Source organism: Bradyrhizobium sp. BR 10261, from assembly GCF_019455395.1.
GTDB lineage: Bacteria > Pseudomonadota > Alphaproteobacteria > Rhizobiales > Xanthobacteraceae > Bradyrhizobium > Bradyrhizobium manausense.
On record NZ_JACOFQ010000011.1, the window covers coordinates 54998 to 166202 of the forward strand.

General features: G+C 62.9%; 116 protein-coding genes, 1 tRNA gene and 1 pseudogene. 62 read left to right on the forward strand and 56 right to left on the reverse strand.

Going from position 1 to position 111205, the window contains the following annotated elements; all coding sequences use genetic code 11:
- Positions 1-1103: 1103 nt before the first annotated feature.
- Together HYH07_RS14865 and HYH07_RS14870 are read right to left on the reverse strand one after the other, a co-directional pair.
- Positions 1104-1343, reverse strand: a complete 240-nt coding sequence (locus tag HYH07_RS14865) for a hypothetical protein (RefSeq protein WP_220003170.1) — start codon at positions 1341-1343, stop codon at positions 1104-1106.
- Positions 1344-2148: 805 nt separating this feature from the next.
- On the reverse strand, positions 2149-2358 hold the full coding sequence (locus tag HYH07_RS14870; RefSeq protein WP_092226167.1) for a cold-shock protein: 210 nt from the start codon (positions 2356-2358) through the stop codon (positions 2149-2151).
- Positions 2359-3066: 708 nt separating this feature from the next.
- Between HYH07_RS14870 and HYH07_RS14875 the strand changes: the two genes are divergently transcribed.
- Entirely contained in the window at positions 3067-3246 is a 180-nt protein-coding gene (locus HYH07_RS14875) for a DUF3606 domain-containing protein (RefSeq protein WP_220003171.1), read from the forward strand.
- 114 nt (positions 3247-3360) lie between these two features.
- On the opposite strand, the gene HYH07_RS14880 is transcribed toward HYH07_RS14875, so the two are convergent.
- Both HYH07_RS14880 and HYH07_RS14885 read right to left on the reverse strand, forming a co-directional pair.
- The gene (locus HYH07_RS14880) at positions 3361-4356 is read right to left on the reverse strand and encodes a putative zinc-binding metallopeptidase (RefSeq protein ID WP_220003172.1); all 996 of its coding nucleotides are present in this window, start codon (positions 4354-4356) and stop codon (positions 3361-3363) included.
- Complete coding sequence (locus HYH07_RS14885; RefSeq protein ID WP_220003173.1) at positions 4353-4544, reverse strand: hypothetical protein; 192 nt, start codon at positions 4542-4544, stop codon at positions 4353-4355. The genes HYH07_RS14880 and HYH07_RS14885 overlap by 4 nt, the downstream gene beginning before the upstream one ends.
- Before the next feature lie 200 nt (positions 4545-4744).
- Here HYH07_RS14885 and HYH07_RS14890 point away from each other — a divergent pair, with 200 nt between their 5' ends.
- Complete coding sequence (locus HYH07_RS14890) at positions 4745-5533, forward strand: transglutaminase family protein (protein ID WP_220003174.1); 789 nt, start codon at positions 4745-4747, stop codon at positions 5531-5533.
- A 618-nt stretch (positions 5534-6151) separates the two neighbouring features.
- Complete coding sequence (locus HYH07_RS14895; RefSeq protein ID WP_028170261.1) at positions 6152-6343, forward strand: CsbD family protein; 192 nt, start codon at positions 6152-6154, stop codon at positions 6341-6343.
- Between the two features lie 74 nt (positions 6344-6417).
- Here HYH07_RS14895 and HYH07_RS14900 read toward each other — a convergent pair whose 3' ends face one another.
- Positions 6418-7023, reverse strand: a complete 606-nt coding sequence (locus tag HYH07_RS14900) for a protein-L-isoaspartate(D-aspartate) O-methyltransferase (protein WP_220003175.1) — start codon at positions 7021-7023, stop codon at positions 6418-6420.
- Between the two features lie 273 nt (positions 7024-7296).
- Between HYH07_RS14900 and HYH07_RS14905 the strand changes: the two genes are divergently transcribed.
- Together HYH07_RS14905 and HYH07_RS14910 are read left to right on the forward strand one after the other, a co-directional pair.
- The gene (locus tag HYH07_RS14905; RefSeq protein WP_035681739.1) at positions 7297-7524 is read left to right on the forward strand and encodes a hypothetical protein; all 228 of its coding nucleotides are present in this window, start codon (positions 7297-7299) and stop codon (positions 7522-7524) included.
- A 36-nt stretch (positions 7525-7560) separates the two neighbouring features.
- Positions 7561-8028: a hypothetical protein gene (locus HYH07_RS14910; RefSeq protein WP_028153401.1), complete on the forward strand. Its 468-nt coding sequence runs from the start codon at positions 7561-7563 to the stop codon at positions 8026-8028.
- A 298-nt stretch (positions 8029-8326) separates the two neighbouring features.
- Here the strand turns inward: HYH07_RS14910 and HYH07_RS14915 are convergent, their stop codons facing one another.
- Entirely contained in the window at positions 8327-8467 is a 141-nt protein-coding gene (locus tag HYH07_RS14915) for a hypothetical protein (protein ID WP_220003176.1), read from the reverse strand.
- Positions 8468-8625: 158 nt separating this feature from the next.
- Here HYH07_RS14915 and HYH07_RS14920 point away from each other — a divergent pair, with 158 nt between their 5' ends.
- From HYH07_RS14920 to HYH07_RS14945, 7 genes are all read left to right on the forward strand, one after another.
- The gene (locus HYH07_RS14920; RefSeq protein ID WP_211391507.1) at positions 8626-8991 is read left to right on the forward strand and encodes a PRC-barrel domain-containing protein; all 366 of its coding nucleotides are present in this window, start codon (positions 8626-8628) and stop codon (positions 8989-8991) included.
- 116 nt (positions 8992-9107) lie between these two features.
- Complete coding sequence (locus tag HYH07_RS14925; protein WP_220003177.1) at positions 9108-9485, forward strand: response regulator; 378 nt, start codon at positions 9108-9110, stop codon at positions 9483-9485.
- Between the two features lie 461 nt (positions 9486-9946).
- The gene (locus HYH07_RS14930; RefSeq protein WP_028150804.1) at positions 9947-10156 is read left to right on the forward strand and encodes a hypothetical protein; all 210 of its coding nucleotides are present in this window, start codon (positions 9947-9949) and stop codon (positions 10154-10156) included.
- Positions 10150-10284 (forward strand): hypothetical protein, encoded by a 135-nt coding sequence (locus tag HYH07_RS36595; protein ID WP_264653567.1) that lies wholly within the window; start codon positions 10150-10152, stop codon positions 10282-10284. The genes HYH07_RS14930 and HYH07_RS36595 overlap by 7 nt, the downstream gene beginning before the upstream one ends.
- Positions 10285-10297: 13 nt before the next feature.
- Positions 10298-11410: a glycosyltransferase family 4 protein gene (locus HYH07_RS14935; RefSeq protein WP_220003178.1), complete on the forward strand. Its 1113-nt coding sequence runs from the start codon at positions 10298-10300 to the stop codon at positions 11408-11410.
- Between the two features lie 91 nt (positions 11411-11501).
- Positions 11502-11921 carry a CopG family transcriptional regulator gene (locus tag HYH07_RS14940; RefSeq protein WP_220003179.1) on the forward strand — a complete coding sequence of 140 codons (420 nt, stop codon included), beginning with the start codon at positions 11502-11504 and terminating at the stop codon, positions 11919-11921.
- Between the two features lie 5 nt (positions 11922-11926).
- A complete protein-coding gene (locus tag HYH07_RS14945) occupies positions 11927-13114 on the forward strand; it encodes a PHB depolymerase family esterase (protein ID WP_220003180.1) in 1188 nt (395 codons plus the stop codon).
- Positions 13115-13121: 7 nt separating this feature from the next.
- Here the strand turns inward: HYH07_RS14945 and HYH07_RS14950 are convergent, their stop codons facing one another.
- Together HYH07_RS14950 and HYH07_RS14955 are read right to left on the reverse strand one after the other, a co-directional pair.
- Positions 13122-13370 carry a hypothetical protein gene (locus HYH07_RS14950; RefSeq protein ID WP_220003181.1) on the reverse strand — a complete coding sequence of 83 codons (249 nt, stop codon included), beginning with the start codon at positions 13368-13370 and terminating at the stop codon, positions 13122-13124.
- Positions 13363-13593 (reverse strand): hypothetical protein, encoded by a 231-nt coding sequence (locus HYH07_RS14955; protein ID WP_060910194.1) that lies wholly within the window; start codon positions 13591-13593, stop codon positions 13363-13365. Before HYH07_RS14955 ends, HYH07_RS14950 begins: the two co-directional genes overlap by 8 nt.
- 167 nt (positions 13594-13760) lie before the next feature.
- Between HYH07_RS14955 and HYH07_RS14960 the strand changes: the two genes are divergently transcribed.
- Positions 13761-14687: a Ku protein gene (locus HYH07_RS14960; protein ID WP_220003182.1), complete on the forward strand. Its 927-nt coding sequence runs from the start codon at positions 13761-13763 to the stop codon at positions 14685-14687.
- A 162-nt stretch (positions 14688-14849) separates the two neighbouring features.
- Here the strand turns inward: HYH07_RS14960 and HYH07_RS14965 are convergent, their stop codons facing one another.
- Complete coding sequence (locus tag HYH07_RS14965) at positions 14850-15320, reverse strand: MarR family winged helix-turn-helix transcriptional regulator (RefSeq protein WP_220003183.1); 471 nt, start codon at positions 15318-15320, stop codon at positions 14850-14852.
- A gap of 13 nt (positions 15321-15333) precedes the next feature.
- Entirely contained in the window at positions 15334-15720 is a 387-nt protein-coding gene (locus HYH07_RS14970) for a hypothetical protein (protein ID WP_220003184.1), read from the reverse strand.
- Between the two features lie 145 nt (positions 15721-15865).
- Here HYH07_RS14970 and HYH07_RS14975 point away from each other — a divergent pair, with 145 nt between their 5' ends.
- The 9 genes from HYH07_RS14975 to HYH07_RS15015 all read left to right on the forward strand — a co-directional run bounded on the left by HYH07_RS14975 (position 15866) and on the right by HYH07_RS15015 (position 23931).
- Positions 15866-16753, forward strand: coding sequence for a LysR substrate-binding domain-containing protein (locus HYH07_RS14975; protein ID WP_312016668.1), 888 nt, complete (start codon positions 15866-15868; stop codon positions 16751-16753).
- Positions 16754-16867: 114 nt separating this feature from the next.
- A complete protein-coding gene (locus tag HYH07_RS14980; RefSeq protein WP_220003186.1) occupies positions 16868-17446 on the forward strand; it encodes a carboxymuconolactone decarboxylase family protein in 579 nt (192 codons plus the stop codon).
- A 220-nt stretch (positions 17447-17666) separates the two neighbouring features.
- Entirely contained in the window at positions 17667-18344 is a 678-nt protein-coding gene (locus tag HYH07_RS14985) for a DJ-1/PfpI family protein (RefSeq protein ID WP_220003187.1), read from the forward strand.
- Positions 18345-18451: 107 nt separating this feature from the next.
- Complete coding sequence (locus HYH07_RS14990; RefSeq protein WP_220003188.1) at positions 18452-19009, forward strand: carboxymuconolactone decarboxylase family protein; 558 nt, start codon at positions 18452-18454, stop codon at positions 19007-19009.
- 59 nt (positions 19010-19068) lie between these two features.
- Positions 19069-19989 (forward strand): LysR substrate-binding domain-containing protein, encoded by a 921-nt coding sequence (locus tag HYH07_RS14995; protein WP_228749555.1) that lies wholly within the window; start codon positions 19069-19071, stop codon positions 19987-19989.
- 281 nt (positions 19990-20270) lie between these two features.
- Positions 20271-20834, forward strand: coding sequence for a cytochrome P460 family protein (locus HYH07_RS15000; protein WP_220003189.1), 564 nt, complete (start codon positions 20271-20273; stop codon positions 20832-20834).
- A 125-nt stretch (positions 20835-20959) separates the two neighbouring features.
- Complete coding sequence (locus tag HYH07_RS15005) at positions 20960-21820, forward strand: alpha/beta fold hydrolase (RefSeq protein ID WP_220003190.1); 861 nt, start codon at positions 20960-20962, stop codon at positions 21818-21820.
- 44 nt (positions 21821-21864) lie between these two features.
- Positions 21865-22251 carry a nuclear transport factor 2 family protein gene (locus HYH07_RS15010; RefSeq protein ID WP_220003191.1) on the forward strand — a complete coding sequence of 129 codons (387 nt, stop codon included), beginning with the start codon at positions 21865-21867 and terminating at the stop codon, positions 22249-22251.
- A gap of 213 nt (positions 22252-22464) precedes the next feature.
- Positions 22465-23931: an adenylate/guanylate cyclase domain-containing protein gene (locus HYH07_RS15015; protein WP_312016669.1), complete on the forward strand. Its 1467-nt coding sequence runs from the start codon at positions 22465-22467 to the stop codon at positions 23929-23931.
- 2 nt (positions 23932-23933) lie between these two features.
- On the opposite strand, the gene HYH07_RS15020 is transcribed toward HYH07_RS15015, so the two are convergent.
- The 6 genes and pseudogenes from HYH07_RS15020 to mnmA all read right to left on the reverse strand — a co-directional run bounded on the left by HYH07_RS15020 (position 23934) and on the right by mnmA (position 28169).
- Entirely contained in the window at positions 23934-24203 is a 270-nt protein-coding gene (locus HYH07_RS15020; protein WP_220003193.1) for a hypothetical protein, read from the reverse strand.
- Positions 24204-24334: 131 nt separating this feature from the next.
- Positions 24335-24778 (reverse strand): annotated as a pseudogene (locus HYH07_RS15025) (LysR substrate-binding domain-containing protein); the annotation flags it as partial.
- An 813-nt stretch (positions 24779-25591) separates the two neighbouring features.
- Positions 25592-25668, reverse strand: a tRNA-Met gene (locus HYH07_RS15030).
- 250 nt (positions 25669-25918) lie between these two features.
- Entirely contained in the window at positions 25919-26284 is a 366-nt protein-coding gene (locus HYH07_RS15035; RefSeq protein WP_220003194.1) for a hypothetical protein, read from the reverse strand.
- A 46-nt stretch (positions 26285-26330) separates the two neighbouring features.
- Entirely contained in the window at positions 26331-26969 is a 639-nt protein-coding gene (locus tag HYH07_RS15040) for a class I SAM-dependent methyltransferase (protein WP_220003195.1), read from the reverse strand.
- A gap of 18 nt (positions 26970-26987) precedes the next feature.
- Positions 26988-28169, reverse strand: a complete 1182-nt coding sequence (gene mnmA, locus HYH07_RS15045) for a tRNA 2-thiouridine(34) synthase MnmA (protein WP_220003196.1) — start codon at positions 28167-28169, stop codon at positions 26988-26990.
- Positions 28170-28530: 361 nt separating this feature from the next.
- Between mnmA and HYH07_RS15050 the strand changes: the two genes are divergently transcribed.
- The 9 genes from HYH07_RS15050 (at position 28531) to HYH07_RS15090 (ending at position 38307) form a co-directional block, all read left to right on the forward strand.
- Positions 28531-30168, forward strand: coding sequence for a flagellar hook-length control protein FliK (locus tag HYH07_RS15050; RefSeq protein ID WP_220003197.1), 1638 nt, complete (start codon positions 28531-28533; stop codon positions 30166-30168).
- 13 nt (positions 30169-30181) lie between these two features.
- Entirely contained in the window at positions 30182-30892 is a 711-nt protein-coding gene (locus HYH07_RS15055; RefSeq protein ID WP_220003198.1) for a flagellar hook assembly protein FlgD, read from the forward strand.
- Between the two features lie 395 nt (positions 30893-31287).
- A complete protein-coding gene (locus HYH07_RS15060) occupies positions 31288-31563 on the forward strand; it encodes a DUF1153 domain-containing protein (RefSeq protein WP_002714638.1) in 276 nt (91 codons plus the stop codon).
- A 192-nt stretch (positions 31564-31755) separates the two neighbouring features.
- A complete protein-coding gene (gene fliF, locus HYH07_RS15065) occupies positions 31756-33369 on the forward strand; it encodes a flagellar basal-body MS-ring/collar protein FliF (RefSeq protein WP_220003199.1) in 1614 nt (537 codons plus the stop codon).
- A 17-nt stretch (positions 33370-33386) separates the two neighbouring features.
- On the forward strand, positions 33387-34484 hold the full coding sequence (gene fliG / locus HYH07_RS15070) for a flagellar motor switch protein FliG (RefSeq protein WP_220003200.1): 1098 nt from the start codon (positions 33387-33389) through the stop codon (positions 34482-34484).
- Entirely contained in the window at positions 34484-35104 is a 621-nt protein-coding gene (locus tag HYH07_RS15075; protein WP_220003201.1) for a FliH/SctL family protein, read from the forward strand. Before fliG ends, HYH07_RS15075 begins: the two co-directional genes overlap by 1 nt.
- A 3-nt stretch (positions 35105-35107) precedes the next feature.
- Complete coding sequence (fliN, locus tag HYH07_RS15080) at positions 35108-35458, forward strand: flagellar motor switch protein FliN (RefSeq protein WP_057757463.1); 351 nt, start codon at positions 35108-35110, stop codon at positions 35456-35458.
- A gap of 54 nt (positions 35459-35512) precedes the next feature.
- Positions 35513-36898 (forward strand): sigma-54-dependent Fis family transcriptional regulator, encoded by a 1386-nt coding sequence (locus HYH07_RS15085; RefSeq protein WP_220003202.1) that lies wholly within the window; start codon positions 35513-35515, stop codon positions 36896-36898.
- 260 nt (positions 36899-37158) lie between these two features.
- Positions 37159-38307, forward strand: coding sequence for a M20 family metallopeptidase (locus HYH07_RS15090; protein WP_220003203.1), 1149 nt, complete (start codon positions 37159-37161; stop codon positions 38305-38307).
- Positions 38308-38422: 115 nt separating this feature from the next.
- Here HYH07_RS15090 and HYH07_RS15095 read toward each other — a convergent pair whose 3' ends face one another.
- From HYH07_RS15095 to HYH07_RS15135, 9 genes are all read right to left on the reverse strand, one after another.
- Positions 38423-38578 (reverse strand): hypothetical protein, encoded by a 156-nt coding sequence (locus HYH07_RS15095; protein WP_167354015.1) that lies wholly within the window; start codon positions 38576-38578, stop codon positions 38423-38425.
- Positions 38579-38664: 86 nt separating this feature from the next.
- On the reverse strand, positions 38665-39243 hold the full coding sequence (locus HYH07_RS15100; protein WP_057757457.1) for a flavin reductase family protein: 579 nt from the start codon (positions 39241-39243) through the stop codon (positions 38665-38667).
- 31 nt (positions 39244-39274) lie between these two features.
- Positions 39275-40111 (reverse strand): ATP-binding cassette domain-containing protein, encoded by an 837-nt coding sequence (locus tag HYH07_RS15105; protein WP_220003204.1) that lies wholly within the window; start codon positions 40109-40111, stop codon positions 39275-39277.
- Positions 40112-40131: 20 nt separating this feature from the next.
- Positions 40132-40938, reverse strand: a complete 807-nt coding sequence (locus HYH07_RS15110) for an ABC transporter permease subunit (protein ID WP_220003205.1) — start codon at positions 40936-40938, stop codon at positions 40132-40134.
- Positions 40935-42092 (reverse strand): FMNH2-dependent alkanesulfonate monooxygenase, encoded by a 1158-nt coding sequence (gene ssuD, locus HYH07_RS15115; RefSeq protein ID WP_220003206.1) that lies wholly within the window; start codon positions 42090-42092, stop codon positions 40935-40937. Before ssuD ends, HYH07_RS15110 begins: the two co-directional genes overlap by 4 nt.
- A 642-nt stretch (positions 42093-42734) precedes the next feature.
- On the reverse strand, positions 42735-43904 hold the full coding sequence (locus HYH07_RS15120) for a cytochrome P450 (RefSeq protein ID WP_220003207.1): 1170 nt from the start codon (positions 43902-43904) through the stop codon (positions 42735-42737).
- A gap of 77 nt (positions 43905-43981) precedes the next feature.
- Entirely contained in the window at positions 43982-45016 is a 1035-nt protein-coding gene (locus HYH07_RS15125) for a transglycosylase SLT domain-containing protein (protein WP_220003208.1), read from the reverse strand.
- A 344-nt stretch (positions 45017-45360) separates the two neighbouring features.
- Complete coding sequence (locus tag HYH07_RS36600; RefSeq protein ID WP_220003209.1) at positions 45361-45741, reverse strand: GNAT family N-acetyltransferase; 381 nt, start codon at positions 45739-45741, stop codon at positions 45361-45363.
- Positions 45742-45901: 160 nt separating this feature from the next.
- Complete coding sequence (locus HYH07_RS15135) at positions 45902-48973, reverse strand: winged helix-turn-helix domain-containing protein (protein WP_228749557.1); 3072 nt, start codon at positions 48971-48973, stop codon at positions 45902-45904.
- 104 nt (positions 48974-49077) lie between these two features.
- On the opposite strand from HYH07_RS15135, the gene HYH07_RS15140 reads away from it, so the two are divergent.
- Both HYH07_RS15140 and HYH07_RS15145 read left to right on the forward strand, forming a co-directional pair.
- Entirely contained in the window at positions 49078-49890 is an 813-nt protein-coding gene (locus HYH07_RS15140) for a type 1 glutamine amidotransferase domain-containing protein (protein ID WP_312016670.1), read from the forward strand.
- 41 nt (positions 49891-49931) lie between these two features.
- Entirely contained in the window at positions 49932-50657 is a 726-nt protein-coding gene (locus tag HYH07_RS15145) for an alpha/beta hydrolase (protein ID WP_220003211.1), read from the forward strand.
- 76 nt (positions 50658-50733) lie between these two features.
- On the opposite strand, the gene HYH07_RS15150 is transcribed toward HYH07_RS15145, so the two are convergent.
- The 4 genes from HYH07_RS15150 to HYH07_RS15165 all read right to left on the reverse strand — a co-directional run bounded on the left by HYH07_RS15150 (position 50734) and on the right by HYH07_RS15165 (position 55674).
- Complete coding sequence (locus HYH07_RS15150; protein ID WP_312016671.1) at positions 50734-51735, reverse strand: ABC transporter ATP-binding protein; 1002 nt, start codon at positions 51733-51735, stop codon at positions 50734-50736.
- Between the two features lie 115 nt (positions 51736-51850).
- Complete coding sequence (locus HYH07_RS15155) at positions 51851-52954, reverse strand: carbohydrate ABC transporter permease (RefSeq protein WP_228749572.1); 1104 nt, start codon at positions 52952-52954, stop codon at positions 51851-51853.
- Positions 52955-53031: 77 nt separating this feature from the next.
- Positions 53032-54189, reverse strand: coding sequence for a carbohydrate ABC transporter permease (locus HYH07_RS15160; protein WP_220003213.1), 1158 nt, complete (start codon positions 54187-54189; stop codon positions 53032-53034).
- A gap of 9 nt (positions 54190-54198) precedes the next feature.
- Positions 54199-55674: an ABC transporter substrate-binding protein gene (locus tag HYH07_RS15165; RefSeq protein WP_220003214.1), complete on the reverse strand. Its 1476-nt coding sequence runs from the start codon at positions 55672-55674 to the stop codon at positions 54199-54201.
- Between the two features lie 408 nt (positions 55675-56082).
- Here HYH07_RS15165 and HYH07_RS15170 point away from each other — a divergent pair, with 408 nt between their 5' ends.
- A complete protein-coding gene (locus tag HYH07_RS15170; protein WP_220003215.1) occupies positions 56083-57564 on the forward strand; it encodes a serine hydrolase in 1482 nt (493 codons plus the stop codon).
- Positions 57565-57730: 166 nt separating this feature from the next.
- On the opposite strand, the gene HYH07_RS15175 is transcribed toward HYH07_RS15170, so the two are convergent.
- On the reverse strand, positions 57731-58720 hold the full coding sequence (locus HYH07_RS15175; RefSeq protein ID WP_220003216.1) for an ABC transporter substrate-binding protein: 990 nt from the start codon (positions 58718-58720) through the stop codon (positions 57731-57733).
- A gap of 280 nt (positions 58721-59000) precedes the next feature.
- On the opposite strand from HYH07_RS15175, the gene HYH07_RS15180 reads away from it, so the two are divergent.
- Positions 59001-60245 (forward strand): adenylate/guanylate cyclase domain-containing protein, encoded by a 1245-nt coding sequence (locus HYH07_RS15180; protein ID WP_409363896.1) that lies wholly within the window; start codon positions 59001-59003, stop codon positions 60243-60245.
- Between the two features lie 266 nt (positions 60246-60511).
- Here the strand turns inward: HYH07_RS15180 and HYH07_RS15185 are convergent, their stop codons facing one another.
- Entirely contained in the window at positions 60512-60673 is a 162-nt protein-coding gene (locus HYH07_RS15185) for a hypothetical protein (RefSeq protein WP_220003218.1), read from the reverse strand.
- 864 nt (positions 60674-61537) lie between these two features.
- Between HYH07_RS15185 and HYH07_RS15190 the strand changes: the two genes are divergently transcribed.
- The 3 genes from HYH07_RS15190 to HYH07_RS15200 all read left to right on the forward strand — a co-directional run bounded on the left by HYH07_RS15190 (position 61538) and on the right by HYH07_RS15200 (position 64147).
- A complete protein-coding gene (locus HYH07_RS15190) occupies positions 61538-62098 on the forward strand; it encodes an NADPH-dependent FMN reductase (RefSeq protein ID WP_220003219.1) in 561 nt (186 codons plus the stop codon).
- Positions 62099-62169: 71 nt separating this feature from the next.
- Positions 62170-63420, forward strand: coding sequence for a M20 family metallopeptidase (locus HYH07_RS15195; protein WP_220003220.1), 1251 nt, complete (start codon positions 62170-62172; stop codon positions 63418-63420).
- Positions 63421-63481: 61 nt separating this feature from the next.
- Positions 63482-64147, forward strand: a complete 666-nt coding sequence (locus tag HYH07_RS15200) for a trimeric intracellular cation channel family protein (RefSeq protein WP_220003221.1) — start codon at positions 63482-63484, stop codon at positions 64145-64147.
- Positions 64148-64451: 304 nt separating this feature from the next.
- On the opposite strand, the gene HYH07_RS15205 is transcribed toward HYH07_RS15200, so the two are convergent.
- From HYH07_RS15205 to HYH07_RS15240, 8 genes are all read right to left on the reverse strand, one after another.
- Positions 64452-65627 carry a Gfo/Idh/MocA family protein gene (locus HYH07_RS15205; protein ID WP_220003222.1) on the reverse strand — a complete coding sequence of 392 codons (1176 nt, stop codon included), beginning with the start codon at positions 65625-65627 and terminating at the stop codon, positions 64452-64454.
- A 14-nt stretch (positions 65628-65641) separates the two neighbouring features.
- On the reverse strand, positions 65642-66697 hold the full coding sequence (locus HYH07_RS15210; protein WP_220003223.1) for a sugar phosphate isomerase/epimerase: 1056 nt from the start codon (positions 66695-66697) through the stop codon (positions 65642-65644).
- Between the two features lie 75 nt (positions 66698-66772).
- Positions 66773-67942 carry a Gfo/Idh/MocA family protein gene (locus tag HYH07_RS15215; RefSeq protein ID WP_228749558.1) on the reverse strand — a complete coding sequence of 390 codons (1170 nt, stop codon included), beginning with the start codon at positions 67940-67942 and terminating at the stop codon, positions 66773-66775.
- 4 nt (positions 67943-67946) lie between these two features.
- Positions 67947-68708: a sugar phosphate isomerase/epimerase gene (locus HYH07_RS15220; RefSeq protein WP_220003224.1), complete on the reverse strand. Its 762-nt coding sequence runs from the start codon at positions 68706-68708 to the stop codon at positions 67947-67949.
- 31 nt (positions 68709-68739) lie between these two features.
- Positions 68740-69825, reverse strand: coding sequence for an ABC transporter ATP-binding protein (locus HYH07_RS15225; RefSeq protein ID WP_220003225.1), 1086 nt, complete (start codon positions 69823-69825; stop codon positions 68740-68742).
- Positions 69826-69831: 6 nt separating this feature from the next.
- Positions 69832-70728, reverse strand: a complete 897-nt coding sequence (locus HYH07_RS15230) for a carbohydrate ABC transporter permease (RefSeq protein ID WP_220003226.1) — start codon at positions 70726-70728, stop codon at positions 69832-69834.
- On the reverse strand, positions 70725-71603 hold the full coding sequence (locus HYH07_RS15235; RefSeq protein ID WP_220003227.1) for a carbohydrate ABC transporter permease: 879 nt from the start codon (positions 71601-71603) through the stop codon (positions 70725-70727). Before HYH07_RS15235 ends, HYH07_RS15230 begins: the two co-directional genes overlap by 4 nt.
- Positions 71604-71679: 76 nt before the next feature.
- Positions 71680-72921 carry an ABC transporter substrate-binding protein gene (locus tag HYH07_RS15240; RefSeq protein WP_220003228.1) on the reverse strand — a complete coding sequence of 414 codons (1242 nt, stop codon included), beginning with the start codon at positions 72919-72921 and terminating at the stop codon, positions 71680-71682.
- A 145-nt stretch (positions 72922-73066) separates the two neighbouring features.
- On the opposite strand from HYH07_RS15240, the gene HYH07_RS15245 reads away from it, so the two are divergent.
- The 3 genes from HYH07_RS15245 (at position 73067) to HYH07_RS15255 (ending at position 74719) form a co-directional block, all read left to right on the forward strand.
- Positions 73067-74125, forward strand: coding sequence for a LacI family DNA-binding transcriptional regulator (locus tag HYH07_RS15245; RefSeq protein ID WP_220003229.1), 1059 nt, complete (start codon positions 73067-73069; stop codon positions 74123-74125).
- Between the two features lie 156 nt (positions 74126-74281).
- Positions 74282-74482: a hypothetical protein gene (locus HYH07_RS15250; protein ID WP_220003230.1), complete on the forward strand. Its 201-nt coding sequence runs from the start codon at positions 74282-74284 to the stop codon at positions 74480-74482.
- A 54-nt stretch (positions 74483-74536) separates the two neighbouring features.
- Positions 74537-74719 (forward strand): hypothetical protein, encoded by a 183-nt coding sequence (locus HYH07_RS15255; RefSeq protein ID WP_220003231.1) that lies wholly within the window; start codon positions 74537-74539, stop codon positions 74717-74719.
- Between the two features lie 2 nt (positions 74720-74721).
- Here the strand turns inward: HYH07_RS15255 and HYH07_RS15260 are convergent, their stop codons facing one another.
- From HYH07_RS15260 to HYH07_RS15275, 4 genes are all read right to left on the reverse strand, one after another.
- Positions 74722-74937 (reverse strand): hypothetical protein, encoded by a 216-nt coding sequence (locus tag HYH07_RS15260; protein ID WP_409363898.1) that lies wholly within the window; start codon positions 74935-74937, stop codon positions 74722-74724.
- A 49-nt stretch (positions 74938-74986) separates the two neighbouring features.
- Positions 74987-75229 carry a transcriptional regulator gene (locus tag HYH07_RS15265; protein WP_220003233.1) on the reverse strand — a complete coding sequence of 81 codons (243 nt, stop codon included), beginning with the start codon at positions 75227-75229 and terminating at the stop codon, positions 74987-74989.
- Positions 75230-75326: 97 nt separating this feature from the next.
- Complete coding sequence (locus HYH07_RS15270) at positions 75327-75536, reverse strand: cold-shock protein (protein ID WP_057757404.1); 210 nt, start codon at positions 75534-75536, stop codon at positions 75327-75329.
- Between the two features lie 112 nt (positions 75537-75648).
- On the reverse strand, positions 75649-75894 hold the full coding sequence (locus HYH07_RS15275; protein WP_220003234.1) for a hypothetical protein: 246 nt from the start codon (positions 75892-75894) through the stop codon (positions 75649-75651).
- Positions 75895-75973: 79 nt separating this feature from the next.
- On the opposite strand from HYH07_RS15275, the gene rpsU reads away from it, so the two are divergent.
- Together rpsU and HYH07_RS15285 are read left to right on the forward strand one after the other, a co-directional pair.
- Complete coding sequence (rpsU, locus tag HYH07_RS15280) at positions 75974-76270, forward strand: 30S ribosomal protein S21 (RefSeq protein WP_220003235.1); 297 nt, start codon at positions 75974-75976, stop codon at positions 76268-76270.
- A 120-nt stretch (positions 76271-76390) separates the two neighbouring features.
- Entirely contained in the window at positions 76391-76624 is a 234-nt protein-coding gene (locus HYH07_RS15285; RefSeq protein WP_228749559.1) for a DUF6894 family protein, read from the forward strand.
- Between the two features lie 109 nt (positions 76625-76733).
- Here the strand turns inward: HYH07_RS15285 and HYH07_RS15290 are convergent, their stop codons facing one another.
- The 3 genes from HYH07_RS15290 to HYH07_RS15300 all read right to left on the reverse strand — a co-directional run bounded on the left by HYH07_RS15290 (position 76734) and on the right by HYH07_RS15300 (position 80439).
- Positions 76734-77939 carry an LLM class flavin-dependent oxidoreductase gene (locus HYH07_RS15290; protein WP_220003237.1) on the reverse strand — a complete coding sequence of 402 codons (1206 nt, stop codon included), beginning with the start codon at positions 77937-77939 and terminating at the stop codon, positions 76734-76736.
- Positions 77940-78008: 69 nt separating this feature from the next.
- Positions 78009-79247 (reverse strand): acyltransferase family protein, encoded by a 1239-nt coding sequence (locus HYH07_RS15295; RefSeq protein WP_220003238.1) that lies wholly within the window; start codon positions 79245-79247, stop codon positions 78009-78011.
- Between the two features lie 82 nt (positions 79248-79329).
- Complete coding sequence (locus HYH07_RS15300) at positions 79330-80439, reverse strand: helix-turn-helix domain-containing protein (protein WP_220003239.1); 1110 nt, start codon at positions 80437-80439, stop codon at positions 79330-79332.
- 228 nt (positions 80440-80667) lie between these two features.
- Here HYH07_RS15300 and napE point away from each other — a divergent pair, with 228 nt between their 5' ends.
- The 6 genes from napE (at position 80668) to HYH07_RS15330 (ending at position 86189) form a co-directional block, all read left to right on the forward strand.
- Positions 80668-80853, forward strand: coding sequence for a periplasmic nitrate reductase, NapE protein (gene napE, locus HYH07_RS15305; protein ID WP_220003240.1), 186 nt, complete (start codon positions 80668-80670; stop codon positions 80851-80853).
- A gap of 25 nt (positions 80854-80878) precedes the next feature.
- Positions 80879-81187: a chaperone NapD gene (locus HYH07_RS15310; RefSeq protein WP_220003241.1), complete on the forward strand. Its 309-nt coding sequence runs from the start codon at positions 80879-80881 to the stop codon at positions 81185-81187.
- Positions 81188-81207: 20 nt separating this feature from the next.
- Positions 81208-83721 (forward strand): nitrate reductase catalytic subunit NapA, encoded by a 2514-nt coding sequence (gene napA, locus HYH07_RS15315; protein WP_220003242.1) that lies wholly within the window; start codon positions 81208-81210, stop codon positions 83719-83721.
- Positions 83718-84188 (forward strand): nitrate reductase cytochrome c-type subunit, encoded by a 471-nt coding sequence (locus tag HYH07_RS15320; protein WP_220003243.1) that lies wholly within the window; start codon positions 83718-83720, stop codon positions 84186-84188. Before napA ends, HYH07_RS15320 begins: the two co-directional genes overlap by 4 nt.
- Positions 84185-84826 (forward strand): NapC/NirT family cytochrome c, encoded by a 642-nt coding sequence (locus HYH07_RS15325; protein ID WP_220003244.1) that lies wholly within the window; start codon positions 84185-84187, stop codon positions 84824-84826. The genes HYH07_RS15320 and HYH07_RS15325 overlap by 4 nt, the downstream gene beginning before the upstream one ends.
- Before the next feature lie 247 nt (positions 84827-85073).
- On the forward strand, positions 85074-86189 hold the full coding sequence (locus tag HYH07_RS15330) for an ATP-dependent RecD-like DNA helicase (RefSeq protein WP_220003245.1): 1116 nt from the start codon (positions 85074-85076) through the stop codon (positions 86187-86189).
- Positions 86190-86386: 197 nt separating this feature from the next.
- On the opposite strand, the gene HYH07_RS15335 is transcribed toward HYH07_RS15330, so the two are convergent.
- Positions 86387-88075 (reverse strand): caspase family protein, encoded by a 1689-nt coding sequence (locus HYH07_RS15335; protein ID WP_220003246.1) that lies wholly within the window; start codon positions 88073-88075, stop codon positions 86387-86389.
- A gap of 242 nt (positions 88076-88317) precedes the next feature.
- Here HYH07_RS15335 and msrA point away from each other — a divergent pair, with 242 nt between their 5' ends.
- From msrA to HYH07_RS15355, 4 genes are all read left to right on the forward strand, one after another.
- Positions 88318-89019, forward strand: coding sequence for a peptide-methionine (S)-S-oxide reductase MsrA (gene msrA, locus HYH07_RS15340; protein ID WP_220003247.1), 702 nt, complete (start codon positions 88318-88320; stop codon positions 89017-89019).
- Positions 89020-89050: 31 nt separating this feature from the next.
- A complete protein-coding gene (gene msrB / locus HYH07_RS15345) occupies positions 89051-89470 on the forward strand; it encodes a peptide-methionine (R)-S-oxide reductase MsrB (protein ID WP_220003248.1) in 420 nt (139 codons plus the stop codon).
- A gap of 107 nt (positions 89471-89577) precedes the next feature.
- Positions 89578-89742 (forward strand): DUF3309 family protein, encoded by a 165-nt coding sequence (locus tag HYH07_RS15350; protein ID WP_035731827.1) that lies wholly within the window; start codon positions 89578-89580, stop codon positions 89740-89742.
- 212 nt (positions 89743-89954) lie between these two features.
- On the forward strand, positions 89955-90248 hold the full coding sequence (locus HYH07_RS15355) for a hypothetical protein (protein WP_220003249.1): 294 nt from the start codon (positions 89955-89957) through the stop codon (positions 90246-90248).
- A 227-nt stretch (positions 90249-90475) separates the two neighbouring features.
- Here the strand turns inward: HYH07_RS15355 and HYH07_RS15360 are convergent, their stop codons facing one another.
- Together HYH07_RS15360 and HYH07_RS15365 are read right to left on the reverse strand one after the other, a co-directional pair.
- Positions 90476-91018, reverse strand: a complete 543-nt coding sequence (locus tag HYH07_RS15360; RefSeq protein ID WP_220003250.1) for a DUF4112 domain-containing protein — start codon at positions 91016-91018, stop codon at positions 90476-90478.
- 61 nt (positions 91019-91079) lie between these two features.
- A complete protein-coding gene (locus HYH07_RS15365; RefSeq protein WP_220003251.1) occupies positions 91080-91505 on the reverse strand; it encodes a DUF5413 family protein in 426 nt (141 codons plus the stop codon).
- A 145-nt stretch (positions 91506-91650) separates the two neighbouring features.
- On the opposite strand from HYH07_RS15365, the gene HYH07_RS15370 reads away from it, so the two are divergent.
- Positions 91651-91887, forward strand: coding sequence for a hypothetical protein (locus tag HYH07_RS15370; RefSeq protein ID WP_220003252.1), 237 nt, complete (start codon positions 91651-91653; stop codon positions 91885-91887).
- 309 nt (positions 91888-92196) lie between these two features.
- Complete coding sequence (locus HYH07_RS15375; protein WP_409363897.1) at positions 92197-92472, forward strand: hypothetical protein; 276 nt, start codon at positions 92197-92199, stop codon at positions 92470-92472.
- A gap of 287 nt (positions 92473-92759) precedes the next feature.
- On the opposite strand, the gene HYH07_RS15380 is transcribed toward HYH07_RS15375, so the two are convergent.
- The 3 genes from HYH07_RS15380 to HYH07_RS15390 all read right to left on the reverse strand — a co-directional run bounded on the left by HYH07_RS15380 (position 92760) and on the right by HYH07_RS15390 (position 96715).
- Complete coding sequence (locus tag HYH07_RS15380; protein ID WP_220003254.1) at positions 92760-93701, reverse strand: hypothetical protein; 942 nt, start codon at positions 93699-93701, stop codon at positions 92760-92762.
- Positions 93702-93801: 100 nt separating this feature from the next.
- A complete protein-coding gene (locus HYH07_RS15385; protein ID WP_220003255.1) occupies positions 93802-95385 on the reverse strand; it encodes a hypothetical protein in 1584 nt (527 codons plus the stop codon).
- 37 nt (positions 95386-95422) lie between these two features.
- A complete protein-coding gene (locus tag HYH07_RS15390; RefSeq protein ID WP_220003256.1) occupies positions 95423-96715 on the reverse strand; it encodes an adenylosuccinate synthase in 1293 nt (430 codons plus the stop codon).
- Between the two features lie 319 nt (positions 96716-97034).
- Here HYH07_RS15390 and mgtA point away from each other — a divergent pair, with 319 nt between their 5' ends.
- Positions 97035-99533, forward strand: a complete 2499-nt coding sequence (gene mgtA, locus HYH07_RS15395; RefSeq protein WP_220003257.1) for a magnesium-translocating P-type ATPase — start codon at positions 97035-97037, stop codon at positions 99531-99533.
- A 154-nt stretch (positions 99534-99687) separates the two neighbouring features.
- Entirely contained in the window at positions 99688-100620 is a 933-nt protein-coding gene (locus HYH07_RS15400; RefSeq protein ID WP_220003258.1) for a DMT family transporter, read from the forward strand.
- Here HYH07_RS15400 and HYH07_RS15405 read toward each other — a convergent pair.
- Positions 100617-101006 (reverse strand): DUF1330 domain-containing protein, encoded by a 390-nt coding sequence (locus tag HYH07_RS15405; RefSeq protein WP_220003259.1) that lies wholly within the window; start codon positions 101004-101006, stop codon positions 100617-100619. The two genes, HYH07_RS15400 and HYH07_RS15405, sit on opposite strands and share 4 nt — an antisense overlap.
- 105 nt (positions 101007-101111) lie before the next feature.
- Here HYH07_RS15405 and HYH07_RS15410 point away from each other — a divergent pair, with 105 nt between their 5' ends.
- A complete protein-coding gene (locus HYH07_RS15410; protein ID WP_220003260.1) occupies positions 101112-102047 on the forward strand; it encodes a DMT family transporter in 936 nt (311 codons plus the stop codon).
- Positions 102048-102126: 79 nt separating this feature from the next.
- On the opposite strand, the gene HYH07_RS15415 is transcribed toward HYH07_RS15410, so the two are convergent.
- Positions 102127-103812: a methyl-accepting chemotaxis protein gene (locus HYH07_RS15415; protein WP_220003261.1), complete on the reverse strand. Its 1686-nt coding sequence runs from the start codon at positions 103810-103812 to the stop codon at positions 102127-102129.
- 252 nt (positions 103813-104064) lie between these two features.
- Here HYH07_RS15415 and HYH07_RS15420 point away from each other — a divergent pair, with 252 nt between their 5' ends.
- The 4 genes from HYH07_RS15420 (at position 104065) to HYH07_RS15435 (ending at position 108518) form a co-directional block, all read left to right on the forward strand.
- Positions 104065-105108, forward strand: a complete 1044-nt coding sequence (locus HYH07_RS15420; protein ID WP_220003262.1) for a C-terminal binding protein — start codon at positions 104065-104067, stop codon at positions 105106-105108.
- A 90-nt stretch (positions 105109-105198) separates the two neighbouring features.
- The gene (locus HYH07_RS15425; protein ID WP_220003263.1) at positions 105199-106539 is read left to right on the forward strand and encodes an ABC transporter substrate-binding protein; all 1341 of its coding nucleotides are present in this window, start codon (positions 105199-105201) and stop codon (positions 106537-106539) included.
- 133 nt (positions 106540-106672) lie between these two features.
- Complete coding sequence (locus HYH07_RS15430) at positions 106673-107629, forward strand: carbohydrate ABC transporter permease (RefSeq protein WP_220003264.1); 957 nt, start codon at positions 106673-106675, stop codon at positions 107627-107629.
- Between the two features lie 46 nt (positions 107630-107675).
- On the forward strand, positions 107676-108518 hold the full coding sequence (locus HYH07_RS15435) for a carbohydrate ABC transporter permease (RefSeq protein WP_409363899.1): 843 nt from the start codon (positions 107676-107678) through the stop codon (positions 108516-108518).
- A gap of 72 nt (positions 108519-108590) precedes the next feature.
- Here the strand turns inward: HYH07_RS15435 and HYH07_RS15440 are convergent, their stop codons facing one another.
- Positions 108591-110273, reverse strand: coding sequence for a mucoidy inhibitor MuiA family protein (locus HYH07_RS15440; RefSeq protein ID WP_220003266.1), 1683 nt, complete (start codon positions 110271-110273; stop codon positions 108591-108593).
- 194 nt (positions 110274-110467) lie between these two features.
- Positions 110468-111088, reverse strand: a complete 621-nt coding sequence (locus HYH07_RS15445) for a response regulator transcription factor (protein WP_220003267.1) — start codon at positions 111086-111088, stop codon at positions 110468-110470.
- Between the last annotated feature and the right edge of the window lie 117 nt (positions 111089-111205).

Below are 111205 nucleotides of genomic sequence, written 5' to 3' on the forward strand. Positions count from 1 at the left end.
TCGTTGCGGACGGAGAGCCCGATTGCAGTGACAGCTGGTGGGTAACTACCTGTTTTGTGAAGGACGAGGTTCCTTTTCCGCTAGGTTTCCTGCATGGTCCGGCATGGCAAAAATAAAAGTGAGCTTCAAACCGGTTCGCAAATCTGAGGGCGATTGGACTATCATCGCTGATTATCCAGGCGCAGAGCCTCGAGAAATCACGGGCTTCACGAGCAAAGCCGATATTGATGACTGGCTGAATGGAGAGCGTCGGATTGCCTGGCTCCGATCACAAGGCTACGCGAAGTAACTTGATGACGCCTTCCTCAACGATCATGCCCCTGGGAAGATTCTGGCGCGCGTCGAATATCCCGCTACCATCTCCACTGATCCAGCTTCCCTCAACCAAACCGCCATTTTTCGCCGGTAGGTACTGGCTTGTAGCCGTGGAGTACTTTCGCGGCCGGAGGCCTCAGATGCTCCTTTATCAAGAAGAGTGTCTCAACGCCTTCAAGGGGGGTAGCAGCTGCTGACGTGGCATTGCCTTACAAGGCGATGCGGCCATGATAAACGGGTGCCTCCTACGCAAAGGGCGGTACCTCGACTAGCGTTCCGATCAAGCGCAACAATGCTTGCTGTTCGGGTCCCTTCCCGTCACGCAAGAACTCACCCAACTCAACATGAGATAGCCGGCCGCCAGACGGCGAATTGGGCTGGTGGATGATGAAAGCGTAACCGTTTGTCGGCTCGCGTGCGATGAGCCATGCGTCGCCATTTGGGCTCCGATAGAGCTCCCGCCGGTCTGACATTTTTCCTCCTCGTTGCCTTCGGAAAGCGTACGAGCCCGAACGGACGCTTGCGATCACTGAAAATACGAAAGCTGATCTTCCGTAACAACGCGCTCGATGTTCTTGGATTTGCACCTGATACGATACCTAACTCGTCCATCAGACTCGAGGGGCATGTGCTGTACGATCGTGTAAATCATCTGCGGTTCAGTTCCGGCGCGTCCTTGCGGGCCTTGAGCTTGATGGCGAACGTCCTCATTCAGCTTGTAGGCATATTGCATAATTCTTCCTCATCGCTCACAACTCGATCTGAGTTCTTGGTGTCCGGTGGAATCCCTAGTCGTCAAGAATGGATTTTGTTGCCTCGAATATCTGTTCCGCTGTGCCCTTGATCGTGCCCTTCGCCCAGGCTTGAAACACGGTGACGTAGGCGTTCTTGTAAGCCGGTTCGTCTGCAGAAAAGTAGACTTCGTCGGTGGCCGTATCCAAGACAAGCGCTCCTGTATCGATGCAAATTTCCTCGATTAGTACCAGGCGTTCTTCTTGCTCGGCCAGATGACGTTTTACGATGCTCATTGAATCTCCTGCTTGGGACCAAGGATAGCACGTTCCAGATGCAGCCGCGTTTAGTCGACACGCCGGCGTGGTCGCACTTCGTTGTGTCAGACTGGGGCAGCCTGTAAACATCGCGCGGCTTGAAGTGCAACTCCCTGAAAAGCCTTTGCTGTTCTTCCCTCAAAGTTGAACTACGTGCCGCCAACCAGCCTTCGAGAACGGCTGCGAGTACCAACGTCGGCGCCTGACTTGGCTTGCGTAAGTCCGACGATCGTCCGCGGTCACGTCAATGCTAGTAAACAAGTTGCCGAACGACATTGCGATGAACGGCAATTCCTGCGACAGGCCGCGTTTCGATTTGCGAGGTGAAATCACCCTTCCGATGAGGAATGTCGAACTGGGCCGACTATCAGCCTGTAGATGGGCACCCAGGCGGTGTTCCATGATTCCATCGTAGCGCCGCAAACCGAGCAATCGAAGCTGGCGATCTGCCGGCTAGGTGCCATCGCCTCGGTTCGGCTATAGACGGCGCCGCACCGACAAGATCGGTGATCAGAATCGTGCATACCGACCTATGCACCTGAAAGACGAACCAAGCCACTCGGAAATGAATTTGCGCGATGAGCTTCGAGACAGACCTCGGTTCAGCTTAGTCGTAACCGAGCGACACAAGGGCCTATTGTCGAAGCGAAACCACAGACGAGCCCATTGAATTTCTTTGCTGGATTCAATCAAAAACCCCGCCCCCGATGGCTCGGGGCGGGGCAGGACCGCAAGCTCTGCCAGTACATCCGTGGCTGGAGCGACAGGTCTGTCGTGCTGTTGTTTAAGCAGCACGAAGATTTTCGGCAGCGGACTTACCGGTACGACGGTCTGCCACGACGTCATAAGACAGCGTCTGACCTTCGCTCAGAGTCCCCATACCAGCGCGTTCGACAGCGCTGATGTGAACGAAGACGTCGTTGCTGCCGTTCGTTGGCTGGATAAAGCCAAAGCCCTTTTGGGTGTTAAACCACTTCACTGTACCCGTGTTCATAAGGTTTTCCTTTCGCGTGCGCGCAAGACCCGGCGCGCGGAGCTGCGGCCAGTGTCCAATTAGTCGATGTTGGAGAATGTCTGAAACGTGCGCGCCGCAAGATCTGAGGCGAAAGCGGAACAGCGGTTCGGCCAGTATCGATGGCGAGACCATATACCAGCAGTTGAGAAAGTCAAGAATTACGAGAACCCGCACTCGCCAAACGCGTGTCGGACGATGGTTATAGGTGGATGACCCAAACCTGGAGGGGTCTGGGTCTCGCGCCAGAGACCGATATTTCAATCTTGCGACTGGTGAGCCCTTCGTGCCAGACGCCAAACGGACGCGGACCCTACTCTACGCGCCCGGGAAGGCGAGCGCTCTTAATCTTGTTGGTGGCCTTGAGCTTGCCTCGGATCGAGCCGCAAATGTCCCGGAACCCCAAGCCCAAGCGAGCTCTTTCGTTCACCATCTCAGCTGTCCCAGATCCAGCGGAGATTGTTAAACGCTAAGCGTCGCCAGCGGTTTTGACCCCCAACAAACCTAACCCAGCTACCTGTCGCTGACGCTGATATATTTCTAGAACGCGGAACGCCGACCTGTGGGGAATGTTGCCTTAAACGCCGCAGAAGCTTCGCGAGGAGCGCGACGGTCGACCTCCGCGGCAGGAACGGCTTAACGCCAGCCCTGGTCACGATCTTTCCCCATCCCCAATTGTGAGAGAATGCCATGAACAGGTACAAGCCGACCCATTTCCGTAATTCGCTGGATTTGAGAGACAAAGTACAAGTCAAGATACTTCGTAAGCGACTCAAGCTGTCGGATGAGCAGTTTACTAGCGTCGTGCGCAAGTCTGGCACCGCCATCTCGGCCATTACCAAGGAAGCATCCACTTTAAAATCAGGGTGAGTATTGGTTCGTCGCCGGCCTGTTGAGCCACAAAGACCGTGCCTCCGTGCCAGCGAGATTGCTCGAGCCCAGGAAGCGCGGGCAGAACGAATAGAGCTCCCGACAATCGACAATCTACCGCGTTGCCTTTGATTCTTGCCGATTTCTAAAAGCCGAAATCGCCATATGGACCAGGTGTAGTTTGCCTTTAACTGCGGGCGAAATGTCGAATGGGTACGCGTCGGCAAGACCTAGCGAGCGGTTGAGGCGGTTGATCGTAAGTGCGAGCGGGGCCCAAAGCTCCAAAAGTGCGCCAAAATCGCTTTCGAGATAGGGATCGTTTAGAGTGTGCTGAGCGCGCGCGTCCAAAGACAGCGGAAGTCCTGCCAGCGAATCCAGGGTCGAAACGATATGTAGGAAGTGGGCGAAGGTTTCAGCCCAGTCTTCCCAGGGGTGAGATGTCGCATACATGCTAATGTGACTTGTCGGATCGTCCGGCCGATCTTGACGGGCGTAATAGGCAGCAAGCGCAGCCTGGTAATTCTCGGTCTCGTCGCCGAACACCAGCCGAAAGGGCGATAGGAAGCCTCCTTCATGTATCAGCGCATTCCAGTGGAAGTGGCCTATTTCGTGTCGAAAATGACCGAGAAGGGTGCGATAGGGTTCGCGAAATGAAACGCGCCTGATCTCTCGTTGCACATCATCGGCCTCCGCAAGGTTGATCGTTATCAGGCCGGATTCGTGCCCTGTCAGGACCGGCCCGTGCTCGTCGGACAGAATCTCGAATGCCAGCAGAAATCCACCCGCGAGCGCGATGGGCAGGCGGAGCCGTCGCAGGTCGTAGATCAGCCTGCGCTTGGCTTCCTCCACGCGCGTCCAAAGCGACACATTTTGCGTATTCTGCGTGCTGGGAATGACCTGGGTCAGGGAGCAGGACAGGCAGTAGGAAGCTGTCGCAACAGCGCACCAGTTGCAACCGATGATATTCCGGTTCACGCATTCAAGGGCACTTTTCACGCCAATCATTGCCATGTGGTCAGGATCGAACATCAACGGCTGCGTACAGCCATTGCATTCGGAAGCCTCGAAAGCCGTTAGCTGCCCACAATGAGGACACTTGAACTCTCTCATGGTCGCACACGATCATTGAGGGTGCCGATCAATGCGCGCTGCTTCTTTAATGCGCGCTTCCTCAGAATGTCAGCGTCGGCTGCACTCACAGTGCGACGCGCGCCCTGATAGGACGCCTTGTCGGACACGAGCTGGGCCAGCCAGTCTTGCACCGGCTGAATGGACATGGGTTTGATTTTGGATCGCATTTCCATCTTTTGCAAAGCCCTCACTCTGGAATCGGTTCCGGTCAGGTGTTGGACGGTTGATCCGCCGCAATCGAGCATGCTGCTGGCGGTCGCAGCCGTGATGTCATACTATTCGCGCTTGAGCACTCGCGGCATTCATCGGTGACGATGCGCAGACAGCTCTTGCGACGTTCTCAATCGTCTCATTGGAGCCAGATCCTATGAAAATCCGCGTTGGCTTCGAGATGATCTACGATTTTCCGCAACCAACACCTCTGATTGCAGTTGTCGGCACCCACTTCACGCGGGCATCCGACATCGTCGTGCCCGATCATCTCGTCAGCGAGCCGTCAGTGCCGATCACGCCCTATCGAGACGGTTTCGGAAATTGGTGTAGCCGTCTCGTTGCGCCCGCCGGCCGCATGCGCCTCACAGCGGACGGCATCGTACGAGATAGCGGTCAGGCCGACCTGATCGTACCATCAGCGCAGCAACATGCGGTGGAAGATCTTCCTCCGGACACCATCATGTATTTGCTCGGGAGCCGGTATGTCGAGACCGACCGACTTACCGACGTGGCGTGGAAGTTGTTCGAGAAGACCGCGCCTGGTTGGGCACGGGTCAAGGGCATCTGCGACTTCGTCCATAACCACATCGCTTTCGGCTACGAACACGCCCGCCCCACCAAGACTGCCTGGGAAGTGTTTAACGAAGGCAAAGGCGTCTGCCGGGATTATGCACATCTGGCTATTGCGTTCTGCCGCTGCATGAACATCCCCGCGCGCTATTGCACGGGCTACCTCAGTGACATTGGCATGGCACCTCCATATGCCGCCGGGGATTTTGCCGGCTGGTTCGAAGCCTATATCGGCGGGTGCTGGTACACATTCGATCCCCGTAACAACATTCCGCGGATCGGTCGCGTGCTGATCGCGCAGGGCCGCGATGCCGCGGACGTTCCAATCACCCAGACATTCGGCCCCAATACCCTACTGGACTTCAAGGTTTAGACCGACGAACTCGTGTGTTGATCGCCCCAGCGGCGAGTTGGGCAATGCAACTGCCAACCAAGCGCGGAACAGAACCGCCACAGACTCCAAAAGCGCGATAAGCAGCGGTCTATTGCTTGCATTTATTGGCTTCGAAGATCAGTGCCGCCTGAAATAGGCGGCCCGCCTTTGTTCGGACCTCGACTGCAACGTCCGGGCTGTGAATCGGCGCGGGGTCAAGCAGCTGCAAGTCTCGGCAATAATGCTCTGAAGCCAATTAAGAAAGGCCAATCGGGGTGGGGTTACGATCGGCGCCGATTGGGACCCCACCCGATGCAGAATCCGGTATTTGCTACAATGAATTGCTACCGTTAGTTCAAGGGGCTTAGTTCGGCGCCGATTCACATCCGGTCTGCATTCGTCGTTGCAGCGGCGGCTGATCGTCAGCGCGGGGGCGATTGGAACATGCATGGCCGCGCATCCGGTCCTGCCGCCAATAGCCGACATTGCGAATGCCCCAGGTTGCTCGGCCAAGGGCTCGTTCAGAGTGTTCGTTGAAAACACCGTGCTTTGTTCTGCGAGGAACCCCTGGGCAACACTTTCGTTGTTCTGATCTTCCGGACAGCAAAGGATACGATTATGGACCGCGAACATGTGAAGGGCGCCGCCGACAAGGCAAAAGGCGCGATCAAAGAAGGTGCCGGCAAGCTCACCGGCGACAAGGACATGGAAGCCGAAGGCAAGATCGATAAGGCCAAGGGATCCGCCCACAATGCCGCCGGGGACGTGAAAGATGCGGCGCGGGACGCCGCTGACGCCCTCAAGAAGTAAGCAGAAGAAGCGAAGATCAAAAACTGGCCGCCTCCGGGCGGCCTTTTTCGCGCCATTTGAGATGGCGCGGGCTTTCAGCCGGAGATCAGAGGAACGAAGCGGACCTCCTCTATCCTTTCCTCGACGAACCTACCGTCCGGCTCGCGTGTCAGCTTCGTCAGCCACTGCACACCGTCAGGATCGCCGAGCGGGATGAGCAGTCGTCCCGACGGAGCTAGTTGAGCCTTCAGGACCGCGGGCGTCTGCGCGCCGGCGGCCGACACCAGGATCACGTCGAACTCGCCGCCTTCCGGCCATCCTGCGGTCCCGTCGCCATGACGCACATCTACGTTGCGGCAGCCGAGATGCCGAAGGCGCGACCGGGCGCGCTGCACCAATGCCTCATGGCGCTCGAGCGCGCAAACCTCCCGCCCGAGCTTGGCGGCGAGCGCCGCCAGGTAACCCGAACCCGCGCCGATCTCCAGAACCCGGTCCGATTTGGCGATCGCGGCAGCCTCGAGCATCTTGGCGACGATGTAGGGCTGAGAGATGGTCTGCCCTTTCGGAATCGGTACGGCAATGTCTTCGTACGCGGCTTCCGCGAACCGCCGATCAAGGAAAATTTCGCGGGGGACCTGCCGCATCGCAAACAGGACCCGCCTGCTGCGAATGCCGCGGCTGGCAATCTGCACGTCGACCATCGCGTCGCGGAGGAAGGGGGACCTCTTGGACCGGTTGCTCTCCCTGACCCCGCGCATGACCTCTCCAGGCATGGACGATTTCGCTCCAACAGATGGAAAACTCGGAAGCCCGCGACTTGCTCCTCGACGAGACGGCTGGGTCGCTCTCGCCGACGAGACCGAGTTCGCTGCCGATGAGTGAATCGCGGAGCTGCCGTCAGGAACGTGCCCGCAACGGGAACGACCGCCTCCGGATCGAATTGATTTCGCGGAAACCGAGCCCGGAGAACGCTCATGAAATGGATCTTCAAGGCGGCATGCGTGGCCGCAATGGCGCTGGCATCGGCCTCCGGCGCGGACGCCAAGGGCTGCATCAAGGGCGCCATCGTCGGCGGCGTCGCCGGCCACATGGCCGGTCATGGCAAGCTCGGCGCGGCGGCCGGCTGCGCGATCGGCCATCATGAGGCTAACAAGCAGAACCCGAACAATTCGAATGCCCAGGCGCCGTCGGGCCAGAAGTGATTTCCGGATCGGCCTCCATAGTGTTGGAGAGACGCGATGAAATCGACGGTGTCGGCGCTCGTTCTTGGACTTGCCGTCACGACCTCCATGGTCTCGGCTCAACCGGCGAGATGGACCACCTACTCCATCCCGCAGACAGGTACCTCGGTCGATTTTCCGGCCTCGATCTTTACCGAAGAGGCGGGCCGGCCGGACGGCTACGGACAGCGATTTAGGACTGCTGACGGCCGAGCCGACCTTACGATACAGGCCACGCCCAACGTCTCGAACGATTCACCAGCTGCATTTCTCGCAAAGAAGCATCCGCCCGCGCGCATTCAGTACAAGCGAACGACGCCTCGGTTTTTCGCGGTGTCCAGTTATAAGGGCGACAAGGTCTGGTACGACCGGTGCAACTTCTCAAGTGGATTGATTCACTGCGTCCTGATCAACTACCCGGCGAACGAAGAGCGCGACTGGGACGACATCGTAACGCGGATCAGCCTCTCGCTGAGGGGCAGATAAGGAGGGTGCGGGTGGACCTCGCGCGGGCTGCGCGGGTGCCTATGCCCGTGGCTTCGAGAACACGGAAGTCCGAGAGGCCGCCGCCTTTGGCTATCCTCGCGAGCGCTAGTTCTGAATAGCGGGTCGTGAGACCTTTGGCTATCCGCGACAGGCGCCGTAGTTCAACGGCGGGCGACGGTCCCTGCAGTTCAATAGGGCGGCAAGGCTATCGTTCCTCCGATCTGCCCGCGGCTCGCCGATCTGTGGTTCACGCGGTAGCCGCCGCCCGTCCGGCCCCGGTGATGCGATACTCGATATCTCAGGATGGAAGCGGTTCGGTTTCCACGAGACCAAGCTCCACGAGCCGCGCCACGATTTCATGGTCGAACGTCGGCGGGCTGACCCAGGATTCGCCGAGGAGCTTCCTCAGAAAATCCCGCTCCAGATCGGTCAGCTCCATGCTCTAACTCCGCTCGCCGACTTCGTCCGGCACATTGCGGCGCGTCATCCGATCCGGCCGCTTCATCCTTGGGAAATCAACTTTTCGCCCCGGATTGTGCCAGGAACAGAGGCATCGTGGCCCCGTTGATTCCCGAAGACAACACCCAGGAGGTCAACATGACCATGGAAGATCGCGAGACGTTCAGCCTGATCGGCAGCGACAAGGTCGAGGGCACGAACGCGTACGACGCGAAGGGCGAAAAGGTCGGCTACATCGAGCGCGTCATGATCGACAAGATCAGCGGCAAGGTGTCGTACGCGGTGCTCAGCTTCGGCGGCCTGCTCGGCATCGGCGACGATCACTATCCGCTGCCATGGCAGACGCTGAAATACGACACCAACCTCGGCGGCTATGTAGTCACCGGCATTTCCCAGGACCAGCTCCGCAGCGCCCCCAAATACGCCGACGAGAGCAGTTGGAATTGGAGCGACCCGGCGACGACGCGCTCGGTGAACGCCTATTACGGTGTGCCGGTGGCTTGACACGGCTCATTACGTTGCCTGGCTGGCTGACGGCGGAGGTCGCTCTTCCGCCGGACTGCGACTAGCGCACTGCCGCACGCGAGACGACCCGGGTCGGTCGCCGAGGAGATTTGAAAGTGAGTGATGCCGTTCGTGTTCTGGTCGTGGAGGATGAAGCTCTGATCGCAAGCTTCGTCGAGGACGCCTTGTCCGACGGCGGTTTCGAGGCCTGTTCGGTCCACTCGGGGGAGGAGGCCATGTGCACCTTTTGCGATGGCCGCGAGGGATGTCGGGTCCTGCTGACGGACATCAACCTAGGTGACGGCATCAGCGGCTGGGAGCTGGCGCGGCAGATCAGGGAAATCACGCCTGGCTTTCCTGTGGTCTATATGACGAGCGCCAGCGCGCCTGACTGGCAATCGCAGGGCGTCGACGGCAGCGTCCTGATCCAGAAGCCCTTTGCGCCGGCGCAATTGGCTGCCGCCGTCTCGCAGCTACTGGGTACCAGAGCCTAGCCGGGCGCTCGCGGTGTACGCGCAACTGGGATGAACGGCGCTTGGCGGTCCGCAATGGCCGGGTAATCGAGATACCCTTCTGGTCCTTGCGCGAACCACGCCGCTTGGTCGTCTGGCATAAACGGCAGGCCTTCGGCCACGCGGCGCGGAAAGTCGGGGTTGGAGATAAATGGCAAGGCGATGAAGCTTGTCCCCGACGAGACGGGCCGGGGCGGCGAGCGATACGTCTGCCCCGCCTGCGAGGAGGATCCGCTGCACGACCCCGCCGCCCAAAAAAGGGCGGACAGCCCGCTCCGCCCGCCGGCTAAGAAAAATCCGGCTCTGGCGCCGAGGCCGGTTGTCGATCCTATCGAAAGGGCTGACTCGGCTCGACGGGGACCCGACTTTTCGGGAAAAAGTAGAAACTTCATCTTCGGAGACGAGTTGGCATCCGGCGAGGTCTGTTCTCGTCGGAGCCGAACATGGTCGACGACGTCCCGTTGCGCACGGCGGTACATACGGTCTGGTCCCTCTACCTAGCGAGGCATCGCGACGTCGATGCTGCCGACACCCGCCGCTGCCTGCTGGAGCGTCATCTGCAAGGGAAATGGGAAGCGCGTGTGAGCGATGCCGAAGAACTCACGGGATTCGGCCTGGCTTACCTTGAGCGCCTTCCCGAAGACGAATGTTGAGGCTGATGGAGGGGCTCGTCAGGCGAGCTGCGGTCGACAGCGCCAGGCCGGATTGGACGTTGCTGGCCGTCTCAGAACTCGCCTCCGCGGCCGTCGTGCTGCTCTTCCGCTCGATGTTTTCGGTCTAGAGGGTCGGCATCGATGCGCATCGCTCAACTTGCTCCCCTGGCGGAAAGCGTCCCTCCCAAGCTCTACGGCGGCACGGAGCGGGTCGTGGCGTGGCTGGTGGATGAGCTGGTCGAGCTCGGCCACGACGTCACGCTGTTCGCGAGCGGCGACTCCCGGACGAAAGGCGAGCTTCATGCCGTGTGGCCGCGCGCGCTGCGTCTCGGACGAAAGGGCGCCGATCCAAATGCCGCCTGCGCCGTGCTGCTGGAAGCGATCGCAAAGCGCGCAAAAGACTTCGACGTGATCCACGCGCACATCGACTGGCTGCCGCTTCCGCTGCTCAGCCGGCTCGGCGTGCCCTTCGTGACCACCATGCATGGCCGGCTCGACCTGCCGGGCCTTTCCGATGTGCTGCGGCAGTTTCCCGGCGCCGGCTTCGTGTCGATATCGGACCATCAGCGTCTGCCATTGCCGGAGGCGAATTGGATCGCCACGATCCCGCACGGACTGCCATCGAACAACTTTCGCCCGTCTTTCGATCAGGGATCCTATCTGGCGTTCCTCGGCCGCCTGACCGCGGAAAAGGGGCCCCAGGACGCCATCCGCATCGCGCGCGCCGCCGGAATGCCCTTGCGCATCGCCGCCAAGATTCCGCGCGGCGAGACCGTCTTCTTCAAGAAGCAACTTGAGCCCCACATCGACGGTCTGGCGGTCCAGCTCGTCGGCGAGGTGGACGAGGCGAAGAAGCAGCCGTTCCTCGCCGAGGCCGCGGCCCTGCTGTTTCCGATCGATTGGCCGGAGCCTTTCGGCCTCGTCATGATCGAGGCGATGGCCTGTGGGACGCCAGTGATCGCCTACCGCTCCGGCTCCGTGCCCGAGGTCGTCGAGGACGGCGTGACGGGCTTCATCGTCGAGAACGAGGAGCAGGCTGTCAGGGCCGTGGGCGATCTGGGCCGGCTCGACAGACGAAAAGTACGTGCCCGCTTCGAGGAACGCTTCTCCGCGGACCGAATGGCGCGCGAGTATGAAAGCGCGTACCGCCGATTGATCTCTGGCGCCGCGTACCCGGCTGCGGCATTCGCGGCGCCGCACGCCGAACGTCGGCGCGAGCCGAGGCCGGCCGACGAACTTCCGGCCCCCGGCTAATCGATTTTTATCCGCCCCTTGAAAGTGGCCCCGGAGCAATCCATTTGACATCCATGCGCCATCCCATTGGATGGTAGAAATGGATGCTTTCATGGCCGACAATGTCCGCGAGCTGCGATCCCGGATCCCCGATACTGAGAAGATCACGATCAACCTTGGCTATGTCGATCTGGGTCAGGTCGATCTGATGGTGCAGGAAGGGTTCTATTCGAACCGCACGGATTTCATCCGGACGGCCATCCGCAACCAGCTCGAACGCCACGCGGACGTCGTGAAGCAGTCGACGGTCCGAAAGAGCCTGGACTTGGGGCTGCGCAACTACAGCCGCGAGGATCTCGAAGCGGCGCGGCGCGCCGGCGAGATGCTGCACATCAACGTGCTGGGTCTCGCGACCATCGCCCCGGACGTCACCCCCGAGCTGGCCCGCGCCACCATTGCTTCGGTCTCGGTGCTCGGGGCCCTTCACGCCACTCCCGCGGTCAAGGCCGCACTCTCCGACAGAACTAGGTGAACGCGATGCTGAATCAGAACATGATTTCCGAGGCTACGCGCCTCACACGTGCGGGCCACCTGGCCGAGGCCACCGCGCTCCTGCAGCGCATGCTCCGCGGCGAGAGCGCCTCCGAGCCGTCGGACAGGACTGCCCGCGTCGCGCCAGCTCGGCTCGAGCCGCCGACCATCGACGTGAAGGCCAACGTCGTCGAGGAGAAGGAAAGCCGACGAACCACCCGGGTTTCTCCCGCTCCTTTGCAACGCAAAAGCATCGCCCGGTTCGATCGCTTGAAAGACTTCCCCGGACTCAACCTGCGTGGTCCGATGACCCGCGCTCCGCCTGCCACGACGGATATCGCACCCGAAGGCACGAGGTTCATCGCCGGCACCTTCCGCAACGCGAATGGCAGCCGGAACTACAAGCTGTTCGTCCCTAGCCACTCGCAGGAAAAACCGCTTCCCCTGGTGGTCATGCTTCACGGTTGCACCCAGTCGCCGGACGACTTCGCGGCAGGCACCCGGATGAATTTCCTGGCGGAAGAGCGGAATTGCTTCGTGGTCTATCCGGAGCAGCCCAATGAAGCCAACCAGGCGAAATGCTGGAATTGGTTTCGCACGGGCGACCAGCAGCGGGAGGGCGGGGAGCCTTCGCTGATCGCAGGCATCACTCGCCAAATCATACTGGACTATCCGATCGATCCGAAGCGGGTCTACGTCGCAGGTCTGTCGGCCGGCGGGGCGGCCGCCGCCATCATGGCAGCGACCCACGCCGATCTGTACGCGGCCGTCGGGATCCATTCCGGCCTCGCCTGCGGGGCGGCAAGCGATCTTCCCTCAGCGTTCGTCGCCATGCGTCAGGGCGGCGGGTCTAAAATTGCCGCTGGTGGACCGCCAGTGCCGACCATCGTTTTCCATGGCGACCGCGACACCACGGTGCATCCGAACAACGGCGACCGGATTGTCGAGCAGTCCGCCAAGGCGGCAGGCTTGAAAGCGAAGGTGAGCAACGGACGGGTGCCCCATGGGCACGCCTACACCCGCACCAACCTTGCCGACGCGGACGGGCGCGCCGTCTCCGAGCATTGGAATGTTCACGGCGCCGGCCACGCCTGGTCGGGCGGCAGTCCCGCCGGCTCGTACACCGATCCCCGCGGGCCGGACGCGACGAGGGAGATGCTGCGCTTCTTCCTTGAGCATTCGCTCCCGGGTTAGTCGGGCTTCACAAGGCGCTCAGATCGTCCGGCACGTCCCCGAACTTCCGGATCAGCTTCGCGTCGCCGAAGTCCCCGGTTGCGGGGGCCCCGCTGCGGCTGAACGCGACGGCGCCGGCGTGTCCGGGCTTGCGCGCCAGCGCCTCGGCCCGCATCACCGCGGCATTGGCGCTCAGGCATTCCGCCGCCTCGCCGGCGGCCATGCCGTCGTCGGAGAAAACGAACGGCAGAGCGACATAGTAGGTCACTTCAGACATCTGCCTCATCCTTGCGTTCGCGCGCCCCTGGGAGCCGTCCCCGGGCGTAGCCTTTCGACACATTCGTCCGGAGCTCGTCGGTCTCGGCCTCGAGAAAGTCGACGGCGACGAGCAGTGCCTTGACCGCCTCCCGGGCGTCTCCGCCGCAGGCCGCGATGGCCTGGTCGGCGGCGGCCTCCAGGTCGAAAGTGGCCGGTCTGGAGGGCTCGGGCGTAGCGGTCATCAGATTATGTTCTCATTTTGTTCACGAGAGTCAAGCGCCGGCGCTCTGTTTCGCGGGCGCCGCTGCAGGGGCAGGCGGAATTCCGTGGACGGCCCGTGGCGGTGTCGGAACCGCGCCGCCCCGTTCGTCTTGAGTCCGTGTCCCGTACCCTGGAGCGTTGCGTACCCATGGCCCCCCGCGCGAACTGGAAAGGTTTCCTGCGACTCTCGCTCGTCACCTGCCCCGTGGCGCTCTATCCGGCCACGTCGGAGAGCGAGAAGATCAGCTTCAACCAGCTCAACCGGCAGACTGGCCACCGGATCAAGTATCTCAAGGTGGACGCCGACACCGGCGACGAAGTGCCCAACGAGGACATCGTCAAGGGCTACCAGCTTGAGAAGGATCAGTTCATCGAGGTCTCCAAGGAGGAGCTCGAGGAGATCGCGCTGGAGTCCACGCGGACCATCGAGATCGACGAGTTCGTCGACAGGACCGACATCGATCCGCGCTATCTGATCCGCCCCTACTACATCCGTCCCGACGGCAAGGTCGGGCATGACGCCTTCGCGGTGATCCGAGAGACCATCCGCGAGATGAACAAGGTCGCCATCGGTCGCGTGGTGCTGACCAACCGGGAGCACATCATCGCTCTCGAGCCGATGGACAAGGGCTTGGTCGGCACGCTGTTGCGCTATCCTTATGAGGTGCGCAGCGAGCGGGAATATTTCGACGAGATCCAGGACGTGAAGGTCACGAAAGACATGCTGGATCTCGCCAAGCACATCGTGAGTCAAAAGGCGGGGCGGTTCGATCCGAACAAGTTCGAGGACCACTACGAAACCGCGCTGATCGACCTCATCAACCAGAAGCGCGCCGGCAAGCCGATCACGCCGAAGGAGCGCCCAGCATCGACCAACGTCGTCGATCTGATGGAGGCGCTGCGCCGATCCGTCGGCAAGGAGGCCGCGCCGGCGAAGGCCGCAAAGCCCGCCAAGAAGCCGCGAAAGGCGGCGACCGGCCAGAAGGAAATGCTGATGTCGATCGAGGGGAAGAAGGCGGCGAAGGAAGCGACGGCGAAAAGGCCGGCGACGGGAGCGCGGCGGAAATCGGCTTGATGGCGACTGTATTCATCACGGGCAGCACGGACGGACTCGGTCGCGCGGCGGCCGAGGCGCTTCTCGGCGGCGGCTCGTCGAAGACGAGGCGCTCATACGCACGATCCTCGTCGATATGGTCGAGGGCATTTGGGATCACTGACTCTCTGCTGCCAGGCGTCTTCATGACGCATTATTGGTCGCTCGACCGAGTTTTAGACGCAGCGTCGCCAACGCGTGCCTTAGAGAGATCGTGCGTTCCGTCCCGAGATCGATAGCACGCGAGAGTTTCTCAGAGGCGTTCTTCGCCGCAGGTTCGAGCGCCCGTCCGGAATCAGCGAGAGTTATGCGGACCTGCCTGTTGTCGGTCGGATCTCGCTTGCGGCGGAGATACCCCGCGGCTTCCAGCCGTTTCAGAAGGGGCGTTAGAGTGCCGGAATCGAGGAAGAGCCGAGTGCCTAGCTCGTTGACGGTGACGTTGTCGCGCCCCCACAACACGATCATCACCAAAAATTGGGGGTACGTCAGACGAAGCGGATGAAGCAGCGACTTGTATGCTTTGTTGAACGCGAGGGCGGCCGCGTACACCGCGAAGCTCACGTCTTCATCCAGATCTATCGCTCCTGAACCTACGTCATGGGAATCGTGTGTCATGTGCGTCTGCGGCCTAGCGCCCGCCGGCCGCGTCCGCGCGCATTGACCGTAGAGAACGGACGCGGGCGAAATTCCATGGAAAGTGAAGCGCGGCCTCCGTTGCACTGAGAACGTCCTTCACTGACCTCAAGACGCCGACGCGAAAGATCCGGACGGGTCGCATCGAACTCAGGCGGTAGGCGGTGGAATTGAGAACGACCACGTTCAAGTACGCGATGGCCATCAGGTCCTGCGCGGCCAGGCTACCGGGCGGCATAATGGTGGCCGCAAGAGCCACGAATGCCCTGACGCCGACGCAGGCAGTCCGATTTCTGCCTAACTCCGTGCAGAGATCCGCGTGGCTCGGAAGAACACGTTCAACCAGACGCGCCGCGGCGGAGAGCAATGCTGTTGTTGTCATGATCGATACTCCGTCAGCAGTCCCGCTTTCAGCGCGAGCGGACTGTTGAGCGCACCTTGCAATGTTGCGCAGGGAAAAATAATCTCTCGTTTCAGAGATTGTGGCTTCCAATAAATGAAAGTCAGGGATGGATAGGCTGGAAGCGATGTCGATCGTGCTGCAGACGGTCGAAAAAGGCAGCCTGACGGGGGCGGCCAAAGCCTTGAACATGCCGCTGCCGACGCTCAGCCGGAAACTTAGCGACCTCGAAGCCTATCTCGGGACCAAGCTGCTGCAGCGTTCGACGCGCAAGCTCACCCTGACGGACGCGGGTCAGTCTTATGTTGCTTCGATTAAGCGCATCATGGAGGAAATCGAAGAAGTCGAAAGAGCGGCATCCAGCGAGTACACCACTCCCCGCGGCGAGCTCGTTCTGACGGCGCCGCTCCTGTTCGGTCAGATGTACATTCTGCCCATCGTCACGGACTTCCTAGCGGCCTATCCCGAAATCAACGTTCGGCTCCTTCTGTCGGACAGAAACCTTCATCTATACGACGATCACGTCGATATGGCCGTGCGTCTGGGCGAACTACCGGACAGCAGCATGATCGCGACGCGCGTCGGGGCTATGGACACGGTGGTGTGCGCCTCACCGGACCTGCTGGCGGCTCACGGCGTTCCGAAACACCCGAAGGATCTACAAAGGCTGCCCTGTGTGATCTTCACTGGCCCTTCCTCCGCAATCTGGTCCTTTCGGAATCCCGCGAACAAGCGCGAATTTGGAGTCGACATCGTTCCGCGTCTATCGGTCACGGCCGCCGAATCCGCCGTTCAGGCCGCAGTCCGGCGCACCGGCCTCACCAGAGTGTACCGCTATCATTGCGCCGATGAGCTTCGATCCGGAAAGCTCGTCCAGGTGCTGCAGAAGTTCGATGTCGAACCCATTCCCGTCCACCTCGTCCACGCAGCACGCGGGCAATTGCCGCTCAAGATGCGGGTCTTTCTGGACTTTGCCGCCAGCCAGCTGCGATCGGCCCTATCGAAGCTGGGATGAGAGGATGGTCACGACGGCCCCGCTTCCCCTTCCACAGCATGAAAGAGACACTTCCATTCTTACCGGATTATTCTTTCCAATGAAACATCCGATGTTCTCCTCACCGAAGCCAAGGTGGCTCGGTTGCAAAGGAGAAACCTCATGGCTCGCGCCCCCATCCCTTCCATTCAACAGGCCCCCACCAAGTCCCAACCGATCCTTGAGAACTACGTGAAGGTTCTCGGCGTGGTGCCGAACTTCTTCTCTCTGATCTCCCAGTCGCCCGATGCCCTGAAGGCGATTGCGGATATGCACGCGACGCTCGGCAAGAGCATCGGCCACAAGACCCGCGAACGCCTGCACATCATGACCGCCGAAGTGAACGGCTGCAGCTACTGCCTGACGGCCCACAGCTATCTGGCCGGCAAGCTGAACGGTCTGACCAAGGAGGACATGGAGCTCAATCGCGAGGGTCATTCCACCGATCCCCAGGCCGATGCCGCGCTACAGTTCGCCTACAAGGTCGCCAAATCGCGCGGTCACATCGAGGATGCGGATTTCGCGGCCGTTCGCGCTGCGGGCTTTACCGAAGCGCAGATCATCGACATCGTCGCCGAGACCGCCTTCAGCTTCATCACCAATCTGTTCAACAACACCTTCAAAACAGACTTGGACCCGTCATTTCCGGAGCTTCACACCAGGAAAGCGGCTTGATCGAGGTATCGGCCTGGCCGGCGGATGGCCTTCAGCCTTCCGCTGGCCGGACCTCGCGTCGGCGCAGATCGCTTCAAGGTTTGTTCGTGAGCGACGAATTCGTTGCCGCGTTCGATACCCGAATGGGCGATGACCAAATCTTCGCGTCCCCGTTTGAGACACACGCAACCCATCCGACAACAGTCCCGCCGTCAAAGAGCACGGCTTTGAGGAGGTATCAATGACCACCGTCGTGATTCCCGTCTACAACGAAGTAACTCAGCTCGACTTCACCGCGCCTCATCAGTTTCTGACCATGATTCCTGACATCACGGTGATCGTCGCGTCGATCGGAGCAACGCCGGTGACTTCCCACGGACTCTCTTTCACAAAGCTGGCCGATCTGGAAACCATCGGTAGCTGCGACGTTTTCTGCGTCCCCGGCGGGCTCGGCTGCATCGACGCCATGGAGGATGCCCGCTTCATGTCGGCCGTGCGCCGGCTGGCGAGCACCGCGACCTACGTGACCTCTGTTTGCTCCGGATCTCTGATCCTCGGAGCGGCCGGATTGCTTAGGGGACGTCGAGCATCTTCGCACTGGGCGTGGCTCGACCTGCTGCCGGCATTCGGTGCGATCCCCGAAAAAGCCCGCGTCGTTCGCGACGGCAACATCTTGACGGGCGGTGGCGTCACCGCCGGCGCCGACTTCGCGCTGACGCTGATCGCCGAACTGCGCGGTGAGGATGCCGCACAGTGCGTGCAGTTGGCCCTAGAATATGCGCCCGCCCCTCCGTTCCAATCCGGCGACGCGGATACTGCGCCGACGCACGTCCGCTACGCAGTGATCGAGCAGATGGGAGAGATGATGGGCGACACGCGCCGACGCGTCGAGTCGGTCGCAAGCCGAGCCCACCAATAGTTGCCGCGTACGAACGCTCCTCGGAAAAGAGGCTCGATGGCGGGCGGTGCTTTGCGGCTGCGCCCGCCATCCGGAAGGAAATTGGGATGAACTTGTAAGGAGAGATCATGTCCCGCTTGCGAATATCGACCCGCGACGGTGCGCCTGCAGCCAGTAAACCCACCTTGGACAACATTTATCGGAAGCTCGGCGTCGTGCCTAATCTGTCGCGTCTGATCGGTAGCAGCCCGGTCGCACTCGAAGCGTTCGTCGCGTTTCAGGACGGATTGTCCAGGACCCTGGACTCCAAGACACGCGCACGGATCGCTCTTGCGGTGGCTCAAGTCAACGGTTCCGACTACTGCCTGTCGGCCCACAGCTATCTCGCGATCAATTTCGCCAAGCTGCCTCCGGAGGAGATCGCCCTCAATCGAATGGGCGCATCCAAGGATCCGAAGGCGGATGCGGCGGTGAGGTTCGCGGCGAAAGTGGTTCGCAAGCGTGGTCATGTCGGCGATGCCGACCTGTCCGCGGTGCGGCTCGCCGGCTACGGAGACGCACAGATCGTCGAAATCGTAGCCTTGGTGGCCGAGAACGTCTTCACGAACTACCTCAACAAGGTGGCTGAGACCGACATAGATTTCCCGATCGTGCGGACAGAAGCTCTCTCAGAACGGGGCGGGTAGCGAGCGAGCCGACGCGCTCCAAGGCGCGATGTATCCTTGCGTAAATCGGCGACGCATGAATGACCGCGATCGGCACAGCAATCATGGAGATGGCTATGAACCTCGATATCGACTGTCTCCGCACGCTTCTTGTCGTGGCGGATACGATGAGTTTTTCCCGGGCCGCCGAAATCGTCGGTCGGTCTCAGTCCACCATCAGTGCGCAAATCGCGAAACTGGAAGGGCAAATAGGTCAGCCATTGCTGTCGCGTCGCAAAGGCAAGGTTTTGGAACTCACTCCGCACGGAGACCGTCTAGTAAAGTATGCAAGACGAATTCTGCAACTTAACGACGAGGCCTGCCGGTTGATGTCGGAAGAACCTCTCGATGGTTTCGTCCGCCTGGGTGTTCCGCTCGATTTCTTCGGTCGCGACCTCACGGCCTGGCTCGCGCAGTTCAAAGCGAAGTACCCGATGGTCGGGTTGGAGGTGGAAGCCAACCAGTCGGAAGGATTGCAGAAACGAAGCACGCGCGGAGAACTCGACCTCGCTTTCTTCAAGCAGGACATGGGCGCCAAGCTCGGCACGGTGGCTCAGCGCGAGCAGTTGGTGTGGGTTTCCGGGCCGAATTTCGAGTGCGATGAGATGGACTCCATACCGCTGGTATTGTTTCCGGACGGCTGTGCGTATCGTCGTTGCGCCCTCGCTTCTCTGAAAACTCACGGTTCACCCAGCCATATCAGTTTTGTCGGCCCCAGCTTCGACAGTCTCAAATCGGCGGCGATAGACGGCATGGGAATTACCGTGCTCGCTCGCGCACTGGTCAAGCCCCCGCTTAAGATCGTCCCTCACGGACGAAGTCTCCCTCAGTTGCCTGCAGTCGAACTGGCTTATTCACAAGGGCAGCGGAGCAATTCCCGCGTGCTCAACGAGCTTACCAACCATCTTGTCGACAGCCTAGTAATGACGGACCAAGCTCCGGCAGGAGGCAGCATCTGGTAGACGCCCGCACAGCTCTGCCTACGCATGCGTGCGAAGGGGCCCAAGCGTCTGCGCCTTCAACAAGCTGAACCTGAACGGCATCGTCCAGAAGAATCTGACGCCAATCCATTTATGGGAAAGTTCGATGCTCCAATCGGAACAATCGATTTTGAGATCGGCGAGCGCCTGACTAGCGTTCCGGACAACAGGCGGCGTTCCTACGCAGGCCGTCGCGCTTTCACGCCGCGACGCCGAGAGGCGACTGCTGGATCCCAAACCGAAAACGCTGAAGGAAGCATCGTATGAATCGTAGGAGTTTGTTTGTCGTCTCGGTCGCACTCGCCTTCAGCGCCTCCGTGGCGCTCGTCCTTGCAGCCGACGAGCGGCCCGCGAAGTCTTCGAACGTGGAGGATGCCGCCGGCAACCTGCACGTCCCGGGCGACTATCGCGAGCTCTACGAATATCTGGGCAGTTGGTCGGTGGCGGATGACGACAAACCTGGCGCCAAGCAGATCCACGCGGTCTACGCATCGCCAGGAACACGCGAGGCTTTCAAAAAGACTGGAAAGTTTCCCGACGGGACCGTGCTGGTCAAGGAGCAGTTCGAGGCAAGCACGGATACCATGACCTCGGGTACGGCGAGCCACCAGGACAAGCTCAACGGTTGGTTCGTTTTGGTGAAGGATTCCACCAAACGGCACCCCGGCAATCCCTTGTGGGGCGACGGTTGGGGATGGTCCCATTTCGACGTGGGGGCTCCCACCCGCACTACCGCGACTGACTACCACAGCGATTGTCTGCCCTGTCACACTCCCGCCCAGGCCACAGATTGGGTCTATAGGCAGGGTTACCCGTCGCTACGTTGAAGTCATGCCTCTACTGCGCTGACCGATAGATGCATTCGACAGGTGCTCGCTCTCCTGTCGCTGAACGGGTGAACCGGCGCACTCCAGTTCTCTTGCGAACTCTAATCTAGCTTCAGGAAATCCACATGCCACTCAGTTTCCAAGCCATCGATGTCGACGGCCTCGAGGTCTTTTACCGTCGGGCCGGTGATCCGTCCCGGCCTACCGTTCTGCTGCTCCATGGCTTCCCGACCGCAAGCCACATGTTCCGCGATCTGATTCCGCAACTCGACGATCGCTATGACGTCGTTGCACCTGATCTGCCCGGGTTCGGCATGACCGAGCAGCCGGCACGCGATCGATTCACCTACACATTTGAGAACATCGCCAAGGTGATCGACCGCTTCACCGAAGTCCTCGGGCTGGACAAGTTCGCGATCTATGTCTTCGACTACGGGGCTCCGGTCGGCTTCCGACTGGCGGTGAAGCACCCCGAGCGGATCACCGCGATCGTCACCCAGAACGGCAATACCTATCTTGAGGGCGTATCCGACGCCTTCGCACCAGTCCGAACCTACTGGAACGAACCGATCCAGGCCAACCGGGACGCGCTGCGCGGCTTCCTGGCGCCGCAGACGACGCTTTTCCAATATACGCACGGCGTGGCGGACCCGAGCCGGGTCCCGCCCGACGGGCGTAATCTGGACGATTTCTATCTGGCGCGACCAGGCAATGACGAGATCCAGCTCGACCTCTTACTCGACTATCGATCGAACGTGGCGCTGTACGATACGATCCAAGCCTATCTGCGCCAACATCAGCCGCCCGTCCTCGCCGTCTGGGGCAAGAACGACCCGTTCTTCATTCCGCCCGGTGCCGAAGCATTCAAGCGGGACGTGCCTTCGGCCGACGTCCGCTTCGTCGACAGCGGTCACTTCGCACTCGAAACCCACGCAAGCGAGATCGCGGCAGCGATGCGCGACTTTCTCGCCAAGCACGTCGGCTGACATCCCGACACGCCGCGTCGTGCCGCCTTTTCAGGAGATCTAACGTGACCACACCCACCGCAATCGTTCGAAGCTTCTACGACAGATTGGCGGCCGGCGATGCGCCAGGCGCGCTGTGCCTGATGGCGCCCGACATCGAATGGATCACGATGTGGCACTATAAGGTCGATGGCCGCGGGCCCCAGCGCGTGGCCGAAGGTCTGTTCAAGCCGTTGGTGGCGGAGTGGTCAAGCTTTGCGCTCGTCCCCACCGAATTCATTACGGAGGGCAACACGGTCGTGTCGCTCGGCGATTTCACGGGGGTACACGGCGCGACGGGCAAAAAGGTCGAAGCCCGCTATGCGCATGTCTGGATCGTTAAGGACGGCAAGATCACCGAGTTCCGCCAGTACATCGACACGCTGGCCGTCGCCGAGGCGCGCCGGTCATGACCTATCGCGATCCTGACAGGCCAGAGCGACGACAGCTCCCTCGCGCAGGGCAGAAGCGATCGACAAGCGCAGCCCCGGTCTATCGAACCTCTTGGAGAGCCACTTTTTCAGAAGGCAATGAACACTCTGGCTGCGACAGGGCGAGAGTTGGGCGGTGCGCTCAGCTTTCCAAAATTGGTTTGCTGGCCGCCGGGGACGAAAACGAGGCGCTTCGTGCCAGGTAAACGTATCGAACGGCGGCTGGCTGCGGTAGTGGCGGCAGATGTCGAGGGCTACTCGCGACTCATGAGCGCCGACGAGGTCGGAACTCTCGCCGTCCTAAAATCCCTCCGTCGCGAAGTGGTCGATCCAATCATCGCTGCGCACTACGGCCGCATCGTTAAGACCACCGGCGACGGGATGCTTATAGAGTTCGCCAGCGCCGTTGACGCGGTGACCTGCGCGCTGGTCTTGCAGGATCAGATGAGGGCAGGTAGCGGGCGCACAGAGCCAAAGATCACTTTTCGGATCGGTATCAACGTTGGCGATATCATTGTCCAAGGCAGCGATATTTTCGGCGATGGCGTCAATGTCGCAGCCCGCGTCGAGAACGAATGCGAGCCGGGCGGCGTGTGCCTGTCTGGCAGCGCTTTTGAGCAAGTCCGCGGAAAAACCAGACTCGCCTTCTACGATCTCGGCGAGAGGTCATTGCGGAATATTGACCGACCGGTGCGGCTTTATGGGACGCGTCCTGCCGGGTTGATATCGGCCGCGAGCGCGGCAATCGCGGAAGCCACCAAGCCTCTCCCGCCGCCCGGCGGGCCGTCGATCGCGGTGCTGCCGTTTAGAAACATGTGTGCTGATCCCGAGCAGGATTATTTTTCTGATGGCATAGCGGAAGACATCATCACGGCGCTGTCGCACTTCGAGTGGTTATTCGTTATCGCCCGAAATTCGAGCTTCAACTATAAGAACAAGGCAGTTGACATCAAGCAGATCGGGCGAGAACTCGGCGTGCGCTATGTCTTGGAAGGCAGCGTGCGCAGGGCGGGTGAGCGCATACGCGTCACTGTCCGGCTCGTCGAAACGGCCACTGGCGCGCATTTGTGGGCCGACAAGATAGATGGCGCGCTAGACGACGTGTTCGCGTTGCAGGACGAGGTGACTTTGAGGGTCGTAGGTGCGATCGAGGTCTCCATCACACAGGCCGAGATCAGCCGCGCGCCGGTGAAGCCAAGCTCCAGTGGTCACGTTCGGAGTGGGGTGGGAGCTCTCGACAGTGCCATAGACCATTCTTTGCGTTCCATAACGTTGAGTCCGCTGGACCTACAGCTCGGATTTGCGCACGGCGCCCTCGCTTACGCCTACATCGCGAAGGGGAAATACGAAGAAGCTCTTGAGTGCGCGCGTCGAACAGCTCATGAGATGCCACGATGGGTCTGTGGCTGGACCGCCATAGTCATTGCGACAGCGTATCTTGGCGACTTTGAAGCAGCGAGAAACGCTGCTCAGCGACTCCAACAACTCTCGCCGAGCTCTTCGATTAGCGCATGGGGCAACCAAGGCTGGTCGAGAGCTATGGATCTACGAAAAGTCCTATCATGGTCTGCGCCTTGCGGGTGTGCCGGAGAACTAGTAGGTCACGGCCTCATTCGAGCGATGCCACCCTTCGATTATGGAGCGTCGCGAGCGTCATCGTAGCTTCAGCAATCCCCGTTCGAACACTCCGGGCAGGTGTCGCCGATCCCGTCCAAGACGTCTCGAACTTCCGCGAGGGCCTCGCCGACGGAGACGCCGGCCGGAGGATCGCGACGGGCCAGCTCTACGGCGCGCTCGCGGGCGTGCGGGTCGGCACGGTCCTTGGCCCAGCCGTGCTCCTCACATTCGTGGATGGCGCCTGCCTCCTGCAGCACCGATATCGCCCAGCCCCGGAGCGTCCGGGTCGCCGATCGTCGTTCCTTCGTTATCAGCATCGAGATTTGCTCCTGCCGAGACGAATCCTTCCGGCCGCCCGCTCGTTCCCGGCGGTTAGCATGGGTCAGGGATTCGCAATCGTTAGAGCTACCGCTTGTCCACGTGTTCCGCTGGGTCTGTGCAATGGTCGTTACACCGACCGAGTCCGCCGCACCTTCGTCGAAGGATTGGTCTTCGTCAGCCCTGCAAGAAGAGGAGCGTAAGTGGAGAGCCTGCTGGCCAGGAATTCCGTGAAAAGCCGCACGCGCTTCGTCTTGCGGGTCTCCCCCTGCGTGAGAAGCCAAAGCGTGCCGTACGTGTGAAGGTCGCTGCCCGGCACTCTCGCCAGCAGCGGGTCCGCATCTCCGACGAAACACGGCAGCGTCGTGATCCCCAGTCCCTGTCGTACGGCGGCAACCTGACCCTCGGCGTCCGCGACCCTAAACGGAACCTGCGTGGTGCGGAGCTCGCCCGCGCTGGCCCAGTCCGGGATGCCATGCATGCTGATGACGATCCACCGAGCCGGGTCGGGCGCTCCCGAGCGCATTGCGGCAAGGCGTGCGCGGGACATGTAGACGCCTCCGAAGGTTGCGGGCTGGAGCGGGCGAAGTATTCAGCTTGAGAAGGCCGGAGGCATAGTTGGGTTCCGGCCTCTCGACTTTCATTTCCGGCGGGGACTTTTTTTTTTGTTTTTTGGCGCGAAGGATTCGAATAAGGTCTGCCTACCCTACATTACCCGGATCCAACGCACGGCGAGGGCTAAGCCTGATTCGAAGCTGCATCGAACCAACGAATTATGAACGCAGAACAATCGGCAAGGATTCGTTTGGGCGAAGGACTCAAAAGCGGTGTAGGCTGGGTGCTCCACAAGGGTGCTACACAGGGGTTCGCCGGTTCTGCGAAAATAGCCCTATTTTGTCGGGTTTCCCGAGGTCTTCGGTCGGATGGCGGAGAGGGAGGGATTCTCACCCCCTTATCGCCCGACCGCAAATCTCTTTGGTCGTCTGGGATCTGAAGAATGCGTGACTGATCGGGCCTCGAATTTGTTAAGGCCCCGGACTTCGCTGATGTGAGCAATCGAATCCTTGAGGACCACGCCCCCGTACGAAAAGAAAAAAACGCCGCAGTCGGAGCTGTTCGTACGCCCAAAGGCCCAGTGGATCCAGAAACCGCGAAGGTAGCGACCAAAAAGTCCCCACAACGGTTGTTGGGCTGAGATCATGCAGGAGATCCGGCAACTTCAACTCGATCGTCGCCCTAACCGATCCAGAATAGAAGAACCGGAAATTCAAGGATTAGATTGCTGTCTGCGATCGAACAACAGTGCTACCGAAGTGCTACGAAATCGGTGAGGCGGGCATACGATCCCGCGCATGATGCAGCAAGTATTTGATTCCACGTAATTGTTTGGTAGCGGGGGAGGGACTCGAACCCCCGACCCCAGGATTATGATTCCCGTGCTCTAACCAGCTGAGCTACCCCGCCACGAGCCGATCGCGGCGGCCTGATACGGCCGATCTCGCGAACGCGCGGCATATAAGGAAGGGGGCGGTGGGAAGTCAATCCGAAAAGCTTCCGCCTTCGCCGAGGCTTCGGCGCGACAAGTCCGCGGGAAAGCTGGCCTTTCCGGCACTGGACTCGTGGATGGGCCCCCTCACCCGGAATCCGCGCAAGCGCGGATTCCGGCATCTCCCCGGAGGGGAGAGGCGAAGGGCGCCTGAGGCGAAAAAATTGGCTATTTCGGCTTCACATTGGGGTCGCCGCCGGGGCTGCCGGGGGGCGGGATGACCGGCATTTTGCCGTCGGTTGACGGCGCCGGGGCGTGCATTTCGGGGTCGACGCCGGCGGGCGGGCAGAGCACGCCTTCGGATTTGGCCAGCTTGTCGCCGAGCGGTTCCCTCGATTGCCCGGTGGTGGTGCCGTCGGGCGGGGTGGCCCGGTTCTGACGGTCCTGCGGGGCGCAGTCGGCGGCGGCGTGTTGCGGGGATGGCGGCGCGGTCGCTTGCGGCGGCGTCGCCGGGGCGGGCGGGGCCTGCGCGATCGCCGGCCCAAAGGCTGCGATCACGAGACCCGCAAAGATGATGTTTGATGTCGTACGCATGGGAAGGAAACGCGCTAGGCGCGCGCGCTGTTCCCACTGCCGAACATTACGTTTTGTGGTAGCGGATCAGCGAGAAATGGCCCATCGGCGGCATCGGGCGGCGCTCGGCCAGCGTGACGCCGCCGTGCTTGGCGGCCCAATTGACGAGGCGGGCCCATGGGAATTCCGGGCGCCAGCCGAGGCGGCGCGCGAGCGGCGCGAAGGCCAGCTCGGAGAGCTTGCGCAGACCCTTTTCCGCGCCGATGTGGTTGACCAGGATCAGCTCGCCGCCCGGCTTGAGCACGCGCACGAACTCGTCGAGCGTGCCTTCGGGATCGGGCACCGCCGTGATGACATATTGCGCGACCACCGCATCGAAGGAATTGTCGGGGAAGGCGAGGTTCTTCGCGTCCATCACCGAGAGCACTTCGACATTGGAGAGACGCAGGCTCCGCACGCGCTGCTGCGCCTTGCGCAGCATCGGCTCGGAAATGTCGACGCCGCAAACTTTTGTGGTGCGCGAATAATCCGACAGCGAGAGGCCGGTGCCGACGCCGACGTCGAGGACGCGGCCGCCGATGCGGTCGGCCTCGGCGATGGTCGACTGCCTGCCGGCATCGAACACCTTGCCGAACACGAGATCATAGACCGGCGCCCAGCGGCCATAGGCCTTCTCGACCCCGGCCCGCGAGATGTCTGCTGCCATGCCCCCTGCCCTGAAGATTTAGCCGCGAACCGCTTCCACCAGCGGCCTCGCCGTGTTGCTCGCGACCTTCGCGGCTGCGCTTTGAATGAAGCCGCCGCCGAGCACGCGCGCCTGCCCGCTGGCTGCGTCGTAGAACACGCAGGCTTGTCCCGGCGAGACACCCTCTTCGCCGGCGACGAGCTCGACCTCGTAAGTACCATCGGCGCCGCGCAGCCAGGCCGGCTGCGGGCTGCGCGTCGAGCGCACGCGGACGAACAGCTCGAGCCCGCCTCCGATGACGCTGTCGATATCGCCGCCGCCGATCCAGTTGACGTCGCGCAGGGTGATGCGGTGCATCTTCAGCGCCTCGCGGGGACCGACGACGACGCGGCGGTTGGCGGCATCGAGGCGCACCACGTAGAACGGCGCGGCAGCGGCGATGCCGAGGCCGCGGCGCTGGCCGATGGTGAAATTGGCGATGCCGTGATGCTGGCCGAGCACGCGGCCGTCGAGATCGACGATGTCGCCGGGGTCCATCGCGTTCGGACGCAGGCGCGTGATGATGTCGGTGTAGCGGCCCGTCGGCACAAAGCAGATGTCCTGGCTGTCGTGCTTGTCGGCGACGCTAAGGCCAAAGCGGCGCGCGAGCTCGCGCGTCTCGGGCTTGGTCATGTCGCCGAGCGGAAAGCGCAGGAAGTCGAGCTGCTCTTGCGTGGTCGCGAACAGGAAGTAGCTCTGGTCGCGGTCGCTATCGGCAGCGCAGACCAGCGCGCGCGAGCCGTCATCGCGGCGGCGCGAGGCGACGTAATGGCCGGTGGCGAGCGCCTGCGCCCCTAACTCGCGCGCGGTCTTCAAGAGGTCGCGGAATTTGACTGATCGGTTGCACTCGATGCACGGCACAGGCGTCTCGCCGAGCGCGTAGCTATCGGCAAAGTTGTCGATGACGGACTCGCGAAAGCGGTCCTCGTAATCGAGCACGTAATGCGGAATGCCGAGCTTGGCCGCGACGTCGCGGGCGTCGTGGATGTCCTGGCCGGCGCAGCAGGCGCCCTTGCGATGGGTGGCCGCGCCATGGTCGTAGAGCTGCAGCGTGATGCCGACGACGTCGTATCCTTCCGCCTTCAACAGCGCAGCCGTCGTCGAGGAGTCGACGCCGCCCGACATGGCAACGACGACCCTGGTATCCTCAGGACGGCCTTCGAGATCCAGACTGTTGAGCATGGGCTTAAGCTGACGTGACGGCGGCGTTTCCGCGATTCCTGTTGTGCTTCCGGGTCACTTGGGGCCAGGACGTCAACGATCCCCGGGAACCTCTGGTTCCCTCGGGGGCACTGGCTGGCCCGGTCGAAAGCGGCTGAGAGCACCCTTTAATATAGGCGGCATTCGGGTGAAGCAATCATGGCGGCCGCAAGCTTTCAGGCAATTCTTGCCGGGGCGGCAGAAATGACGGGGCGGCGGGCGGGCCGAGGGCGGTTGCGCCAACCCGTCAAATAATTGATTTTACGATATAAAATACCGAAACGCGGGATTGGCCCGCTCCTTGCTGACCTCCTCGTCCGAAGATGTTTTCAAGGGGTCGCCTGTGGTTGGTCACACATCAGACGTAGCGGCAAGTGCGCAGGTCTCGAGCGCGCAAGCGAAGCCTGCCCGGCCGCAGACCAAGGACCAGACGCCGAGTTCCTCCTTTGGGGACCTCGTCGACAGCAATACCCAGGCGATCAACAACGCCATCAGCAACAGCGCCCCGTCCTCGAACCAGGACAACGCACCGCGGCGCGGTGACGCCTCATCCAACTCATCGTCTTCGTCGGACCGGAGCAGCAACAGCGCCTCGGCCGACCAGTCCTCGCAGAGCAAGGCAAGCGACGACACGAATTCCCAGACAACGACGGCCGCCAGCGACACGCCGGCCGCTCCGGCCAAGGCCGACGGGAAACCTAAAGACAAGTCTGACGCGTCCACCACCAAGGCAGGCGAGGCCAAGGACGCCAGCAAGGACGCCAAGACCGACAGCACCGATGGCCTCGCCGCCGCTGTGGATGCCTCGGTCGCCGCGCAGACCGCGACTCCGGCCGCGACGCCCGATCCGACCGCCGTTCCCGTTGTCGCGCCTGTGGTGCCGGTCGATCCGAATGCCGCGGCGAACCAGGCCACCAGCGCGGCTTCGTCGCCGTTGACGATTGCAGCGGCCGGCATCGCCGCCAGCGCCTCGATCACGGCGCTGATATCAGGCACCAAAACCGATGCGGCCGGCAAGGCCGCCAAGACCGGGGATGGCAAGAGCACCGACGCGCAGGCCGCGCTGACGGAGGTGGCTGTCGCGAACGCGGACACCACCGCAACCGATGTGACGGCAAAGGCCGCGCAGCTCACCGCGGTCGACCAGGGCACGCCGAAGACTTCGCTCAAGGCCGCTGTCACAACACAAGGCCAGACCGACGTCTCCAATATCGGCCAGGATCCGGTCAAGACCGCGCAGACGGCGACCACGGCCCAAAATCCCGCGACCACGATGACCGCGGCCACCAATGCCGCTGCGCATCCGCAAGGCCCGAAGCCGCAGACCGACGCGGCCACGACCGACGCGAAGGTCGACGCGGCCAATCGCACCACAGACCTCACGCCGGCCGCGCCCGTCGCACACGCGCATGCCGATACGCCAGCCGTTGCCGCCGCGACCACCGACGTCAGCACCCAAGCCGCAAACGCCGTGCAGGCGCCGCTGACCACGACGACATCGACGGCCACCGCCTCCACCGCGACGCTCACCGCGACCGCAGCCAATCCGAATGCGGTGCCAATCAGCGGCATCCCGGTCGAGATCGCCGCTGCCGCGCGCGCCGGCAAGACCCGCTTCGACATCAGCCTCGATCCGGTCGATCTCGGCCGTATCGACGTCCGCATCAATGTCGACCGCAACGGCCAGGTCACCTCGCATCTCACCGTCGAGAAGCCGGAGACGCTGCAGATGCTGCGGCAGGACGCGCCGCAATTGCAGCGCGCCCTCGACGATGCCGGCCTCAAGACCGGCAGCAACGGCCTCTCCTTCAGCCTGCGCGACCAGAACTCATCGGGCCAGAATGCCGGCCAGAACAACGACAACGGCAGCAATTCGCGCCGGCTGATCATCAGCGAGGATGATCAGGCCGCAAGCCCGCCGGTCAGAAGCAGCTATGGCCGCATGCTCGGATCGAGCAGCGGCGTCGATATCAGAGTGTGAGGAGTAACAGGCCATGACCACCACGAATGCCGCCACCGCGCCATCTGTCGTCTCCGGCACCACCGATGTTCCGAAATCCTCTTCGTCCAACTCGCTGAGCTCGACCACGGGCTCGACCCTCGCCGGCAATTTCCAGACCTTCCTGACGCTGCTGACCACGCAGCTCAAGAACCAGAACCCGCTCGATCCGCTCGACACCAACCAGTTCACCCAGCAGCTGGTGCAATTCGCCGGCGTCGAGCAGCAGCTCAAGACCAACGACTCGCTGTCGCAGCTCGTCACGCTGCAGCAGACCACGCAGGCGACGCAGGCGCTCGATTTCGTCGGCAAGACCGCGGTGGTCGACGGCACCACCGCGACCATGAAGAGCTCATCGGCGACCTGGCACCTCAACGTGCCCACCAGCGCCACGGTCGATATTTCCATCGCCAATTCCAGCGGCCAGACCGTGTTCACCGGCAAATATACCGCCGGCGCCGGCAGCGACATTCCCTTCACCTGGAACGGCCAGGGCAATGACGGCACGCAATGGCCCGACGGCAAGTACACGATCACGGCGACCGGCAAGGACGCCTCGGGCAACAGCGTCGGCGTCGCAGCCCAGGTGCAGGGCACGGTGGATTCCGTCGACCTGACCCAGTCGCCGCCGCTGCTCTCCATCGACGGCAACAGCTACACGCTGAGCCAGGTGAAGAGCGTGGTGGCGAGCAGCAGCGGCAGCTGAAGCTGAGGCTGAATAGTGCTTGCACACCCGGTGTCATCCCGGCGAAGGCCGGGATCCATAACCACCGGGAGAAGTTTGGCGAAGGTCCGCGGTTAGAAAGTCTCTCTTGGTACTGCCACCAACACGTCAACGATAGATCACGCGGTATGGGTCCCGGCCTTCGCCGGGACGACAGTTTGGGCCTGGTGGCGCCGCGCGCCGGCCTCGTGCGTTAGTAAAGTATTTACGAAGACCCCGCTCGGCCGGCTGAAAGCGTGTTCTCAGCCCGCCGGGACGGTTTTGTTCCAGCCGGATTCAACGAGAATTGTATTGAAGCCTTAGGCTTAGCGGATTTTTAAGCCGGCACGCGTAGGGTTACGGCGTGAGTTCAGTGGTTGAGAGTTTGTGAGTACGCCATGACAGAACCCCATCGCCCGAGGGTAAAATACGTCATCGGGCCGGACGGCAGTCCGCTGACGATTGCAGATCTGCCCGCACCCGGCACCAAACGCTGGGTCATCCGACGCAAGGCCGAAGTCGTTGCCGCGGTTCGTGGCGGACTTCTCTCGCTCGAGGAGGCCTGCAGCCGTTATACCCTGACGGTCGACGAATTCCTCTCCTGGCAGTTTTCCATCGACCAGCACGGTCTGGCGGGTCTTCGCACCACCCGCATCCAGCAATATCGCCAGTAAGCGATCCGGAAATCTGCTGCTTTTGACGAAAATCGGCCTCGCCCCGCGAGGCCGATTTTTTTCATGCTTGCTTTTGGGCCGACTTTTGTCCGGGCTGTTAACCGTCGTTAACCATATGGAAACCATCACCTAGGCAATAATTGCCCAGTCGGCCTTTCCAGTGAAAGCAGCCGAATCTGTCGGGGCGGTTGCTTGCAAGGTCTTGCGGACTTTTTAAAGGGTATCGGCGCCGCCCGGTTCGGGGCGATGATCGCGGTCACCGCCGCGCTCATCGGCTTCTTTGCCTTCGTCATCATGCGCGTCACCACGCCGCAGATGACGACGCTGTTCACCGACCTTAGCGTCGAGGATTCTTCCAGCATTATCAAGGACCTGGAACGCCAGGGCATCCAGTTCGAGCTGCGCAATGAGGGCAGCATCATCATGGTGCCCAAGGACAAGGTCACCCGCCTGCGCATGAAGCTCGCCGAGGGCGGCCTGCCCAAGGGCGGCGGCGTCGGATACGAAGTGTTCGACAAGTCGGATGCGCTCGGCACCACCTCTTTCGTCCAGAACATCAATCATCTGCGCGCGCTGGAGGGCGAGCTCGCCCGCACCATCCGCGCCATCGACCGGATCCAGGCCGCCCGCGTCCATCTGGTGCTGCCCGAGCGGCCGCTGTTCGCGCGCGAGGCGCCGGAGCCGTCGGCCTCGATCGTGGTGCGGGTCCGCGGCTCGCTCGAAGCCCAGCAGATCCGCGCCATCCGCCACCTCGTCGCCTCCGCCGTCAACGGCTTGAAGCCGCAGCGGGTCTCGATCGTGGACGAGGCCGGCCAGCTGCTCGCCGACGGTGCCCAGGCCGATCCCGAGCAGGCGCTCGGCGACGAGCGCCGCACCGCCTTCGAGAAGCGGATGCGCAAGCAGGTCGAGGACATCGTCTCCTCCGTGGTCGGGTCGGGGCGCGCCCGCGTCCAGCTCTCCGCCGATTTCGACTTCAACAAGATCACCCAGACCTCAGACAAGTTCGATCCCGAAGGCCGCGTGCTGCGCTCGACCCAGACCCGCGAAGAGCAGAGCATGACCGCCGACAACAACGGCCAGGTCACCGTCAACAACGAGCTCCCCGGCCAGCAGCAGAACAGCGGCCCAGCGGCAAAGGACCAGAGCAAGAAGACCGAAGAGACCAACAATTACGAGATCTCCCGCACCACCAAGACCGAGGTGACTGAGGCCGGCCGGGTCAACCGCATCTCGGTCGCGGTGCTGGTCGACGGCATCTACACCAAGAACGACAAGGGCGAGCTCGCCTATCAGGATCGCACCAAGGAGCAGCTCGACCGCATCGCCACCCTGGTGCGCTCGGCGATCGGCTTCGACCAGAAGCGCGGCGACCAGGTCGAGGTCGTCAATCTGCGCTTTGCCGACGCCCCCTCCACCACGCCGATCGCCGAACCGTCCGGCTTCCTCGGCATGCTGCAGTTCACCAAGGACGACATCATGTATTTCGTCGAGCTCGGCGTGATGATGCTGCTCGGCCTGGTCGTGATGTTCATGGTGATCCGTCCGCTGGTGAAGCGCATCCTCGCCTCCGACGAGGTCGCCGCCGCCATCAGCGGCGTCCTGTCGGGCCCCGCGGCATCCGAAGACGCCGCGCCGGCCGGCGGCCAGACGCTGCTGCCGAACGGTACCGCCACCGCGATCGACGTCGCCACCGTCCAGGGGCAGGTCCACGCCCAGTCCGTTCACCGCGTCGGCGAGCTTGCCGAACGCAACCCCAACGAAACCGTCGCCATCATCCGTCAATGGCTGGCCGAACCCGCGAAATGATCGAGAAGTGAACTGACATGGCCGCTTCCCTGCAAAACGCCAATTCCAACGACATCACCAGCGTGATCTCGACGCTCGGCCAGCGAGCCGGCGACCGGGCCAGGGACGGCAAGAGCGCGGAGCAATTGACCGGACCGCGGCGCGCCGCGATTCTGATGCTGGCCCTCGGCGAGCAATATGGCGGCAAGATCTGGTCGCTGCTCGACGACGACGAGGTGCGCCAGCTGTCGCTGGAAATGTCGACGCTCGGCACCGTCGAGGTCGGCACGGTCGAGGACATGCTGCTCGAATTCGTCTCGCGCATGTCGGCCTCGGGCGCGCTGATGGGCAATTTCGACGCCACCGAACGGCTGCTGCAGCAATACCTGCCGCCAGAGCGCGTCAACGGCATCATGGACGAAATCCGTGGCCCCGCCGGCCGCAACATGTGGGAGAAGCTCTCCAACGTGCAGGAAGAGGTTTTGGCCAATTACCTCAAGAACGAATATCCGCAGACCATCGCAGTGGTGCTGTCGAAGCTGAAGCCGGAGCACGCCGCACGCGTGCTCGGCATCCTGCCCGAGGAGCTCGCGCTCGATGTCATCAACCGCATGCTGAAGATGGAAGCGGTGCAGAAGGAGGTGATCGAGAGCGTGGAGAAGACGCTGCGTACCGAATTCATGTCCAATCTGTCGCAGACCCGCCGCCGCGACGCGCACGAGGTGATGGCGGAAATCTTCAACAATTTCGACCGCCAGACCGAAACCCGCTTCATCACCTCGCTGGAAGAGGACAATCGCGAATCCGCCGAGCGCATCAAGGCGCTGATGTTCACCTTCGACGACCTGGTGAAGCTGGATTCCGGTTCGGCCCAGACCCTGATGCGCAACGTGGACAAGGACAAGCTCGGCGTGGCGCTGAAGAGCGCCAACGAGGATGTCCGCAACTTCTTCTTCGGCAACATGTCCTCCCGCGCGGCCAAGATGCTGCAGGACGACATGGCGGCGATGGGGCCGGTCCGCCTGCGCGACGTCGACGAGGCCCAGGCGCTGCTGGTCAACCTCGCCAAGGATCTCGCCGCCAAGGGCGAGATCATGCTGACCAAGAACCGCGCTGACGACGAGCTGGTGTATTGATGGCCGCTCCGGCAAAATTCCTGTTCGATACCGATTTCGCCGCGCCCGACCGGACGCGCGAGAAGGCCGCGACCGCAGCCGAGATCGCGCAGAAGGTCGCGGAAGCCGAAGCACGCGCCTATCAGGACGGTTTTGCGGCGGGCCAGCGCGAGGCCAAGGCGGAGAGCGACCGCCGCGTCGCCCTCGCCATGGAAGAGATCAACATCGCGATCCGCGGCATTGCCGCAGGGATCGGCAATATCGAGAGCAAGATGGAGACCGAGGCGGTCGACGTCGCGGTGGCGGTGGCGCGCAAACTGTGCGCGGACCTGGTCGCCGCCGAGCCGCTCGGCGAGATCATGGCGCTGGTCAAGGACTGCTTCTCGCACCTGGTCGCGACGCCGCATCTTGTCGTCCGCATCAACGACGCGCTCTACGACAGCGCGCGCGAGAAGATGGAGCGGCTGGCCAAGCAGAGCGGCTTCGAAGGCCGGCTGGTGATCCTGGCCGAGCCCGAAATTGCCACCGGCGACTGCCGGATCGAGTGGGCCGACGGCGGCGTTGTGCTGGAGCGCAGCGCCATCGCGGCCAAGATCGACGACATGGTTGGACGCTATATCGCGTCCCGCAAGGGGAACTAAGCCATGAGCGACACCGACGGACAGGTCCCGCTGCCCGATCTCAACGGCCCGCTGCCGCCTGCCGGCACCGATGTCGGCTACAGCGAGGATGAATATGCGGCGCGCGTCGCCGCCGACCTCGAAGCCGTCTTCGACGTGCCGGTGCAGGTCTCGGCAGTGCTCGGCCGCTCCAAGATGGATGTCGGCGAGCTCTTGAAGCTTGGACCCGGCACGGTGCTCGAGCTCGACCGCCGGGTCGGCGAGGCCATCGACATCTACGTCAACAACAAGCTGGTCGCCCGCGGCGAAGTCGTCCTCGTCGAGGACAAGCTCGGCGTGACCATGACGGAAATCATCAAGACCGAACGCGCGTAAAGCGAACAAAGGGAATGACGCGCGATCGCGCGACCAGACGGACAGGAGACTGACATGCGGCTTCTCATCGTTGGCACATTGAAGGGCCAGCTCACCACAGCCACCAAGATCGCGATGGACAACGGCGCCACCGTGACCCATGCCGAGGATCACGAGCAGGCGATGCGCGTGCTGCGCGGCGGCAAGGGCGCGGACCTCCTGCTGGTCGACGTTGCCCTCGACATCCGCGACCTCGTGATGCGGCTCGAGGCCGAGCACATCCACGCGCCGATCGTCGCCTGCGGCATCACCAACGACGCCCGCGCCGCGGTCGCCGCGATCCACGCCGGCGCCAAGGAATACATCCCGCTGCCGCCGGATCCGGAGCTGATCGCCGCGGTGCTGGCCGCCGTCGCCAACGATTCCCGCGAGCTAGTCTATCGCGACGACGCCATGGCACGGGTCATCAAGCTCGCTCAGCAGATCGCAGGCTCCGATGCATCGGTGATGATCACCGGCGAATCCGGAACGGGCAAGGAAGTGCTGGCCCGTTACGTCCACACCCGCTCGGCCCGCGCCAAGCGTCCGTTCATCTCGATCAACTGCGCCGCGATCCCCGAGCATCTCTTGGAATCCGAACTGTTCGGCCACGAGAAGGGCGCCTTTACCGGCGCGATCGCCCGCCGCATCGGCAAGTTCGAGGAGGCCACCGGCGGCACGCTGCTGCTGGACGAAATTTCGGAGATGGACGTCCGCCTGCAATCGAAGCTGCTCCGCGCCATCCAGGAGCGCGTGATCGATCGCGTCGGCGGCACCAAGCCGGTCCCCGTCGATATCCGCATCATCGCGACCTCGAACCGCAACCTCGCCGACGCCGTGCGCGAAGGCACGTTCCGAGAGGACCTGCTGTTCCGCCTCAACGTCGTGAACCTGAAGATCCCGCCGCTGCGCGAGCGTCCGGCCGATATCATGGAGCTTGCCCAGCATTTCGTGAAGAAATACGCCGAAGCCAACGGCGTGCCGATGCGCCCCATTTCGGCCGAGGCCAAGCGCGTGCTCTCCACCAACCGCTGGCAGGGCAACGTTCGCGAGCTGGAAAACACCATGCACCGCGCGGTGCTGATGGCACAGGGCGACGAGATCGGCCCTGATGCGATCCTCACCCCGGACGGCGACCGCCTCGACCTCGCCAAGACGCCGCCCGCCGTGGTGCATGCCACCATGGCCGCCGAGCAGGTGACGCGCGCGCTGGTGGGCCGCACCGTCGCCGACGTCGAGCGCGACTTGATCCTGGAGACACTGAAGCACTGCCTCGGCAACCGGACCCATGCCGCCAACATCCTGGGCATCTCGATCCGCACGCTGCGCAACAAGCTGAACGAATATGCCGACGGCGGCATCCCGATCACGCCGGCCGGCACGCCCGGTGAATATCCGCGGATGCCGATGATCGGGGCGTAGGGCTTCGCCCAGATCGAGAGGATGCGAATGCCCGTGCTCAGTCCCGGGCATTTTGTTTTTTGGGGCCACGATGCCAGCCTCGTCATTGCGAGCACAGCGAAGCAATCCAAAATCCCTCTGCGGTGACAGACTGGATTGCTTCGCTGCGCTCGCAATGACGGTGTTGACAGCATTCCTCGCATAACGGGACCGCGTTACGTGACTAGGCCATCCGCTCGCCAGGCCCTATAAGCTCGCCCGAGAACCACGCGAGGAACCACATGTCTGAAGCTCAAATCACGGATTGGCTGGCGTCGCAGCGGCAGGCGATGATCGACCTGTTGCGCGACGTCGTGAACATCGATTCCGGATCCTATGACAAGGAAGGCGTCGATGCGGTCGGTGCGCGGTTCGAGCGGCATTTTGCCGAGCACGGCATTCCATTCCGGCGCGAGAGACATGGCACCTTTGGCGATGCCATCCACGCCGAGGTCGCAAAACCCGGCAGCAACGAGAAGCCGGTGCTGTTGATGGGGCATCGCGACACCGTGTTCGGCAAGGGCGAGGCGGGGAAGCGCCCGTTCACGATTCGCGACAAACGCGCCTATGGGCCCGGCGTTGCCGACATGAAGGCCGGCGTCGTCATGAACATCTTCGTCGCCACCGCCTTCCACAAATTCGGCGGCAACCCGCATCCGATCAAGCTGCTGATCACCTCCGACGAGGAGATCGGCTCGCCCTCCTCGCGCCCCGTCATCGAGCGCGAGGGACGCTCTGCGCGCGCCGTGTTCAACTCCGAGCCGGGCCGCCCCACCGGCAACGTCGTCACCAGCCGCAAGGGCGGCATCTTCATGCATATGGCCATATCAGGCAAGGCAGCGCATTCCGGCGCCAATTTCGCTGCCGGCGTCAGCGCGATCGGCGAGCTCGCGCACAAGATCACGCAGATCCACGCTCTGACCGACCTCACCAAGGGCATCACGCTCAATGTCGGTCTCATCTCGGGCGGCCAGTCGGTCAATACGACGGCGCCTTATGCCGAGGGCCAGATCGACATGCGCTATGTCGATCCCAGGGATCGTGCCACCGTCATGGCCGAGATCGAGCGGATCATCGCGACGCCTTACGTGCCCGGCACCACCGCGACGCTGACGATCAAGGGGGAGTTCGTGCCTGTTGTGCAGAGCGAAAGTTCGAAGGCGCTGTTCGAAAGCTATCAGGCTGCGGCGAGGCAAGCCGGCCTCACCACATTGCAGGGCGAGTTCTCCGGCGGCTGCGCCGATTCCGGCTTCACCGCCGCTGTGGGGACGCCGACGATTTGCGGCGTCGGACCGGTCGGCGGCCTCGCCCATTCGCCGGAGGAATATCTCGAGCTCGACAGCATCGTGCCGCGCGCGCAGACGCTGGCGCTGGCGATCTTAAGGGGCTGATTCAGGTGCCGTAGGGTGGGCACAGCGAAGCGTGCCCACGAGCTTTTTCGGTCGTTGAGAGACGGTGGGCACGGCGCAAGGGCGCCTTTGCCCACCCTACGAGACCGAGCAAGGCTCACGAATAACTCGGCGCGTCGGGCTTGCGAAAAATGTGGATGGGATCGCCGGGCACGAACGGCTGGCCGCGAAACATCGCATAGGCGTAGAGCGCGAGATAGGCGATCGCCAACGCGCCGATGGCGTAGAAGGCCCAGGTCCCGACGCGCTTCATAGCTCCGCTCCGCGGCCGTCCCGGATGGGAAGGCTCAGGGCGCTTCTAGAGCGATGAGGCGGAAAAGGCCAGCCCGCGCACGGCGATCAAACGCGGCGGAGGCGCGCGGGAACGCTGACCTCGGCCAGTCTCGCCGCATCCTCGTCCTGATCCACCGCCACATACTGGCCGTGCCAATAGGCGAGCGCGGCGTTGCGCGCCGAATTCCTGACATCCCTGACCCGGCCGATGACGATGCCGTGCGAATGGCGCTCGATGATGTCCTCGACCTCGCAATCGACTGCTGACAAGGCGCCGACCAGCAGCGGCACGCCGGATACGGCCGTGACCCATCGGGCGCCGGTGAAGCGATCGGCCCCCTTCAATCCGCCCTTGCCGGCAAAGCGCTCGGCGATTTCGAGCTGGTCGGCCGCGAGGATGTTCACGCCGAAGGCCCCATAGCGGCGGATCAGCGGAAAGGACGAGGCATCGCGATTGATGCTGACCAGCAGCGTCGGCGGGTCGACCGAGAGCGAAGTCACCGAAGTCACCGTCATGCCGGTGATGTCCTTGCCCCGCCCGGCGGTGATGACGCTGACGCCGCCGGTGAGGTGGCGCATGGCGCCGCGGAAATCGGCGGACGAGACGGGAATTTCGGTCATGAGATCGCGGGGCACTACATTCATGGCATGGTCCCCGAAGCGGGGTTCCCTCTATTTAGGTACGATCGTCCCCCGACAACAGGTGGTTCAGGATCGAGCCTTCGAGGCCGGCAAGCTCGGCCGAGCCGCGCTGGCGGGGCCGGCCTGCGTTAACCACGACGTCATGGGCGATCCGGCCCTCCTCGATCACCAACACCCGGTCGGCGAGCGCCACCGCCTCGGCGACGTCGTGGGTCACCAGGATTGCGGTAAAACCCTGGTCGCGCCAGACGCGCTCCAGGAGGCGCTGCATCGAGATCCGGGTCAGCGCATCGAGCGCACCGAGCGGCTCGTCGAAGGCGAGCACGCGCGGACGTGAGACCAGCGCACGGGCGAGCGCGACGCGCTGCTTCTGGCCGCCCGACAGCACCGACGGCCACTGGTCGCGCTTGTCGGCGAGGCCGACCTCGGCAAGCGCCTTCTCCGCGCGCACATGCGCATCGGTGGATGAACGATCGCGACCAAGGCCGACCTCGACATTGGACAGCACGCGGGCCCAGGGCAACAGTCGCGGCTCCTGGAACATCACGCGGATGTCTTCAGCCTGAATCTCGTCGCCAAAGCTGACGCTGCCGTTATCGCTCTTTTCCAAGCCCGCGATGAGGCGCAGCAGCGTGCTCTTGCCGCAGCCGCTCTTGCCCACGATCGCCACGAACTGTCCGGACGGGATGTGCAGATCGATCCCGCGCAGCACCTCGTTGTCGCCGTAGGATTTGCGCAAGCCGCGGATGCTGAGCGGCAGGCCGCCGATCTGTGTCGGCCGCTCCTCGCGCCCGACGCGGGCGTGAGGCGCGAAATTGGCGCGGCTGCCGAACTCGGTTTCGGGAAGGATCGTACGAAGCGCTGTCTGCATGTGATTCCCAGTATTTCTGCTCAATTTTTCTGGAAGGCGGGATGCCAGGAGAGCGTCGCCCGCTCCAGCACGCGGGAGGCGCTGTCGGCCAGCTTGCCGAGCAGGGCATAGATCAGGATCGAGAGCACGACGACGTCGATCAGCATGAACTCGCGCGCCTGCATCGCCATGTAGCCTAGCCCTGAGGACGCTGCGATGGTTTCGGCGACGATCAGGGTCAGCCACATGATGCCGAGCGCGAAGCGGATGCCGACGAAGATCGAAGGCAGCGCGCCCGGGAAGATCACGCGGCGGAACAGCTCGCTATCGGTCATGCCATAGATGCGGCCCATCTCGATCAGCTGCGGATCGACGGTGCGGATGCCGTGCAGCGTGTTGAGATAGATCGGGAAGAACACGCCGAGCGCGACCAGGAACAGCTTGGCGCTCTCGTCGATGCCGAACCACAGGATGACCAGCGGGATCAGCGCCAGATGCGGCACGTTGCGCACCATCTGCAGCGTGGTGTCGGTGAGCTTTGCCGAGAGCTGCGACAGCCCGTTGGCGAGCCCGAAGGCGAAGCCGATGCTGCCGCCGATCAGAAAGCCGATCGAGGCGCGCCAGAACGACACCCAGATGTTGCGGATGAGCTCGCCGGACAGCAGCAGCTTCCAGCCGGCCAGCGCGACATCGCTGGGCGCCGGCAGCACGCGGGTCGGCACCAAGCCGGTGACACAAGCAATCTGCCAAAGCGCGACGATGGCGAGCGGCACGATCCATTGGACCAGGCCATCGACCCGCGGCAGGCGGAAATTACGCGGAAGTGAAACGCTGTCGATCACGCTCATGATTGCGACACCCGGTGCTGCGGACGGTAATCGCTCCCGACCGTCTCGCCGAATGGACCGCCATTGAAATGCAGCCTGGTCACGTTGCTCGGCTGCTCCAGCGAGAGCAGCGGGAATACCAGCTCGGCAAAGCGATAGGCTTCTTCCAGATGCGGATAGCCCGACATGATGAAGGTATCGATGCCGATGTCCTGATACTCCTTGATACGCGCGGCGACCGTCTCGGCATCGCCGACCAGCGCCGTGCCGGCGCCGCCGCGCACCAGGCCGACACCGGCCCAGAGATTCGGCGCGATCTCCAGCTTGTCGCGCTTGCCGCCATGCAGCTGCGCCATGCGATGCTGGCCGACCGAATCCATCCGGGCAAAGTTCTTCTGCGCGGTCGCGATGGTCTCGTCGCTGACATGCTTGATCAGATCGTTTGCCGCGCGCCAGGCCTGTTCGTTGGTCTCGCGCACGATCACATGAAGGCGGATGCCGAAGGACAGCTTGCGGCCGCGCGCGCTGGCGACATCCCTCACCTTCGCGATCTTCTCGGCAACCTGGGCCGGCGGCTCGCCCCAGGTGAGATATTTGTCGACCGTGTCGACGGCGACATCGATGCCGGCATCTGACGAGCCGCCGAAATAAAGCTCAGGCCGCGGTGACTGGACCGGATGGAACAGCAGCTTGCCGTCCTCGACGCGGATGTGCTTGCCCTCGACATTGACGGTCTTCCCGGCGAGCAGGTCGCTATAGACGTTGAGGAACTCGCGGGTGACCTCGTAGCGCTCGTCATGGCCGAGGAAGATGCCGTCGCCTTTGTTCTCGACCGGATCGCCGCCGGTAACGACGTTGATCAGCAAACGGCCGCCCGTGACACGGTCGAGCGTCGCGGTCATGCGCGCGGCGACCGTCGGCGATTGCAGGCCCGGACGGACGGCGACGAGATAGCGCAGCCGTTCGGTGAAGGGGGCAACGCTGGAGGCGACGATCCAGGAATCCTCGCAGGACCGGCCGGTCGGCAGCAGCACGCCGTAATAGCCGAGCTGGTCCGCGGCCTGCGCGACCTGGCGCAGATAGTTGAAATTGACTTCGCGGCCGCCGATGCCGGTGCCGAGATAGCGGCCGTCGCCGTGGGTCGGCAGGAACCAGAGGATGTTGCTCTTGCTCATGGATGGCTCCTAACCGTAGGTCGTGCCGACCGCGGCGGCGACAAGGCCGACCGACAGGGCGATGGCGGCGATCACGCGCTGGACGATGCGTCTCATGTTGGGACCTCTTGAAAAGGGGAAGACCGGTCGGCGCGATCAAGCTGCCGTTTCAAGGATGATGGTGCGGAGCGGGAAGAGTGTCGAGACATCGGGAAAAATAGCGATGCGAGCACTGCGCGCGAGGCGAAGCGCGTGATTAATCTTTCGAAGGGCGAAGCGAATGAAGATGAAATTTTCTGCACGCGGATGTGACGGGGCGCGCGTTCGGCCTCGAACCTCGCGGGCTGGAACAGACAACGCGAAAACAACCCCATGCACAGTAGGCGGGCGCGCGAAGGGGATCAGCTACGAATTATCCGAAAATTCTTTGACCCGTCGGGCAAAACAGGAGTAGGATGGCATCATGGCGACATCGGTCCGCTGAGGCGCGAAGCTCCTCCATCACCACCGCCGTCATTCCCCGCGCAGGCGGGGAATCCAGTACGCCGCGGCCTATCGAGGAATCACTGCCGTCTCTGGAATACTGGATCGCCCGCCTTCGCGGGCGATGACACCGAATGTGTGACGGCATGGGTGCCACAATCCCGTGCAGGCCCCGCCCGACTACTGCAGCCACCGCACCGGCAAGTTCTGCAAGCCCCGGAACGCCCAGCCTCCGATTCGCACCGGCTCGTCGTCGGCAAGCTCGATATTGCTGGCGCGTGCGAACAGTGTCGGCAGCGCGACGTCGGCGATCATGGCGCGCGAGGCGAAGGCGCCGGCGCAGAAATGCGGACCGGCGCCGAAGGCAACGCTCTTCGAGGTGTCGCGCCGCACGTCGAATTCGTCGGCGCGCTCAAAATGCTTCTCGTCGCGATTGGCGGAGCCGAACATCAGGAACACGCGCTCGTCGGTCTCGAACGACACGTCGCGGATGCTCCACGGCTTTGCGATGCGCCGCGGCGACATGCCGATCGGCGAAATCCAGCGGGCATATTCCTCGAATGCCTGCAGCCATGACACCTCGCCCTTGCGCACGAGGTCGAGCTGTTCGGGATGCGTCAGCAGCGCCCACACCGTGCCTGATATCGCCTTGCGCGGCTCGTTCTGGCCGCCCGATATCGCGAGTTTTACATTCGCGCGCACGCTCTCCATGTTCATGCCGGACGCAAGGAGTACGCCCAGAATGCTCTGGTCGGGGTTCTTGCGCATCACCGGCAGGATGTCGTCGATCGCAGCATCGATGCTAGATGTCGCAGCGTGGCAGCGCGCCTCGACCGCGGGATCGCCGCCGTAATTGGCGATGCCCTCGATCATGGCCTGCGACCAGGCGTCCATGTCGGCAAAGCCGATATTGGTGAGGCCGGTGATCGACTTCAGGCATTCGCCGGAAAACGGCAGTGCGAAGTCGGCCATGAAGTCGATCCGGCTGCCGGGTTCGAGAGAATCGAGAATGCGATCGGCATGGGCCTGGAACAGCGCGGTCCAGTGCGCCTTCACCGTCTTCGGCGACACCGTCGGGAACATCGCGCGCCGCTCGATTTGGTGCGCCTCGCCATCCTTGCGCATCATGTTGTGGCCCATCAGCCGGTTCATCAGGCCGGCGGGCTGGTGCGAGGAGAACACGTCGATCTGCTTCTCCGAGATCGAGATGTCGTCGCGGCTGGTCAGCAATGTCGAGCCGAGTTGCGGCACGAAGGCGATCGGCGCCTGCTTCCGCATTCTTGCCAGCATCGGATAGGGATCGGCCCAGAACGCGGTGGGGTCGATATCGACGCGCGGCGCGGTGCTCACGGGGGCTCCCTGGATTTTCTCCGGCTAGACTAGCGAACTCCGCTAGCGATCGTCTAGCGATAGGGACGGAACGGAAATTATGGGTTCGCCGCCGCAGCGGCGGTCGCCACATATTTGGTGTAGAATTCGGCGACCCGGCCGCGCCACATGCCGACGAAGGCCTCTGACGTCACGTTGTCCACCGATTTCCAGCTGCGCTTGAACGCCGGAAGTGCATTGCCCCAGATCGCGCGCTTGCACCACCTCTCGCCCTTCTCCTTGCCTTCGCTGGTGGCGCACATGGATTTCCAGGCCGCGCGAGCGGGCCGGCTGATGTGCTCGGCGGCGCCTTCCCAGCCCTGCTGATGGATCAGGTAAAGATCGCTCATGTCCGGCTTGCGGTGCGTGATCCACTCGAACTGGACGCCTTCGGTAATGATCTTGTAGGCGGCCGCAACGGCATTGTCCCTGGGACTGCGAATGTTCCCGAAGCCGAACTTGCCGAACTCATATTGGCTCAGCTGAAACAGGCCGATATACGACCCGGTGCGTTGATTAGGGTTGAAACCGGATTCGATCTTGGCAACCGCCATCATGAAATTGAAATCGAGACCGAAGGCGTCGGAAGCGCGCTTGATCTCTTCGGCCGGCGTTCCAAGCGGGATGTCCTTGAACGCGCGCAAGACGATCTCCGCCGGTTTTTCGGCGGGCGGCAGTTCGGACCAGACGTAGTAGATCAGATAACGGAAATCCGGCGTCGACGACGCTTTCGGAGCATCCCCGGATGCATCGCGTGCTGCCGGCAGCGGCTGGACGATATCCTGCCCCAACGACGCCAGTTTCGGCGCGACAGGATCCTCGGCAATTTCGGTGCTGGGCGGCTCGAGGGCTGCCGCCGTCGCCGACGACGTCACCGAGCCAAGCTCTTCTTTTTCTGCCCGAAGCGCTGCTGCAAGCCTGGCGGATGCTTCTGCGTAGAGCGCAGGCGTCACCATGTCCGCGGGGGCCGGCACGTTCGCTGCCGCTTGCGGCACGACATCAGGCACTGTCACCGCCGGTCTGTTTGTTCCGGCCAGATAGAATCCCACGGCTGCGATCACAGCCACGATGCAGCTGGTCTGCCAAACCTTCATTGCCCGAAGTCTACGGATGGCTTCCGTCCGAAGGTTGTTTGCATGTTCCTGCGGCCCGTGGGTTAAGTCTCCTTCGTAGATTCTTAAGGTTTAAATGTGGTGAACGGGGAGACTTTCGGCCCCGTCAATCACCGGAATTGTCCCGCTTCGGGACAAAGGCGGGCAGGCGGGGTCCGTCTGCGACCTCCTCGAAGCGGAACTATCCGATTGCTGGAGCTCAGCGCGTCGGATGGGTTGAGCCGCTGCGAAACCCATCATGCTTCGTCGCATATGGAGGGAGCGATGGGTTTCGCTGACGCTCAACCCATCCGGGCTTGACGCCGGCCATACGCGGATGGCGCCGATCACAACTCTCTGACCAGCTTGGGGAGCATTCTGCCTGGTATCGAGCCGGATGGGGCGAGGCCACAGTCCTTGGCGCCCATTCGTCGATAGAATGGTGCGGCGCCCGGATCGGCTTCGATCAACATGCGCTTAGCACCCATGCGAGCCGCTTCACTGATAGCCCAGTGGAACAGCTTGGTCCCCACACCTGCGCGAAGCATGGTCGGCTCTATGAACAACTTCAGCAAGTCTGCTTCGTCGCCGGTCACTTTCATTTGGGCCATACCGACAATCCTGCCGTTCTCTTCCGCCACGGCAATCGCATTGGACCGCATGTCACACGGTTCAATGATGAGTTCGCGGCGGCAAGCTTCGATGAAGTCTCTGTCGTAGCCCCACACGGCTTTTGACCGGAGGCACAAAGCAGAGAGGGCTGGCAGCTCTTCAACCTGGGGCGGTCTGAGAACACACGACACGAGGCTCGCTCCGGTGCATTGGCCTCTGATAGCACATCGCAGCAACGAAGCGGCGGCTCGTTGATCACGAACGTGGCGTTCAACCCTATGCGCAGGCTCGCGCGCCTCGCAGCAGGTGCGAAGCGGCAACGAGATCCTGGGTTTGGAAGCCCTCGGTGAACTCTTCGTAAAGCGGCCGAAGCAATCGGATAGCCTTCGTCCTGCGGCCGGTCGCGATCCAGCGTGCGGCAAGATCGGTGGCGATGCGCAGCTCGAATGTCTTCGCTCCGATAGCGCGGGCTTCAGTGAGTGCCTGGAGCAGCAGGCCTTCGGCAAGCTGCGGTTCACCTTCATGAAAGAGGACGGACGCCTCGACCCGCTGAAGCTCCGAGCGGCACCAGCGCTCTCCCTGAGCTTCCTGATGGTGGATCGCTTTTGCGATCGCCTTGCGCGCCTCCACAATCCGCCCCTGTCGCAGATAGGCGCGGGCGAGGGTGGCGAGATAGCTGCCGATCCGCATCAGAAAACGACAGTCGATCAGTTCCTCAATTGCGGCACGGATGTCCTCCACCGCCTCGCGATCACCGCGCAGATCGCGCAGGCAGGCCGAGAAATAGCGTTCGACCGCAATCCAGCGCGAGATGCGCTCCCGCTCCAGATTGCGACGGAGCCGCTCGGTGTAATGCGCAAGCGCCGCCAGATTACCTGACTCGAGCGAGATCGGAAGCGCGGCGAGGCCAAGCGCATTCGATTGCGACACCCAATGACCGCCGCGATCGGCGGCCTCGACGGCATCGTCCGCCAGCTTCGCCGCATACTCGGCTTGCCCCTGCATCCACGCCACGAAAGGCAGATTGAAGCGAACCGTGATGAAGCGATAGACCTCGTTCGCATCTTTCCGCGAACGCCCCTCGGCCAGTGAATAGGTCGCCGCGAGACGATCCAGAACCAGGCGGCTCTTGCTCAATTCGCCGGCGAAGGCGTGGGCCCAGGCCCACGCCCGATCGGCTTCGGATGTCGCCGTCAGGTCGCGGTCCCGATCGGCCAGCGCCGTGGCTTCGTCAAGGTAGGTCAGCGCACGCGGGATCTGGCCGATCTGCAGCAGGTAAAAGGCAAACCCGACCAATGCGCGTTGCTGATACTCGATATTTCCGGCGCTTCTTGAGAAGGCAATGGCATCGAGCCATGCAAGCTGGTTTTCGTTCGAGAGCTTGCGCGCGTAGAACAGGCTCCATCCCAGCGCGCAAGCGAGCTTTGCCCGCAGCAGATCGTCGCAGGCAATGGACTTGGCCAGGCCAAGCGCGAACTCCAGCCGCGACTGCGCCTCGGAGAGGATCGAGGTCTCCGACCACAAGGTGATGCCGGCCACTGTCAGCCTGATCCCGAGAACGGCATCGCCCTCCTTGCCAAACGCCCATGACAAGGCGGCCCTCAAATCGGCGATGCGGCCAAGATAGCGCTGCGTCCAATCGGCTGGTTCGCGCCAGTTCCACTCCTCCTCGGACTGTTCGAACACCGCAAGGACGCGCTGTGCATGACGGTGCAGAGCCTGCCGGCAAGCCGGATCAGCCAAAAGGCGCTCCGCTGCGTAACGTCTTGTGCTGTCGAGCAGCCGATAGCGAAGGCTGGCGCCCTGCGCCTGCGCGTTCAGCAGCGATTTGGCTACAAGACTGCTGAGACCGGTGACGACGTCGACCGGCGTGAGCCCCGCCGCCTCGGCGACGAACACCGCATCCTCGGCCTCGAACGCGTCACTGAACACCGACAGCAGGCCGAATAACCTCGCCTCCCTCGGCGACAACAGCTTGAAGCTCCAGTCGATCGTCGCCATCAGCGTCTCATGTCGCGGAATCGCGCCGTCGGCGACGGGGGCGCGGAAGCCCAGGGTCTGATCGAGCAGCGCCACCAGCTGGCGAGGCGTGAACCTGCCGATCTGGGCTGCCGCCAATGCGATGGCCAGAGGAAGGCCGTCGAGCGCGTGGCAGATTCGAACGACGGCTTCGCAGTCGTCATCGACGAACCGGTAGTCCGACCATTCTGCGGCGCGGCGGACAAACAGCTGCACGCCGGGGAATTTGATGGCCTGATCAGTCGCCAGGGCACAGCCAGGCCCCGGCAAGCCAAGCGGACCCAGCCGCACCAGATGCTCGGCCGGGGTGCCGAGCGGCTCACGGCTGGTGGCCAGCAGCCTGGATGACGACGTCTCCGTCATGAACCGGCCGGCGAACATGGTGGCGGCAGGCAGCACATGTTCGCAATTGTCCAGAACGACCAGCATCCGCCGCGACCTCAAATAATCCAGGACGGCCGTCGTGGCGTTGTCCGAATTGCCCCTGATGCCGAGCGCCGTGACCAGCGCGGTGCCGAACAGCATCGGATCGGAAATCGTCGCGAGGTCGACGAAGCACACGCCGTCGCGGCAGCTGGATGCGAAGACCCGTGCTGCCGCGGTGGCGACCGTTGTCTTGCCGACCCCGCCTGGCCCGGCCAGGGTGACATGCCTGGTTTCGATCAACGTCCGGGCAAGATCGGCGATTTCGGCCTCGCGGCCAACGATGTCGCGCAACACAGGCGGCCTGGACACACAGGCCGGCTCCGCGCTGACAGGCTCACCCTCGATCTCGCCGATGCTGGCCTGCACCTGCGCGATAAACTTGTAACCGCGCCGCGCCACCGTCGCGATGTAGGCGGGCTCGCCTTGCGTGTCGCCGAGCGAGCGCCTCAAGCTCCACATATTGACCTTGAGATTGCTGTCATGGAGGAAGGTGCCGGGCCAGGCGGCCTCCATCAACTCATCCTTGCTGACGAGTTCGCCGGAGCGCTGCACCAGCGCCTGGAGCAGCTCGAAGGCACGGCCGCCCATTTTGACCGGTTGGCCATCGAGAAGAAGAAGCTGGCGGCGTGGCACCAACCGGAATGGCCCGAAGGAGAAAGTGAGTTCCTCTCGACGCCGACCACTTTGCGATGTCTCAATGGTAGTCCGCATTCCACGGCCAAACGATGCGACAGTGCTTTGAAATATCACGGCTCTCGACCCGGCTGAACACGGCGATTTTGAAAACGCACGATTGCAGCGAGCATTTTGTCGCAGAGTCCAAGGCGCTCCTTCAACTTCGTGCGAGCCATGCCAACGAACGGCGGATTTACCTGATTTAACCGGCTCGCGCCGCCGCTCCAACTATAATTGCTGGAACGAACAAGACCGCGCCAGGCAAATCGGCTCGGCGTGGAGCGTCGATATCAAACCGTGGAGCCAGCAGAATGTCCAAAGGAAAAGTCCTTGTGGCAGGATCCAATGCCAACAGGATCGAGATCAGAGGCGGCGGTACCGGCCCGACCGGCCAGTATCTCAACGAACTGGTCGTGCCGGTGATGGCGCTGGTCGATGCCGGGTACGACATCGCCTTCGCGACGCCTGATGGCAGCAAGCCGCACATCGATCCCGCTTCGGACAAGGTCGTCCATTTCGACGATGAAAAGGCGTATCGCCGGGCGCGCGAGTTCTACGACGCCAGCCCGGTCCTGAACAAGGTCTCGACCCTGCGCGCCCTGATCGATGGCGGGCTCGACCAATATGACGGGTTCTTCACGCCGGGCGGACAGGCGCCGGTGGTCGATCTCATGCAGGACGGCGATCTCGGCGAGATCCTGCGCTTCTTTCATGCGCAGGCGCGGCCAACGGCATTCCTCTGCCACGGTCCGATCGCATCCATGGCCGCCCTGCCGCGCGCGAAAGAGTTTCGTGCCGCACTGATCGCCGGCGATACTGCGCGAGCGGCCGAGCTCGGCCGTGGCTGGCAATATACCGGCTACAAAATGACGGTCTATTCACGCAGCGAGGAGAAACCGATCGAGGAGCAGATCCTGCATGGTCAGCTCTATTTCGACATGCCCTCCGCGCTGACGATCGCGGGCGCAGAGGTCAACACCGGTCCGGACTTCGCGCCCCACGTCGTCGAAGATCGCGAGATGATCACCGGCCAGAATCCACGCTCCGACCATCCGCTGGCGAGTGCGCTGATTGCCGCGCTGGACCGCCGCCGCGTCAACACGAAAGCTTCGAACGTTTCGTCAGCCGAAAAGGTATCGCCATGAAACACCTGATAAAGCACCTGATCCTTGGAGCACTCCTCGCCATGTCCGTCAGCCTTCCCTCCTCTGCGCAGACGCGCGCCGGCAAGCCCGTCTCGATCGTGCTGGTGCACGGGGCCTTCGTCGATGCCTCCGGCTGGAAGCCAGTCTATGACAAGCTGACCGGCGACGGCTACGAAGTGCTTCTCGTGCAAAATCCCACCATCACGCTCGATGGCGATGTCTTCGCGACCAAGCAGGTGATCGCCAGAGCCACCAAGCCGGTGCTGCTGGTCGGACACTCCTATGGCGGCGCTGTCATCACCGAGGCCGGAGGCGATCCAAAGGTGGCGGCCCTGGTTTACCTCGCGGCATACGCTCCTGACGCGGGCGAGTCCGCGTTCGACGTGGCCTCGAAACCGCACCCCGGCGAGCCAAGCGCGCCGCTGTTGCCACCACAAGACGGCTTCCTGCTCGTCGACCAAGCTAAGTTTCCGACCGCCTTTGCGGCGGATGTCGATCCTTCACTGACGACCTTCATGGCTGCGGCGCAGGTGCCCTGGGGGCTTGCCGCGGTGCAGACCAAGATCACCAATCCGGCCTGGAAGCAGAAGCCGACTTATTTCATGCTGACGACGCAGGATCACATGATCCCGCCTAGCCTGCAGCGCGCAGGGGCCAAGAGGGCGGGCGCTCAGCTTCGCGAAATCCAGAGCAGTCACGCGGTGATGTTGTCGCATCCGGACGATGTGGTCGGCTTTATCGAGCAGGCCGCCGAGGCGATCAAATAGCGGGGCGTCGCGTGGCGATGCGGCGCCGGGCGGTCGGCGCCGCATCGGCATGTCCTGGACCAGCGCAGCTGTCCGCTTACCGCACGCGCGCGCCGCTTTCGGCATCGAAAACGAACGTGCGTGACGGCGTCAGCGAGACACCGATGCGCTCGCCTTGCCTGCCGGCAAACTGCTTGGGGGCCTTCACGGCGATGAAGTCGCTTTCGACCTTGACCGTCACCAGCGTATGGTCGCCGATCAGCTCGTTGGCGTAGATCTCGCCCTTCAGATCGCCCTTGTGGGGCTCGACGATGGTGCAGTCCTCAGGGCGCACCCCGAGGACGGCCCTGGCGATCCTGCCTGACACCGGTGATGTCAGCCGGGCGCCATGGCCCATGAAGGCTGTGCCGTCCAGAGCCCCATGGATGATATTCATCGGCGGCGAACCGATGAATTGGGCGACGAACAGATTGGCGGGATCGTTGTAGGTGTTCGCCGGCGTGTCGAGCTGCTGCAAGACGCCCTTTTCCAGGATCGCGACCCGGTGGGCCAGGGTCATGGCTTCGATCTGGTCGTGCGTCACATAGATCGTCGTGATGCCGAGCGACTGCTGCATGTGCTTCAGCTCGGCGCGCATGTGACCGCGAAGCTTGGCATCGAGATTTGAAAGCGGCTCATCCATCAGAAACACCGAGGGGCGGCGGATGATGGCGCGGGCAAGCGCGACCCGCTGACGCTGACCTCCGGATAGCTCGCGGGGATAGCGATCGAGCAGGCTCTGAAGTTGAACCTGGGCGGCAGCCTCCTTGATCGCGGCGGCACGCTCGGCTTCGGGAATGCGGCGAACCTTGAGCGGAAAGCCGATATTCTCGGCCACGGTCTTGTGCGGGTAAAGCGCGTAGGATTGAAATACCATGGAGATGTCGCGGTATTTCGGCAAGATGTCGGTGACATCGCGGTCGCCGATCAAGACGCGGCCAGCGCTGGCGGTCTCGAGCCCGGAGAGAATGCGCAGCGCAGTGGTCTTTCCCGAGCCCGACGCGCCGAGCAGCACCAGGAATTCGCCCGGCGCGACCTCCAGATCGAATTCCTCGAGCACCTTCACGCTCCCGAAAGATTTCCGCACCTTGTCGAAACGGACCGGGACTTGACGGACCGGGACTTGGCGAACCGGGAATTGGCGAGCGGGACCTGACATCGCTTTGTTCATCCGCTCATCCCTTGACCGCGCCAAGCAGGACGCCCTTGGCGATATAGCGTTGCAGCACGATGGCCATGATGATCACCGGAAGGATCATGATCATGATGATGGCGCACATCTCCCACCATAGGATGCCCCGCTCGCCCGTGTTCTTGGCGGCAACCATGATCGGCATGGTCAGGGCCCGCGCGGTGGTGAGGAAGATCGCGAACAGATACTCGTTCCAATTGAGGATCAGCGTCAGCAGGGTGGTTGCAGCGAGCCCCGGACGGGTCAAGGGCAACACGATGTCCCAAAAGATCTCGAAGCGTGACGAGCCGTCGAGTTGTGCCGATTCCTCCAGCTCAACGGGAAGATTGGCGAAAAAGTCGTGCATGAGCCAGACCACGATCGGCAGATTGGCGACCGCATAGACGATGATCAGCGCGAAGTGCGTGTCGATCATGCGGACCGACTGAAACATCATGTAGACGGGAATGATGACGACGATCGGCGGCAAGATGCGCTGGGATACGATCCAGAACAGGATGTCGTTGTTTCCGAGCGTGGTCTTGAAACGACGCCCCAGGCTGCGGGCCAGAAGGAAAAACAAAGCGAGGCCGGTGGCGCCTGAAATCGCCCAGTGAACGTCGAAATAATTGGACGCGACGATGGCCGACAGGGCCAGCAGCACGAACATCACGATATTCCCGAACTTCGGCTTGTAGCTGATGCGCGCCAGGGCGTAGGCGGCCATGGACCCGACGGCAATGCAGAGCGCAGTGGCGCCGAAACTGATCACAAAGGAATTGGTATAGGCGAGGTAAACCTTGCAGATCTGCGGCTCCATCCTTTCGATCTTGATGACGGGCGAAACAACGAAGGCGAACAGATTGTTGAGCAGCAGGACAAGCTGGCGGCCGATCGAATAGGCATCGCAATAGGGGTCCGTCGCGAATTGCGCCGTCCAACCCTTCAGCGTCGGCTGGAAATCGACAAAGGGGATGAAGAACGGCCCGTTGCTGACGGTCCAGGCATCCTTGAAGGCGGTAATGACCACCCAATAGATCGGAAACAGCACGAACAGCGACCAGAACAACAGGATGGCCCAGGCCACAAGGTTGGCCACAGGGGACATCTTGCCCACGGCAGGCGGCTCGAACAGCCGTTGCCTGAGGGACCGCTGCGGCCTGGACATCCTGTCAGTCGCCCCGCTCATGCCCGCGCCCTGCGCAACCGTTTGACGACCACATAGTTGAAGAACGAGGAGCAGACGACCACGGTCAATATCAGGAGAAGATATGCCACGGCGGCGGAATCACCCATATTGTTGGACCGCCAGAGAAACAGCGAATGCAGCGTCATCGACTCGGTCGCGATCCCGGGCCCTCCCGCCGTCATGATGTTCGGCAGATCCACGATCTTGAACGCCTCGATCATGCGGATGAGCATGACGGTTGCCGCGACCGGAAGGATCTGCGGCCAGGTGATTTCGCGGAAGATCTGGAAGCTGGAGGCACCATCGACCTGAGCGGCCTCGACATGATCCTTGGGCACGTTCTCCAGTGCGGCCAGCAAGACGATGAAGATGAAGGGGATCCACTGCCAGGAGTCGCCTAGGATGACAAACCAGCGCGCGGCCCAGGCATCGGTCGACCATGCCCAATTCCCAAGACTGACCAATTGCCAGAACGGCTGGAACGGACCCTTGGTCACATCGAGAATCATCTTGAAGGCATAGCCGACCCCGAGGGGGGTGATCATGAGAGGGATGAAGAACAGGACCCGGAAGAAATTCTTGCCGCTCACGGGCTGCGAACACAGGAAGGCCAGCATCAGGCCGATGACGAACTGGATGGAGCAGCCGACGACGACATAGAACAGGGTATTGAGCAGCGTGCCCCATTGATTGCCTGACAGCAGCGTGGCGGCGAAGAGGAGCGCGATGAACATGGCCATGGCGGCGCTGATCAGCCGCCCGGCGAGGCCAACCCAGCTGACGCCGCTGACGACAGCGCGATAGAGCCACCACAACAGAGCGCCGGCAATCAGCAGGCTGAAGACCCAGCCGGCGACGCTCATGGTCGTGAAGCGGCCGAGGAAGTGAACCTGCTGGTTGCCGGCAAACTGGGCCGCGAAGTTCTCGAACCAGACCGTCCGGAATTTGAGACCGGTGGCGGAGAACCTGACATGACTGATCGCGAAAACGATGGTGTAGAAGGTCGGGAAAATCGCAAAGAGCAGGACGAGTGTCACGGCCGGCGCGATGAAAAACGTTCTCGAATGGCGGTCAAGCCATTCGCCCCAGCTTTCGCCCCGAGAGAGTCCAGCCGGGGCAATCCCCGGCTGGCTCGTCACTGTAACCTCAGACATCAGGCTCGCTCACTTCGCAGGACCGACGGCGAGCGCCATCTGCTTGATCTGCTCGTCGCGGCCGAAGTCCTTGGTGATCTTCTCCCAGCCGGCCTCGATGTTCTTCAAGGCCTCGTCCACGGTGATCTCGCCGGCCATGTAGCGCGCCAGCTCCGTGTCGAGCACGACGCCGGTGTACTGCTGCGCACCGGGAATCTTGAGGTCGGACGCCATGTTGGGGTTGTTGAGGGCATTGTTGATGGCGCCCATGTAGTTCTTGGCGAGACCCTCATCCATGCCCGACTTCACCCAAAGGTCCGTGCTCTTGAGCTGGCTGAGGCGGTAAGGGTTGAAGCCTGTCCAGCCCATGGTCACGTCGACGTTGGATTGCTCTTTCTGGCTGATGTACGACAGGAAGTCGTAGGCCGCCTGCTTGACCTTGGGATCGGACTTGGCGTTGACGGCGCCGCCCCAGCCGCCAAAGGCCGAGAACGGAGCATAGTTGACGCCGTCGATCGCATAGGGTGCAGACTCCTTGCTGACCGGAACAAGCTTGCCGGTCTTGCGGTCAAGAACTTCCTTCGAACCGACATTGGTGGCGTAGAGCTTGTTCTTGATCCCCTTTGCGTCGTCCTCGAGCTGGAGCGGACCCGGATCGCCCCATTCGATCAGAAGGCCGCAGCGGCCCGACTTGAACAACGCCCTTGTGTCGCCGATGTCCATGTTCAGCTCTTCCGGCGGTCCGTACTTGCTTGTCTCCTTGTAGAGTTCGAACGCCTTTTTCCAGCCCTCATTGTTGACCAGGGGCTTCATCGTGGCGTTGTCGAACTGGAAGCCCTGGGCCGTACCCTGGGTCTGAACGATCGTCGAAGCGATCGTCTGCACGGCGAAATAGCTCTGCGCGTTCCGTTTCTTGAAGATGCAGGAGCCGTAGCCGGGCTTGCCGTCACCGCTCATGTCCTGGCCGTTGATCGCCTTGGCAATGGCGAGATAGTCGTCCCAGGTCTTGGGCGGCTGCAGATTGTTCTTTTCCAGGATGTCCTTGCGATAATAGACCATCTGGAAGTCGCCATCGACCTGGATCACCATCGTATGCCCGCCGATCTTCTGGGCAAACTCGCGGAAATAGGGAGCGATGTCCTGGAGATCGATCTTGCTGTCCTTCGCAATGTAGGGATCGAGGTTTTCGAGGAGCCCTGCCGCCGCGAGCTCGACGCCCCAGCCGGCGGCGAAGACCGCAACATCAATGGAATTGGTTCCCGAGGACCAGTCCTGCTGAACCTTCGGGAAGATCTCGGCATAAGGCACTTCATTGACGATGATCTTGGCGCCCGTCAGCTTCTCGAATTCCTTGCCGCGCTGGGACACTGCGCCGGCAATGACAGGCCCCGGACGCGTCAGGATGTTGATCGTAACGCCGTCATACGGGCCGGCACTGGCGATGCCCGACCAGGCGCACAAGGCGACGGCCGACGCAGCAGCTGTCGCAAGCTTCCGAATCTCCATAGGTCCCTCCCGTGTACATTTTTATTGAAGTGGCGGGCCTGAGCCCGCACAACTCGCAGCCTACAGCATTTCGCCGCCCGGAAAAGCCGGAGCGTTGCGAATTTGCTTGATGGCGCGCCGTCCTTCCAGCCTGGACCCGGTGTGCAAGCGCAGCAAGACCGCGTGCTGGCATGGCCCATCAGCACCACGCCGGCCGCGAAATGGCCTTCCACCGCGCCGCCCACCTCGGCCTACCGAGTTCGGCGATGGATCAAAAACGCGAAGACTTCAATCTGAGTTGGTCCGCCTTGCCACATGAAGCGAAGGTTGCCGATGCGCTCCACGACCTCGCTGATCGGCCAACTGCAGAATCTTCTCGTTTACGTGGTCGGGCTAAGCTAAGGTCGATTGCTATAATGGAAGCAACCGATGATTGTGCCGCGACTACGCCTGTTGGCCGCATTGCTATGCGTCGCCGGACTATGCTTTCAACCAGAAGAGATCGTGGCTCAGACGATGCCCTCGCCAGAAATCCAACGTCGTATCAATGATGTCGCCACGTGCCTCAAGACGAAGGTCGTGGAGAAGGACGATCCTCATGCGTGTCAAGCGCTCCACGACCGCATGGCCGCTTATCGAGTGCCGGGCGTCAGCATTGCCGTGATCCATAATGGCGCCATCGAATGGGCGCAGGGATTTGGCGTCGCACAAGTCGGAGGCGGCCCCGTCACGGCCGATACCCTGTTCCAGGCCGGCAGCATCAGCAAGCCCGTCGCGGCGATGGCTGCGCTTCATCTCGTCGAGCAAGGCAAGCTGGCGCTCGACTCGGACGTCAATCAGGCACTGACCTCGTGGAGGATTCCCGCAAGCGCGGCTGCGCCAGGAGCCGTGGTTACGCTACGTGAGTTGCTCAGTCACACCGCCGGGCTCACTGTGCACGGGTTTCCCGGCTACGCGGCAGGTGCTCCGATTCCCACGCTCGTCCAAGTCCTGGATGGAGAGAAGCCAGCCAACACCGCCCCCGTTCGCCTGGAGGCTGCTCCGGGAAGCCGTTGGAAATACTCCGGCGGCGGCTACACGGTGATGCAGCAATTGCTGCTCGACGTCTCGCATCAACCGTTCCCCAAGCTCATGCACGACACTGTGCTGGCGCCGATCGGCATGGTCCGCAGCACCTACGAACAACCGCTGCCAATGGAGCTGCGCTCCGGCGCGGCAACGCCCTATAAAGCTAACGGCACCCCCGTAGAGGGCGGCTTCCACATCTATCCGGAAATGGCGGCTGCCGGACTTTGGACGACGCCGACCGACCTTGCGCGATACGCAATCGAGATCCAGCGTTCGCTGCGCGGGGACTCGAATCGCGTGCTTTCGGCTAGGATGACCAAGCAGATGCTCGTCGCCGGTCTAGGCAACCATGGTCTGGGTTTACCGATCGGCGGCTCGCCGGAGAATCCCTTCTTCTCGCACGGTGGCATCGACGAGGGTTTTGAAGCAGTGCTCGCCGCCTATGAGCAGAGTGGCAATGGAGCGGTCATCATGACCAACGCGCAAGGCGGTCAGCTATTGGCCAGCGAGATCCTGCGCAGCATCGCCTCGGTCTATGGCTGGCCGGATTTTCATCCGATCGTCCGGACGAGCGTCAAGGTCGATCCAGCCATCCTCTCGACCTACACCGGCATCTACGAGCTCACGCTCACATTCTCGCTCACCATCACTCTGGAGGATGGACAGCTGATGTCGCAGGCGCCCCATCAGCGAAAAATCCCGCTCTTTCCTGAGTCTCAGAGCAGGTTCTTCACGAAGGTCGTGGACGCCCAGTTGGAGTTCTTCGCAACTGATGCCGCGCAAATCTCTCACCTGGTTCTTCACCAGAACGGCCAGGACATGCGGGGCGAGAAAAAGCAATAGCGGAGGTTTCAGCTTAGACTCGGTGGGGAGGCACCACGGATGGCGTCCGCTCTGAGCCATTCGCGTCGATTGGCCATGACCGCGACCACATCCGGTCTACCCCGAAGAGCCGACGCCAGCCCGAGGGTTAAGGTTCGACGCTAAGGGCCAATAGGCGACTTGCCTATTATTCTATTACCTCGTCGGCGCGGCCCAGTAGCGATGCGGGGACCGTAATGCCGAAAGTCTTAGCGGTGTTTAAGTTGATCACCATTTTAGTCTTGGATAGTTGCTGCACCGGAATGTCTGCAACCTTCTCGCCTTTGATTACGCGCGCAACAAAGTAACCAACCAGCTCCCAGCTTTCATCTTGATCTGCCCCGTAACTGACAAGCACTCCTTCGCGAGCAGCGCCCTGCCATATGTGAATCACCGGCAAGCGGTAACGTGTAGCCAGTGCGGCCAAGGGTCTAACGAGCACATAAAAACGTGCGTTCGAACCAACGACCATAGCGCCCACACCTTCCCGAATGCTGGTCTCGAACGCCGCTTCCAACTCGTCTGCGTTTGAGGCGCTCACGACTAAAAGGTCTAGGTGGAACAAACTCGCGGCTTCTTGGGCCGCCTTAGCTTCCGCCTGACTGAGATCCACATCCTGACGATTTGTAAGGAAAGCGATTTTCCTGAGAGAAGGAACCAATTCTTGCAAAACTTCCACGCGCTTACCAGTAGTCAATGAAGCAAGGTTGAAAACGCCGGTGAGATTGCCGCCTGGTCTGTTTATGCTGGCGACAAACCCTTTTCCGACTGGATCAAGCCCTGTCAGAAAAATGATCGGAATGGTCTGTGTTGCTGATCTGGCGGCCTCAAGCTGAGCCGTCGATGGTGCTACGATGACGGTGACCTTTTGGTCCACCAATTCTCGATACAGACCCGGAAGACGGTTAAACTGGCCCTCCGCCTCTCGGAATTCGAACCGGAAGTTCTTTCCTTCGACAAATCCGTTGGCCGCCAATGTTTTGCGAATAGCGGCCAAAAGCTGTTGAGTACCCGTGAGTGCCACCCTCGAACCATCGACATAGCCGATCACCGCCATGGCCTGATGCTGCGCCCGCGCCACTAGCGGCCATGAGGTCGCCGCGCTACCGACCAGTTTGATAAACTGTCGTCGTTTCATGCGTCGTCCTCCTCGTCACATCAATAATGCTATGCGTTTCGTATGATGGCTCCAAGTCTCAATGTCCGAGATGGGTCAAAATCGGCGGTCCAGAGCGCCGCAATCCGTTTCCGGTATACATGTGACAGCCGACGCCTGGACGAGCATCCCACTGGGCAGCGGTGGGCCAACAGCTCTCCGCGAACCAAATTTTTCTGTTGTGCTCCGCAGCCGACTCCACCCACTTGACCGCGCCAGAAGATCGGCAAATGCTGGAGCATTGTAGCACCAGCACAAGCAATTGCGACTTATTCCAAATATTCGGTTCGGAACTGAACGCTATCCCGAAAGGGTGGCACGGCGGTTGCGCGCCTTCAATCTCGCGGCCTGGCTTGCTGCAGTGATTCCCGGGACAATGACGCTCGTGCGACTGCTAAGTGGCAAATGGCAGGTCGCTGCGGTCGATGCCCTTGTAGCATTGGCGTACGCATCGACTCCCTTGCTACACCGCTTTAGCCCACTTGCAGCGCCGCTAGTGTTCGGGGGAGTTTCGTTTGCGGTGATCTTCTGGGTTACGTCGCTGGTCGGCACCGGTGGTGGCGAACGTTTCGGCTATCTCACGATAGCCGCGCTATCCATCCTGATCCTCGGCACCGAACGTTACGTGCTATCCATCGCTCTCGCGGTCGCGTCCGTCGCGATGATCATCATCTCCGAAGTTGTGTTGCCTCGTGACACAGGATTCGAGTCACGCACCCTAATGTTCATGACCAGCTTCTCCGGCAGCGTCATCTTCACTGCCGGAGTTCTGTATACCATTATCTTCTATGCGGTGCGCCAAATGGAGCGCGCTGAAGAGACCGCCGAATACGAGCGAAGCCGCTCGGAAACCCTTTTGCTCAACATTTTGCCTCACAGCGTGGCCGAACGACTGAAGAGCAATGCCGGCGCGGAGATCGCCGACGCCTATCCGGAAGTCTCTGTCCTGTTCGCCGATATGGCCGGCTTTACCGCGCGCGCCAGCGATACGAAGCCGGAAGACCTCGTTCGTTTCCTCAACGCGGTCTATACAAATATCGACAATCTCGTGCAGCGCCACGGTCTTGAGAAGATCAAAACGACGGGCGACGCATACATGGTGGTGAGCGGCGCGCCGAAGCCGCTTCCCAATCACGCTGAAGCGCTGGCCGATCTTGCAATCGATATCCGCGACGTGCTGATGGGGCTGATCGATCCCAAAGGGAGGGCGGTACCTGTGCGCATTGGCATCGCATCTGGGCCCGCCGTGGCCGGCGTAGTGGGGACGCACAAGTTCTTCTACGACGTATGGGGTGATACGGTGAATATTGCCTCACGAATGGAATCCACGGGAGAGGCGGGAAAGATTCAGATTGCGCCGACAACGCGCGACCTGCTGGCCGATCGCTTTGACTTAGAGGAACGCGGTACAATCGAAGTTCGAGGCAAAGGACCGATGCGGACCTGGTTTCTGATTGGGAGAAAACGATCAGAGAGCAGTCCTTCGGCGCGGAACATTGATCGATAGCGGTCAGCCGTGGGTCAGAATGCGAAGAACTCAGGTCGAGCAAATCTGGTCCGCTCTGCCTCGATGAGCGCGCCGCCGTCAGACCCGCCGCAACTTCGCTGAAGGGCCAACAGCCTACGTCTCGAAGTGAAAGAGGTTGCCAATTGAAACGGTCAAAAAAGCTCCCCGCCCACCGTCAAACGCATGGACGGGGAGGTCCCAAGCACGAGGGGGCGGCCCGGCGCACGTTCACGCTAAAGAAGCCAGATGAGGGTGATGTGACGCACCTAATTGATCTCGTCCAATGGAAGCCGTAATGCGGCCGCGCGCTCCTCGCGATCCTTCTTGCGAAATTCGCTCTCTTGCCGCTCAAACCGCGCCATCTCACGGCTCGCGGCTTCCAATAAACGGCTGCGTCGATCTTCCTGCAATTGCGTGATTTCCGTCATGTCGCACTCCCATACTGGCGACGATGCCACAACAGACAAGGCCGGCACCCACGAGAAGCTCTGTGCCCTAACATTACGGATTTATGACGGCTGCACTCAAGAATACTTTTCCTGCCGCATGTGTGCCGCTTCACATCTTTTACGTAAAACGACGCTAGCCTCCAACTGAACGTGCTTTTACGACGTCAGTATTTTTCAGCAGTTGCAGCTCTTGGGGCTTATAATGAGTCGTCGTGGGCGGATTTGCGACCGTATGGTCATCTTGAACCAACGGGTCTGGCTTCTCAACTCTCAACTTGCAGAACTTCGGAATCTCCGCGCCCGGGTACTGGAGACTGTCGAGAGAAGCAGCCGCAAACGATCGAAAGTCCGAGGTGTTTGGGCCAAGCGGCGCAGGCGAACGCTCTAACAAAGTTCTCGTAGCTGTAGTGTCCGGTTAGGGTCATTCGTGTCGATTTGGCCGCGCTTTTGGGATGACCGGTCTAACCCCGGCTGCCGACGTACGGGACAGCGGAGCCGACCTTCGCCTTCGGGACAATTCCGGACTCGTGAAACGATAGGATTTATCAATGACCCCGTGGGCGGCGAGCACGGTGTTGTGTTGGAACAGCGCGAACCTCTGCAGGTTCGGGATGCAAGATGGGCTCACCAGCAAAGAAGTCGCTCAAAAAGGTCACGAGGGCTGGCATGTTCGGCCGGGCGTAGTCGGAAGCACCAGGACGGTTCTGTCCGTTGAGGGGGTGACTTGCACTCCTACCGGACGAGCGCAGATGACGATTTTCTGCTGAAGAATTAGGATGCGGCGCCGCTTGCGTTTTGATGAATTGGCGCGTCTGCGATCAATGATGCCGAAGGAGGCATACCATGACCGAAACACGCGACGTCGCGGTGCTCGTTGGCAGTCTCCGGAAACAGTCTATTAATCGCAAACTGGCGAATGCGCTAGGCCAGCTCGCCCCCGCGTCATTGAAGCTCAGTGAAATCGAAATAGGCCACCTCCCGATCTACAACCAAGATAGTGACGAGGCGCCGCCTGCTGTATGGACTTCTTTTCGTGAGCGCATCAAGGCTGCAGATGCCGTTCTCTTCGTCACGCCCGAGCACAACCGGTCAGTGCCGGCCGCACTGAAGAACGCGCTCGATATCGGATCGCGTCCGTACGGCAGGAGCGCTTGGAACGGCAAGCCTGGAGCAGTCGTCAGCGCTTCGCCGGGAGCCATCGGCGGATTCGGTGCTAACCACCATTTGAGGCAGTCTCTGGTGTTTCTTAACGTGCCAGCGATGCCGCAGCCGGAAGCCTATCTCGGCGGAGCCGACAAGCTCTTCGACGCTGATGGCAAGCTCGTCAACGAGGGGACGCGCAAGTTCCTGCAGCAGTTCATGGATGCATTTGAATCGTGGATCGTAGCCAACACCAAGCGGTAACGGAAAAGCGACCATGGACTATCCCAGACCGCCGTAAGTTAGCTCGGCGAAATCTCACAAGGATCGGAACCATGAGCGAGACCAAGGCTCTGCAAACCCTCGACGGAATGCTTCCCGATCTGGAAGCTGTCTACAAGGATGTACACTCGCATCCGGAGCTCTCCATGCAGGAAACTCGCACGGCGGGATTGGCGGCGGACCGGCTTCGCGCCGCCGGCTACGAAGTGACCACCGGTATAGGTAAGACCGGTGTCGTTGGACTTCTTCGAAACGGCCAGGGATCCACGGTCATGCTGCGCGCCGACATGGACGCGCTGCCGATCCAGGAAGCGACTGGCCTTGCGTATGCGAGCAAGGCAACGGCGACGGACAAGGACGGCAATACGGTGCCAGTGTCGCACATGTGCGGCCACGACATGCATGTCACATGGCTTGCGGGCGCCACCAAGCTTATGGCGGAAGCCAAGGCCTCTTGGCGGGGCACGCTCATGGCGGTCTTCCAACCCGCGGAGGAAACGGGCGAAGGCGCGCAGGCCATGATTGACGACGGTCTGTTCAAGCGCTTTTCAAAACCTGACGTGATCCTGGGCCAGCATGTCATGGTTGGCCCTTCCGGCACGGTCGCCGGCCGCGCCGGCGCGATCACGTCAGCGGCGGACAGCTTGCAGATACGCCTGTTCGGACGAGGCGCCCACGGCTCGATGCCGCAGGCCAGCATTGATCCCGTCGTGATGGCCGCTTCGACCGTGCTACGGCTGCAGACCATCGTCTCGCGCGAGCTGGCTGCCGCTGACGCCGCGGTGCTGACAGTGGGCGTCCTGCAGGCAGGCACCAAGGAAAACGTCATCCCGGACGAAGCCATCATCAAGCTGAACGTACGGACCTTCGATGCCGGCGTGCGCTCACGGGTACTGGCTGCGATCGAGCGAATCGCCAATGCCGAGGCAGCAGCTTCTGGTGCGCCGCGGCCGCCGGAAATCACGACCATCGATCGCTACCCTCTGAACGTGAACAACCAGGAAGCCACCAGCCGGGTGGTGGACGCATTCCGGGGTCACTTTGGCGCCCACCGTGTCCGGGCGACGGGACCAGCCCCTGCCAGCGAGGACTTCGGATCGTTCGGTTCAGAATGGCATGTGCCCTCGGTCTTCTGGTTCGTCGGCGGCACCGATCCGGAAATTTACGCGAAGGCCAAGCATGCGAATAGAATCAACGAACTTCCGGTGAACCATAGTCCCAAATTCGCACCCGTTCTTCACCCGACGCTGCGGACCGGCGTCGAAGCGCTGGTCGTTGCCGCCCGCGCCTGGCTTACGGCATAGTGAACGCTAAGCGCCGGACCGCCCTCGCTCGCTCGAGGGTTAAGGCAAGGAAAGCCGAGTGATGGACAAGCTGCCTGTCGTACTCGACCTGACCGGGACTTTCGTCTTCGCACTCAGCGGGGCATTGGCGGGGACCAAGCGCGGTCTAGACCTCTTCGGCGTCATGGTCTTGTCTTTCGCAGCAGGAAACTCGGGGGGTATCACCCGCGACCTCCTGATAGGCGCGGTGCCTCCGGGAGCCGTCGGCGACTGGCGTTATCTGGGCGTCTCGCTCCTCGCAGGGCTCGTCACCTTCTACTTCTCGCCCGTCATCGTCCGGATGTCGAACGCGGTGCTTTATCTCGACGCAGCGGGACTTGCCCTTTTTGCCGTCGCAGGCTCGTCAAAGGCGCTATCGTTCGGGCTCAATCCTGTGATGGCCACCGTCCTTGGAATGGTTACCGGGATCGGCGGCGGCATGGTGCGCGACGTGCTGCTCGCCGAGATACCGACCGTCCTGCGCGCCGACCTATACGCGGTCGCTGCGCTGGCGGCAGCTGCCATCGTGGTGATCGGCCACATGCTGCAGCTACCGGTGGCTGCGGTGACGACAGTCGCGCTGATTTCATGCTTCCTGCTTCGGGTCATGGCGATCAGACGTGGTTGGCGGCTTCCGGTGGCGAAAGGGGCCAAACGACAAGACCTCGGGATCCAGAAGGAAGACTCGAAAGCTGCCGGGCGTCGCTAGGCGGCTGAAGTCGCCGAGCGAGGCCCATGGCACGCTCCGCAGCCAAGCGAACGTATGCTGATAGTTGATCGGCCTTTGTCATTTCTGATCAATCCGAACGCCGCGCAACCCGCCGCAAAGCTGTGCCTTAGGCGTTAGGATGTGTCATCGACTATTGGTCCCTTCGGGTCAAAATGCGAAGAACTCAACGGGCACAAATCCGGTCCGCCTTGCCGTACCGAGCGGACCTCAACGAAGAGCTCGGCAACGTCGCTGACGGCCAACAGCAGACTCAATTGTCAGCAACCCTCGCGGGCGGAGCTTATCAACCGACGCGGACCCAGGCGCCATTGGCCGCGGATGATTTCACCGCGGCGTCGATGAACTTGATGCCGGCAAGCCCATCATGCACCGTCGGATAGATCACCGCCGGATCGGGTTTGACGCCTGATGCGGCGGCGCGAATTGCGCGCGCGGCTTCGGCATAGATGGTCGCAAATCCTTCGAGATAGCCTTCGGGGTGACCTGAGGGGATGCGGGTGACGCGGGCCGCGTCCGGCAGCGCGCCGGCGCCGGCGCGGGTCAGCAGCTGCTTCGGCTGGCCGTAGGGCGTGAACCAGAGATAGTTCGGATCGGACTGAGCCCATTCGAGGCCGCCCTTGGTGCCGTGGACGCGCAGCTTCAAGCCGTTCTCATTGCCGACCGCGACCTGGCTCGCCCAAAGCATGCCCTTGGCACCACCCTTCCACCTCAGAAGGATCTGGACGTCGTCGTCGAGCAGCCGGCCCGGTACGAAGGTCGAGAGCTGGGCGAGCAATTCGTCGAGCTGGAGCCCACTGACGAAGCATGCGAGATGATAGGCATGAGTGCCGATGTCGCCGATGCAGCCGCCGGCGCCCGAGCGGGCCGGATCGGTGCGCCACGCCGCCTGCTTCTGGCCCGTGGCCTCAAGCCGCTCCGTCAACCAGTCCTGGAGATATTCGGCCTGGACCAACCTGATCTCGCCGAGATCGCCTGATGCCACCATGGCGCGGGCCTGACGGATCATGGGATAGCCGGCATAATTATGCGTGACGACGAAGACCTTGCCGGTCTTTTGCACCAGCGCCGCCAGCTCCTCGGCTTCCGTGACGGTCGTGGTCAGCGGCTTGTCGCAGATCACGTGGATGCCGGCTGCGAGGAAGGCCTTTGCCACCGGGCCATGCATGTGATTGGGGGTGACGATCGAGACCGCCTCGATGCCGTCAGGCCGGGCGGCTTCCGCTCTGGCCATCTCCTCAAAGCTGCCATAGGCGCGGTCCACGGCGATCCCGAGCTCCTTTGCCGAAGCTTTGGCGCGACCAGGCTCGGATGAAAGTGCACCGGCCACGAGCTCGAACTGGTCATCGATCCGGACAGCAATGCGATGCACCGCACCGATGAAAGCGCCCTGCCCGCCGCCGACCATGCCGAGCCGGATACGGCGGTGCCCCCCGGTCTCGTTGCCTGCCTCGATTGCCATCTGTCGCCTCGCTTTCAGGAGATGCCGAGCACCTTGCGGACCATCGCGACGTCGGTGCCGGCGCCGGCGAAATCGTCGAAGGCTGTTTCGGTGACGCGGATGATATGGTTTTTGATGAACTCGGCGCCTTCGCGCGCGCCGTCCTCGGGATGCTTCAGCGCGCATTCCCATTCGAGCACCGCCCAACTGCCGTAATCATACTGCGTCAGCTTCGAGAACACCGCACCGAAATCGATCTGCCCGTCACCGGGCGAGCGGAAGCGGCCGGCCCGGTTCACCCAGCCCTGGAAGCCGCCATAGACGCCCTGCCGCCCGGTCGGGTTGAACTCGGCGTCCTTGACGTGAAAGGCCTTGATGCGGTCGTGGTAGATATCGATGTAGTCGAGATAGTCGAGCTGCTGCAGCACGAAGTGCGAGGGATCGTAGAGCAGGTTGGCGCGGCGATGGTTGTTCACCCTTTCGAGGAACATCTCATAGGAGACGCCGTCGTGCAGATCTTCGCCGGGGTGAATCTCGTAGGCGATATCGACGCCATGCGCGTCGGCATGGTCGAGGATCGGTCGCCATCGCCTGGCGAGCTCGTCGAAGGCCTCCTCGACGAGGCCGGGCGGGCGTTGCGGCCACGGATAGATATAGGGCCAGGCGAGCGCGCCCGAGAAAGTCGCGTGCGCGTTAAGCCCGAGGCGCTTCGAGGCGCGAATCGCTGACTTGACCTGGTCGACGGCCCATTCGGTGCGCGCTTTCGGATCGCCGCGCACTTCAGGCACGGCAAAGCCGTCGAACACGGCGTCGTAGGCCGGATGAACAGCAACAAGCTGGCCCTGGAGATGGGTCGAAAGCTCGGTGATCGCGAGGCCGTGACGGGCGGCGATACCCTTCACCTCGTCGGCGTAATCCTGCGAGTCCGCCGCCTTCTTCAGATCGAACAACCGGCCATCCCAGCTCGGGATCTGGACACCGATATAGCCGAGCGAGGCGACCCATTTGCAGATCGAATCGAAGGAATTGAACGGCGCTGTGTCGGATGCGAACTGGGCGAGGAAAATTGCCGGTCCCTTGATCATCTTCATCGCATGATTCCTTCTTGTTTGTTTCGCGTGGCGGCCTGAGCAACGATAGGGCGAGGCCGCCACCCCTGTCGGGCCTCAGAACGTCTCCGCCGCCCACAGCGCCAGGGCGTCGGTCTCGGACATGGCGGCGGGCCGATCGACGCGCGAATGTATGGCGATCTCGCCGCCCTCGACACCCGCCTTCAGGGTGGCGTGCATCACCTCGAGCGCATGGCTTGCCAGCGCGCCGGAGGCGCGATGCGGCGTGCCATGCAACACCGCGCTTGCGAGGTCAGCGACACCGAGGCAGCGGTAATTGGCCTGGCTCGGCATGTGATCGGGCCAGTTCGGCGAGCGCCAATTCGGCTTGCCGAACGCGCGGTCATCGGCTGCGAGCGAAATCCAGTCGCTGCCCTTCTCGGTATATTGCACCACGCCTCCGAAGAAGTTCGGATCCGGCACGCGCAGCGATCCCTCGGTGCCGTACAGCTCGATCGGTGCATGTCCGTGCTTCCACACGTCCCAGCTCATCGTGAAGACGATGTCGGCGCCTGTCTCGAAGTGAAGAAGAGCCATCACCGTCGTCGGAGTCTCCACCGTAATCGACTTGCCGTTCATCGGTCCCTTCGAGGAGACGAGCCGCGTGGCAAAGCCGGAACTCGCGCGCCCCTGCACATGCGTCACCGATCCCAACAGATTGATCAGGGCCGCCAGGTAATAAGGCCCCATGTCGAGGATGGGTCCACCGCCAGGCTTGAAAAAGAAGGTGGGGTCGGGGTGCCAGTGCTCCATGCCGTGCGACATCAGAAAGCAGGTGCCGTAGAGCACCTTGCCGATCCTGCCCGCATCGACGAGCTCGCGCGCGGTCCGGCCGCCGCCACCGAGGAACGTGTCGGGCGCGCAGCCGAGCTTGAGCCCGCGCTGCGCAGCTTCGGCGACCAGCGCGGCTGCATCGGCGGCCTCGACCGTGATAGGCTTCTCGCCGAATACATGCTTGCCGGCGGTCAGCGCGGCGTGGCTGACCGCGAAATGCGCGTTGGGTGTGGTGAGATTGACGACGATCTGGATGTCGGGACGCGCCAGCAGCGCCCCGATCGTCAAGGCCTCGATGCCGAACAGCCCGGCCTGGTCGCGCGCGACCTCGGGGCGCAGGTCGGCGCAGGCGACCAGCCTGAGATCGCGGAAGTTCGGCATGTTCCGCAGGTAAATCGTCGAAATGTTGCCGCATCCGATGACGCCGACGCCGAGCTTGCTCATGTCACTCATTCCATCAGTTCCAAGCGGCCACGGTCTCGCGCGCCCGGCGCGCGAAGCGGGCGACGTCGTTCGGCTTGTCATGTTCGGCGACGAACAGCGACACGTTCGCTTCCTTCATCGCGGCCAGCAATGCCGCCCAGTCCATGGTGCCGTGGCCGGGATCGGCCCAGCCGTCCTCGTCCAGGCATTGTCCTGAAGGTGCCAGGTCCTTGATGTGGCAGGCGACCAGGCGCCTGGCGTGCTTCCTGATTTCGGCGACGGGATCGCCGTTGCCGCGCACGATCCAGGCGAGATCCGCTTCCCAGACCAGCTCGGGTGCTTCCTCGAACAGGCATTCGAGATAGGTCAGCCCACTCGCGGTGCGGCCATATTCCCAATGGTGGTTGTGCCAGCCGAAGCGCAGCCCCTCGCCTGTCACCGCCTTGCCGATCGCGGCAAGCTCGCGCCCGATGCCGCGCCACTCCGTCTCGCCGCCCTCACGTTCGCCAGGCGGCGGTGCCGGGGCAAAGATCGTTTCGATCCCCAATCCCTTGCAGAGCTTCGCGGTGCCAACAGCGTCGCTGCGCAGCCGGTCGAGCCCGACATGCGCGCTCGGCGCTGTCATGTCGTACTGGTGAAGCAGCCGCTTCAACGTATCGGGGTCGTTGAACAGCGCGCCCCAGGGCTCGACCATCCTGTAGCCGAGGCCGGCAAGCAGTTTGAACTGCGCCTCGAGCGGCTCGATCGAACGGGCGGAATAGAGCTGGAAGGACAGGTGGTTGATCGGCGTGGTCATGCTGGAGTCTCGTGCGAGGTGGGTTGCGGAGTTAAAGACGCTGTCCGCTCTGATCGTCGAACAGTGAGAAAGCTTCGGCTGGAAACCGCAAGGCAAGGCTATCGCCCGCACCCGCCTTTGCATCGGCATCGGCGCGGAAGGAGAACGCGGTCCCGTCGGCAAGGCGGCACCAGATCAGCGCGTCGGCGCCCATTGGCTCCACCATCTCGACACGCGCCGTCACGGCGGAGGGATGCTCGGAGCCGACGATCTCGATGTGCTCGGGGCGGATGCCGAGGACGGCCGGCGCATCTGATGGTGGGATGCGGAACGCGTAGCCGTTCAGGTCGAACCTGATACCCCCGGCGGTGAACACCGGGCCACCGTCACGAACGATCTGGCCGCGCAGGAAGTTCATCGCCGGCGAGCCGACGAAGGAGGCCACGAAGCGGTTGGCCGGCTCGCGATAGATCTTCTTCGGCGTATCGAGCTGCTGGATGACGCCGCCCTGCATGACGGCGATACGGTCGGCAAGGGTGAGCGCCTCGATCTGGTCGTGCGTCACGTAGATCATGGTGGCGCCGAGGCGCGCGTGCAGGCGCTTGATCTCGACCCTGAGCTCGGCGCGCAATTGGGCATCGAGATTGGAGAGCGGCTCGTCGAACAAATAGACGCCGGCATGACGCACCAGCGCGCGGCCGATCGCGACGCGCTGGCGCTGCCCGCCGGAGAGTTCGGACGGACGGCGGTCGAGCAGCTCGGTCAGCCGCAGCATCTTTGCGGCCTCGCCGACTCGGCTGTCGATCTCGTCCTGCGGCGTGCGCGCGACTTTAAGTCCGAAGGACAGGTTCTTGCGCACGCTCATGCGCGGATAGAGCGCGTAGCTCTGGAACACCATGGCGATGCCGCGATCCTTCGGCTCGGCCCAGGTCACGTCGCGATCGCCGATCCGGATCTGGCCGCCCTTGACCTCGATCAGTCCGGCGATGGCGTTCAGCAGGGTCGACTTGCCGCAGCCGGAGGGGCCGAGCAGCACGAGGAATTCGGAGGCGTCGACATGAAGGTCGAGGTTTTCCAGAACCTTCAAGCCGCCAAAGCCGATCTGCAGCTTCGTGATATCGACGTTGGAGCGTTCCATGTTGCCTCAGCCCTTCACAGCGCCCGCGGCGATGCCGCGAACGAACCAGCGGCCGGAGCCGAAATAGATCACGAGCGGCAATAATGCGGTGAGAAGCGTGGCCGCCATGTCGACATTGTAGGCGCGCTCGCCCTGCGTCGAGTTGACGATGTTGTTGAGCTGCACCGTCATCGGCAGATTGTCGCGGCCGGCGAACACCAGGCCGAGGATGAAATCGTTCCAGATGCCGGTGGTCTGCAGGATCACCGCGACGACGATCATCGGCGTCGCCATCGGCATCATGATGCGGGCATAGATCTGATAGAAGCCGGCGCCGTCGATGCGCGCGGCCTTGAACAGTTCGACCGGCAGCGAGGCGAAGTAGTTGCGGAACAGCAGCGTCATGGTCGGAAGCCCGAAGATCGTGTGAATGGTCACGATGGTGGCAAGCGACTGGCCGAGCCCGGTGAACGAGAACACCCGCACCAGCGGGTAGATGAACACCTGGTACGGGATGAAGGCGACGATCATCATCGCGCCGAACAGGATGTTTGCGCCGCGCACGCGCCACAGCGACAGCGCGTAGCCGGTCAACGATCCCACCACGATCGAGATCACCACCGACGGCAGCAATATTCGCAGCGAATTGAAGAAGCCGACCCTGATACCCTCGCAGGTGAGGCCGGTGCAGGCCGACGTCCAGGCCTTGACCCATGCCGCGAGGCTCGGTGAGGCCGGGAGCGCGAGCAGATGGCCCTGCCGGATCTCCGCCATCGGCTTTAGCGACGTGACGATCATGACGTAAAGCGGCAGCAGGAAATACAGTGCCGTGATCAGGATGAACGCATAGAGGCCCCAGCGCGCCGGGCTGATGCGCCTTGGCCTGAGTCTTGGCCTGACCGCGCCAAGAGTGATCGCGCTCATCGCACCTCTCCCTTGCGCGCGCGCCAATAGAGATAGGGCGCGACCACCGCAATCACGGTCACCAGCATGGTGGTGGCGGCCGCGGTCGCCAGGCCGATGTTGGCCCGCTCGAACAGATGGTCCATGACGAATTTGGCGGGCACTTCGGACGCGATGCCGGGGCCGCCATTGGTCATCGCCACCGACAGGTCGTAGAGACGCACGACGGCGGTCGAGAGCAGCACAGCCGCAGTCGCGAAGCTCGCGCCCATCATCGGGATGATGATGGAGATGTAGACCCGCCATTTCGGCAGGCCATCAACCCGCGCCGCCTTCCAGATTTCATCGTCGATGCCGCGAAGACCCGCCAGCATGATCGCCATCACCAGGCCCGAGGCCTGCCAGACGCCGGCGATCACCAGGCAGTAGATCGCGGTCTCCGGCCGCACGATCCAGTCGAAACTTGCACCCGCGAAGCCCCAGCTGCGCAGCACATACTGGACGCCGAGCGTCGGGTTCAGCAGCCACTGCCACACCAGCCCCGTGACCACGAAGGACATCGAATAGGGATAGAGGTAGATCGAGCGGATGGTGTCCTCGGCTCGCACCCGTTGGTCGATCGCGACCGCCAGCAGGAACCCGATCAGCAGCGCCAGCGAGACGAACAGCACGCCGTAGATGACGATGTTGTGGACCGAGGTGAGCCAGCGATCGTTGCTGAACAGCAGTTGATATTGCCGGAAGCCTATGAAGTTGTTGTTCGGCAGCATCCGCGAATTGGTCAGCGACATCCACGCCGTCCAGCCCGTGGCACCGATATAGACGACGAGCATCACCATCAGCGCCGGCAGGAGCGCCGAGAACACGGACAATCGGGAGGTCAGCGAGAGACGCATCGTGTCGCCGGGTTGGAGAAGGATCGACGGATCAGGAGAGGCGGCCGACCATTCGCCGGCCGCCCCTTGCGAGGCATCACTCTGCGGATTTCAACACCGCAGCAACCTTGGCGGAGAACTCATCGGCGCTCATATTGGTGTTCCAATATTGCGAGATGGCATCCTGCAGCGCGCCGGTCAGAGCGGGCGGCGCCAGCATGTCGCCGGAGGGCATTTGCTGGGCCTTGTCGGCGACATAGCGCATGCCCTTCTGGGCGCAAGCGTCCAGGGCTGACGCATCGACATCGCTCCGCACCGGGATCGAGCCCTTCTTCAGCGCGAACTGAATCTGCGTCTCCGGCGTCAGCATCAATTTCGCCAAGGTCATCTGCGCCTTGGTGGTGGCGGGGTCCTTCGCTTTCGGGAAGACGAACACATCGCCGCCCATCACATAGCCGCCGCTGCCATTGGACAGCACGGTGCAGCCATAATCCTTGTCGGGAACCTTGCCGGCGGCGACGAACTCGCCCTTGGCCCAGTCGCCCATGATCTGCATCGCAGCCTTGCCCTGGATGACCATGTTGGTCGCGTCATTCCAGTTGCGGCCGGGCGCGCCGGGATCGACATAGTCCTTCAGCTTCTTGTAGGTGACGGCGACCGTCTTGAACTCGGGGCTCTGCGCCAGCGCCGCGTCGCGCTTGCCGAGGATGCCGGTCCACATTTGCGCGCCGCCGACGCCGATCATGACCGCGTTGAACAGATTCTGCTCCCAGTTCTTCTGGCCCGAGAAGGCCAGCGGGATCACCTTGCCCTCGGCCTTGAGCTTGTCGAGAATGACGAGCGCGTCATTCCAGCTCTTCGGCTCGTCGGCGCCGACGGAGGCGAGCACGGCCTTGTTGTACCAGAGCCAGTTCTGACCGTGGATGTTGATCGGCACCGCATACATCTTGCCGTTGCGGGTCGCCGCGGCAATGATCGCGGCGGGCATCACGCCTTTCCAATTGCCGTCGGCTGCGACCGCATCGACATCGGCGAGCAAATCGCCTTCCACCAATTCGTCGAACTGCTTGCCGGTGTTGAGTTGCATGGCGGTCGGCGGATTGCCGGAAACGGTGCGGGTGATCGCTGCGTTTCGTGCGTTCGCCGCGCCGGCGACTGCGCTATCGATCCAGGTGCCGCCCGCCTTGGTGAACTGGTCGGCAAACACCTTCACGGCGGCGGCCTCACCGCCGGAGGTCCACCAGTGGATCACCTCCGCCTTCATCTCCTGGGCGTTGGCCGGCAATGAGACAAGCGCCGTCGTGGCAACGGCCACCGCGGCAAGCAGCGTGCGCTTCATGACTTCCCTCCCGTGTAGGCCCATTTGCGGGCGGATGACCCTTTACAGGCTTATGTAATCGATTACATATGATCGTATCACAACCGTAGAAATTTGCAAGCGGCGACGGCAAAGCATGTCGGGCCGCCCGAGTCTGGATCAGCAGATGAGCAAGCGCACCAAGGAGGGCCGTCGGCCGCCCGCGAAGATCGCCGACGTTGCGCGGCTTGCCGGCGTGTCGGTCGCGACCGTGAGCCGGACGCTGGCGCGGCCCGAAGTGGTGAGCGAGGAAACGCGCAACCGCGTGCTCGCCGCGGTCCGCGACACCTCCTACACGCCGAACATCTCGGCAAGGAATCTGCGCGTCCGCAAGACCATGGTGGTGCTCGTGGCAGTGCCCAACATCGCCAACCCGTTCTTCGCAGAGATCCTGCAGGGCATCGACGATACGCTGTCGGCCGCCGGTTACGGTCTCGTCATTGCCAATCTGGCCGGTCCGCCCGAGAAGGAAGCGCGCTATGTCGATCTGGTCTGTGCCGGTCAGGCCGATGGCGTGCTGCTGCTGTGCGGTCACGTGATCCGCAGTCGCGACCGCGACTTGCGCGACGCGCACGTGCCGCTGGTGGGAGCCTGCGAATATATTCCCGGCGCGAGCTTCCCGCAGGTTTGCATCGACAATGTCGGCGCCGCACGCGAGGCGGTGCGGCATCTGATCAAGCTCGGGCATACCAGCATCGCCTATCTGTCGGGACCGCAATCGACGATCCTGGAACGACAGCGCCTCGAAGGTTACAAGCAGGCCCTGAAAGAGGCCGGCATTGCTGCCGCGGACGGCTTGATCATGTCAGGCGATTTCACATTTCGAACCGGTGTCGAGGCCGGCCGGGCGCTGCTTGCGCTCAGCCCGGAGGTTCGTCCGACCGCCTTGTTTGCCGCCAATGACGAGATGGCGATCGGCCTGATCAAGACCGTGCAGTCGGGGGGATTGCGGATCCCGCGCGATCTCTCCGTCGTCGGCTTTGACGGCATTCCCTATGCGGATTATTGCGAGCCGACCTTGACCACCATTGTGCAGCCGCGTCGGGAACTCGGCGCCAGCGCGGCCGCCGAGCTGATTGCACTGATGACGACGGAGAAGTCCGCGGTGCGCAAGGATATCGAGCTTCCCGCCACGTTGATATTGCGCGACAGCACGTGTCCACCATCGGCCCGCAACAGAAGATGACGGCGCGTCCCTGTTCCTGCCGGGAACTCGAACAAAGCGCTCGCTATCCCGCGGATAACAGCGCACAGTCTTATCGCCATCGAGCGGCTCTTGGCATCTATCGGTGATGTGAACGCATGTCGCGCTCCCGCTCAATCCCCACAGCGGAGCATGAGCATGTCAACTCAACGATCCCCGGAGCAATCGAACACATTCGAATATCGCCTGGCGCAAGAGGCGATCAGTTTACGCCAGCAGGCCAAGGAAATGCCCCTTGGTATCCGCCGCACCGAGCTCTTGCAAAAAGCGCGGCAGCTTGACGTCGCCGGCGAAGTCAACAAGTGGCTGACTTCGCCTGGACTGCAGGCACCGTCCTGACGGGGCGCAGGTCGCAAGATCCCGGCGGAGGATCGTCGGGCTCATGGAGGGACTATGATCAGAAAAGACGCGAAGGCCCGCCATCTGCGGGACGCCAACAATGCTTTCAAGACGACCGCCAAAGCCAAGCCAATGACCGATTTCGCGAGAGCGGAGCAATCCTTTCAGGAAAATCGCGAGCGCCTGAAGGCGGAGCGTCTGGCGAGGGAAGACCGCGCAAAAGAGTCTTCCAAATAGCTTTAGAGCATCGAGAGAACGACGACCCCGTCTTCAAGCTCTCCGGAAGCGAGGCGCGCCCGCGCGATCCGCTCGAACTCGGTGCGATATTTATGGAGATAGCTAAAGGCCTGCTTGTCGGTCTGGAACGTCGTCGTGAGTCTGCATATCTGCCGCGCCGCGCCGTGCGCGAGCGTGAAGGTGATGGTTCCACCGCCGTCCGACTTCGCTCTGGGCACGATCAGCACTCCGGCTTGGGACGATCCTTGAGACGATGATTGACCTGGGTTATCGCGGCGACTTCCTTGCACGCTTCTTCAGCGCCGGTGCTGGCAAAGTTGCTGCAATAACGGCGTCAGCGGCTTCCTTGGCTTCGCGCAACTCGCGCAGTCGCGCCATGTTCTTGCGAACCTCGACACCCTGCCGTTCGACATCCGCGATCGCCCGTGCGCCCTCTTCGGCCGCCAGACGCTGGCGATGAGAGCGCGCAATTGCCTCGGGCGACGGTACAGCCGATTTCCTGGCGTTCATCCTTCACCCTGTCGTGCAATGGGCAAAACCCGCTCAATCCAGGGATCGAGCGGGCATCACAGCCGTTTCAGTACATCCGTGAAACGGCGCTACGAGATCAGGCCAGCGAGAGATTCTCTGCGCTGACTTTGCCCCGCATCTTGTCGGTCTTGGCCTCGAAATTGACCTTCTGGCCCTCACCGAGGCCCGCAAGGCCGGCGCGTTCGACCGCACTGATGTGAACGAACACATCGTTGCTGCCATCGTCCGGCTGAATGAATCCGAAGCCCTTTTGGCCGTTAAACCACTTCACTGTACCTGTCGTCATGTTCTTCTCCAAAGCGCGCAAGCGCGTGCCGCGCGACAATCACGCGGTCGTTTCAACTTCGTCGATGTCTTTGGAAAAGGAGCCCGCAGGCGCGATCAACAAGGCACAGCGGCTAATCGAATGACGTGAATATACACGACATCTGCGCTTTTGCAAGGAATACGGCCAATTTGTTTTCAAAGCGGCGGTTTTGACGCTGTTCGGGCGCCATTCCAGACGGAACACCGGCGCGCGCGAAGGCCTTTATCGATTGACTTGGCCGCGCGGGGGTGGTCACGTCGTCGCCACTGAACCGCATCGCCGTAACACGCAAACCTGCGCGCTCGAGGCCGGCGAAGACATCAGCGGTCGCCCTCATTCTCCCACCCGTCACCGGTCTCCTGCGCAATCGGCTGCGTGCAGGATCATTCCATCTTGCAGCCCAGCGAGGAGTTTCAATGCAGGTTCTTGTCCGCGATAACAATGTCGACCAGGCGCTTCGTGTCCTGAAGAAGAAGATGCAACGGGAAGGCGTCTTCCGCGAAATGAAACAGCGGCGCGCTTACGAGAAGCCTTCGGAGAGAAAGACGCGCGAGAAATCCGAAGCCATCAGGCGGGCCCGCAAGCTCGCCCGCAAGCAGGCCATCAGGGAAGGCTTGTTGCCGGCGCCTCCGAAGAAGAAGCTCCCCGAACGCAAGCCACCCCTTCCACAGACGTCGGCGTCTGCGAGCCAGGCTCCGATCTCCCCAAGGTGAGAAGCGACAGCTGCACTGTCCCTATCAGCTTCGCATTGAACCTGGTGGCGCCCTCGCCGATCAGGAACCGCCTGCGAAGGCTGGTGTTGAAGCAGGGCCACATCAGAGGGTGATGCGGTGATGCGCTATTATTTCGACATCAGGGACAGCACCGGGCTCTATCCCGACGAGGAAGGGCTGGAGTTTCCAACTCAGCGCGAAGCTGAAGTAGAAGCAGCCGAGACGCTGGCAGGACTGGCGCGCGATCTCGCGAGCCTGGATGAACGGGAAGACGTTGCGGTCGAGGTGCGCACCGACAGCGGGAGCCTGTTTCAGGCGGCGTTCATCTTCAGCGGCAACAGAAAGACGCAATAGAGCTGGCGGAACTTCAACCGCAGTTCAGGTGACGAGGCCCAGCGAGCAAGCGCAGCACTTCGGAGTCGTCCTGGCGAAAGCCAGGACGACGACGTGGAGGCGGGCGGCCCTACCCGGCTGCGGCCTTCACCGGGGCGACATTGATCGCGAGCTTGCCGTAGCGGTCCGTGAACGCCTCAGTATCGATCTCTTCGAGCTGGATTTCGCCGCTCATGACGCTGCTCTTCCAGGCGGCCTGGGCCGGATCGTTTTGAAACTCCGGCATCACTTCGCGGCCGAACAGCTCGAGCGATTCGCAGATGTGCTCGTGGCTGTTCTTGCCGGCCTGATTGAGCAGGATGACCTGATCGATATGCGACGACTGGAAGCGCTTCAGCTTCCGCCTGATGGTCTCGGGTGAGCCGATCAGGCCGCCGCGCAGCGCGGCCTCCTGCGCCTCGGGATTCTCGCGCTTCCACTTGTTATATTCGTCCCACATGTTGACCGTGTAGGGCGCCGGACGTTGGCGGTTCTGCGCGGCGCCGTAGAAGCGCAGCGCGAACTGGAAGAAGGTGGCGCCGTCGGCGCGGGCACGCGCCTCTTCATCGGTCCTGGCGCACATGAAGAACGACACCAGCGCCATGTTCGGGTTGATCTCGTAGTCGGCGAGCTTGTGCAGCCGTTTCGTCATGGCGTTGTAGTAAGCGTGCACCCAGGCATGCGCAGCATCGGCGCTGACGAACTGGAAGCCGAGCGCACCAAAGCCGTGGCGGCCGGCGCGCTCGATGGTCGGCAGCTGCGAGCAGGCCATCCACAGCGGCGGGTGCGGCTTCTGCACCGGCTTCGGCACGACGTTGCGCAAGGGGATGTCGAAATATTTGCCGTGATGCTCCGAGCCTGCGTCCTTGAACATCGGGAAGATCGCGGCAACGGCCTCCTCGAACACCTCCTTCTTGGTCTCCATGTCGCGGCCGAACGGCGTCAGCTCGGTGATCGAGGCGCTCTCGCCCATGCCGAACTCGCAGCGGCCGTTGGAGAGCAGGTCGAGCACCGCGACACGCTCGGCGACGCGCGCCGGATGGTTGGTGGTGAGCTGGAGAATGCCGTGGCCGAGGCGGATGTTTTTCGTGCGCTGGCTCGCGGCGGCAAGAAACGATTCCGGTGAAGGCGAGTGCGAATATTCCTCGAGGAAGTGATGCTCGACCACCCAGGCATGGTCGTAGCCGAGACGGTCGGCGAGTTCCATCTGCGAGAGCGCGTTCTGGTAAAGGGCGAGCTCGTCGCCGGCCACCCAGGGCCGCGGCAGTTGCAGCTCATAGAAGATGCCGAACTTCATGACGCCTCTCCCGGTATTCTTGCCCGCTTGTTCTTGTTGCGATCATCTTAATGCGTGAGGCGGCGCTGTCTACGCAGTCGCAATTCCGCCTTGCGGGAGAACGCGCCTCGTTGCGCGGCGGCCATTCAGCACCGCGCCGATGAAGGTGAAGCGCACCATCAGATGATAGCTCGCAAGCATCAGCGGAATAGCGACGACGAGAATGATTGCGAACTTGACCAAAGCGGGCCAGTCGCGCTGCGACAGCGCGACCTGCAACGCCATCACGATCGGCAGGTGGATCAGATAGAGCCAGTAGGAGGCATCGGCGAGATAGCGCCATGTCGGGCTGAAGCCGGACATGAAACGGAGCGCCAGCCCGAGCGCCGCGAAGGTCGTTATCCAGATCGCGGGCGCATAGAGGATGGCGGAGGCAAGCCGGAGCGTGGCGAAACTGTATGGCAGTTTCGGCGCACCCGGGGCAGACAGCATCACGCCCGACACGACGAAGCCGATCATGATCAGACAGAGCGCAAGCAGGAGATGGGCAAGCCAGCGCCGCTCGAGGATCCGCAGCAGATCAATCTGCCGATGTAGCAGCCAGCCGGCGCCAAAGGCGGTACCGAAACCGATCCAGGCCTGCGCATTGGTGATGAGCGATTGATCCGGCGTCCTCACTCCCATCACATTGACCCATCTTGGGTCGAGGCAGAAGGCGACGCCGATCGGGATCGCCAGCACCAGCGGCGCCAGCGGATTGCGGATGATGCGCGCAAAGACGCGGTCGATGACCGTTCGCAGCGAGCCCGACGCGTCGAGCCAGACGATCGCGCCGCGCAGCAGCAGCGTGGCGACATAGAGCTCGAGCAGCACATAGAGAAACCAGAGATGGGTCAGGCGGAAATTCGGCAAGGGCGGCAGCCAGCTGGACGCCCATTGGATTGAACCGCCATTCGGAAAATTTCCGGCCCAGCTGATCACCAGGGCGATCGGCACGAACAGCAGCGGCCAGCCGATCACGAGCGGCAGGGCGATCCGCTGCAGCCGGTCCTTGACGAAGTCGAAGGCGCCGCGGCGATGGAAGCTCATGCGGGCGAAGAAGCCCGCCATCAGGAAGAACGTCGTCATCCGGAAGACATGGATGGCGAAAGACAGCAGGCTGAGGATCAGGCTTGGATGGGTGTCCTGGATGACCCAGAACCGGGGCGAGGACGGCACGAACGACAATGTCGCGTGCAGGACGATGCCAAGCAGCAGCGCGATGCCCCTCAAGGCATCGAGAGCGTGAAGACGTTCGGATGCGGGAGTGACTGCGCTCGAATGGGACATGGACGGGGCTCTCGGTGGCTGGCGTTCTGCCGCACAATCTGTCCTATCAGGGCGCGCTCCTCTCGCCCGATCCAAAAATCGGCTAGCCGATTTCTCGTTGCGGCGCGCCGATGTCAGCGAAAACCGGCCGGCTCAGCGCCTCGCGCCGGAATTCGGTCGGCGTGAGCCCGGTCTCCGCCTTGAAGGCGCGGTTGAAAGGTCCGATCGACTGGAAGCCTGCATCCATCGCGATGGTCAGCACCGGGACCTCCCGTTGCGTCACATCAGAGAGCGCCAGTTTGGCATCCTCGATACGATAATGGTTGAGGTACGCATTGAAGTTCCGATAGCCCAAACCCTCGTTGATAGCCTGGCGCAACCGATGCTCGGGAACCTGGAGCCGCGCCGCCAGCGCCCCGATCGCAAGACCTTCCTGCCGGTAGGTCCGCTCCACGCTCATCAGCTGGTCGAGGCGCCGCAGCAGGATCGGGTCGACCACGACCCGAGCCGTCGCAGCACGAGCTGCCCCGCGCACATCGCCCGATGCGATGGCTGCCGTGGCGTCATTGGCGGGCACGGCCGGCGGCGTGGCGAGAGAGGTCACTCCCGCCATCATCGCCACCACACACAGGACGAGCGCGACGGGAAGGCTGCCCGGCGCGCCGGGGACAGCGACGGGAATTGCGGCGAAGCCGGCGCCGACGAATACAATGATGAGCCCGACATTGATTGCCAGTATCGCCAGCCGCAGCCGGCGGCGCCGCGCCACCAGATCGGCACGCCAGGTCTTGACTGTCTGCACCGCGGCCGCGAGCGCCAGCGCCAGATTGACCAGCGCCAGGCCCCGGCCGCCGACCCTGGCCAAAGCGGGCGCGTAAGCCCAGCCCAGCGTGAGCACGAAGCCGAAGGCCACGATGCCCAGCAACACAGCGCCGTGCCATCGCCTCAGCACGAAATCGTCGTCGAACGCTGCACGTGCCCACAGCCAGAACAGGGCCGGTTGGCCTGACAGGATCGGCAACACCCACCACCACGACGATTCGGGAAAGAACGGGGCGGTCGCGATGGCGTAAAACGCGCCGCCGGCAGACATGGCCATGCCCAGCAAGGCCTGCTGGCTGGCGGCACGACGCTGCAGCGCCACGAGAATGATCAACAGGAACACGCCGCTGGCCGCGCCGCGAAGCCCGAGATCGATGGCCGTGAGCCCCATCACACCCTGCCGCCTTGGTTAGAAACTCGATTTTCGCATCGCCTTCGCGCGTGCACAATCCAAAATTGCGCTGGCCGTGGTAGCACCTGCAGTTTTGGCGACCGCGACATCAGCAACTTGAACGGTTGATCCAGATCAAGGCGTCAACCCGCCTGCTGCATCAAACATGCAGCAAGGCAACGGCCCGGATGCCGTCCCGATTCCCCTGACATCCCGAAGAGACCGAATATGTCGGCCCCTGACAAGGCGACCTCGCGCGTGCGCCGTAAGCGCATGGAGATCTTGGCGTTCCTGTTCCTGACCGCGATCGTGATGCCCGTGCTCGCGGTCGGAACGGTCGGCTCCTACGGCTTGGGCGTCTGGATCTACCAGATGTTCGCCGGACCGCCGGGGCCACCAAGTTCGCCGCATTGATCCCGAGAAGCGAAAGACAGGCATCATGGCTCACGCCAAACTCAATCGCCGTGCATTGATCACCGGCCGGGTGCTCAGCACTGCCGTCATCTCCCCTCCGGGCTGCGAGATCGCCAGCATTCTGGTGCAGGCGCGTCCCGAGCGCCTCACTGACGTCGAAGCCGAGATCGCGAGGCTTCCCGGCTGCGAGATACACGGGCGCGACAGCAGAGGAAAACTCGTCGTCGTGACCGAGGCACCCGACGCCGGCAGCCTTGGCACCTTGCTCAACACCATCCAGTCGCTGCGCGACGTCTACTCCGCGGCGCTGGTCTTTCACGCCATCGAAACCTGAGGGACCGGAGAGCCACCATTATGTCATCGTCCAAGCTCGACCGCCGCCAGGTGCTGAAGCTGGAAGCCGCCGCCATCGCGGCCGCCGCTGCCGGCATGCCGGCGCCCGCGCTCGCCGCCAATCTCGTCACTGAGCGCGATTCATCGGAACTGAAATGGGACAAGGCCGCCTGCCGCTTCTGCGGCACCGGCTGCTCGGTGATGGTCGCGACCAGGGACAACCGCGTCGTCGCCACCCATGGCGACATCAAGGCCGAGGTCAATCGCGGCCTCAACTGCGTCAAGGGCTACTTCCTCTCCAAGATCATGTACGGCCATGACCGCCTGACGCAGCCGATGCTGCGCAAGACTGATGGCAAGTACGACAAGAACGGCGAGTTCACGCCTGTCGCCTGGACCGAAGCCTTCGACATCATGGAGGTGAAGTGGAAGCAGGCGATCAAAAAGCGCGGGCCGAACGGCGTCGCCATGTTCGGCTCCGGCCAATGGACCATCTGGGAAGGCTATGCGGCGTCAAAGCTGTTCAAGGCCGGCTTCCGCACCAACAACATCGACCCCAACGCGCGGCACTGCATGGCCTCCGCCGTCGCCGGCATGATGCGCACCTTCGGCATCGACGAGCCGGCCGGCTGCTATGACGACATCGAGGCCACCGATGCCTTCGTGCTGTGGGGCTCCAACATGGCGGAGATGCACCCCATTCTGTGGACGCGCCTCGCCGATCGCCGGCTGTCCGCGCCGCATGTCCGGGTCGCGGTGCTCTCGACCTTCGAGCACCGCTCGTTCGACCTTGCCGATATCGGCATGGTGTTCAAGCCGCAGACAGATCTCTACATCCTCAACGCCATCGCCAACCACATCATCAAGACCGGCCGGGTCAACAAGGAATTTGTCGCCGCGCACACCATCTTCCGGCGCGGGCAGACCGACATCGGCTACGGATTGCGGCCCGAGCATCCGCTGCAGAAGAAGGCGACGGGCGCGGCGAAAGCCAACGACTCTACCGATATGAGCTACGACGAATTTGTAAAATTCGTCTCGGACTACACGCTGGAGAACGCGGCGCAGATGTCGGGCGTACCACTCAATCGCCTCGAGGCACTCGCCGAGCTCTATGCCGATCCGAAGACGAAAGTGGTCTCTTTCTGGACCATGGGCTTCAACCAGCACACCCGCGGCGTCTGGTGCAACAACCTCGTCTACAACATTCATCTGTTGACCGGAAAGATCTCCGCGCCCGGCAACAGCCCGTTCTCATTGACCGGTCAGCCCTCGGCCTGCGGCACCGCGCGCGAGGTCGGCACCTTCTCGCACCGCCTGCCGGCCGACATGGTCGTGACGAACAAGGAGCATCGCGATCACGCCGAGCATCTCTGGCTGCTGCCCGAGGGCACCATTCCCGACAAGCCCGGGGCGCACGCCGTGCTGCAGAGCCGGATGCTGAGAGACGGCCTGATCAACGCCTATTGGGTGCAGGTCAACAACAATCTGCAAGCGGGCCCGAACGCCAACGAAGAGACCTATCCCGGCTTCCGCAACCCCGACAATTTCATCGTGGTCTCGGACGCCTATCCGAGCGTGACGGCGCTCGCCGCCGATCTGATCCTGCCGACCGCGATGTGGGTGGAGAAGGAAGGCGCCTACGGCAATGCCGAGCGGCGCACGCAGTTCTGGCACCAGCTCGTCCAGGCGCCGGGCGAAGCCAGGTCCGATCTGTGGCAGCTCATGGAGTTCTCCAAGCGTTTCAAGATCGAGGAGGTCTGGCCCGAGGAGCTGATCGCCAAGAAGCCCGAGGTTCGCGGCAAGACGCTGTTCGACGTGCTCTATCGCAACGGCCAGGTCGACAGGTTTCCCGTGACTGAGATCGAACAGGGCTATCACAACGAGGAGTCGAAGGCGTTCGGCTTCTACGTGCAGAAGGGACTGTTCGAAGAGTACGCCTCGTTCGGCCGCGGCCATGGTCACGACCTCGCGCCGTTCGACGCCTATCATCGCGAACGCGGCCTGCGTTGGCCCGTCGTCAACGGCCAGGAAACGAAATGGCGTTTCCGCGAGGGCACCGACCCCTATGTCAAGCAGGGCGTGGACGTGCAGTTCTACGGCTACCCAGATGGCAAGGCCCGCATCTTCGCACTGCCTTACGAGCCGCCGGCGGAATCGCCCGACAATGACTATCCGTTCTGGCTCTCGACCGGCCGCGTGCTGGAGCATTGGCATTCCGGCACCATGACGCGCCGCGTGCCCGAGCTCTACAAGGCGTTTCCGGAGGCCGTCTGCTTCATGCACCCGGATGACGCGCAAGACATGAAGCTGCGCCGCGGCGACGAAGTGAAGGTCGTCTCGCGCCGCGGCTTCATCCGCGCCCGCGTCGAGACGCGCGGCCGCGACCGGCCGCCGCGCGGTCTCGTGTTCGTGCCGTGGTTCGACGAGTCCAAGCTTATCAACAAGGTGACGCTGGACGCCACCGATCCGATCTCGCTGCAAACCGACTACAAGAAATGCGCCGTGCGCATCGAGCGGGTGAACGTGTCATGATGAAACGATTTGGCATCGCCCTGCTCGCCTGCGCGATCGCCGCCGGCGCCAGCTCGCTGACCGCGCAGACCGTGAATTCGGGCCTGCGCGGCCCGACCCCGCTGAATGATGAAGGCCCGGCGCCGCCGATGCTGCCGAACCGCAACACGTCCGAGCGGGAATCGCGCAATTATCCGGAGCAGCCACCGGTCATTCCGCATGCGATCGATGGCTACCAGATCGACCTCAACGGCAACAAGTGCCTGTCCTGCCACGCGCGAGCGCGCACGGCGGAATCGCAGGCGCCGATGGTCTCGATCACGCACTTCATGGACCGTGACGGCCAGTTCCTGGCCTCGATATCGCCGCGGCGCTTCTTCTGCACCGAATGTCACGTGCCGCAGAACACGGCGACGCCGCCGGTGAGCAACGACTTTACCGACATCGACACCTTGCTGTCGCGTGCAAGCCCCGGTGGCCGGCGATGACGACGACCGCTGATGAATCCAAAGCCAAGCGCGGCTTCGTCGCGCGCGCGTGGGATTTCGCGCTCGAGCTGTGGGGCGTGCTGTCGCGGCCGAGCACGGTATTCGCGCTCGGCACGCTGGTGCTGGCGGGCTTTGCCGCCGGCGTGATCTTCTGGGGCGGCTTCAACACCGCGCTGGAGATGACCAACACCGAGAAATTCTGCACCGGCTGCCACGAGATGAAGGACAACGTCTTCGCCGAGCTGAAGTCGACCATCCATTTCACCAATCGCTCCGGCGTGCGCGCGACCTGTCCGGATTGCCATGTGCCCCACAACTGGACCGACAAGATCGCGCGCAAGATGCAGGCCTCCAAGGAAGTATGGGGCAAGATTTTTGGCACGATCGACACAAGGGAGAAGTTCCTGGATCACCGGCTCGAGCTCGCCGCGCATGAATGGGCACGCTTCAAGGCCAATGATTCCCTGGAATGCCGCAACTGCCACAGCGCCGATTCCATGGACATCACCAAACAGTCGCCCCGAGCCGCCGTGGCGCATCAGCGCTTCCTGTTCACCCGGGAGAAAACCTGCGTCGACTGCCACAAGGGTATCGCCCACCATCTGCCCGACATGCGCGGCGTGCCGGGGTGGCAGTAGGCGGGTCTGAGCGAGCGCCTCGTCCTTCGAGACGGCTGCTACGCAGCCTCCTCAGGATGAGGCCAGCAGCACCTGCGCCTGCCAAAACTGCTGCCACGCACTCCGTCCTCATCCTGAGGGCCCCCCGAAGGCGGGCGTCTCGAAGGCTGGCCGCGGGAACGGGTCTCCCTGAGCTTGAACCCTTGGGGGGAATGGTTAGTTTTGAGGTTCGGCGAATCGCATCGTTTCGCCCCTCCTCAAGACAGATATGGCCACTTTCACTCCGCATCAGGATGCCGCGCTCAAGGCCGTCGGCGACTGGCTCAAGGCAAAACCCGGGCGCAACGGCACGCCGCCGGTGTTTCGGCTGTTTGGCTTTGCCGGCACCGGCAAGACCACGCTGGCGCGGCATATCGCCGAGGGCGTCGACGGCGAGGTGAAGTTTGCCGCCTTCACCGGCAAGGCGGCGCTCGTCATGCGCAACAAGGGGTGCGATGACGCCTCCACCATCCACTCGCTGATCTATCGCGCCCGCGAATCCGGCGAGGAGCAGCCGAGCTTCGAATTGTGGGACGACGCGCCGGCCTCAAAAGCCAAGCTGATCGTGATCGACGAATGCTCGATGGTGGATGCCGAACTCGGCCGCGACCTGATGTCGTTCGATTGCCCGCTCTTGGTGCTGGGCGATCCGGCGCAGCTGCCGCCGATCCAGGGCGGCGGCTTCTTCACCAATTCCGAGCCGGACGCGATGCTGACCGAGGTGCATCGCCAGGCCCAGGACGATCCGATCGTGCGGATGTCGATGGACGTGCGCGAGGGCCGCGAGCTCGACATCGGCCGTTACGGCGAGAGCGAGGTGGTCTCGCGCAAGGAGCTCGACCCTGATCGCGTCATGGGCGCCGACCAGGTGCTGGTCGGCCGCAACAACACAAGACGCGCCTACAATATGCGGGTGCGGCAGCGGCAGAATATCGAGGACGTGTTTCCGGTCGCCGGCGACAAGCTGGTGTGCCTGCGCAACAACCGCAAGAAGGGCCTGTTCAACGGCGGCCTGTGGCGCGTCAAGTCGCGCAACACCTCGCGCTCGAAATCGCGCATCCTCTCGATGCGGCTGTCGCCGGATGAAGAGTTCGGCCACAAGGTCACGAAAGTCTCGGTGCGCGCCGATTGCTTCGAGGGCGGCATCGAGCAGATCGCCTGGGAGCAGCGCAAGCCCTATGACGAGTTCGACTATGGCTATGTGCTGACCGTGCACAAGTCGCAGGGTTCGCAATGGGACGACGTCGTGCTGTTCGACGAGAGCTTTGCGTTTCAGGAGTCGAGGGCGAGGTGGCTCTATACGGGGATCACACGCGCGGCGAAACGGTTGAGTATCGTGGTCTAAAACTCCGCTGCTGTAGGGTGGGCAAAGGCGCAACGCGCCGTGCCCACGATCTCTCTCCATAAGCAATCAGCGTGGGCACGCTTCGCTTTGCCACCCTACGGCGCTGCCGTAGTCCGCATGGAGCGCAGCGCAATGCGGGGTTGGCTCCGCGCTCGCGATTCCCGGATTTCGCTGCGCTCCATCCGGACTACAAAATTTCACTTCCCCGCGACGAAATAAAAATCCTCGCGCCCCGGCGGCGAGCCGTAGGTGAACGGCTGTTGCACGTGCTTGGTGGCGGACCAGACGTCGTCGCGGACGATGTCGAACAGCTTCCGGATCTCGACCTTCGGCTCCTTGATCTCGCGGGCGAGTGCGGTGGAGAACGGACTGTCGGCGCCGTTGTCGCCGTCGATCGCGGTCTCGCCGTGCTTGGCGGCGTAGACCACCATGAAGCCGGCGCCGGGCTCGATGTTGGAAAAGCCCTTGTCGACCAGCTTCAGCGACAGCGTGTGCTGCATGGCCGGCGCAAACGGATTGTCGCGGCAGGCATCCAGGATCACCAGGCGTACTTTTCGCGCAGCGCCCACCGCCGCGATCACCTGCTCCAGCGCGACCGCTTGCGTCTCGGCGTCGCGGTCGACGGCGAGCTTGGCATCGACGGGAACGAGGTAGTTCACGCCGCCGATCTCGAAGCCATGGCCGGCATAATAGAACACCGCCCAGTCGGCCTTCTCCGCTTCGTCGGCAAAGGTCTTCAGCGCGTCGAAGAACTTGTCGCGGGTCAGGTCGCTGACGGAGATCACGGTCTGGAAGCCGACATCGTGCAGCACGCCCGCGATCAGTTTCGCATCGCGCGGCGGATTGGGCAGCGCGTGGACATTCTTGTAGGCGCCGTTACCGACGACCAGCGCGACGCGCCGGCCGCTCGGCGCGCCTGCAGATGTTTGCGGTGTCAGCGCCGCGAGCCGCGCCTGAGCGATGGCGCGGGCGCGGGCGACGTCGTACTCGTCGAATTTCGTCAGCGAATAGGCCGCCGCGCGGTAGTCTGCGCGGGCCTGGGCGAGGTCCTTCTTGCGCTCGTAGAGCTGGCCGCGGCCGGAATGCGCGCGGACATTGTTCGGGCTGATCTGGATCACATTGGTGTAGTCCTTCAGCGCAGCGTCGAAATCGCCCTTCAACATGCTGACATCGGCACGATTGTTGATCGCGTAGATGTTCCTCGGCTGCTTCTCGATCAGACCGTTGCAGTCGGCGAAGGCCAGATCGTATTTGCCCATCAGGCCGTAGGTGGTGCAGCGATTGGCCGCGATCTGCTGCGCGGCCGGATCGATCTTCTCGGCCTCGGCGAAATCGGCGATCGCGCCGTCATAGTCCTTCATCAGCGTGCGCACACGGGCCCGATTGGTCCAGCCGAGCAGGAATTTCGGCGTGTATTTGATCGACAGGTTGAAATCGTCGAGCGCGCTCTGCAGCGCGCCGCGGCGCAGCTGAATGGTCCCGCGATTGTTGTAGGCAAAACCGAAATTCGACCGCTTCTGGATGGCGAGATTGTAATCGGCCATCGCAAGATCGTCTTCACCCTTATGCTCATGGGCCACGCCGCGCACGTTGATCGCGCCGATATTGTCCGGATCGAGCTCGATGGCTGATGTCAGCGCCTCGATCGCCGGGTCATAATCGCGCTTGCCGATCAGCGCCTGGGCGTGAATGACGAGCGCGAGGGCTTTGTCCTTGCCGGTGACGCGGTTGGCGTCGAGCAGGTTCTCGCAGGCCGTCGTCCGCGCCTGGGTCTCGGCCTGGCGATCCCTGCAGGTGGCAAGGTCGTCGCCGGCTTGCGGGTCCGCCGCGGCGGTTATGATGCCTGCGAGGAGCATGACAAATGTCAGAGAGACGACGCGCAGCATGTTGTCAGGTCTGTTCCAGCCACATTTAAGTCGACCAGCGATCGTGCCGGTTCATCTAGCCCGGAGTTCCTGACCCCGCCAAGCCGGGCCGCCCGTCGCGGCTTCTTTTCACGGACTCGTGTCACTCCGGCTGTAACAACCGCCCGGCCCGCCCGTATCTGAGGTGTCTGAAAACGCCGGGCAGGCTGTTCGCCAGCCCTCAACCGCCCTAAACTGTCAGGCCTTCCGAAAGAGGATCCGCCATGCGCCGCTCCGTCCTGTCCCTGCTCGCCGCCACCGCCGCCTTGTCGCTCGGCTTTGCCGCACCAACCCGGGCCGCCGAAGACGCCGTCGTGATCCCCGCCCCCGCCATGGACGCTAGCCCAGCGAGCGGAATCCAGACCGCGGTGGTCGCCGGCGGTTGCTTCTGGGGCGTCCAGGGCGTGTTCCAGCACACCGCCGGCGTCGTCAATGCCGTCTCCGGCTATGCCGGCGGCACCAAGGCGACCGCCGACTACCAGACCGTCTCGACCGGCCGGACTGGCCACGCCGAGTCGGTCGAGATCAAGTTCGACCCCAAGAAGATCTCCTACGGCAAGATCCTGCAGATCTACTTCTCGGTCGCGCACGACCCGACCCAGCTCAACCGCCAGGGGCCCGACACCGGCACGCAATATCGCTCGGCGATCTTCACCACCTCCGACGAACAGAAGAAGGTCGCGGAGGCCTATATCGCCCAGCTCAACTCCGCCAAGGTGTTCAGCAAGCCGATCGTGACCAAGGTCGGTGCGCTGGAAGCGTTCTACCCGGCGGAGGCCTACCACCAGGACTATCTGACGCTGCACCCGAACCAGCCCTACATCGCCTTCAACGACATCCCGAAGGTCGAGAACCTGAAAAAGCTGTTCGCGGATAACTACATTGAGAAGCCGACGCTGGTCAGCGCCAGCAAGGCCACCAACTGATCTCGAGATCATCAGAAAAAACGGGAGACCCATGCCCGATACCAGGACGAAAACCACCGACGACAAGGTCATCAAGAGCGAAGAGCAGTGGCGGCGCGAATTGACGCCGATGCAGTATGCGGTGCTGCGCGAGAAGGCGACCGAGCGGCCCTTCTCCGGCGAATATGAGCACGACCATCGCGCCGGCACCTATGTCTGCGCCGGCTGCGGCAACGTGCTGTTCGAGTCCGACGCCAAGTTCGATTCCGGCTGCGGCTGGCCGAGCTTCACCGCGCCTGCGGTCGAGAGCCATATCGACGAGGAGCGGGACACCAGCCACGGCATGATCCGCACCGAGGTGCTCTGCTCCAAATGCAGCGGCCATCTCGGCCACGTCTTCCCCGATGGACCGGGGCCGACCGGCCTGCGCTACTGCATCAATTCGGCGGCGCTGAAGCTCGAGCCGAAATAAGATTGCGCGCCGCCGGGTTCCCCGATGGAACCCGACGGCGCGATGTGCTTTTCTCTTCCAGCGGTGCAGCCGGTGCGTGCATTCCGGCGGCCGCCAGGGAGGATGCCATGACGCTTGGGACCATCCTGATCATCCTGGTGATCATTTATCTGCTGGGCGGCTGGTCCGGCCGGATCGGAGGCTATGGCTACGGCATGGGCCATTCCGGTATGGGGATCGGCGGCGTCGTTCTGGTGGTGTTGCTCGTCCTGCTGCTTCTTGGCAAATTGTAAACTATATAACCCACTGAATTAACTGTAGTTTCCGCGTCTGCGGAGCTGCCAAGCGTGGATTCATCATCTCGCATCGCAGGGGTCGCAATTTTGTCAAATCGGCTTATATTAGGGGGCGAAAATGACATGCGGCGGGCCCGCTCGATTGCGGCCCCTGCCCTCCCAAACCCCACGCGCTTAAAGCCCCAGAGAAGATCACGAGGTCTTTGACCATGCGTCCACTGCGTCCGTTCAACTTCAACACTTCCGCCGAGCTCTTCCCCGCCGCCATCCGCAAGAAGAAGCGCGCGGGCTTCACCTACCGCCGGTTCGGCACCGCCGCCGAAGCCGTGCAGTTCGCGATGGAGCAGTTGCCGACGGATTCGCTGAACGGCGCGTATCTGCAGGTCGAGGAAGCTCGTTTCGACCAGAACGGCATCCGCTCGCTCTACGAGAGCGAAGCCTTCCCGCTGCCGCGGCGCTCCAAGCCGGCCCAGGCCGCCGAGACCGACGCCGACGCGGCGTAAGCTTTCGCAAAACTCCGATGTGCGTGGAAAGCGCGATGGTCAAAGGCCATCGCGCTTTTTGCGTTTGGGGGCACGCTCTATCCCGTCATTGCGAGCGCAGCGAAGCAATCCAGAATCCCTCCGCGGCGACAGTCTGGATTGCTTCGCTGCGCTCGCAATGACGACGTTGAGAAATCCTGCGCAATGTCGACCAGATGGATTCGCGGCGAGAGCCCTAAGTCTCGCCGCTACACCCTCGGCTGCTTGTCGAGCCAGCGGCGCAGGAGGCGAACGTTGCGCATGTTGGCGCGGAACATGACGTCGAAGGCATCGCCTGCGAACGGCACCATGCCGACCACGCCGTCGACCGCGACATTGCCGAGCATGCGCGCAGTGATGTACCAGGGCGCGCCCAAGGCACGCGCCTCGCGCACCAGCCACAGCGAGATCGCGGTGGTGATGATGTCGCCGATGACGGGGATCAGTCCGATCAGCCCGTCGATGCCGTAGCGGATATTGGTGCCCGGCAGGACGAAGGCGACGTCGAGCAGTTTTGCGATCGCCTCGAGCCTGAGGATCCGCTGTTCCCGCGTCAGATTGCCGAACGGATTGCCTTGGCCGAACTCGAAACGGAACTCGCGAAAGCCCTGCTCCACCGTTTCAGGCCGGACCTCGTTGCCCTCCTGGTCGATGATCGGACCACGCGCCTTGCGGCCGGAAAAATCGCCGCGCGCTTGCGCCCCGGAACGGGACCCGCGTGGCACGAGAATGTCGTCGTCTTGCATGGTCATGGCCATTGTGAAACTCACGAGCGCAGCAGAGGTTGCTGCATCCCGTCCGATGGTCGCGCGCTCAGCCCGCCGCCGTCGCCGGCTGCGGCTCATCGACATAATGATGCACGAGCCAGGATGACAGCACCGAGGGCACGAAGCCGACCAGGCCGTACAGGATGAACTGCACCGCGCCCGAATCCGATCCGCGCGAGCCGTAGGTGATCGCGGCCAGGATAAAGGCGAACACGCCGATCAGCAGCATCCGCAGCACCGGCCCGACCCGCCTGACATGGAGCAGGATGTCGTCGATCGCACCAATCATCAGCGAGGGCAGCAAGCCGAACAGATAGCTATATTGAAGGGTCTTGAAGAACACTGCGAACAGCTTGCCGACCTCGCCGAGATGCGCCTCGGCCCAGTAGCCGGACTGGTAGGTGGTCGTCAGCAGCAGCAGAAATCCACCGACGAACGGACCAACGAGCGCAAACACCAGGTAGCGTTTCATCAAGGGCTCCTCATACGCGAGGGCATTTATTACAGCGAGCCGGGAACCTTGGATAGCGGGGTTGCGGGCTGCCAGAGCGGAACAAGTGGCAAGGCGGCGGGTTCAGACTGGAGTTGAACTGGACCCATCAGATTTGGAGCCGCCGATGTCTCGTAACCTGTTGTTGCTGGCGACGATCACCCTCTCCGCCCTGTCGAACGCCCCCGCCTTCGCACAAGGCCATATGGGCACGCCGCAGGAGCAGAACGCTTGTTCGCGCGACGCCTCGCGGCTGTGCCGCAAGGATCTCGGCAATGACGGCGCGGTGCAAGGCTGCCTGCAAGCCAACCGGGCCAAGCTGTCGAGATCGTGCAGCAAGGTGTTCGAGAGCCATGGAATGTAACGGTCGGAATGTGCAGGTCGCAGCGTACAGATCGGAACGCAAGATCGGCATGTGAGCCCGCGCCGCATTTTGCGTGACGGAGGCGCAACAGCTGCAAATTCCTTCGCGTCTCCCATTGAAGCCTCACGGCAATCGCGCATACTCAGCTCGGGCGGCGCAGCACTTTTCGATTCGAATATCAGGAAATCGAGCGACCACATCCGGGAGTGAACGCCCGGCATGAAGGCTGTGACATGCGGCAGATCAAGCCGCGTGCGGCGTCCCAACAATCAAACGGCTCAAATCCGCGCAACTCGGGGACGCATTTTCATGACTCGCTTTCGGACTATCGCCACGCTGTTCACCTTCGCCGCCGCCGCCATCACCCTCCAGACATCGCCCGGCCTCGCCTTCTCGCCCGAAGCGCAGCAGATGTGCTCGAACGATGCGATGCGGCTGTGCTCCCGTGAAATCCCGGATATCCCGCGGATCACCGCCTGCATGGTGCGGAACAAGTCGCAGGTCAGCCCCGGCTGCCGCGCTGTGATGGACCGCGAAGCCGCCGCCGCGGCAGCAGCCCGCAAGCGGGAAGCCGCCGCGCAGTAGCGGTCATTTCGCCCATCACGCCACGGCCTCGACGATTGGCGAGCGCCCCAGCGCGTCGGTCGTCAGCATCGAGCACTCATTCTGGAAATCCCGTTCCAGCGGGATTTCCACGCCCCCCGTGCGCCACGAGATCGCGCGTAAGCCCCAGCGAGTCGCCCGCACCCTACTGCCCACACGCCTGTCAATCGCAGCTACGAGCGCCGCCCTTTCGCGCCGAGCCTGGCGCAATGCCCGGCCCGTCTTTTCAATCTCCACCTGGCAGCGCTCGGTTTGGGGGGATGTTCTTACTAGGCAAGATCATTTCTTTTCCTCTGGTGGCTGCTCAAATCTTTCGCGGGCCGAGAAAAAGTAAGTAACGATCGCGAGGGCAGTTGCTCGCGTTCGACATTACCATTGGCACCACCAGCAAACACCACCATCTGCCCAAAAATTCCTATTGGCTCCGCACCAGACGAGCTGAGTTCCAAATACCTGCACCTGAAGCCGTCCGCCATTCGCTCAGCTTCCAACGGGTCCACTTTTTCGGCCAGATCCTTCCGAACTTGGTCGGCACCTAGTTGGCCAACGCCCAGGAAATGGAGCACCAAGGCCGGCAAGATATTGTACTCGACCTTCTTTTCAACGGTAGTCGGGAGCGCGATCTGTACGAGCGGATTGGTAGCCAGTTCGCCACGAATATAGGCCAACGCCCGACCGATATTTTCGTATGTCGCACTACGAACGACCTCACCCCGCGCTGGCGCCCGGCCAAAGAGAGCAGCACGATCATCCAGAGACAAGGTCTTTGCCATGCCTATGATATCGTCGCGCGTTAAAATTTCCGCAGGAATAGAGTGTTCTTTTGACTTCTCTTGGACGCGACGTACCAGTTCGCTGGGCACTCGGCCTTGGTATAGACCCACTACGAAGGTCCACTTCCTTAGGAGCTCCTTCCAGTGATCGACTGCACCGTCAAAATCCGTGTCGATTTTCTCTAGGGCATCGTCAACGCTTGCTTGCCCGTACCGCGGGCCGTAGCACTGAAATACTTCTCCATTATCTGCGTTGAATCCGTCGCACTTGAGATCACCACGGCTACCCATTGGGATCGTCGGAGTGAAGGAAGCCTTCCAAAGCCGCTTGGCTATTTCCCGAAACAGCGCCTCAAAGGCGTTACCATCCACAGAATCCAGCATCGTGCGGAGCCTTAACTCCTGCCATTGCCAGTCGTAGTCGTCGTCCTCCGCCACCGCAGCTCCCGCACATCTGGACGCCTAGGAGTTCCATCTTGATGTCTAAGCTGGCCGGGCGCAACCTCTGATAGGCCCCTGGCCGGCGCCTATCCCCTGGCTAGTCGCCCCACTGCGCGAAGGCGTCGTTGAAGGCGCGCTCGCCGGGGGCGCCCTTCTCGATGGCGATGATGGCACGGCGCTGGTTGGCGTAGACCAGCGGCACGTCGAACCAGGAGCGCTCCTTCAGGAGTTGGACGTTGCGGGCGCGATCGGCATCGACATTGGAGAGGCCGACCAGGAAGAAGCCGTCGGTGACCTTGACCGCGAGGCCTGCGAGCGGTGTGCCGCGCGCCTGCTCGTTCGACTTCATCAGGATGCCCGGCACGTTGGAGACGCTGCCGCTGGGAAAGTCCGGCGGCAGGATGAAGGTGAGCTCGGCGGTGTGGCTCGCCGGCAGCGACGAGTCGGTATTGCGGCGGAACGACATCGTCATCTTGAACTTGCGGTCGGGGATCTCGATCTCGGCTTTCACCGCAACGTCCGCCTTCTGGTTACCCGACGCCTTGATCGGCTCGAGCCGCCACACCACCGAGCCGACATATTGCTTGCCCTTCGGATCGGACGGATCCTCGTCATAGAGCACGACCTTCTGCGCCACCGGCGCGGCCGGCTGGTCGCTCGCCGAGGGCTGGCCGACGCGATCCGGAATCTTGGGCTTGCTCTGCGGCTGCGAAGCATCCTTCGGCGCCTCCACCACCTGGGTGGGCGACGGCTTGAGCAGATTGGTTGCGATCTGGACCAGCTGTTTGCCCCAGAGGATGCCCGCACCGACCAGGATCAGCACGATGCCGATGACGATCGCGCTCTTGAACGGAAAGACCGAGCCCCTGCCGGCGCGCTTCTTGACGTTGCGGTCGGCCGCGATGCGTGCACGCGGCGACGGCGGCTGCGGCGTGTAGCGCTCGGCCTCCTCGATCGACTCGTCATAGGAATAAGGCGCATCGCCTTCGCCGGCGCGGTTCTCCAGGCTCGGCTCGAGCCGGTCAAATTCCGGCGAGGGCGAGGGCACGTTGGCGTAGGTGCGGCGCGCGGCCCGGTTGGCTTGCGCGGCGGCGCCGCCGAGATCGTTGACGTCCGCCGTGATGTCGCGGAAGCCGCGCACGCCGGGGGCCGGCGGCAGCGGTGGCGGCGGCGCGCCCTCCGGCGGGCGCCGCGGGGCGGAGCGTCCGGCCGGCGGCTCCGACGGAGCCGGCTGGCGCGGTGCATCGAAACGCGGGGCGCGCGGCGGACGCGGGGCCTCGCCCTGGTCGTCGCCGCCGATCGGCGGCCGCGGCGACGGCGCGCCCGGACGCGCGCGCGGCGGCGCGGCCGGCTGAGCGGATGGCGGCTGGTTGGTTTCGGTCGCACGGGCGCTGGCCCGGCGGAACGCATCGCCGCTGCCACCGCCAACGCGGGCACCACCGCCGGGGCGCGCGGCCTCGCGGGCGCGCTGCGCGGCCTCGGATTCGACCTTGCGGACGGCCTCTTCCAGCGACAACCGCTCGCGGGTGATCTCGGATTCGGACAGCGGCGGCTGCACGCTGCGCAACTGCGCGATCAGCGCCGTGCGCGCCCGTTCATAGAGCGCGCGCCGGCTTTCGCCGGGAGCGTTGGGGTCCAGGGCGGCAATAGCGCGGGCGATCAGCGGATAGTAATCAGCCATTTCAACTCAACTATACCCGCGTCCTGGTAAGAGATCGTTAAGCCTCAAACGGGTTTTGCACGAGGATAGTATCCTCGCGTTCGGGGCTGGTGGAAAGCAGTGCGACCGGGCACCCCACCAATTCCTCGATCCGGCGGACATATTTGATGGCCTGGGCCGGCAGGTCGGCCCAGGACCGCGCATTGGCGGTCGGCTCCTTCCAGCCCTCGATGGTCTCATAGATCGGCTCGACCCGGGCCTGCGCGCCTTCACCCGCCGGGAAATAGTCGATCTCCTTGCCGTCGAGCTTGTAGCCGACGCAGACATCGATCGTGTCGAAGCCGTCGAGAATGTCGAGTTTTGTCAGCGCCAGCCCGTTGATGCCGCAGGTGCGGACGGCTTGACGGACGAGGACCGCGTCGAACCAGCCGCAGCGGCGCGGACGGCCGGTGTTGGTGCCGAACTCGCGGCCGCGCTCGCCGATCTTGCGGCCGATCGCGTTGTCCTGCTCGGTCGGGAACGGGCCCTGACCGACGCGGGTCGTGTAGGCCTTGCAGAGACCCAGCACGTAGCCGACCGCGCCCGGTCCAAGGCCAGCGCCGGTCGCGGCCTGCGCTGCGACGGTGTTGGACGAGGTGACATAAGGATACGTGCCGTGGTCGACGTCGAGCAACGCGCCTTGCGCGCCCTCGAACAGCATGCGCTTGCCGGCGCGCCGCTCGATGTCGAGCAGGCGCCACACCGTCTCTGCATAGGGCAGCAGTTGCGGCGCCAGCGCGCTCAGCTCTTTCAGGATCTCCTTGCCGTCGAACTCAGGCAGGTTGAGCCCTCGGCGCAAGGCATTGTGGTGCGCCAGCAGCCGGTCGATCTTGTGCGGCAGGGTGTTGAGGTCGGCAAGATCCATCAGGCGGATGGCGCGGCGGCCGACCTTGTCCTCGTAGGCCGGGCCGATGCCACGGCGCGTGGTGCCGATCGCGGTCGCCGCGTTGGAGGATTCGCGCAGCGCATCGAGCTCGCGATGCAGCGGCAGGATCAGGGTGACGTTCTCGGCGACGCGCAGATTGTCCGGGCTGACAGCCACGCCCTGCGCCCTGAGCTTGGTGACCTCGTCGAGGAAGGCGGCGGGATCGAACACCACGCCGTTGCCGATGACCGACAGCTTGCCCTCTCGCAGCACGCCGGAGGGCAGCAGCGCGAGCTTGTAGGTCGCGCCGTTGATGACCAGCGTATGCCCGGCGTTATGGCCGCCCTGGAAGCGGACGACGATATCCGCCTGCTCCGACAACCAGTCGACGATCTTGCCCTTTCCTTCGTCGCCCCACTGGGCGCCGACGACGACAACATTGGCCATTCGCGGGTAATCCTTCGAGAATTTTAGATGCGCCCAGCCCAATTCCCGGCCGAAGGCCGTTCGCACGCGAGGCAGCTCCACCGGATAAAGGAAGCGGCCCCTCTAGGCAAGCAAGAACGGGGCTTTTTTCGGGCCCAAGGCGTGTCCCAAGCCTTTGATATACCCTTAAAATCCAGCAACCTTCGCGGCCGTATGGGGCGGGCGCGCGGGCGACGGATTGACCCGTATCAATCATGCCGGCGCCTGGTCGTGCCAAGGGACGGATGTCACCTCCGCAGCTTACCTTCCCCGGTCAGCAGGCCCCTTTTTCAGACAAGCCGTGACCCAGCCATCAAACAACCAGGCCAGCCATTTCTGGCGTCTCTCGGCCGAGGCGCTCAGCGCGCAGCTCGGCTGCTCCTTGCACGGTCTGTCCGCGGCGGCGGCCGACGAACGCCTCGACCGTTTCGGACCGAACACCGACGCACCGCCGCGGATCGAGGGCGCGGCGCGCGCGATCCTGCGCCGGTTGCTCGAACCGTTGTCGCTGATCCTTCTGGTGGCCGGCATCATCTCGATGCTGACCGGCGACGAGATCGGCGGGCTCATCATCGTCCTGATCCTCGCGCTCTCGATCGGCCTCGATACCATCCAGGAGGGACACGCGGTCCGCGCCGCCGAGATTCTCCGCCGCTCGGTGGCCCTGAAGGCCGAGGTCAGCCGTGACGGCGCATTTGTCGATATCGACGTTGAGCGCGTCGTGCCCGGCGATCTGCTGCGCGTCCGCGCCGGCGACATCATCCCGGCTGACGCGCTGATCCTGGAGAGCACCGCCTTCACCGCGGGTGAAGCCGCGCTCACCGGCGAGCCCTATCCGGTGCAGAAACGCGCCGGGCCTTGCGCCGGCCCCGACGACACCTCGAACGCGCTGTTCCGCGGCGCCGTCGCGCAAACCGGCGAGGCGATCGCGCTTGTGGTCAGGACCGGCCGCGACACCGTGTTCGGCGCGGCGGCCTCCGCGCTCGCCGAGGCGCAGGCACCCTCTCCGTTCGAACGGGACTTGCGCGAATTCGGCCTCGTGATCGCGCGCGCCACGCTGGCGCTGGTGCTGGTCGTGCTCACCATCCGCGTCGTGTTCGGCCGTCCCGTGCTCGATTCCCTGCTGTTCGCCGTTGCGCTTGCGGTCGGGCTGACGCCGGAACTGCTGCCGATGATCACGACGGTGACGCTGTCGCGCGGTGCGCTGCGCATGGCCCGCCGCAAGGTGATCGTGAAGCGGCTCGCCGCCATTCACGACCTCGGCGCCATGACCGTGCTGTGCACGGACAAGACGGGCACGCTGACATCGGCCGAGATCACGCTCGCCAGAAGCCTCGATGCCGCCGGCAAGGACGATGCGCGCGCCGCGCGGCTCGGCGCCATTGCGGCCTCGCTCGGCGGCGACCGTGGCGCGCTCGATGCCGCCCTCGTCGCCGGCCGACCGGAGGCTTGCCAAGGCTGGACACTCGCCGGACGGCAGGCTTTCGATTTCTCGCGCCGGCTGGGATCGGTGCTGGCCACCGGCCCCGAAGGCGCGCGACTGATCGTCAAAGGCGCGCCGGAGACCGTGCTGGAATTGTGCGCGATGGACCAACATGCGCGCGAGGCGGCGACGGCCCGCGTCCACGCGCTCGCGACCGAAGGCCTGCGCACCGTGGCCATCGCGTCGCGGGCGTGGAGCGGGGCGCTGCGCGAGGTCGAGACCGACGACGAAACCGACCTCGTCTTCGAAGGTCTCTGCGCCTTCGCCGATCCGCCGAAGCCGACGGCCGCGGCCGCGATCGCCCGGCTCGCAGCGGGCGGCGTGAGGCTGAAGATCCTGTCGGGGGACGATCCCGTTGTGGTGAAGCGGCTCGCCGCCCTGGTCGGGCTCAACGCCGAGCGCGTGCTGTCGGGAGCCGACATCGCCGAGCTCAGCGACGAGGCGCTGGCCGTGCAGGTGCGCTCGGCCGATGCGTTCGGCCGGCTCGCACCGGACCAGAAATCCCGCATCGTGAAGGCGCTTCAGGCCGGCGGCGAGGTGGTCGGCTTCCTTGGCGACGGCATCAACGATGCACCGGCCCTGAAGGTTGCCGATGTCGGCCTTTCCGTCGACGGCGCCACCGGTGTGGCGCAGGCCGCTGCCGACATGATCCTGCTGGCGTCGGATCTCGAAGTCGTCGCCGACGGCGTCGAGGAAGGCCGGCGCACCTTCGCCAACATCCTCAAATATGTCCGCATGGGCGCGAGCTCGAACTTCGGCAACATGCTGTCGATGGCGGCGGCCTCGATCGCACTGCCGTTCCTGCCGATGCTGCCGACGCAGATCCTGCTCAACAACCTGCTCTACGATCTCTCCGAGCTCGGCATTCCCTTCGACCGCGTCTCGGCGCAGGCAACGGCGCAGCCGCAGGTGTGGAGCATGTCGCGCCTGGTGCGCTTTGCCGCGATCATGGGGCCGCTGTCGTCGGTGTTCGACTTTCTCACCTTTGGCGCGCTGCTTTATTTGTTCAAGGCCTCGCCGGACGAGTTCCGCACCGCCTGGTTCGTCGAATCCATGGCGACGCAGATCCTGGTGATCTTCGTGATCCGCACCTATGGACGGCCCTGGCACAACTGGCCCGATCCCGTGCTTGCGGCCTCCTCACTGATCGCCCTGTTCGCCGCGATAGCCCTGCCGTTCACGCCGCTCGGGACCTGGTTCGGCTTCGTCGCACCGCCGCCGATCATGATGGCCGGCATCGCGCTTCTCGTCGTCGTCTATCTCGCCTGCGCCGAACTTTTGAAGCCGTTCGCGATCCGCACGGGACCGACCGGCTGAGGTTCCGGTTGCACCGCCCTGCGCATGATGGCGATGCGCCGCGCGGCATTGATATCGGGCGCATTTGCGTGTCTTTGAGAGGTGCCGGGCGATCAGCCGGCCCGAACGCCGGGCCGGGAGCCTCGGTGCATGACGCGGGGCCATAACAATTACAATGACCGCCACCGGCCAGACCACCAGCGCCGAATCATCCGGCCACAGCTGGATCGCCAACCAGCCTTATCTCCTGCTCAGCATCACCGCGATGTGCTGGGCCGGCAATGCGGTGGTGGGGCGGCTCGCCGCCGGCCACATCCCGCCGGTGACGCTGTCGTTCCTGCGCTGGAGCTTCGCCTTCCTGCTGGTGCTGCCGTTCGCCTGGAAGCACCTCGCCCGGGATTGGCCGGCCATCCGCGACAAGCTCGGCCTGATGATCGTGCTGTCGATCACCGGCATTGGCGCCTTCAATACCCTGCAATATTGGGCGCTGGAGCATACCCAGGCGCTCAATACACTTCTGCTGCAGTCGGCCGCGCCCCTGATCGTGGCGCTGTGGTCGCTGGTCATCCTCGGAATCAGGCTCACGGGCGCGCAGGCCTTCGGCGTGCTGCTCTCGATGTGCGGCGTGCTGATCATCCTGCTGCACGGCGATCTCACCACGCTGTCGAACATCGCCTTCAACAAGGGCGACCTGATCTTCATCGTCGCGCTGATCATCTTCGCGCTCTATTCGGTGCTGACGTTGAAGCGGCCGCCGATCCATGGCCTGTCGTTCCTCGCCTTCACCTTCGGGGCCGGTGCCGCGTGTCTCATTCCGCTGGAGATCTGGGAAATATCCGCGCGCCCGGTCATGAAGCTCGACGGGCCGAACCTGCTCACCCTGTTCTACGTCTCGGTGTTTCCCTCGACACTGGCCTATCTCTGCTTCAACCGCGGCGTCCGCCTGATCGGCGCCAATCGCGCCGCACCGTTCTTCCATGTCGTGCCGGTGTTCGGCTCGATCATGGCCATGGTCTTCCTCGGCGAACTGCCGCAGGCCTTTCACTTCATCGGCTTCGCGCTGGTGCTGTCGGGCGTTTTCGTGGCTTCGCGGAAGCAAGCGCGCTAGCTTGCCCTGAACTTGCTGTAGGCCTCGCTGGTCGCGATGATGACGTGCTCGGCGCAGCCGTTGAGGCGATGCGGGTCGGCATCCCGCTCGTAAGCCTCCGACGTCATCATGTCGAGGAAGGCTGCGACCGACGGATAGAACACCAGTGCGACGAAATCCCACGCATTGCCCTGGTGCGGGCCGAGCGCGATCGCCCTGGCCTCGCCGGTCCACAGCAGCGTGCCGCCGCGCGCCTTGATCATGGGCACGGTGATCGCGCTGTAGCGCAAATAAGCATCCCAGCCGGATCCGTCGCCGTCGCGCGAACGGGCGTGGAAACGCATCAGGTTCAGCATCACCACCGGCGCATGCTGGTCGAGCCGTTCCAGGCCCTCGATGTTCAACATATTAACCGCCAATGGCACCTCCGTAAGGTTTGCCTGCATTGTAGCATTGCGGCGACGGGACTTGTGTCATGACGAGCATCCGGCGCAAGGTCGTACGCAACGCCAATGACGATTGCATCGCCCGCGCCGGCGGCCTCGAATCCGGCCAGCTGGCTCAACAACCAGCCTTATCTGCTGCTCAGCCTGAGCTCGCTGTTCTGGGCCGGCAACATCGTGATCGCGCGCCATGTCGGCGCGCATGTGCCGCCGCTGACGGTGACGACGATCCGCTGGTTCGGCGTGTTCCTGATCCTGCTGCCGTTCTCCTGGCCGCATCTGAAGCGCGACTGGCCGGCGTTGCGCAAAAGCCTGCGGCTGATGCTGTTCCTGTCGCTGGTGGGCTTTGCCTTCAACAACGCGATCTCGTACTGGGCGCTGCAATATACCGAGGCGCTGAACGCGCTGCTGATCCAGTCGGCGGGTCCCCTGTTCGTGGCGCTGTGGTCGCTGGTGTTGTTTGGCGTGCGGCTGACGGCCGGGCAGCTCGCCGGCATCGCGATCTCGCTGGCCGGCGTGCTCATCATCATCCTGCGCGGCGATCTGGCGGCGCTGGCGAGCATTTCGTTCAACCGGGGCGACATCATGTTCGCCTCCTCGCTGGTGGCGTTCGGACTCTACTCCGCCTTCATCCCGCGACGGCCGAAGGTTCATCAGCTCTCCTTCCTGTCCTTCACCACCTGTTGCGGCGCCTTCATGCTGCTGCCGACGGCGATCTGGGAGGGATGGAGCGGCAGGGTGCTGCAGTTCGATACCGTGACGCTGCTGACGCTCGGCTGGATCCTGATCTTCCCCTCGACGCTCGCCTATCTCTTCTTCAACCGCGGCGTCGCACTGATCGGACCGAATCGCGCCGCGCCGTTCTTCCATCTGGTGCCCGTATTCGGCTCGGCGATGGCGATCCTGCTGCTCGGCGAAAGGCTCCAGCCATTTCACCTGATCGGCTACGCACTGGTGCTCGCCGGCGTCGTCATCGCCTCGCGCCAGGGTTCGGCGGTGAAGTAACCCCGGCGATCCAAAAGGAAAAGGTGGGCACGGCGCGCGAAGCGCGCCTTTGCCCACCCTACGAATTCAGCGCAAGAGCTTAGGCCGCGCGGACCTTGGCGAGGAATCCGTCCACCGCGCCGCGCAGCGCGCCGGACTGGTGATCCAGCTCGCGGGCGTTGGTCAGCACGTCGCCGGCGGCGGTGCCGGTCGCTTCGGCGGCGGACGTAACGCTGCCGATATGGGCGTTGATCTCGGCCGAGCCGGCCGCGACCGACTGGATGTTGCGGGCGATCTCGCGGGTCGCCTCGCCCTGCTGCTCGATCGAGGCCGAGATGCCGGCGGTGATCTCGCTCATCTCGGCAATCGTCTGCGTGATGCCGCCGATGGCCGCGACCGCATCGCTGGTCGAGGTCTGCATCGCAGCGACCTGGGCGGAGATTTCCTCGGTCGCCTTGGCGGTCTGGTTGGCCAGGGCCTTGACCTCGGAAGCGACGACGGCGAAGCCTCGGCCGGACTCGCCGGCACGCGCCGCCTCGATGGTGGCGTTGAGCGCGAGCAGATTGGTCTGCGCCGCGATCGAATGGATGAGCTTGACCACCTCGCCGATCTTCTCGGCGCCGGTGGATAGCTCCTGTACCGTCGCGTTGGTACGCTCGGCATCGCTGACGGCACGGCTCGCAACTTCGGTCGAGCGCGTCACCTGGCGGGAGATTTCCGTAACCGAGCTCGACAGCTCCTCGGCAGCTGCGGCGACCGTGCCGACATTGCCGGAGGCTTTTTGCGAGGCGGCGCCGACGGTCGCTGCGCGCGAAGAGGCGTCGCTGGCGGTCGCAGTCATCGACTGCGCCGTCGACTGCATGCCGGCCGCAGCCGAGGAGACCGAGCGGACGATGCCGTTGACGCTGCGCTCGAAGTCGTTGGCGATATCTTCCATCGCGCGGCGACGATCCGCCGCGGCGCGCTGCTTGGCGTCTGCTTCGCTCTTCTCGATCTCGCGGATGCGGATAGCGTTGTCCTTGAAGATCTGGACGGTCGAAGCCATCGCGCCGACCTCATCGCCGCGGCCAACGCCGGGGATGTCGCCGTCAAGTTTGCCCTCAGCGAGATCCCTCATGCGGGCACCGAGCAGCGCGAGCGGGCGGCTGATGCTGCGGCCGAGCAGCCAGGCGACGCTGCCGGCGACGATGAGGATGCCAAGCATGGCAAGCCCGAGCATCCAGTAGACCGGGCCCATCTTGGCGTCGATGTCGTCGAGATAGGCGCCGGTGCCGAGATACATGTCGAAACCGGGAATGGCGACCGCATAGCCGATCTTGCGGATCGGCGTTTCCTGACCGGGCTTCACGTATTCATAGTAGAGCAGGATCGAGCCGTTGGCCTTGACGCCATCCATCAATTCCTGCGACAGCCTGCGGCCGTTGGTCACGACGTCCATGCGGTTCATCCCGATCTGCTTCGGATCGGGCGCGAGCTGGGTGATGCCGTCATAGGACGTGCCGAATAGATAGCCCGCACCGTTGTCGTAGGTCATCGCATTGCCGTAGCGACGGAGCTCGGCCATGGCGGCATCCTTCGTCATCTCGCCGGCATCGACGCGCTTCTTCAGCGCGGCTGCATAGTTGCGCCCCAAATCGACGATCGCCTTGGCCTGGTCGATGCGCGCATTCACCATCTCGTACTTCATCAGATAGCCGGCGAGAAACCCGGCGATGCAGAGGCCGAACAAGGTGACGCCGACAAGGATGCCAAGCTTAGGGGCGATCTTCAGATTGCTTAACTTCACGGGATAGGCTCCGGAAAAAGGGATGCACGCGAGTCGACCGTTCGAAATTGAATTAACTGTTAGTGGGGGACCCCTTAGCAAGTTCCTTACAGGTCTCCGTAGAAGCCCGGACGCTGCCGCGGAAAACGGCAAATAATCGCTGCAGCGACAACCGGGAATTGTACGCACTCACGCCGATTTCGCGTAAAAGACGTAAAGGCCCGTCCGAAGGCGGGTCGCAACAAGAACCGACAAACAAAATCGGAGCTGGAAATGCCGAAATACAGGGTGGTGACGCCGAAGGGCGCGAGCTTCACGGTCGCCGGCAGCGACTATTCGTACGAGCGCGAGGCGCTCGATCCGATCGATGCCGAGATCGTCGAGGCGCCGGCCAACGAGGCCGAGTTCATCGCCGCCGCGAAGACTGCCGACGCGATCTACGCCAAGGGCATCCCGATCACCAAAAACATCATCGACAGCTTGCAGAACTGCAAGGTCATCACGCTCGGCTCGGTCGGCGTCGACAGTGTCGATGTGAAGGCGGCAACTGCACGCGGCATTCCCGTCACCAACATTCCCGACACCTTCATCGAGGAAGTCGCCGACCACGCCATGATGCTGTTGCTGGCAGGCTTCCGCCGCCTGGTCGAGCAGGACAAGATGGTGCGCTCCGGGCGCTGGGCCGAGGGGCGGCCGGCGCTACTGAAGATTCCGCGGCTGATGGGCCAGACGCTCGGCTTCATCTCGTTCGGCCGCGTCGCGCGTGCCGTCGCGAAGCGCGCAGCTCCATTCGGCCTGCGCATGATGGCCTACGATCCCTTCATCCAGGAAACCTTGATGTGGGACCACGGCGTCATCCCGGCGACGCTGAACGAGGTGCTGTCGCAATCCGACTTCGTCTCGATGCATGCCCCCGCCCGGCCCGAAGTGCACCACATGCTGACCGAGAAGCATTTTCGGCAGATGAAGAAGGGCGCTATCTTCATCAACACCGGGCGCGGCGCCACGGTCGACGAGGAAAGCCTGATCAAGGCGCTGCAGGAGGGCTGGATCGCCCACGCCGCGCTCGACGTGCTGGAGAAGGAACCGCCCTCGCACAACAACCCGATCCTGGGTATGGAGAACGTGACGCTGACCGCCCATGTCGCCTCGGCCTCGGCACGGTTCGACGAGGCGCGCAAGCGCCGGGTGGGCTACGAATTGTCACTGGTGCTGCAGGGCATGTGGCCGGTAAGCTGCGTCAACCCGTCGGTGCTGCAAGACACCGCGCTCCGCCGCTGGCAGCCCGTCAGCATGGACCGCGGCCCGAACAGCTAAGGCGGTCCCTCGCGGCAAACGCGCAGGGAAACCGAACGGCCCTTCACCGGCGATCAACGCCGGGAAGGGAGACATCATAGGGAGGAACTGATGAGGAACGACATCACACGTCGTGATGCCTTGGCGCTGGGCCTGTCCGCTGCGACGTTCGCCGCCACCGGTGCTGCGGCGCAAACGTCAAATATCAAGGCCGCCGACGTTCCGGCGCCCAAGCGCGAGATCGAGAAGGGCGCAAGCCTGCGCATGCTGCGGCCGGTGCGCTTCGTGCAGGCCGACGAGGACGTGTTCCGCGCCAATGCGGCCAAGTTCACCAAGGACACCGGCGTCGAGGTCAAGGTCGATTTCGTCGGCTGGGAGGACATCAACCAGCAGACCGCGGTCACGGCCAATTCCGGCGCCGGCCCCGACATTATCATCGGCTTCTCCGATGCACCGCACATCTATATCGACAAGCTGATCGAGCTCACCGACGTTGCTGACTATCTCGGCAAGAAGTATGGCGGCTGGCAGAACCTGGCGAAGATCTACGGCAAGAAGGCCAAGAGCGATTCCTGGATTGGACTCCCCTTTGGAGCCTCCGGCGGGCCGCTGATCTATCGCAAGTCCATTCTCAAATCCGTCGGGTTCGACAAGGCGCCGGACGACCTTCCTGGATTCCTGGACCTCTGCAAGAAGCTGCAGAAGGCAGGCAAGCCCGCCGGCTTTGCGCTCGGCAATGCCGTCGGCGACGGCAACGGTTTTGCGGACTGGATGATGTGGGCGCACAACGCCGCACTGCTGGACGAAGAGGGCAACGTCACCATCAACAGCAAGGAGACCATCGCGGCGCTGAACTACGTGAAGGAGCTCTATCCAACCTTCATCGCGGGCACGTCGTCTTGGAATGACGTCAGTAACAACCGCGCGTATTCTTCGCAGGAGATCGCACTGACCGCCAACGGCGTCTCGCTGTACTTCTCGCTGAAGAACGATCCGGCGACCGCGGCAATCGCCGAGGACTCCGAACATCAGCCGCTGCCGAAGGGACTTGCACCGGTCTCGCCGATGTCCGGACTGACGCTGAATGCCATGGTGTTCAAGCACAGCCCGTATCCCAACGCCGCCAAGGCCTTCCTGCAATACATGCTGGAAAAGGACCAGTACGAACCGTGGCTCAACGCCAACAGCGGCTACTGGTCGCAGCCGCTGGCAGCCTATGCCGATGCGGCGGTGTGGAAGGGCGACCCCAAGGTGGCGATCTTCAAGGAGACGATGAACAGCAACTATTACGCCGGGTATAAGGGTCCGATTTCGACCGCCACCGGTGCTGTTCGCGCGGACTATGTCACAGTGCAGATGTTCGCCTCGGTCGCAACCGGCGCTGCGACGCCTGAAGCAGCGGCTGCGGAGGCGGAGCAGCGTTGCAAGCGCTACTTCCGGCGCCAGAAGTGACGGCCGATAGGCCGTCATTGCGAGGAGCACTTGCGACGAAGCAATCCAGACTTCACCGCAGAGATAGACTGGATTGCTTCGCTTCGCTCGCAATGACGGATGTGGTGACCTTCACAGACAGGACAACACACTGATGTCCGTGACCACCCTCTCCTCTCCTGCCTTGGCCCAGCGGCAACCGAACTGGCTGGTACGTTTATTCGACTACAAGCCGTTCCTGATCGTGATGTGCCTCGCGCCCGCGATCGGGCTGCTTGCGGTGTTCCTGACCTATCCGCTCGGGCTCGGCATCTGGCTCGCCTTCACCGACACCACGATCGGGCGCAAGGGCATCTTCATCGGTCTCGAGAACTTCGAGTATCTGTTCACCGATCCCCTGTGGTGGAACGCGGTGTTCTACAGCGTGCTCTATACGGGCATAGCGACCTTCGGGAAGTTCGCGCTCGGCTTCTGGCTCGCGCTGCTGCTCAACAACCATTTTCCGTTCAAGAGTCTGCTGCGCGCCATCGTGCTGCTGCCCTGGATCGTGCCGACGGTGCTCTCGGCGCTGGCGTTCTGGTGGATCTACGATCCGCAATTCTCGATCATCTCCTATCTGCTGGTCGACGTGCTGCATTGGCGCACGAGCAATGTCGACTTCCTCGGCTCGCCCTGGCCGGCGCGGTTCTCGCTGATCGCCGCCAACATCTGGCGCGGCATTCCCTTTGTCGCGATCTCGCTGCTGGCGGGGTTGCAGACCATCTCACCTTCGCTCTATGAGGCCGCGATGCTCGACGGCGCCAGTTCATGGCAGCGCTTCCGCTACATCACCTTCCCGATGATGATGCCGATCCTCGCCATCGTCATGACCTTCTCGATCATCTTCACCTTTACGGACTTTCAGCTGGTCTACGCCATCACCCGCGGCGGCCCGGTCAACTCGACCCACCTGCTGGCGACGCTGGCGTTCCAGCGCGGCATCGCCGGCGGCGAGCTCGGCGAAGGCGCGACGATCGCGGTGTCGATGATCCCGTTCCTGGTGTTTGCGACGTTGTTTTCCTATTTCGGCTTGGCGCGGCGCAAATGGCAGCAGGGAGAGGCCAATGACTGACGCTGCCGCACAAGCCTCCACCGTCGCCCAAACAGCGCCCGACACCATGGCCTGGGATTCCGGGCTGCGGCGGCTGATGATGATCTATCTGCCGCTCGGCTGCTTCGTGCTGATCCTGCTGTTTCCGTTCTACTGGATGGCGATCACCTCGTTCAAGCCGAACGCGGAGCTGATGAACTACCGGGAGCACAATCCGTTCTGGATCTCCTCGCCGACATTGGCGCACATCAAGCATCTTTTGTTCGACACCGCCTATCCGCGCTGGCTGTGGACGACGATGATGGTCGCGATCGGCTCGACCACGCTGTCGCTGGTCGCGAGCACACTTGCCGCCTACGCGATCGAGCGCCTGCGCTTCCGCGGCAGCCCCTATGTCGGCCTTGGCATCTACCTCGCCTATCTCGTGCCGCCGTCGATCCTGTTCATCCCGCTCGCAACCGTGGTGGTGCAATTCGGTCTGTTCGATTCCCCGCTCGCGCTGATCCTGGTGTATCCGACGTTCCTGGTGCCGTTCTGCACCTGGCTTTTGATCGGCTATTTCAAGTCGATCCCGTACGAGCTCGAGGAATGCGCGCTGGTCGACGGTGCGACGCGGCTGCAGATCCTGCGCCGGATCACGCTGCCGCTCGCGGTGCCCGGCCTGATCTCGGCCGGCATCTTCTCCTTCACGCTGTCCTGGAACGAGTTCATCTACGCGCTTGCCTTCATCCAAAGCGGAGCCAACAAGACCGTGCCGGTCGCGATCCTGACCGAGCTCGTCACCGGCGACGTCTATCAATGGGGCGCGCTGATGGCGGGCTCGCTGCTCGGCTCGCTGCCGGTTGCGATCTTCTACTCGCTGTTCGTGGATTATTACGTCTCGTCGCTGACCGGCGCGGTGAAGGAATAGTTTTTCCTCTCCTCGGTCCTCTCCCTCCCCCGCAAGCGGGGGAGGGAGCGCATCTCTTTCTTGGCGCGACCGCTAGCCCGACGGCACGATCACCATGGTCTTGTCCTTGGGCCAGCGAACGCGCCAGGCGAAGTTGATGTCCCTGATCTCGCCGGGCTTGGCGTCGAACGACCATTCCAGCACGCCGCGCTTGTCACGGATGTCTTTTGCGGTGGGCGGCGTGGTGGTGGGCAGCATCTCGACCATGATCTCATCATTCTCGCTGACCGGCAGCTGATCCTCGATCGCGACATGGATCGGGAAGTCGTGGCCATTGCGGATGGTGGTCTTGAAGGCGCGCTCGTCGGTCTTCGAGGTCGTCACGATCAAGCCGGCCGAGCCCTCGTTGCGCTTGAGCACGGCGCGCTCGATCTTGACCTTGTCGTCGGCGCCGAAGCCGAGCCGGACGATGTCATCCTTGGCCGAGGCCGCGAGCTTGCCGCGACCGACGAAGATTCCGTCACGATAGATCGCAACCTTGCCAGGCAGCAGGGTCGTGTCGTCGGCCTGCTTGAAGCTGGCTTCGAGGAAGGCGGTGGGGTCCTGCACCGGCGCGGCGCGTACCGCGAGGTCGGCCGGCACGCTCATCGAGGCGATGCGCAGGCTCTTGGCGCCCTCGGCAGCACCGAGACTGACACGGCCGGGGATCTTGAAGGTGGCCTGGAAGTCGCCGATCTCGGCGACTGCCTGTTGCTCGTCGGCCCGCTCGCGCGGTTCGGCCGCTTCTGCAACCTTGCTCGCGAAGGATGGAGACTGCATCTGACGCGCCATCGGGGCCGGCCGCGCCAGATCGGAGACCGAACCCGCCGCCAGCGGCTTCGGCACCTGCGGATATTGCGCCACCAGCGAACCCAGCTCAGGCGCGCTGCCGCCGCGGGCGATCCGCACCGTGGAAACGCCGAGCGTCACATTCGACCAGTCTTCACCGGTCGACTGCGTGACCTCGGCGCGGCGGACCAGCTCGAGTTGCGGCTTGCGATCCTTGGCGCCGGTGTCGAGCCGGGCGTCATAGAGCGGGAGCCAGCGCGCATTGCGCACAGTGTAGGTCACGCGCAGCGTCGCCTTCGTCGCGGCGGCCGAGGCGACGTCGATGCGCACCTCGAGCTTGCTCGGCGGCTTGGCAGACCGGTCGGCCTCAAGCTGCGCGATCTGGCGATCGATCTCGCGCTGTTTTCGCGCGGCATCGCGGATCGCCGTTTCGGCGGCCGCGACTTCCTCGGCGACCGCGGTGAAGGCCGTGCGCCACTCGGTGATCGGGCGCGCCTCGCCTTTCTCGCCAAGGCCAGCGGGAGAGGCTTCGGCAAAGCGCTGCGCGAATTTGCGCCGGGCGGCCGCCGCATCGATTGTGCCTTGCAGATCGGCGCGCTCGTCCTTGAGCGCCTCGATGCGCTTGTCGAGCTCGGGCAGATTCACCGGTGGTGCCGCCCGCGGCGGCCGGGCATCGATCGTGCCGATCGTGAGCTTGGCACCCGCCTCGCCCTCGACGCGGAGCGAAGACGGATCGAGCGAGAGCGGGAAGTCCTTGGCGACCAGAGTCGAATCCCCGGAGGCGAGGTCGAGCGCGATCACGCGCGTGACGGTGGCGCCATCAGGATAGACGGTGACGGTGTCGATGGCCGATGTGGCGTCCACATCGGCGGCCCATGAAGGCGAGGCGAGCGCTGTGGTCACCAGGACCAGGCTCGTCGTCGCCAGACATCTTGCGGTGATGCGCATCAAACTTCTCCCTGCCGAAATCGCCGCGTCGCCAGCCGGACGCGCGATCAAATGCCACGCCAACATGGTTGGACGCGGCAGGGAAGGAACCGGTTCGATTGGGGTTTCCGTGGGGCGCCGGTGCGGCGCCACCATGGCCGCGGAACGCGTCACCACGCCGCGGCGCAAATCCGTCGGAAGGCGAACCTCGCCCGTCAGACCTGGCTGGGAGAACCCTGGCCGAAGATGCGGCGAAGCAGGTCCGTCACGTTGCGGGCGGCCGCTTTCTTCAAAATGTTGGCCCGATAGCCCTCGACCGTACGCGCGCTCAAACGCATGCGGCGGGCGATCTCCTTGTTGGTGAGGCCGGCAGCAAGATGCGTGAGCACGTCGTTCTCGCGCGCGGTCAGAGCTTCGCAACCCGGCAACCAGCGATGCCTGGTCGATTCCGGCTGGGCAAACTCGTCGATCGCGGCGTCGATCCGGCCGACAATATCGTGGGTGCGGAACGGTTTTTCGATGAAATCGGCCGCGCCGCTCTTGATGGCATCGACCGCCATGGCGATGCTGCCGTTCGCTGCGGTCACCAGCACTGGCGCCAGGCAGTTTTCCTCGCGCAGGCGCTTGAGCACGTCGAGGGCGGAGCGGTCGGCCGGCATCTCCAGCAGCACGCAGGCCGGCATCCGCGCCTTGGCCTCCGACAGCAGCGATGCGCCATCGGCGAAGCAGATCACATCATAGGCGCTCTGCTGAAGCGCGTTGGATAATTGCTCGCGAGAGGCGGCGTCGGTTTCAACGACGAATACTTCACCCTTGGAAAACATGTTCCCCGGCATGGTCCCGATCCAGCAATGTCTTGGTCAAATGGCCAGCGACGGCCAAGGGGCGCGTCGCCCCGCCGTCATCAGCACGGCATTCGCGCCGGTGCTTGGCTTTCCCCCTATGTATGTTCC

What these genes read in the sequence shown, in the direction of transcription:
- HYH07_RS14865 (WP_220003170.1), bottom strand. Translation starts at nt 1,343, where the DNA reads ATGAGCATCGTAAAACGTCATCTGGCCGAGCAAGAAGAACGCCTGGTA.
- HYH07_RS14870 (WP_092226167.1), bottom strand. Translation starts at nt 2,358, where the DNA reads ATGAACACGGGTACAGTGAAGTGGTTTAACACCCAAAAGGGCTTTGGC.
- HYH07_RS14875 (WP_220003171.1), top strand. Translation starts at nt 3,067, where the DNA reads ATGAACAGGTACAAGCCGACCCATTTCCGTAATTCGCTGGATTTGAGA.
- HYH07_RS14880 (WP_220003172.1), bottom strand. Translation starts at nt 4,356, where the DNA reads ATGAGAGAGTTCAAGTGTCCTCATTGTGGGCAGCTAACGGCTTTCGAG.
- HYH07_RS14885 (WP_220003173.1), bottom strand. Translation starts at nt 4,544, where the DNA reads ATGCGATCCAAAATCAAACCCATGTCCATTCAGCCGGTGCAAGACTGG.
- HYH07_RS14890 (WP_220003174.1), top strand. Translation starts at nt 4,745, where the DNA reads ATGAAAATCCGCGTTGGCTTCGAGATGATCTACGATTTTCCGCAACCA.
- HYH07_RS14895 (WP_028170261.1), top strand. Translation starts at nt 6,152, where the DNA reads ATGGACCGCGAACATGTGAAGGGCGCCGCCGACAAGGCAAAAGGCGCG.
- HYH07_RS14900 (WP_220003175.1), bottom strand. Translation starts at nt 7,023, where the DNA reads ATGGTCGACGTGCAGATTGCCAGCCGCGGCATTCGCAGCAGGCGGGTC.
- HYH07_RS14905 (WP_035681739.1), top strand. Translation starts at nt 7,297, where the DNA reads ATGAAATGGATCTTCAAGGCGGCATGCGTGGCCGCAATGGCGCTGGCA.
- HYH07_RS14910 (WP_028153401.1), top strand. Translation starts at nt 7,561, where the DNA reads ATGAAATCGACGGTGTCGGCGCTCGTTCTTGGACTTGCCGTCACGACC.
- HYH07_RS14915 (WP_220003176.1), bottom strand. Translation starts at nt 8,467, where the DNA reads ATGGAGCTGACCGATCTGGAGCGGGATTTTCTGAGGAAGCTCCTCGGC.
- HYH07_RS14920 (WP_211391507.1), top strand. Translation starts at nt 8,626, where the DNA reads ATGACCATGGAAGATCGCGAGACGTTCAGCCTGATCGGCAGCGACAAG.
- HYH07_RS14930 (WP_028150804.1), top strand. Translation starts at nt 9,947, where the DNA reads ATGGTCGACGACGTCCCGTTGCGCACGGCGGTACATACGGTCTGGTCC.
- HYH07_RS36595 (WP_264653567.1), top strand. Translation starts at nt 10,150, where the DNA reads ATGTTGAGGCTGATGGAGGGGCTCGTCAGGCGAGCTGCGGTCGACAGC.
- HYH07_RS14935 (WP_220003178.1), top strand. Translation starts at nt 10,298, where the DNA reads ATGCGCATCGCTCAACTTGCTCCCCTGGCGGAAAGCGTCCCTCCCAAG.
- HYH07_RS14940 (WP_220003179.1), top strand. Translation starts at nt 11,502, where the DNA reads ATGGCCGACAATGTCCGCGAGCTGCGATCCCGGATCCCCGATACTGAG.
- HYH07_RS14945 (WP_220003180.1), top strand. Translation starts at nt 11,927, where the DNA reads ATGCTGAATCAGAACATGATTTCCGAGGCTACGCGCCTCACACGTGCG.
- HYH07_RS14950 (WP_220003181.1), bottom strand. Translation starts at nt 13,370, where the DNA reads ATGTCTGAAGTGACCTACTATGTCGCTCTGCCGTTCGTTTTCTCCGAC.
- HYH07_RS14955 (WP_060910194.1), bottom strand. Translation starts at nt 13,593, where the DNA reads ATGACCGCTACGCCCGAGCCCTCCAGACCGGCCACTTTCGACCTGGAG.
- HYH07_RS14960 (WP_220003182.1), top strand. Translation starts at nt 13,761, where the DNA reads ATGGCCCCCCGCGCGAACTGGAAAGGTTTCCTGCGACTCTCGCTCGTC.
- HYH07_RS14965 (WP_220003183.1), bottom strand. Translation starts at nt 15,320, where the DNA reads ATGACACACGATTCCCATGACGTAGGTTCAGGAGCGATAGATCTGGAT.
- HYH07_RS14970 (WP_220003184.1), bottom strand. Translation starts at nt 15,720, where the DNA reads ATGACAACAACAGCATTGCTCTCCGCCGCGGCGCGTCTGGTTGAACGT.
- HYH07_RS14975 (WP_312016668.1), top strand. Translation starts at nt 15,866, where the DNA reads ATGTCGATCGTGCTGCAGACGGTCGAAAAAGGCAGCCTGACGGGGGCG.
- HYH07_RS14985 (WP_220003187.1), top strand. Translation starts at nt 17,667, where the DNA reads ATGACCACCGTCGTGATTCCCGTCTACAACGAAGTAACTCAGCTCGAC.
- HYH07_RS14990 (WP_220003188.1), top strand. Translation starts at nt 18,452, where the DNA reads ATGTCCCGCTTGCGAATATCGACCCGCGACGGTGCGCCTGCAGCCAGT.
- HYH07_RS14995 (WP_228749555.1), top strand. Translation starts at nt 19,069, where the DNA reads ATGACCGCGATCGGCACAGCAATCATGGAGATGGCTATGAACCTCGAT.
- HYH07_RS15000 (WP_220003189.1), top strand. Translation starts at nt 20,271, where the DNA reads ATGAATCGTAGGAGTTTGTTTGTCGTCTCGGTCGCACTCGCCTTCAGC.
- HYH07_RS15005 (WP_220003190.1), top strand. Translation starts at nt 20,960, where the DNA reads ATGCCACTCAGTTTCCAAGCCATCGATGTCGACGGCCTCGAGGTCTTT.
- HYH07_RS15020 (WP_220003193.1), bottom strand. Translation starts at nt 24,203, where the DNA reads ATGCTGATAACGAAGGAACGACGATCGGCGACCCGGACGCTCCGGGGC.
- HYH07_RS15035 (WP_220003194.1), bottom strand. Translation starts at nt 26,284, where the DNA reads ATGCGTACGACATCAAACATCATCTTTGCGGGTCTCGTGATCGCAGCC.
- HYH07_RS15040 (WP_220003195.1), bottom strand. Translation starts at nt 26,969, where the DNA reads ATGGCAGCAGACATCTCGCGGGCCGGGGTCGAGAAGGCCTATGGCCGC.
- mnmA (WP_220003196.1), bottom strand. Translation starts at nt 28,169, where the DNA reads ATGCTCAACAGTCTGGATCTCGAAGGCCGTCCTGAGGATACCAGGGTC.
- HYH07_RS15055 (WP_220003198.1), top strand. Translation starts at nt 30,182, where the DNA reads ATGACCACCACGAATGCCGCCACCGCGCCATCTGTCGTCTCCGGCACC.
- HYH07_RS15060 (WP_002714638.1), top strand. Translation starts at nt 31,288, where the DNA reads ATGACAGAACCCCATCGCCCGAGGGTAAAATACGTCATCGGGCCGGAC.
- fliG (WP_220003200.1), top strand. Translation starts at nt 33,387, where the DNA reads ATGGCCGCTTCCCTGCAAAACGCCAATTCCAACGACATCACCAGCGTG.
- HYH07_RS15075 (WP_220003201.1), top strand. Translation starts at nt 34,484, where the DNA reads ATGGCCGCTCCGGCAAAATTCCTGTTCGATACCGATTTCGCCGCGCCC.
- fliN (WP_057757463.1), top strand. Translation starts at nt 35,108, where the DNA reads ATGAGCGACACCGACGGACAGGTCCCGCTGCCCGATCTCAACGGCCCG.
- HYH07_RS15085 (WP_220003202.1), top strand. Translation starts at nt 35,513, where the DNA reads ATGCGGCTTCTCATCGTTGGCACATTGAAGGGCCAGCTCACCACAGCC.
- HYH07_RS15090 (WP_220003203.1), top strand. Translation starts at nt 37,159, where the DNA reads ATGTCTGAAGCTCAAATCACGGATTGGCTGGCGTCGCAGCGGCAGGCG.
- HYH07_RS15095 (WP_167354015.1), bottom strand. Translation starts at nt 38,578, where the DNA reads ATGAAGCGCGTCGGGACCTGGGCCTTCTACGCCATCGGCGCGTTGGCG.
- HYH07_RS15100 (WP_057757457.1), bottom strand. Translation starts at nt 39,243, where the DNA reads ATGAATGTAGTGCCCCGCGATCTCATGACCGAAATTCCCGTCTCGTCC.
- HYH07_RS15105 (WP_220003204.1), bottom strand. Translation starts at nt 40,111, where the DNA reads ATGCAGACAGCGCTTCGTACGATCCTTCCCGAAACCGAGTTCGGCAGC.
- HYH07_RS15110 (WP_220003205.1), bottom strand. Translation starts at nt 40,938, where the DNA reads ATGAGCGTGATCGACAGCGTTTCACTTCCGCGTAATTTCCGCCTGCCG.
- ssuD (WP_220003206.1), bottom strand. Translation starts at nt 42,092, where the DNA reads ATGAGCAAGAGCAACATCCTCTGGTTCCTGCCGACCCACGGCGACGGC.
- HYH07_RS15125 (WP_220003208.1), bottom strand. Translation starts at nt 45,016, where the DNA reads ATGAAGGTTTGGCAGACCAGCTGCATCGTGGCTGTGATCGCAGCCGTG.
- HYH07_RS15145 (WP_220003211.1), top strand. Translation starts at nt 49,932, where the DNA reads ATGTCCGTCAGCCTTCCCTCCTCTGCGCAGACGCGCGCCGGCAAGCCC.
- HYH07_RS15155 (WP_228749572.1), bottom strand. Translation starts at nt 52,954, where the DNA reads ATGTCCCCTGTGGCCAACCTTGTGGCCTGGGCCATCCTGTTGTTCTGG.
- HYH07_RS15160 (WP_220003213.1), bottom strand. Translation starts at nt 54,189, where the DNA reads ATGTCTGAGGTTACAGTGACGAGCCAGCCGGGGATTGCCCCGGCTGGA.
- HYH07_RS15165 (WP_220003214.1), bottom strand. Translation starts at nt 55,674, where the DNA reads ATGGAGATTCGGAAGCTTGCGACAGCTGCTGCGTCGGCCGTCGCCTTG.
- HYH07_RS15170 (WP_220003215.1), top strand. Translation starts at nt 56,083, where the DNA reads ATGATTGTGCCGCGACTACGCCTGTTGGCCGCATTGCTATGCGTCGCC.
- HYH07_RS15175 (WP_220003216.1), bottom strand. Translation starts at nt 58,720, where the DNA reads ATGAAACGACGACAGTTTATCAAACTGGTCGGTAGCGCGGCGACCTCA.
- HYH07_RS15185 (WP_220003218.1), bottom strand. Translation starts at nt 60,673, where the DNA reads ATGACGGAAATCACGCAATTGCAGGAAGATCGACGCAGCCGTTTATTG.
- HYH07_RS15190 (WP_220003219.1), top strand. Translation starts at nt 61,538, where the DNA reads ATGACCGAAACACGCGACGTCGCGGTGCTCGTTGGCAGTCTCCGGAAA.
- HYH07_RS15195 (WP_220003220.1), top strand. Translation starts at nt 62,170, where the DNA reads ATGAGCGAGACCAAGGCTCTGCAAACCCTCGACGGAATGCTTCCCGAT.
- HYH07_RS15200 (WP_220003221.1), top strand. Translation starts at nt 63,482, where the DNA reads ATGGACAAGCTGCCTGTCGTACTCGACCTGACCGGGACTTTCGTCTTC.
- HYH07_RS15205 (WP_220003222.1), bottom strand. Translation starts at nt 65,627, where the DNA reads ATGGCAATCGAGGCAGGCAACGAGACCGGGGGGCACCGCCGTATCCGG.
- HYH07_RS15210 (WP_220003223.1), bottom strand. Translation starts at nt 66,697, where the DNA reads ATGAAGATGATCAAGGGACCGGCAATTTTCCTCGCCCAGTTCGCATCC.
- HYH07_RS15215 (WP_228749558.1), bottom strand. Translation starts at nt 67,942, where the DNA reads ATGAGTGACATGAGCAAGCTCGGCGTCGGCGTCATCGGATGCGGCAAC.
- HYH07_RS15220 (WP_220003224.1), bottom strand. Translation starts at nt 68,708, where the DNA reads ATGACCACGCCGATCAACCACCTGTCCTTCCAGCTCTATTCCGCCCGT.
- HYH07_RS15225 (WP_220003225.1), bottom strand. Translation starts at nt 69,825, where the DNA reads ATGGAACGCTCCAACGTCGATATCACGAAGCTGCAGATCGGCTTTGGC.
- HYH07_RS15230 (WP_220003226.1), bottom strand. Translation starts at nt 70,728, where the DNA reads ATGAGCGCGATCACTCTTGGCGCGGTCAGGCCAAGACTCAGGCCAAGG.
- HYH07_RS15235 (WP_220003227.1), bottom strand. Translation starts at nt 71,603, where the DNA reads ATGCGTCTCTCGCTGACCTCCCGATTGTCCGTGTTCTCGGCGCTCCTG.
- HYH07_RS15240 (WP_220003228.1), bottom strand. Translation starts at nt 72,921, where the DNA reads ATGAAGCGCACGCTGCTTGCCGCGGTGGCCGTTGCCACGACGGCGCTT.
- HYH07_RS15245 (WP_220003229.1), top strand. Translation starts at nt 73,067, where the DNA reads ATGAGCAAGCGCACCAAGGAGGGCCGTCGGCCGCCCGCGAAGATCGCC.
- HYH07_RS15250 (WP_220003230.1), top strand. Translation starts at nt 74,282, where the DNA reads ATGTCAACTCAACGATCCCCGGAGCAATCGAACACATTCGAATATCGC.
- HYH07_RS15255 (WP_220003231.1), top strand. Translation starts at nt 74,537, where the DNA reads ATGATCAGAAAAGACGCGAAGGCCCGCCATCTGCGGGACGCCAACAAT.
- HYH07_RS15265 (WP_220003233.1), bottom strand. Translation starts at nt 75,229, where the DNA reads ATGAACGCCAGGAAATCGGCTGTACCGTCGCCCGAGGCAATTGCGCGC.
- HYH07_RS15270 (WP_057757404.1), bottom strand. Translation starts at nt 75,536, where the DNA reads ATGACGACAGGTACAGTGAAGTGGTTTAACGGCCAAAAGGGCTTCGGA.
- HYH07_RS15275 (WP_220003234.1), bottom strand. Translation starts at nt 75,894, where the DNA reads ATGAGGGCGACCGCTGATGTCTTCGCCGGCCTCGAGCGCGCAGGTTTG.
- rpsU (WP_220003235.1), top strand. Translation starts at nt 75,974, where the DNA reads ATGCAGGTTCTTGTCCGCGATAACAATGTCGACCAGGCGCTTCGTGTC.
- HYH07_RS15285 (WP_228749559.1), top strand. Translation starts at nt 76,391, where the DNA reads ATGCGCTATTATTTCGACATCAGGGACAGCACCGGGCTCTATCCCGAC.
- HYH07_RS15290 (WP_220003237.1), bottom strand. Translation starts at nt 77,939, where the DNA reads ATGAAGTTCGGCATCTTCTATGAGCTGCAACTGCCGCGGCCCTGGGTG.
- HYH07_RS15295 (WP_220003238.1), bottom strand. Translation starts at nt 79,247, where the DNA reads ATGTCCCATTCGAGCGCAGTCACTCCCGCATCCGAACGTCTTCACGCT.
- HYH07_RS15300 (WP_220003239.1), bottom strand. Translation starts at nt 80,439, where the DNA reads ATGGGGCTCACGGCCATCGATCTCGGGCTTCGCGGCGCGGCCAGCGGC.
- napE (WP_220003240.1), top strand. Translation starts at nt 80,668, where the DNA reads ATGTCGGCCCCTGACAAGGCGACCTCGCGCGTGCGCCGTAAGCGCATG.
- HYH07_RS15310 (WP_220003241.1), top strand. Translation starts at nt 80,879, where the DNA reads ATGGCTCACGCCAAACTCAATCGCCGTGCATTGATCACCGGCCGGGTG.
- napA (WP_220003242.1), top strand. Translation starts at nt 81,208, where the DNA reads ATGTCATCGTCCAAGCTCGACCGCCGCCAGGTGCTGAAGCTGGAAGCC.
- HYH07_RS15320 (WP_220003243.1), top strand. Translation starts at nt 83,718, where the DNA reads ATGATGAAACGATTTGGCATCGCCCTGCTCGCCTGCGCGATCGCCGCC.
- HYH07_RS15325 (WP_220003244.1), top strand. Translation starts at nt 84,185, where the DNA reads ATGACGACGACCGCTGATGAATCCAAAGCCAAGCGCGGCTTCGTCGCG.
- HYH07_RS15330 (WP_220003245.1), top strand. Translation starts at nt 85,074, where the DNA reads ATGGCCACTTTCACTCCGCATCAGGATGCCGCGCTCAAGGCCGTCGGC.
- HYH07_RS15335 (WP_220003246.1), bottom strand. Translation starts at nt 88,075, where the DNA reads ATGCTGCGCGTCGTCTCTCTGACATTTGTCATGCTCCTCGCAGGCATC.
- msrA (WP_220003247.1), top strand. Translation starts at nt 88,318, where the DNA reads ATGCGCCGCTCCGTCCTGTCCCTGCTCGCCGCCACCGCCGCCTTGTCG.
- msrB (WP_220003248.1), top strand. Translation starts at nt 89,051, where the DNA reads ATGCCCGATACCAGGACGAAAACCACCGACGACAAGGTCATCAAGAGC.
- HYH07_RS15350 (WP_035731827.1), top strand. Translation starts at nt 89,578, where the DNA reads ATGACGCTTGGGACCATCCTGATCATCCTGGTGATCATTTATCTGCTG.
- HYH07_RS15355 (WP_220003249.1), top strand. Translation starts at nt 89,955, where the DNA reads ATGCGTCCACTGCGTCCGTTCAACTTCAACACTTCCGCCGAGCTCTTC.
- HYH07_RS15360 (WP_220003250.1), bottom strand. Translation starts at nt 91,018, where the DNA reads ATGACCATGCAAGACGACGACATTCTCGTGCCACGCGGGTCCCGTTCC.
- HYH07_RS15365 (WP_220003251.1), bottom strand. Translation starts at nt 91,505, where the DNA reads ATGAAACGCTACCTGGTGTTTGCGCTCGTTGGTCCGTTCGTCGGTGGA.
- HYH07_RS15370 (WP_220003252.1), top strand. Translation starts at nt 91,651, where the DNA reads ATGTCTCGTAACCTGTTGTTGCTGGCGACGATCACCCTCTCCGCCCTG.
- HYH07_RS15375 (WP_409363897.1), top strand. Translation starts at nt 92,197, where the DNA reads ATGACTCGCTTTCGGACTATCGCCACGCTGTTCACCTTCGCCGCCGCC.
- HYH07_RS15385 (WP_220003255.1), bottom strand. Translation starts at nt 95,385, where the DNA reads ATGGCTGATTACTATCCGCTGATCGCCCGCGCTATTGCCGCCCTGGAC.
- HYH07_RS15390 (WP_220003256.1), bottom strand. Translation starts at nt 96,715, where the DNA reads ATGGCCAATGTTGTCGTCGTCGGCGCCCAGTGGGGCGACGAAGGAAAG.
- HYH07_RS15400 (WP_220003258.1), top strand. Translation starts at nt 99,688, where the DNA reads ATGACCGCCACCGGCCAGACCACCAGCGCCGAATCATCCGGCCACAGC.
- HYH07_RS15405 (WP_220003259.1), bottom strand. Translation starts at nt 101,006, where the DNA reads ATGTTGAACATCGAGGGCCTGGAACGGCTCGACCAGCATGCGCCGGTG.
- HYH07_RS15410 (WP_220003260.1), top strand. Translation starts at nt 101,112, where the DNA reads ATGACGATTGCATCGCCCGCGCCGGCGGCCTCGAATCCGGCCAGCTGG.
- HYH07_RS15420 (WP_220003262.1), top strand. Translation starts at nt 104,065, where the DNA reads ATGCCGAAATACAGGGTGGTGACGCCGAAGGGCGCGAGCTTCACGGTC.
- HYH07_RS15425 (WP_220003263.1), top strand. Translation starts at nt 105,199, where the DNA reads ATGAGGAACGACATCACACGTCGTGATGCCTTGGCGCTGGGCCTGTCC.
- HYH07_RS15430 (WP_220003264.1), top strand. Translation starts at nt 106,673, where the DNA reads ATGTCCGTGACCACCCTCTCCTCTCCTGCCTTGGCCCAGCGGCAACCG.
- HYH07_RS15435 (WP_409363899.1), top strand. Translation starts at nt 107,676, where the DNA reads ATGGCCTGGGATTCCGGGCTGCGGCGGCTGATGATGATCTATCTGCCG.
- HYH07_RS15440 (WP_220003266.1), bottom strand. Translation starts at nt 110,273, where the DNA reads ATGCGCATCACCGCAAGATGTCTGGCGACGACGAGCCTGGTCCTGGTG.
- HYH07_RS15445 (WP_220003267.1), bottom strand. Translation starts at nt 111,088, where the DNA reads ATGCCGGGGAACATGTTTTCCAAGGGTGAAGTATTCGTCGTTGAAACC.